Source organism: Pseudomonas sp. GW821-FHT09D08, assembly GCF_059416305.1.
The window spans coordinates 243,635-354,485 of sequence record NZ_JBWKOX010000003.1 but is presented as its reverse complement, the minus strand read 5'-3'; the positions used below and the strand labels follow the sequence as shown (position 1 = coordinate 354,485).

The following is a 110,851-nucleotide window of genomic DNA, read 5'->3' as shown; positions in this document are numbered from 1 at the left end:
TCCTGTACATCCTGGTGGGCATGTCCGAGCTGACGGCCGTCGGCAAATACGTGCACTACTGGTGGCCGGAGATCCCGACCTGGGTGTCTGCGGCGGCGTTCTTCGTGCTGATCAACCTGATCAACCTGGCCAACGTCAAAGTCTTTGGTGAAGCGGAGTTCTGGTTCGCCATCATCAAGGTGGTGGCTATCGTCGGCATGATCGCCCTGGGCAGCTACCTGCTGGTCAGTGGCAGCGGCGGCCCGCAAGCCTCGGTGAGCAACCTGTGGGAACACGGCGGCTTCTTCCCCCATGGCGTGGGCGGCTTGGTGATGGCCATGGCGATCATCATGTTCTCCTTCGGCGGCCTGGAAATGCTCGGCTTTACCGCCGCCGAAGCCGACCAGCCACGCACCGTGATCCCCAAGGCGATCAACCAGGTGATCTACCGCATCCTGATCTTCTACATCGGCGCCCTGGTGGTGTTGCTGTCGCTGACGCCATGGGACAGCCTGCTGGCCACCCTCAACGCCTCCGGCGATGCCTACAGTGGCAGCCCGTTCGTGCAGGTGTTCTCCATGCTGGGCAGCAACACCGCCGCGCATATCCTCAACTTCGTGGTGTTGACGGCGGCGCTGTCGGTGTACAACAGCGGCACCTACTGCAACAGCCGCATGCTGCTGGGCATGGCCGAGCAGGGTGATGCGCCCAAGGTGCTGGCCAAGATCGACAAGCGCGGCGTGCCGGTGCGTTCGATCCTCGCATCGGCGGCGGTCACGCTGGTGGCGGTGTTGATGAACTACTTCATCCCGCAACACGCCCTGGAACTGCTGATGTCCCTGGTCGTGGCCACGCTGGTGATCAACTGGGCGATGATCAGCTTCTCCCACTTCAAGTTCCGCCAGCACATGAACCGCACCGGCCAGGTGCCGTTGTTTAAGGCGCTGTGGTACCCGTACGGCAACTACGTGTGCCTGGCGTTCGTGGTGTTTATCCTCGTGATCATGCTGATGATTCCGGGGATCCAGGTGTCGGTGTACGCGATCCCGCTGTGGGTGGCGTTTATGGCGGTGTGTTACTGGATCAAGAATAAGCGCAGTGCCCGAGCAGGCATGAGCACAACGGGGACGGTTCTGGAGTAGGACCTTTTCTCAAACAGAAAACCCGGCGCCATGCCGGGTTTTTTGTTGGCGTGCGCAGGTTGGATCGCCCCTAGTTTTTTCGAGCCTGCCCGGAGGTCCCATGTCCCATGCAACACACCTACATAGACGGCGGCGCCTTGCAGCGCGATGAGGTGGAAGACCTGACCGACCGGCACAGCGGCCCCTTGCGCCTGATCGGAGTGGAATCTAAGGCTCAGGCGTCAATGTTGTTGTCCGAGCTGGCTTTGGCCGTTGCCTGACTACGCAGTTTGTTACAGACGGTCGGTCTGCCGTCTGGAACCTTGTCTCGTAGCCTCCCAATAATTTGATGTTGGTTTTTAACAATGTCTGAATCGTTGAGGTGACGTATGCAAGATCTGACTTCTACCACTGGGCAAGTTTTTAACCCATCCATTGAGCACCCAGCGTTTTTTAATTCCCGCCACGATCCCACGAATCGTGTGAACCAGGAAACCCAACTATTCACGCCGCACACAGGCGTCTCCATCGCCGGAGAAAACTATTCCCCGGCCGAGAAAGATTTTCTGGTCAATGCCTTCGTCAAAGACACGTTGCAAAACTCCAACTATGAGAACAAAGGCAGCCTTGAGCGCCGGGCGAAGAATTTTTTCAAGCACATAGAATCTGAGATGGCCATTGGCATGGGGGTCGAGAAAGATTTACAACGTGATGACTCTCCGGCCTCGCAACTGTCATCGCATATGGCTCACCTGGTTCGTGGCCTGTGGGCTCACTCCAAGAGCGATCCAGCGTTCCGCGAACAACTGCACAAGGAGTTGCTGGCGCCGAGCAACGATCCCGGTAATGTTCTATTGGCCGGAGAGGGCAAGGGCGGTCTATACCTAGGCATGAAAAACCTGCATGCCATGCTCGTTCGCGGCGAGCAGGGACCCCTGACCCGCGAGGCAGCGCAGCAAGGCGCAGAAATGGCGTTTGGCATCAAGGCGATTGCCGAGGCGCTTAAGGAGCATGACCCGATGCTAAGTGGTGTCGAGGCCTATACCCTCCAGCATCGCGTGGGGTCGAACCGGGTGGTCGAGGGTGTGAAGACCCATCATTTTACCAGCCTCCATGGCACGGACCTGCGCAACGACCTCGGCACTAAAGTGCGCGATGAGTTAGGCGTGCCCGTCATGCTGGGGACCTCGGGTGGCGCATCGGATATCGCCTCGACCATTCGCCATGCGGCCCAATCGCAAAGTCAATCAATGTGGCCAAGTGGCATGGATGAGAAAAGCGGTCGGGAAGCCATGATGGGGTTGGTGTTCCATCTGATGCGTAATCAGGTCACGGACAATGCCCAAGGCTTCTACGACAAGATGCGCGATGAATTGCACGGCCTACCGCCTAAAAAAGTCGATCCCGCGCTGATCTTTTCTCATTCATACCCTGAAGTGGTGACTGGGGTTGAGATGACGCTGAACAATGAAAAACCAACGGATCGCCCAGCCATGATCAGATCGACACGGCTGGCCCAGACGCTGTTGGACAAGGCCTTTGCCAATCGGTAGCAGCGAGCAGGGCAAGGTGCGGTTCGGGTATGCTGGATGCCCTGAACCACGGATCTGTCTCAATGCTGGAGATTTCCAACAACGTCCACCTGCCCGACGCCGAGATTGAGCTGACCGCCATTCGCGCCCAGGGCGCCGGCGGGCAGAACGTCAACAAGGTGTCGAGCGCGGTGCATTTGCGCTTTGATATTCCGGCGTCGTCGCTGCCGGCGTTCTACAAGGAGCGACTGCTGGCACTGCGTGACAGCCGTATCACCAGCGAAGGCGTGCTGGTGCTCAAGGCCCAGCAGTACCGGACCCAGGAACAGAACCGCGCAGACGCGCTGGAGCGCCTGGTGGAGCTGATCCTCAGTGCCACCAAGGTCGAGAAGAAGCGCCGCCCGACCAAGCCCACCCTGGGCTCGAAAAAGCGGCGCCTGGAATCCAAGACCAAGCGCGGCAGCATCAAGGCCGGGCGCGGCAAGGTCGACTTCTAGGCATCGCGCGCTTCGCGGGCCTTGGGTGCTTGCCGGTACAGGTAGACACTCAGCAGCAGCCCACCGAGGGCTGCGAGGGCGGCGAACAGGAAGATCGACGCAAAACCGAAACCTGCCGCCACGGCCCCGGCCAGCGGCCCGGTAATGCCCAGCGACAGGTCGATAAACAGCGAATAGGCGCCCACCGCCGAACCACGGCTGGACGCGGGCACCAGGTTGACCGCCTCCACCCCCAGCGCCGGAAACACCAGGGAAAAGCCGAAACCGCTCAACGCCGCGCCGGCCAGGGCCAGGTTGGCATCCGGCGCCAGCCACAACAGCAGCAGGCCGAGAATCTCCACCGACAGGCAGGCGATCGCCACGCGAAAGCCGCCGATACGGTTGATCAAGTTGCCGAACAGCAGGCGCGCACCGATAAAGCTGGCGCCGAACAGGCTCAATGCCCACACCGCGTTATCCCAGTGCTGGGTGGTGTAATACAGGGTGATAAAGGTGGCGATGGTGCCAAAGCCGATGGAGCCCAGGGCCAGCGCGCAGCCGTGGGGCAATACCCGGCCCAGTACGTTCATGAACGGCAGGCGCACGCCGGCAACAATCGGTGCGGCGACTTTGTTCCAGGCCAGCAGCAGGCCGACGATGGCCAGCAGGATAATGCTGACGCCCATGCTCCACAGTCCGAAATGCCTCACCAGCAACACGCCCAGTGGTGCGCCGACGGCCAGCGCGCCGTAGCTGGCGATACCGTTCCAGGAAATCACCTTGGCGGTGTTCTGCGCACCGACCCGGCCGATCCCCCAACCGATGGCGCCCGAGCCCACCAGGCTTTCCGCGCTGCCCAGTACCAATCGACCGATGAGCAGGCTGGCCAGGCTGACGGCCGGCACGCTTGAAAACCACGCCGCAAGCAGCATGAACACACCGCTCAGGCCGCAGCCCACCAGGCCGATCAGCACGGCGCGCTTACTGCCCAGGTTATCGATGATTTTGCCGGCATAGGGGCGGCTCAGCAGCGTGGCCAGGTACTGCACGCTGATCACCAGGCCGGCGATCACCGCGCCGTAGCCCAGTTCACTGTGGACATAGCCCGGCAACACGGCCAGGGGAATGCCGATATTCAGGTAGCCGATAAAGGTGAACAACACGATGGAAACAACTTGCAGCGTGACCGCCATGGGGCGCTGGGTATCTGGCATGGGAGAGGTCCACTGTCGCAGCAGGTAAAGATAGGCTGCTAATGATACCGGGGCTTGGGCGTGCGCAGGGCGGTAAAACGCAAAAACGTCAGATCAAAAAGACGTCAGGCTGGAAGGGGGGCGAGTAATTGGGTGGTGACCAGGGCGGCCAGGGCGTTTTCCTGGGTGCCGAAGCGCTTGAGCAGCAAGGCTTGTTTGTCCGCGCTGAGACGGTTCCACACGTCGACCATTTGCAGGGCAGTGTCGAGTACGGCGGTGTCCGGGAGGGTGTCTGTCATGGCGGGTACCTCGGGGGTGATTCAGGCAGTGTGGAAAGCGTTCAAAGGTACGCTTTCCACACGGTCTGGTACGGCGTCAGTCCTGGCTCTTGCTGTCGACTGGTTTTGCTTCTTTGGCCTCAGGCTGCTTTGCGCTGGCCTGCTGCGGTGTTGGCTGCTCAGTTTCGTGCAGGCTTGGGAAGGGGAGATTAGGTATCTCGTGCATCGTCGTCGCTCCTCGCAAAGTCTGTTTTTTCAATCGCAGGTGATTCCGCGCTCTCAAAAAGCCTTGGCAGGATACAGCACTGTAAATGACAAAAAGACTTTTATATCGCCGGGTGTACGAACCTTTTATCGTTTTTACGCAAGTGACAAGAGGTCACATCGCTCAGAACGGCACCTTACCGAGGATCATGTCGCGGTACATCACAAAATCCCCGAGCAAGCTGTAGAACGGGTGCTGGAAGGTCGCCGGACGGTTCTTTTCGAAGAAGAAGTGCCCGATCCAGGCAAAACTGTAACCGGCAATCGGCACGGCCAATAACAGCCCCAGTGAGCCTCGGCCGATGGCATAGGCCAGTATGCCGATCACCAGGGTAGTGCCGATAAAGTGCAGGCGCCGGCAGGTGCTGTTGCCGTGCTCGGTCAGGTAATAGGGGTAAAACTCGGCAAAGCTGTTGAATCGCTTGAGGTTTTCCACTGTGGCCGGCCCTTTGATTGTTGTGCCGCCCAACAGATGTTCGGCGGGGAGCTTATTTGAGTCTAGAGTGATCAGTGGTAACAGCCAGTGACAATAGATGCCACTTTAGTATCCTTGGCTTTCCTGGCTGCCGTTTTGAGCCTGCTTTATTAAGAAGACGCCATGAGCGAACGAACAACTTCTGCAAGCTGGGCGATGGGGATAGTCAAGGCACTGGAAATGGACGGCCTGGATTGCCGCGCCTTGTTCAAGCAACTGGGCCTGGACTACGCCGCGCTGAGTGACCCCGATGCGCGGTTCCCGCAGGACTCCATGACCCGCCTGTGGCAGCGCGCAGTCGAGCTGTCGGGCAACCCGGCGATTGGCCTGAACATGGGCAAGGTGGTGCGCCCGGCGTCGTTTCATGTGGCCGGTTACGCCTTGATGTCCAGCAACACCCTGGCCGAGGGCTTTATGCGCCTGGTGCGTTACCAGCGGATCATCGCCGAAAGTGCCGATTTGAGTTTCCGACTATTACCTGAAGGCTATGCGCTGATTCTGACGGTGCATGGCGATCATCTTCCGCCGACCCGACAAAGCGCCGAAGCCTCCCTGGCCTGTGCGTTGGCGCTGTGCGGCTGGCTCACCGGGCGGACCCTGCAACCCCGCAAAGTGCTGTTGCAGGGCGATCAACCGGGGGACCTGGCCCCCTATAAACAAGCGTTCCATGCCCCGCTGGAGTTCAATGCGCCGTATGACGCGCTGATCTTTGAGCGCGCCGACATGGACGCGCCCCTGCCCACGGCCAACGAGGCCATGGCGCTGTTGCACGATCGATTTGCCGGTGAGTACCTGGCGCGGTTCTCCGAAAGCCGTGTGACCCACAAGGCGCGGCAGGTGCTGTGTCGACTGCTGCCCCAGGGCGAGCCCAAGCGCGAAGTGGTGGCCCAGACCCTACACCTGTCCCAGCGCACCTTGCAGCGGCGCCTGCAGGAAGAAGGCACGAGTTTCCAGACCCTGCTCGACGACACCCGCCGCGAACTGGCCGAGCAGTACCTGGCGCAGCCGAGCATGACCCTGTTGGAGATCGCCTACCTGCTGGGCTTTGCCGACCCGAGCAACTTCTTTCGCGCGTTTCGCCGCTGGTTCGATGCCACGCCCGGCGAATACCGGACGCGACTGCAGGACGCGTCGACGGTCAGTGACGCCAGAACGCCGGAATGCACAGAACAAAGACTGTGATGATTTCCAGCCGGCCCAGCAGCATGCCCAGGGACAAGATCCACTTGGCCGCATCCGGCAGGCTGGCAAAGTTGCCGGCCGGGCCAATGGTTTCCCCCAGGCCCGGGCCGACGCCGGACACGGTGCTGGCGGCGCCGGTGAGTGCGGTCATCCAGTCCAGGCCCAGCAGCGACAAGGCCAGGGCGATGGCGCAGATGGTGATGGCGAAGAAAAACGAAAAGGTCAGGATCGAACGCACGATCTCTTCGTCGAGGCGGTGGCCGTTGTACTTCTGCTTGATCACCGCGCGCGGGTGAATCAGCTGGTTCAAGTTGGCCTTGAGCAGGATATAGGCGACCTGGAAGCGGAAAATCTTGATCCCGCCCGCCGTGGAGCCGGAACAGCCACCGATGAAGCCCAGGTAGAAAAACAGCATCAGTGAGAAATTGCCCCACAGGCTGTAGTCCCCCAGTGCAAAACCGGTGGTGGTCACTACCGACGTGACGTTCAACGCCACATGGCGCAGGGCGTCCAGCCAATGCAGGTTGGTGGTCCACCAGTACCAGGTGCCGAGCACCAGCCAGGTCACCAGCAACAGGCCGAGCAAGCCTTGTACTTGTTGATCCTTGATCAATGCCTTGCGATTACCCCGCAAGGTGGCCACGTACAGGGTGAACGGCAAGCTGCCGAGGATCATCACCACCACCGCCACCCAGTGCACCGCCGGTTGTTTCCAGTGCGCCAGGGATTCGTCCGAGGTGGAGAACCCACCGGTGGAAATCGCCGACATCGCATGGTTGATCGCATCGAACAGGCCCATGCCGGCCCACCAGAACGCCAGGCTGCCGAGGATGGTGATGCCGACGTAGGCCGCCACGATCAGCCGCGCCACCATGTGCGAGCGGGGCATGACCTTCTCCGAGCGGTCCGAGGATTCCGTCTGGAACAGGCGCATGCCACCGATGCGCAGCAGCGGCAGGATCGCCACCGCCATGCCGATAAAGCCGATGCCGCCGAGCCAGTGCAGCAGCGAGCGCCATATCAAAATGCCGGGGGACAGGGTGTCCAGGCCGCTCAGCACCGTGGAACCGGTGGCGGTGATGCCGGACATGCTTTCGAAAAACGAGTCGGTGTAGCTGATGTGCTGGGTCAGCAGGAACGGCAGCGCGGCGAACACGCATACCACCACCCAACTGCTGACCGTGAGCAGGTACATGTCTCGCGGACGCAGGTGCACGTGTTCGGGACGCCCGGGAATCACCAGGGCGAGCCCGGCGACAAAGGTGATCAGGCTGGCCCAGAGGAACGAGGGCAGGTCGCTGGTCCGTTCGAAAATCACCAGGGTGGCCATGGGCACGACCATGGCGATCGCAAGGGTGATCAGGAAGATGCCGATGATGAAACCGATGATGCGTAGGGTCGGCAACGCCATGAAGTAAGCTCGAAATAGGGCAGAGGCGCCATTCTACCTGGGGTGCCGGGCATGTAAACCGGGCCTTGAAAGCGACGCAAGTCAAATGTGGGAGGGGTGGTGGTCCTACTGTGAAAGGCAGGTAAAAAAAAGGCGACCCGAAGGCCGCCTCATTCAACACCGCACTGATCAGAATTCGTGATCAGCGTTATCCGGGTTCAGGTCGCTGATGCCCAGCTTGCCTGCCGCGGCCTCGATCGAACCGGTCTGCTTGACCAGGGCGGCGATGGCGTCACGCACGATCTGGTTGCCCGCGTCGTTACCGGCGGCGATCAACTGGTCGTAGTGTTCACCCTTGTTGGCATGATCAACCATGACCTGGATTTTCGCTTCGGTCGCCGCCAGGTCCGCTTTCAGCGCGGTATCGGCAGCCGGGTCGACCTTGGCCACCAGGGACGACAGGCTGGCGCCGGTCAGTTTGGTGCCGTCGACGCGGGTGTACTCGCCCAGGTAGACGTTGCGGATGCCCTTGGCGTCGTAGAAGTGCGAGTAATGGGTGTTGTCGCTGAAGCAGTCCTGTTCGTCTTCCGGCGAGTTGGCTTCCAGGGAAACCTTCATGCGTTCACCGGCCAGTTCGCCCAGGGACAGGCTGCCCATGCCGAACAACATTTTGCGCAGGCCGTCGGTGGCAGGTTCTGCCTCCAGGGTGGCGCGGTAGTTGTCTTCGACGTTGGGTTTCCAGTTGCCGACCATTTCCTGCAGGTCGCTGACCAGCAGTTGGGTCACGGCGGTCAGGTAGGCGCGGCGGCGCTCGTTGTGGCCGCCGGTTGCGCCGTCGCCGGTCAGGTAATCCGACGCAGGGCGGTTGCCGGCGCCTGGGCCGGTGCCGTTCAGGTCCTGGCCCCAGAGCAGGAATTCGATGGCGTGGTAGCCGGTGGCGACGTTGGCTTCGGAACCGCCCAGCTCATTGAGGCTGGCGAGTTTTTCCGGGGTGATGTCCTTCACGTCGACCTTGTCTTCGCCGACCTGGACTTCGGTGTTGGCGATGATGTTGGCGGTAGCGCCCGGGTTGCCCAGGGCGTGTTCGTAGGATTTGTCGACGTAGTCGATCAGGCCTTCGTCCAAGGGCCAGGCATTCACCTGGCCTTCCCAGTCATCGATGATGGTGTTGCCGAAGCGGAATACTTCGCTCTGCAGGTACGGAACGCGCGCGGCAACCCAGGCGGCGCGGGCGGCTTTCAGGGTTTCGTCGTTCGGCTTGGCGAGGAAGGCGTCGATTGCGGTTTGCAGGGTTTTTGCCGTGGACTCGGCATCGCTGTACACCGCGAAGACCATGTCGGCGTAATGCGCAACCACGGCCTTGGCGGCCGCTTCATCGACCTGGCCGGCAGGGGTGGCAGCCGCTGGAGCGGTGGTGCTGGCAGCCGGGGTCGGCGCCTGGTTGGCTGCGGGCTTGTCTTTACCTTCGCCGCAACCGGCGAGAGAAATGGCAATGGCCAGCAGACTGGCGGTGGCCAGGGGCATACGAATCATGGCGAACATCCTGCTTCGGTTGTTGATGGGCGCGCGGGGGTCGCGCAAAACTGCGACATAATGCGAAAGATTTGCATTTTGTGTAAAGGGTTATACGCGGGAAATATTCAGTATCGTTTTGCCCGGTCAGAGAATGGCCGCGCCATTGCGCTCGGCCTGCTTCAAAAAAGCCGCCAACTCCCGGGCCGGCAGGGGTTTGCTGTAGTAGTAACCCTGACCTTCATGGCAACCCTCGGAGATGATGTAGGCCTCCTGCTCCGCGGTTTCCACGCCTTCCGCGATGACCTGCATGCCCAGGCTTTTGCCCAGTTGGATAATGGCGCGAACGATGGTGGCATCGTCATCGTCGTCCAGCAGGTCCTGGACGAAGCTTTTGTCGATCTTGATCTTGTCCAGGGGCAGGCTTTTCAAATAGCTCAAGGAGGAATAGCCGGTGCCGAAATCATCAATCGCGATCAATGCCCCGGAACGGCGCAGGCTCAACAGGTGTTGGGCGGCGGTGCTGATGTCTTCCATCAGGCCGGTCTCGGTGACTTCCAGCTCCAGGCTGCGCGGCGGCAGGCGGTAGATCTGCATCAGGTTGTTGACCACCCGTGGCAGCTCGGTGTGGTGCAACTGCACGGTGGACAGGTTGACCGCCATGCGCAGTTCGGTGAAGCCCAGGTCATGCCATTCGCGCAATTGTCGACAGGCCTGGTCCAGTACCCATTCGCCAATCGGAATAATGGTGCCGTTCTGTTCTGCCAGCGGAATGAACAGGTCCGGCGGCACCAGCCCGTGTTCCGGGTGCTGCCAGCGGATCAGGGCTTCCACGCCTACCACACGCTGGTCGCGATAGCTGATCTGCGGCTGGTAGACCAGGTGGAACTGGTCACGGCTGAGGGCGTCGCGCAGGTCTTTTTCCAGCTCGCGGCGGCGGCGCATTTCGCTGTCGACGCTGGCGATATAGAACTGATAGCGGTTGCGAGAGCGGCTCTTGGCCAGGGTCATGGTCTGTTCGGCTTTTTGCAGCAGTTTCTCGGTGCTGTCGCCATCTTCGGGAAACAAGGTGATGCCGATGGTGGCGCGCAGGCGAATTTCTTCGTGGTCGAGGGCGAACTCCGCCTCCAGATCGTCGAGGATGCTTTGCGCCAGTTCGGCCGCTTCGTAAGGCTGGTCGATATCGGCCTGTACCAGCGCGAACTGGTCGCCCCCCAGGCGGGCGAGGGCGCCGAGGCGACCGCTGTGGGCGCGCAGACGATCGGCCAGGGCCAGCAGCAATTTGTCGCCGGCCTGGTAGGTGAACTGCTCGTTGACGCTTTTGAAGTCATCCAGTCCCACGCACAGCACCGCTACGCGGCGCTGGCGTCGGCCGGCGTCGATGAGGATCTTATCCAATTGCTCCTGCAGTTTCTGGCGGTTGGGCAGGCCGGTGAGAAAATCGTACTGGGCCATGCGCAGCAGGCTGGATTCCGCCTCATGGCGCAGGTGGGTGTTGCGCTCGATGGATTCGAGCAACTGGTTGGCGGTGTTGATCCACAACCCCAGCTCGTTGCGCTCGTGGCCCTTGAGTTGGGGGATCTTGTGCTCGCTGGGGCGATCCGGGTTGATCGATGTCAGGTGTTCGATAATCCGCGACAGCGGCTTGGTCAGCAGCCAGTGGTAAACCAGATACAACACCAGGCCCATGGCCAAGGCGCGTAACACACCGGAAATGAAGATGATCACCGAACTGACAATAAAGCCCTGGCCATAGGTGGCGGTGTCGAGGGTAATGCTCAGGTCGCCGTAATATTCGCTGTAGGGGCCTTTGCCGACCAAGGCCGTGGTAAAGGTGCGTTCCCGGCCCAGAATCAGGTCGGTGAGCCAGCGGCTGGGGGAGTGCTGCAAGGCGCGGCTTTTTTCTGCCAGCATGGTTTCGTTGGGATGGCCGATGGAGGCCATGCGCACCGCCTCGTCCTGGAACAGCCCCTCTATCACCTGCATGCCCATCTCGCGGTCCAGGCTATAGACGGCCTGGGTCGAGGGGTCGCGAAACATGTCGAGGATGCGCTGGGCATCACCGGCCACGGCCTGGCGCGTCTTGTAGGCATCGAAAACGATCTGCGCCACGCTCAGCGTCACGCCCACGATCAACGCCGACAGCAGCACGACCCGTAGCAACTTCACCGACAAGCTGTTTTTGAGTTCCAGCTTCAAAGGGGCATTCCTTGTCTCATGCGGGTGGCCTTCAATATGCCATGAGTATTGGCAATCTGGTGATGGCAGTCAAAGGAACATTGCGGCTGGGGGGGCTGGAGTCTATCGAAGGGCGTTCGGGAGGGGAGAGGGCGGATCATATCCGCCGCTCTCTTGCACAACACAGGGTTCAGGCGATTGCCTGATAGGCACTCTGCGCGGGATCGTCAGCAGGTTTATTAACCATTAAATCGGTCTAACGTCGGATGTACGTCCTCACCTGGTTTTCCGGAGGCTCCCCCTTGGCCCCCGCCCCCGCCCGCCAAACCTGTGAGCAGTTGCATCCCCATTTTCAGCCCCTCTCCCAATAGTGGGTTGAGCGCTGAGAGGCCCGCCGACAACAAGTCAACACCAGGGCCACTACCACCACCCGCTCCGGATACACCAGCCATAATTGCCACTCCTGAAAATAAACGAGAGAGTTATTTCTCTCACCGATTGTGTGGCAGGTTCGTGCCGGTGAGTTCCACGTTTCCTGAATGGGGTTCTTTTTTCAGGCATAAAAAAGCCCGGCAATCGCCGGGCTCTTTCTACTGCAAGCGTCGCTTAGGCAGTGAAGGTCTTGCCTTCGAACTGCTCAGCCACGAACTTCCAGTTGACCAGGTTCCAGAACGCTTCCACATACTTTGGACGTACGTTGCGGTAGTCGATGTAGTAGGCGTGTTCCCACACGTCGCAGGTCAGCAGCGGGGTGTCGCCGCTGGTCAGCGGGTTGCCGGCGCCGATGGTGCTGGCCAGGGCCAGGGAACCGTCAGCCTTTTTCACCAGCCAGCCCCAGCCGGAACCGAAGGTGCCGACGGACGTCTTGGTGAATTCTTCCTTGAACTTGTCGAACGAACCGAACGCGGCGTTGATGGCTTCAGCCAGTGCGCCGGTAGGTTGGCCGCCGGCGTTTGGTGCCAGGCAGTTCCAGTAGAAGGTGTGGTTCCAGACCTGAGCGGCGTTGTTGAAGATGCCGCCCGAAGAAGACTTGACGATTTCTTCCAGGGTCTTGCCTTCGAACTCGGTGCCTGGCACCAGGTTGTTCAGGTTCACGACATAGGTGTTGTGGTGCTTGTCGTGGTGGTACTCCAGGGTTTCCTTGGAGATGTGCGGCTGCAGGGCATCGTGTGCGTAGGGCAGCGGCGGCAATTCGAAAGCCATGATGATTCTCCTAATCAGGTCAGTTGCGGTGAGCGCAAGGCCGATCACGGGCGGCCAAACAAGCGCCGGGGAGTTTGTACTCTTTGCGGCGCAGGGTCCGGATCATAGCACCGGGGGTGCGGCAAAACCACGCAACAACTGTGTGGGATAGAGGTTCCAGAGCGTTTTGGAATATTCATCAGGCGCTGATCAATTGATAGGCCACGCTGAACATCATTACCGCTACCAACAGGTCCAACAGGCGCCATGTCGCCGGGCGTGCCAGCCACGGCGCCAACCAGGCCGCGCCGAGCGCCAGGGTGGCGAACCACAGCAACGATGCACTCGCGGCCCCGGCCACGTAGGCACCGGGTTCGGTTTGCTGCGCGCCCAGCGAGCCGATCAGCAGCACCGTGTCCAGGTACACATGAGGATTGAGCAACGTGACCGCCAGGGCGCTGAGCAATACGGCGCGCAATGAACGGACCTTGAGGTTGCCCCCTTGCTCCAGGCCCTGTGTCGAAAACGCCCGGCGCAACGCCAAGGTGCCGTACCACAGCAGGAACGCGGCGCCGCCCCAGCGGGCAATCGCCAGCAGCAGCGGGTTTTGCGCCAGCACCGTCGCCAGGCCGAATACCCCGGCGGCCACGAGCAAGGCGTCGCACACCACGCACAACGCCGCCACCGGCAGGTGATGTTCACGGCGTAGGCTTTGCGCCAATACAAATGCGTTTTGCGTGCCGATGGCCATGATCAGCCCCAGGGCCACCAATAATCCGTTCAGATAGCTTTGCCACATAACCATTACTCCGAAGTCGCTGCCAGTTGCCGCAATACGTCCATGGCTCGCTCGGCATCCGCGCGGCCGACGAACAGGTGGTCGTGGTAGTAGCCGGCGATCACGTTGCAACTGATCCCGGCCTTGCCGAGTGCGCTGGCGAAGGCGGCCGTCAGCCCCACGGCTTGCAGCGCTGAATGCACATTCAGGGTGATCCACGCGGCGATGTAGTCGAATGCCAGCCCGGCCTGTTCCGCCTGCCGGCGCTCCAGGATCAGGGTCAGGCCTTCCTGTTCGCGAAAGCTGCCGATGGCCTCGCAACCGGCCGGGATCCGATGGTCAGGCAGGGTGCAGAACACGTAGTCACCGTCATTGAGCTGCGGGCTCATGCTGCGCAGCAGAGTTGCCAGGGCGGTTTCGCCAGCCATGGTGAAGGGTCCTTATAAAGAGAGAAGCGATGCTGGCTATTCTCATGGCCCAGGCTGTATAAGAAAAACCAATATTGCTGATCGCTCATTAGAGAAACTGATGTTCGACTATAAATTGCTTTCCGCCCTGGCGGCGGTGGTGGAACAGGCCGGCTTCGAGCGCGGTGCCCAGGTATTGGGGCTGTCGCAATCGGCGATTTCCCAGCGCATCAAGTTATTGGAAGCACGCATCGGCCAGCCGGTGCTGGTGCGGGTTACGCCGCCGACGCCCACCGATATCGGTCGACGTTTGCTTAACCACGTGCAGCAGGTGCGGCTGCTGGAGCGCGACCTGCAAAGCCAGGTGCCGGCGCTGGACGAAGAAGGCATGCCCGAACGCCTGCGCATCGCCCTGAATGCCGACAGCCTGGCCACTTGGTGGGCCGAGGCGGTGAGCGACTTTTGTGCCGAGCAGCATTTGCTGCTGGATCTGGTCGTAGAAGACCAGACGGTGGGGCTCAAGCGCATGCGTGCCGGCGAGGTGGCCGCCTGCATTTGCGCCAGTGAACGCCCGGTGGCCGGAGCCCGCAGCCTGTTGCTCGGCGCCATGCGTTATCGAGCGTTGGCCAGCCCTGCGTTTGTTGCACGGCATTTCCCCAACGGTGTGCGTGCCGAGCAACTGGCGCGCACACCGGCACTGGTGTTTGGCCCGGATGATTTCCTGCAGCACCGCTACCTGGCGTCTCTGGGCGTGGACGGCGGTTTCGAACACCATTTATGCCCATCGTCCGAAGGCTTTATCCGCCTTGCGGAAGCCGGGCTCGGCTGGGGGCTGGTGCCTGAATTGCAGGTGCGCGACCAGCTGGAAAAAGGCGTGCTGGTCGAGTTGATGCCAGATAAGCCCATCGATGTGCCGTTGTACTGGCATCATTGGCGCAGCGGCGGGCAGTTGTTGGGCCTGTTGACCGACCACCTGGCCCAAGCCTGTGGACAATGGTTGGTGCCGTTGGAGTGATGGCGGTCGTCAAGGCAACAGCGATGAAAAATGAAAGAACACGGGGTAATACATGAAGATTCTGGTCACCGGCGCAAGCGGCTTCATCGGCGGGCGCTTTGCGCGTTTCGCCCTGGAGCAGGGCCTGGACGTGCGGGTCAACGGGCGGCGCGCCGAGGGTGTGGAGCACCTGGTTCGACGCGGTGCCGAGTTTATCCAGGGTGACTTGAGTGATGCCGACCTGGTGCGCGACCTGTGCCGCGATGTCGAAGCCGTGGTGCATTGCGCAGGCGCCGTGGGCTTGTGGGGGAAGTATCAGGACTTCCATCAAGGCAACGTGCTGGTGACTGAAAACGTCGTGGAAGCCTGCCTCAAGCAGCGCGTGGGCCGTCTGGTGCACCTGTCGTCGCCGTCGATCTACTTCGACGGGCGCGATCACCTCGGGTTGACCGAAGAGCAAGTCCCCAAGCGCTTCAAGCATCCCTATGCGGCCACGAAGTACCTGGCCGAACAGAAAGTGTTCGGCGCCCAGGAGTTCGGCCTCGAGGTGCTGGCCCTGCGCCCGCGTTTCGTCACCGGTGCCGGTGACATGAGTATTTTCCCGCGCCTGTTGAAGATGCAGCGCAAGAACCGCCTGGCTATCGTCGGCGATGGTCTCAACAAGGTCGACTTCACCAGTGTGCACAACCTCAACGAAGCGCTGCTCAGCAGCTTGCTGGCCACCGGTTCGGCCCTGGGCAAGGCCTACAACATCAGCAACGGCACGCCGGTGCCGGTGTGGGATGTGGTCAATTACGTGATGCGCCAAATGGAGTTGCCCCAGGTGACCCGTTATCGCTCCTACGGCTTGTCCTACAGCGTGGCGGCGCTTAACGAAGCCTTTTGCGCAATGTGGCCCGGTCGTCCCGAGCCGGCGTTATCGCGCCTGGGCATGCAGGTAATGAACAAAGATTTCACCCTCGACATCAGCCGGGCCAGGCATTATCTGGATTACGAGCCCAAGGTCAGCCTGTGGACCGCCCTCGACGAGTTCTGCAGTTGGTGGAAGGCCCAGGATCCCGGGTTCAAATAAGGTCACAACAGGCAACACATCGGGAACCGAATTCCAGGTTCCGGGTCGATCAACGCGACGGGCTTGGGGTTTATACTCCCGTCGCTCGGCTTTCCAGCCAGCTAACTCACCGATTCAGGGTTGATTCATGCGTAACGATGCCAAAGACGATTTCGACAACATTCCCAGCCTGCGGGCCGATCTTGGGGATGACGATGATTTCGAACCTTCCCCGGCCACCTCGGTGCGTTCGCGCAACACGCCCGTGGTCAAGGTCAAGGGCGCCAGCACCGGCCCGCTGTGGGCATTGATCGGCGCGCTGCTGATCGCCTTCGCCGGCCTGGCCTGGTGGAGCTTCCAGCAGATCTCCCTGATGGGCCAGCAGTTGGTTGCCACCCAGGAAAGCTTTGCGCGCATCAGCGAAGAAGCGGCAGGGCGCCTGCAGGACATTTCCGGCAAGGTCGTAGCCAGTGAAGCCAATGTGAACAACGGCAGCGAAGCACTGAAACTGCAGATCAAACAGCTGGAAACCCAGTTGCTGGAGCAGGGCAAGCAGCAACTCGGCGTTGCCGGCCAGGCCACCGAGCTGGACAAGCGCCTGGCGCAAATGACTGCCAGCACCACTGAGCTGTCGAGCGCCAATGCCAAGCTGCAGGGCCAGGTGCAAGCCTTGACCGATGCAGTGGCCACCCTGAAGGCTGCGCAGGGCGATGTCGGCAAACGCGATACCGAGATAAAGGAATTGGCCGCTGATGTGGTTGCCTTGAAAAAACAAGGCAATCCGAGCGCGGCCATCGCCCGTCTCGAGCAGGATCTGGTAGTACTCAAAAGCGCCCAGGACAGCCAGCCGGCCAACAGCGATGCGCCGACCAACAAGGAGTTCGACGTGTTCCGCATCCAGACCACCCGCAATATCACCACCTTGCAGAGCCAGGTGCAGAACCTGAATCAGCGCTTGAATGCGCCGGCGGCAGCAACGCCGCTCGGCCAGTAATATCGGGCCTGTGGCAAGCTTGCTCGCCACAGGCCGCCTAGCGGCTTAAATGTCACCGTCTGGTGACATTTCCCATCCCCTTCGTTACTTGCCCCCACCCTGCCCTTGTTTAGACTCCGGTCATCCCACAAACAATAATAAGGGCCACCCATGACCACGCGACCACTGCCTGCCAGCAGTTGGCTGAATGCACCTGCCCATCACGCCTGGCTCGCCGCCGAAGGCCAGCGCCTGCTGGCCTTCGCCAAGGCCTCCCGTCTGCCTGAGGGGTTTGGCAACCTCGACGACAAAGGCCAGTTGCCGGACGATGCCCACGCCGAAACCATGAATACCGCGCGCATGACCCACAGCTTCGCCATGGCCCATGCCATGGGCTTGCCGGGTTATGCCGAATTGGTGGCGCACGGTGTTGCGGCCCTGGGCGGACCTTTGCGTGACAGCGAACACGGTGGCTGGTTCGCCGCGCCCCAGGCTCTGGACGGCAACACCGGCAAGGCGGCCTACCTGCATGCGTTTGTCGCCCTGGCCGCCAGCTCGGCCGTGGTGGCGGGCGCGCCTGGCGCGCAAAGTCTGCTGAGCGACGCCATTCATATCATCGACCAGTTCTTCTGGAGCGAAGAGGAGGGCGTGATGCTCGAATCCTTCGCCCGGGACTGGAGCGGCGTCGAAGCCTATCGCGGCGCCAACAGCAACATGCACGCCACCGAAGCCTTCCTGGCCCTGGCCGATGTCACCGCCGACACACGTTGGTTGGACCGCGCCCTGCGCATCGTCGAGCGAGTGATTCATACCCACGCCGCCGCCAACCAGTTCATGGTGATCGAGCATTTCGACGCGCAATGGCAACCCCTGCTCGATTACAACGAAGACAACCCCGCCGATGGCTTCCGCCCGTATGGCATCACCCCTGGCCATGGCTTTGAGTGGGCGCGGCTGGTGCTGCACCTGGAAGCTGCGCGCCTGCAGGCCGGGCTGGCCACGCCGGACTGGCTGCTGAGCGCCGCCAAGGGCCTGTTCGCCAGCGCCTGCGACTATGCCTGGGCCGTGGATGGCGCCCCCGGTATCGTCTACACCCTGGACTGGAACCACCGCCCGGTCGTGCGCGAGCGCCTGCACTGGACCCACGCCGAAGCAAGCGCCGCTGCCCAGGCCTTGCTCAAACGCACGGGTGAGCTGCATTACGAAACCTGGTACCGGCGTTTCTGGGAATTTTGCGACACCCATTTCATCGACCGCCTCCACGGCAGCTGGCACCACGAACTCAGCCCGCACAACCAGCCCAGCAGCACCATCTGGGGCGGTAAACCGGACCTGTACCATGCCTGGCAAGCGGTCGTGCTGCCTGCACTGCCCCTGGCCCCGAGCATGGCCAGCGCTTTAGGCGCTGGGTGTTATGTCACCAAGTGGTGACATTTGTGCATCCCTTTGTTACCTGTGCTCGAAAAAACCATGTTTAAACTCCGTGCAGCGCAAGCTCCAGACTTGCATGCATAACAACAAGAAAAGGTATTCAGATGAACGCGATTAATCGCCTCGCCGTAGCTATTTCCGTTGCCTCGTTGTTTCCCCTCAGTGCATTTGCCGCCGACTCCAAAGGGACGGTTGAAGTTGTGCATTGGTGGACCTCGGGTGGCGAAAAAGCGGCTGTAGATGTCCTGAAGGCCCAAGTCGAGAAAGACGGCTTCACCTGGAAAGACGGCGCCGTCGCAGGTGGCGGCGGTGCCACGGCCATGACCGTGCTGAAAAGCCGCGCGGTCGCCGGCAACCCGCCAGGCGTTGCCCAGATCAAAGGCCCCGACATCCAGGAGTGGGCCTCTACCGGCCTGCTCGACACCGACGTCCTGAAGTCCGTCGCCAAAGACGAAAAATGGGATTCCCTGCTCGACAAGAAAGTCTCCGACACCGTGAAGTACGACGGCGACTACGTTGCCGTACCGGTCAACATCCACCGCGTGAACTGGCTGTGGATCAACCCGGAAGTCTTCAAGAAAGCCGGTATCACCAAGAACCCAACCACCCTCGAAGAATTCTACGCCGCCGGCGACAAGCTCAAGGCCGCGGGCTTCATCCCGCTTGCCCACGGTGGCCAGCCTTGGCAGGACAGCACCGTGTTCGAAGCGGTGGTCCTGTCGGTAATGGGCGCCGATGGCTACAAGAAAGCCCTGGTCGACCTTGATAACGCTGCGCTGACCGGCCCGGAAATGGTCAAGTCCCTGACCGAGCTGAAGAAAGTCGCGACCTATATGGACGTCGACGGCAAAGGCCAGGACTGGAACCTCGAAGCAGGCAAGGTCATCAACGGCAAGGCCGGTATGCAGATCATGGGTGACTGGGCCAAGTCCGAATGGACCGCCGCCAAGAAAGTCGCCGGCAAAGACTACGAGTGCGTAGCCTTCCCGGGCACCGACAAAGCCTTCACCTACAACATCGACTCCCTGGCGGTGTTCAAGCAGAAAGACAAAGGCACTGCCGCTGGCCAGCAGGACATCGCCAAAGTCGTGCTGGGTGAAAACTTCCAGAAGGTGTTCAGCATCAACAAGGGCTCGATCCCTGTTCGCAACGACATGCTGAACAAAATGGACTCCTACGGTTTCGACTCCTGCGCCCAGACCGCCGCCAAGGACTTCCTGGCTGACGCCAAGACCGGCGGCCTGCAGCCAAGCATGGCGCACAACATGGCCACCACCCTGGCGGTGCAAGGTGCGTTCTTCGATGTCGTGACCAACTACATCAACGACCCGAAAGCCGACCCGGCCGACACCGCCAAGAAACTCGGCGCTGCGATCAAGTCTGCCAAGTAACGGTTGACCTTGTGAGGGGGATCCCTGACCCCTCACAAGGCGTGCTTCTGTAGTCCTTTTTCCCTGTATTGGATTTCCCCATGAGTTCTGTTGCTGTGTTCAGCAAAGCCTCGCCGTTCGATGCACTGCAGCGCTGGCTACCCAAACTGGTGCTGGCGCCCAGCATGTTCATCGTGTTGGTGGGTTTCTACGGCTACATCCTGTGGACGTTTGTGCTCTCGTTCACCACCTCTACGTTCCTGCCAAGCTACAAATGGGCGGGTCTTGCGCAATACGAGCGGTTGTTCGACAACGACCGCTGGTGGGTAGCGAGCAAGAACCTGGCGCTGTTCGGCGGGATGTTCATCGGCATCACCCTGGTGATCGGCGTGACGCTGGCGATTTTCCTCGACCAGAAAATCCGCCGCGAAGGCTTTATTCGCACCATTTACCTGTACCCGATGGCGCTCTCGATGATCGTCACCGGTACCGCCTGGAAATGGCTGCTCAACCCGGGCATGGGCCTGGACAAACTCCTGCGTGACTGGGGCTGGGAAGGCTTTCGTCTCGACTGGCTGATCGACCCGGACCGCGTGGTCTACTGCCTGGTGATTGCCGCCGTGTGGCAAGCCTCCGGTTTCATCATGGCGATGTTCCTCGCCGGCCTGCGTGGCGTTGATCAGTCGATCATCCGTGCCGCCCAGATCGACGGCGCAAGCCTGCCGCGCATCTACTGGAGCGTGGTGCTGCCCAGCCTGCGTCCGGTGTTCTTCAGTGCGGTGATGATCCTGGCGCACATTGCGATCAAGAGCTTCGACCTGGTGGCGGCCATGACGGCCGGTGGCCCGGGCTATTCGTCCGACCTGCCCGCCATGTTCATGTACTCGTTCACCTTCAGCCGTGGCCAGATGGGCATGGGCTCGGCCAGTGCAATCCTGATGCTCGGTGCGATCCTCGCGATCATCGTGCCTTACCTCTACTCCGAGCTGAGGACCAAGCGTAATGACTAGTCTCGCTGCCAAACCTGCCATCAGCCTGAGCCGCATCGCGATCTACGCGGTGTTGATCCTCGCTGTATTGCTGTACCTGGTACCGCTGGTGGTGATGTTGCTCACCAGCTTCAAGACCCCGGAAGACATCAGCACCGGCAACCTGTTGAGCTGGCCGACCGTGGTCAGCGGCATCGGCTGGGTCAAGGCCTGGGCCACCGTGGATGGCTACTTCTGGAACTCGCTCAAGATCACCGTGCCGGCCGTGCTGATTTCCACCGCCATCGGTGCATTGAACGGTTATGTGCTGTCGTTCTGGCGCTTCCGTGGTTCGCAGCTGTTCTTCGGCTTGCTGTTGTTCGGCTGCTTCCTGCCGTTCCAGACCGTGCTGCTGCCCGCGTCGTTCACCCTCGGCAAGATGGGCCTGGCCAGCACCACCACCGGCCTGGTGTTTGTGCACGTGGTGTACGGCCTGGCGTTCACCACGCTGTTCTTCCGTAACTACTACGTGAGCATCCCGGATGCGCTGATCAAGGCGGCACGCCTGGACGGGGCCGGTTTCTTCACCATCTTCCGTCAGATCATTCTGCCGATGTCCACGCCGATCATCATGGTCTGCCTGATCTGGCAGTTCACCCAGATCTGGAACGACTTCCTGTTCGGTGTGGTGTTCTCCAGTGGCGACTCCCAGCCCATCACGGTGGCGCTGAACAACCTGGTCAACACCAGCACCGGGGCCAAGGAATATAACGTGGATATGGCGGCGGCGATGATCGCCGGGCTGCCGACCCTGCTGGTCTATGTGATCGCAGGCAAGTATTTCGTGCGCGGCCTGACGGCCGGCGCGGTCAAGGGGTAATCATGGCTACGCTTGAACTTCGCAATGTAAACAAGACCTATGGCGCCGGCCTGCCCGACACCTTGAAGAACATCGAACTGTCGATCAAGGAAGGGGAGTTCCTGATCCTGGTCGGCCCTTCGGGTTGCGGTAAGTCCACGCTGATGAATTGCATCGCCGGCCTGGAGACCATCACCGGCGGCGCGATCATGATCGGCGACCAGGACGTCAGCGGCATGAGCCCCAAGGATCGTGACATCGCCATGGTGTTCCAGTCCTACGCGCTGTACCCGACCATGAGCGTGCGCGAGAACATCGAGTTCGGCCTCAAGATCCGCAAGATGCCCCAGGCCGACATCGACGCCGAAGTGGCGCGCGTGGCCAAGCTGCTGCAGATCGAACACCTGCTCAACCGCAAGCCGGGCCAGCTCTCCGGTGGCCAGCAACAGCGCGTGGCCATGGGCCGGGCCCTGGCGCGTCGGCCGAAGATCTACCTGTTCGACGAACCGCTGTCGAACCTCGACGCCAAGCTGCGCGTCGAAATGCGTACCGAAATGAAGCTGATGCACCAGCGCCTCAAGACCACCACCGTCTACGTGACCCACGACCAGATCGAAGCGATGACCCTGGGCGATAAAGTGGCGGTGATGAAGGACGGCATCATCCAACAATTCGGCACGCCGAAAGAAATTTACAACGACCCTGCTAACCTATTTGTGGCAAGCTTTATCGGTTCACCACCGATGAACTTCGTGCCTATGCGCCTAAAACGCAAGGACGGGAAGTTGGTGGCGCTGCTCGACAGCGGCCAGGCGCGATGCGAATTGCCGCTGGGTATGAACGACGCCGGCCTGGAAGACCGTGATGTGATTCTGGGCCTGCGCCCGGAGCAGATCGTGCTGGCGGCGGGTGAGGGTAATGGTTCGTCGAGCATTCGTGCCGAGGTCCAGGTCACCGAGCCGACCGGCCCGGACACACTGGTGTTTGTGCAGCTCAACGACACCAAGGTCTGCTGCCGTTTGGCGCCTGATGTGGCGCCGCAGGTGGGCGAGACCCTGACACTGCAATTCGATCCATCCAAGGTATTGCTGTTCGACGCCAACACGGGCGAGCGCCTCGGCACTGCTTCTTCATTGCCCGCACAGGGGCATGCGGACAACGTGGCCCAATTCAAAGGTCGCTGAAGTAGTTAAGTTGTTGTTTTATATGAAAAAAGTAACCCGCGTTAGATAAAAACAGTTTAATAACAATAAAGACGAGGATGTAGGGATGAAAAAGCAACACAACAACACTCGGCTGATCTGCCAAATGTCAGCAGCAGCAGCCCTTGTACTGTCCGCCAATGCGATGGCGGCCGATGCATTCAGTGCCGACTCCAAGTGGATGACCGGTGATTGGGGCGGCGAGCGTACCAAGCTGATCGAGCAAGGTATCGACATCAAGGCTGACTACGTAGGCGAAATGGGCGCCAACCTGCGCGGCGGCTACAACGACGACAAGACCGGCCGTTACTCCGACCAGTTTGGGTTGGGCGTGGCGCTGGACCTGCAAAAGCTGTGGGGCTGGGATAACACCCAGGCCAAGATCCAGCTGACTAACCGTAATGGCCAGAACATCTCCAACGACCGCATTGGCGACCCGCGTGCCGGCACGCTGAGCTCGTCCATGGAAGTCTACGGTCGTGGCCACATGGTGCGTCTGACCCAGTTCTGGATTCAGCACCAGATGTTCGACAACAAGCTGGACGTGAAGCTCGGCTACTTCGGTGAAGGCGAAGACTTCAACACCTTCCCGTGCGACTTCCAGAACCTGTCGTTCTGTGGCTCCCAGGTCGGCAACTATGTAAACACCTGGTACAACTGGCCGGTCAGCCAGGCCGCGATCCGCGTGAAGTACAACATCACGCCTGAGCTGTATGCGCAAATCGGTGCGTACAACCAGAACCCGTCGCAGCTGGAGCACGGCAACGGCTTCAAGCTCAGCGGCAGCGGCACCAAGGGCACCGTGATTCCGGTGGAGTTGGTCTGGTCGCCGAAGGTGAATAACCTGCCGGGCGAATACCGTGTGGGTTACTACAAGAGCGCCGCCGATGCTGCTGACGTTCGTGAAGACGTCAATGGCAACGATGCTGCTACCACCGGTGCGGCCTACCGTACCCGCAGCAGCAAAAAAGGCTACTGGTTCGTTGCCCAGCAGCAACTCACCACCCATAACGGCGACGCTTCCCGTGGCTTGAACATCGCTGCCAACGCGACCTTCCACGACAAGGAAACCAACCTGGTCGACAACTACCAGTCGTTGATGCTGGTGTACAAAGGCCCATTCGACGCGCGTCCAAAAGATGACGTCGGCATTGGTGCTGCGCGTCTGCACGTCAACGATGACGTGAAGAAAAACGCCGAACTGCTGAATGCCGCCAACGGCGTGGCCGACTACGACAACCCGCTGTTCTCGCCGATCCGCGAAACCGAGTACAACTTCGAAATCAACTACGGCTTCCACGTCACCAACTGGCTGACCGTGCGTCCCAACCTGCAATACGTTGTCCAACCGGGCGGCGTGGATAAAGTCGACAACGCGCTGGTGGCGGGCCTGAAAATTCAGTCTACGTTCTAACGCTGTTGCGATAAGCTCCTTCTCTCTGTGCGCATTTTGCGGGTAGCCATGGCTATCCGCTTTTTTTTGAGTGGCACTGTGACGATATTCAGGACCGTGGCACATGCATGAGCAACCGCTGCAACGCTTTTTCAAATCCCTGCGCGAGCGTCCGGTGTTCGCCTGGGAGCGCTTTCAGATGCGCGACGTGTTGGTGATCGACCATCCGCTGTGCCAGGCGGTATTCAGTCGCCAGGGCGCGCAACTGCTGCACTTTCAGCCCCGTGGCCAGAAACCCTGGCTGTGGTGCGCGGCCAAGTGGCCGCAAGTCGGCGCCATCCGTGGCGGCATACCGGTGTGCTGGCCGTGGTATGGCCGCCATCCGAGCGAAAACGCTTGGCCGTCCCATGGTTGGGCGCGGTTGATCGACTGGAAGCTGCTCGACAGCAGCAGCGACGACGACGGCGTGCGCCTGCACTGGCAATTGCAGCTGTGCGACTGGCAGGTCGACCTGCACGCGCACCTGGGCGACACCCTGGAACTGCGCCTGAGCACCGAGCATCAGGACGAGTTGCCGTGCCAGTTGAGCCATGCTTTGCACGCTTACTGGCGTATTGGTCACGTCGATGAGATAGCGCTGTCTGGGCTCGACGGCGCGCACGGTTACGACCAGCTCAATCGCCAGGCGTGCCAGCAGGAAGGCGAGTTACGAGTGGATGGCGGGTGCCAGCGGGTGTTCCAGCATGATGGCGAACTGCACCTCAAGGATCACGCCTGGCAGCGTGAACTGTGCATCGATACCGGCGACAGCGCCGACACCGTCGTATGGCATCCGGGCAGCCGGCCACTATTGGGCGTTAGTTTTAACGAGGCGTCGGGGTTTGTGTGCGTGGAGTCGGCGATGGCCGGGGCGAGCCTGGCGCCGGGGGAGCGGGCGCATCTCAGTCTGCAGGCACGGGCGGGAGTCTAGCGTCGTGGCTTATGGCCTCATCGGGGGCAAGTTGAATCGTCCCCGATGAGGCCAGTGAAGCCAGCACACAGGCTGGCTTAGTTGAACTCATCCCCCACCGGATACCGGCTGTCATTCAAGCTCTCTTTGATCTTGCGCAAATGCGGCTGGAAATCCACCCCACGGCGCAAGGTCATGCCGGTGGCCAGCACATCCAGCACCGTCAACTGAATGATCCGTGAGGTCATCGGCATATAGATGTCGGTGTCTTCGGGCAGCGGAATGTTCAGGCTTACGGTACTGGCCTTGGCCAGCGGCGAGTTCTCGGCGGTTACGCCCAGCACCGACGCACCGTTTTCCCGGGCGATACGCGCCACTTCCACCAGCTCACGGGTGCGGCCGGTGTAGGAAATGATCACGAACAACTCGCCCGTGTGGGCCACCGAGGCGATCATGCGTTGCATCAGCACGTCGGCGTGGGCGGTGACCGCCAGGTTGAAGCGGAAAAACTTGTGCAGCGCGTCCATGGCCACCGGCGCCGAAGCGCCCAGGCCGAAGAAGTGGATCTGCCGCGCCTGGATCAACAGGTCCACGGCCTTGCTGATCAGGGCCGGGTCCAGGGCCTGGCAGGCGGCGTCCAGCGAGGCGATGGCGCTGCCAAAGATCTTCTGGGTGTAGGCCTCGGGGTTATCATCGGCCTCCACGGCGCGGCTGACATACGCTGCGCCACTGGCCAGGCTTTGCGCCAACTGCAATTTAAGTTCAGGGTAACCGCTGACGCCGAACGAACGGCAGAAACGGTTGACCGTCGGTTCACTGACCGAGGCGGCCTGGGCAAGGGCTGCGATGGAGAAGCGGGTCGCCTGCTGCGGGTTGAGCAGGATGACCTCGGCCACTTTTTTCTCGGCCTTGTTCAATTCTTCGAGGCGGTTCCGGATCTGTTCCAGAAGATTTCGCACGCGGTCCATTCAGTCTTTCCTTCGGGCGACGATGCAAATAAAGGGTGGCAACCAATCGACGAGTGGCCTTTTGCGGTGGCCTATCCTACTGAGGGTAGCTGAACACCACCACTCGGAATGCGTATTTCCGGAAAATGTTGTGGTTATTACTACATTTTTCCTTGAGTGATGCCTTGAAAAAAGGTATTTGTAGCTTAACTTGATAAAAGAACAAACATCATGCCTTCGATAACCGTAGAACCCTGCACCTTTGCCCTGTTTGGCGCCTTGGGTGATCTGGCGCTGCGCAAGTTATTTCCTGCTCTCTATCAACTCGATGGCGCCGGGCTGCTGCACGACGATACCCGTATCCTGGCCCTGGCCCGGGAAGCCGGTTCCGAGCAGCAACACCTGGCCCATATCGAAAAAGAATTGCGTAAATACGTCGGCAAGGAACTGGACGAGAGCATCGCCCAGCGTTTCCTGGCGCGCCTGACCTATGTCCACGTCGACTTCATGAAAGCCGATGACTACGTGGCCCTGGCGGAAAAGGCCGGCACCGAGCAACGCCTGATTGCCTACTTCGCCACGCCTGCGGCGGTGTACGGTGCGATCTGCGAGAACCTGTCCAAGGTCGGCCTGGCGGAAAACACCCGCGTCGTGCTGGAGAAACCCATCGGTTCGGACCTGGAATCCTCGCGCAAGGTCAACGACGCCGTGGCGCAGTTCTTCCCGGAAAACCGCACCTACCGTATCGACCACTACCTGGGCAAAGAGACCGTCCAGAACCTGATCGCCCTGCGTTTCGCCAACAGCCTGTTCGAAACCCAGTGGAACCAGAACTACATTTCCCATGTGGAAATCACCGTGGCCGAGCAGGTCGGCATCGAAGGCCGTTGGGGCTATTTCGACAAGGCCGGCCAGCTGCGCGACATGATCCAGAACCACCTGCTGCAACTGCTTTGCCTGATCGCCATGGACCCGCCGGCCGACTTGTCCGCCGACAGCATTCGTGACGAGAAGGTCAAGGTGCTCAAGGCCCTGGCGCCGATCAGCCCGGATGGCCTTACCACTCAAGTGGTGCGTGGCCAGTACATCGCCGGCTACAGCGCCGGCAAGCCGGTGCCCGGTTACCTGGAAGAAGAGAATTCCAACACCCAGAGCGACACCGAAACCTTCGTCGCCCTGCGCGCCGATATCCGTAACTGGCGTTGGGCCGGGGTGCCGTTCTACCTGCGTACCGGCAAGCGTATGCCGCAGAAGCTGTCGCAGATCGTCATCCACTTCAAGGAACCGTCTCATTATATCTTCGCCCCCGAGCAGCGCTTGCAGATCAGCAACAAGTTGATCATCCGCTTGCAGCCGGACGAAGGCATTTCCTTGCGCGTGATGACCAAGGAGCAGGGCCTGGACAAGGGCATGCAACTGCGCAGCGGGCCATTGCAACTGAATTTTTCCGATACCTATCGCAGCGCGCGCATCCCCGATGCCTACGAGCGTTTGCTGTTGGAAGTGATGCGCGGCAATCAGAACCTGTTTGTTCGCAAAGATGAAATCGAAGCCGCGTGGAAGTGGTGTGACCAGTTGATCGCCGGGTGGAAAAAATCCGGTGATGCGCCCAAGCCGTATGCGGCGGGGTCCTGGGGGCCGATGAGCTCGATTGCACTGATCACGCGGGATGGGAGGTCTTGGTATGGCGATATCTGAATTGAAACTGCCTCGGGGCGTGACTGCCCACGAGTACCGCACGCCTGTGCTGCTGGCGGACGGCCTGGCCAACGACGTGGCCGAACAACTGCGCGCGGCCATCAGTGCCCGTGGCGAAGCGACCCTGGTGGTGTCCGGTGGCCGCAGCCCCGTGGCGTTTTTCCAGAACCTGGCCAAGCAAGGCCTGGACTGGTCCAAGGTCACCATCACCCTGGCCGATGAGCGCTGGGTGCCGGTGGAACACGCCGACAGCAATGCCGGCCTGTTGAAGCAGCACCTGTTGCAAGGCCCGGCGGCCAAGGCCAGGTTCCTCAGCCTGTACAGCGCCGCCGCCAACCTTGAAGACGCTGCCGAGCAGGCCGATCGCCTGCTGGCCGAGCTGCCGGCCATTGATGTGCTGGTGCTGGGCATGGGCGATGACGGCCACACCGCATCGCTGTTTCCCAACAGCCCGAACCTCGCCGCTGCACTGCAGGCCGACGGTACCCGCCGTTGCTGGCCGATGCTGGCGCCGACCGTGCCGCACCAGCGCCTGACCATGAGTCGCGCATTGCTGGCCACGGCCCACTACACCGCGCTGTCGATTTCCGGCAGTTCGAAATTGACCACCTTGAGCGCCGCGCTGGCCAGTGACGACGTCGCTGCCATGCCGATTCGCGCGTTTTTGCAACCTACTTTAGAGATTTACTGGTGCCCATGAGCCAAGGATCAGCCGCTATGAAAAGCCCTCAACCGACCGTGTCCATGGCGGATAAAGTTGCCCTGATCGACAGCCTCTGCGCCAAGGCGCGGATCCTGCCGGTGATCACCATCGCCCGCGAACAGGACATCCTGCCGCTGGCCGATGCCCTGTCAGCCGGTGGTTTGACCGCATTGGAAGTGACCTTGCGTTCCGAGTTCGGCCTCAAGGCCATTCAGGTGCTGCGTGAGCAGCGGCCTGAACTGTGCACCGGCGCCGGCACCGTGCTCGACCGCCACATGCTTGAAGCGGCGGAAGTCGCCGGTTCGCAATTTATCGTCACCCCCGGCATTACCCGTGACCTGCTGGAAGCCTCGGTGCACAGCCCGATCCCGCTCCTGCCAGGCATCAGCAACGCCTCCGGCATCATGGAAGGCTACGGCCTGGGCTACCGCCGCTTCAAACTGTTCCCGGCCGAGGTCAGCGGCGGTGTTGCCGCGATCAAGGCCCTGGGCGGCCCGTTCGGCGAAGTGAAATTCTGCCCGACCGGCGGCGTCGGCCCGGCCAATATCAAAAGCTACATGGCGTTGAAAAACGTGATGTGTGTGGGCGGTAGCTGGATGCTTGACCCGGAGTGGGTCAAGAACGGCGACTGGGCCCGCATCCAGGAAGTCACCGCGCAGGCGCTGGCGCTGCTGGATTGAGCTGATTCATCGAATCGTTGTTGCTGTGCTTAACGGCATTTTTGCGGTGCACTTGGTCGGTGTACCGCTTTTTTTGCCGGTAAAAACCTGAGGCCCACCTTTAATCTCTGCTTAGCTCGGTAATGGCATTGACCAGGACATTGATGTCCTCCGCCGACGTCACCAACCCCGGTGTCACGCGGATACAGGTACCAAACGCCGCACCGGTGCGCGTGGTGGTAAATAGCCCATAGTCCTTGAGCATGCGATCCACCATCACCTGCTGATCCCGCCCGCTGAACTTGAATGCCGTGATCCCGCAATACAGCCGTGGATCGTCCGGCGTCAGCACCTCGATCCCCGGCAACGGTCGCACCTGGCTCACCCATACATCCCGCAGGTAACTGACCCGCGCACCCTTGGCCGCCGCGCCGCCCATGGCGCGATGTTCTTCAAACACCAACGGCAACGTCATTAACGCGGGGAAATTCGGCGTGCTGTACGACGTACGCGCACGCACGTCGGTGGCGGGGTAGTGGAACTCGCCCATGTCCGGATCAATATCTGCCAGGCGTTCGGGGGCGATATAGAGGAACCCCAGGGTCAGCGGCGCGCCGATCCATTTGTGCAGGTTGAAGCCGGCGAACGCAATGCCCAGTTCGGCGAGGTTGAACTCGATCTGGCCCAGTGCATGGGCGCCGTCGAGGATCACGTCGACGGCATGCTCACGCGCGGCCTTGGCGATGGCCTCTACGGGCATCACCAGGCCGGTGCGGTGGGTCACATGGGTGAGTGCCATCAGCTTCAGGCGCGGGTACCGGGCGAACGCATCGCGATAGGTCTGCACCAGGCTGTCGAAATTGGCCGGGTGGACGTGGGACAGTTCTATCACTTCTACGCCGCGAACCCCCGCCAACCAGCGCATCGCACCTTTGACCGTGTCGTACTCCAGGTCGCTGATCAGCACCTGATCGCCGGGTTGCAGGCGGTTGTAGTTGCGGATCAGCGACTGCAAGGCTTCGGTGGCGTTGTGGGTAAAGGCGACTGCCTCGGGGTCGACGTCGATCAGGCCCGCCAGTTGGCGACGGATCTCGACATTTTCACCTTGCTCGAAGCGCTGGCGCACATACAGCGAGTTGCTGCGGTTGATAAACGCCACGTGCTCCAGGTACTGCGCCTGCACCTCGCGGCTCATACGCCCGAAGTAGCCGTTCTCCAGGTTGATCGGGCCGGGCTCCAGCGCATAGCGCTGGGCGATGGCCTGCCAGTGAGGTTCGTTGTCAGCATTCCTTGGCATGGCGAGTCTCTTAATGGCGGGGGGCGGGTTTGCCGTGTTTAGCGCGTAGCGGTTCCAACAATTCAGACAAGCCGTTGTGGTCGATTTCCTGCATCAATGCCAGCAACCCGCCCAGCTCGCCGTGGGGAAAGCCCTCGCGGGCGAACCAGTTCAGGTAGGGACCCGGCAGGTCGGCGATGATCCGGCCCTTGTACTTGCCGAAGGGCATTTCGCGGGTGATCAGCAGTTCGAGTTTTTCGGGATTCATGGGCTTCATGTGAAGTGAGGCAAGGTCTTCGAAAATACAGGCATTCTGCATGAAGGCCAAATGACAGATCATGCAAATAACGTACATACAGATGGTTCAAATATTTTTAAGTTATTGAAAATAAACATAAAAGTAATTTTTAAAAACCTGGCACGGGCGCTGCAATCATTAAGACAACCCTTCTTCACCTGCCTAAGGAATTGAAAAATGACTGACATCAACAAAGAATCGATCTCCGTACTGAACGACCTGATTGAGACCAGCATCGACGGCCAGAAAGGCTTCAAGGAGTGCGCTGAAGACATCAAGCATCCGGAACTCAAGGCGCTGTTTGCCAAGCGCTCCGCTGACTGCGCTACCGCCGCCGCCGAATTGAAGACCGCGGTGCGTGCCCTGGGCGGTGATCCGGAAGACTCCGGCAGCGTAGCCGGCGCCCTGCACCGTGGCTGGGTCGACGTGAAGTCGATGCTGACCGGTAAGGACGAAGAGGCTGTGCTCAACGAAGCCGAGCGCGGCGAAGACCACGCACTGAAGGCTTACAAAGAAGCCATCGAGAAGATCAACAAGCACAACCTGCTGGGCATTCGTGACCTGGTTGAGCGTCAGTACCACGGCGTGCAACGCAATCACGACCAGGTAAAAGCCCTGCGTAACCAGGCTCGCGCTCAGTCCTAAGCGCTCCTAAGCGCTGCTGTGTAAGACATGTGGGAGGGGGCTTGCTCCCGATAGCGGTGGATCAGTCGATATTTCAATGACTGACACACCGCCATCGGGGGCAAGCCCCCTCCCACATTTGCAGGGTGTTGGACTTGAAAACCGTACTCAGCCAATGCTGATCGGCGGCAGCTCGGTCAAGGTCACGACCTGCTGCTTGCGTGGTGCAAGAATTTCCGCCTCGCCATCCACGACCAGCTCATCGCGCTGGTTGAACACACGGGTGGCAATGCGTACGCGAAACTTTGGCAGCTTCTCGAGGATTTCCAGGCGCACGGTCAGGGTATCACCGATTTTCACCGGTTTCTGGAAGCTCATCTGCTGGCCGATATAGATAGTGCCCGGCCCGGGCAGCTCACACGCAACGGCCGCGCTGATCAGGGCGCCGCTGAACATACCGTGGGCGATACGCTCCTTGAACATGGTCGCCTTGGCGTATTCGGCATCCAGGTGCACCGGGTTGTGGTCGCCGGACATGGCGGCAAACAGCTGGATATCACGCTCTTCGACGGTCTTGCTGTAGCTGGCGGTCTGGCCGACTTCAAGGGCTTCGTACGGGGTGTTGGTTACCTGGGTCATCTCAAGGGTGCATCCTGTGGCTAATCGGCAATTTAACTATCTGATTTTAAACGTAAATTTATTCGCAATGGGTCGGCCTGCGCAAGGTCAGGGCCTGGTCGAGCCACCTCAGCACATCGGCGGTGACTTCGTCGCGATTGGTTTCGTTGAACACTTCGTGACGCGCCTGCGGGTAGATATTCAGTTGCAGGTGCTGGCTGCCGGCCTCCCGCAGGGCATGGGCCAGGCTTTTGAGACGCTTGCCCTCACTGACCGGATCACATTCGCCGCCCATCACCAGGATCGGCAGGCCCGGATCGATCTGGGCGAGATTGGACGCTTTGCTGATTTGCTGCAAGCCGCCGAGCAGATCGATCCATAGTTGGTTGGTACAGCGGAAGCCGCAGAGTGGATCGTTGATGTATTTGTCGACTTCGTTCGGGTCACGGCTGAGCCAGTCGAACGCGGTGCGATTGGGCTTGAATGCCTTGTTGAACGAGCCGAATGACAGGAACTCGATCAATGCACTGCGCCCGCGCGCACCCTGGCGCAGGCGTTCGGCGCGAGCGATCAGCCGAGCGGCACGGTACAGCGCCACCGGCTGGAAATTCGAACCGCTGAGAATCGCTCCATGCAGGCTGGCGCTGTGGTGCAGCAGGTAGGCCTGGGCGATATAGCTGCCCATGCTGTGGCCGAGCAAAATGATCGGCAGCCCCGGATGCTGCTGGCCGATGTGCTGGTTGAGGCTGGCCAGGTCGCCCACCACTTTGTTCCAGCCGTCCTTTTCGGCATACAGGCCCAGCGTACCTTCGTCGGCGGTGCGGCCGTGACCACGCTGGTCCGGCGCATACACGCCATAGCCGGCACTGCACAAGGCTTCGGCCAGCCGCGCATAGCGCCCGCTGTGCTCCGCCATGCCGTGGGACAGCATGACCACCGCCTTGGCCGGGCCGTCGGGCATCCAATGATTGACGTACAGGCGGCTGCGGTCATTCGCGGTCAGCCAGAAGGTGCTGTGGTTCATGGGGTTCCCTTTCTCAAGGTCTGCTCAAGGTCTGCTCGACGTTGTTGCAGTGTATAGCTCATCTGTCAGGCGACGGGGTATCTGCCTGCGCATCAGGGACAAGATTCATACAATCAATGACGCAATTTGCTGTATTTGCCTGTTTGGCCATAGCTGCTAACGTCCCCCAAGCTCCGCTTTCTATAAAAGCGGCCGGACACCTTCAGGTAAGGGGACAAGAATAATGCAACCTGATTTCTGGAATGACAAACGCGCGGCGGGCGTTCCCAATGACATCGACCTGTCGGCCTACAAGTCGGTAATCGAAGTCTTCGAGCGCTCGTGCAAGGCCTTTGCCGACCGTCCGGCATTCAGCAACATGGGCGTCACCCTGACCTACGCCGAGCTTGAGCGCCAGAGTGCGGCGTTCGCCGGCTACCTGCAGCAGCACACCGACCTCAAGCCCGGCGAGCGCATCGCCGTGCAGATGCCCAACGTGCTGCACTACCCGATTGCCGTGTTCGGCGCACTGCGCGCCGGGCTGATCGTGGTCAACACCAACCCGCTGTACACCCCGCGCGAGATGCGCCACCAGTTCAAGGACGCCGGCGTGCGTGCCCTGGTCTACCTCAACCTGTTCGGTTCGCGGGTGCAGGACGTGTGCACCGACACCGAGATCGACTACCTGATCGAAGCCAGGATGGGCGACTTCATGCCCGCCGCCAGAGGCTGGCTGGTCAACACCGTGGTCGACAAGGTCAAGAAGATGGTCCCGGCCTACCACCTGCCGCGTGCGGTGTCGTTCAAGCGCGCCCTACGCATGGGCGCGGGCCTCGGCGTGACGCGCTATCCGGTGAACCTGGACGATATTGCCGTGCTGCAATACACCGGCGGCACCACCGGCCTGGCCAAGGGCGCGATGCTCACCCATGGCAACCTGGTTGCGAACATGCAACAGGTGCGCGCCTGCATGTCCCAGACCGGCGATGATGGCCACCCGCTGATCAAGGAAGGGCAGGAGGTGATGATCGCGCCGCTGCCGCTGTACCATATCTATGCCTTCACCGCGAACTGCATGTGCATGATGGTCTCGGGTAACCACAACGTGCTGATCACCAACCCCAGGGACATCGGTGGGTTTATCAAGGAACTGAAAAAGTGGCGCTTTACCGGGCTGCTGGGGCTCAACACGCTGTTTGTGGCGTTGATGGACCACCCGGAGTTCAAGAACCTGGATTTCTCCCACCTCAAGCTCACCAACTCCGGCGGTACGGCCCTGATCAAGGCCACGGCCGAACGCTGGGAGCAGATCACCGGCTGCTCGATCGGCGAGGGCTATGGCCTGACGGAAACCTCGCCGGTGGCCAGCACCAACCCCTACGGCAACAAATCACGCCTGGGTACCGTGGGCATCCCGGTGCCCGCCACGGCGATGAAGGTCATTGATGACGAAGGCACCGAGCTGCCTCTGGGCGAGCGCGGTGAGTTGTGTATCAAGGGCCCGCAGGTGATGAAGGGCTATTGGCAGCAACCGGCGGCCACTGCTGAGGCCCTGGACGCCGAAGGCTGGCTTAAGACCGGTGACATCGCGGTGATCGACGAAGATGGGTTTGTGCGCATTGTCGACCGCAAGAAGGATTTGATCATCGTCTCGGGTTTCAATGTGTACCCCAACGAAATCGAGGACGTGGTGATGGCCCATCCGGCCGTGGCCAACTGCGCGGTGATCGGCGTGCCGGACGAGCGCACGGGGGAGGCGGTGAAACTGTTCGTGGTGGCGCGTGCAGAAGGGGTGAGCCTTGAGGAATTGAAGGCGTACTGCAAGACCAACTTCACGGGTTACAAGGTGCCCAAGCACATTGTGTTGCGCGACTCGTTACCGATGACGCCGGTAGGGAAGATCCTGCGCAGGGAACTACGCGACATTGCCTGATGTGAAATGCGGTAAAAATGTGGGAGTCGCGGTGCGACGATTCGGCTTGCCCCCTCCCACATTTATCGTGTGTCGTCCTGAAGGCCTTATTCCAGAGCCTTTCATCAACGTATTTCACTTCTGTTTAAAGTGTGACCAAATATTGTAGGACAGTCGTGATTATGACTGCGGGGCCCTCTTTAGGCTCTAGTCGGCCCTTGGCAAAGCTGCTACTCTCGGCGCGCTTTGTGACGTCTAGGCCTGCTTGAAAGCGCCAGATTCACCAAAAAAAACATACACCAATAATAATCGCATCAAATGCGATGATGAATTCGCGTCGCTGAGGAGTGGGCTTCCATGCACGAAGACTTTTGGAAGGATAAGTACCCCGCCGGGATTGCTGCAGAAATCAATCCAGACGAGTATCCGAATATTCAGGCGGTATTGAAGCAGTCCTGCCAGCGCTTCGCCAACAAACCGGCCTTCAGCAACCTGGGCAAGACGATCACCTACGGTGAATTGTACGAATTGTCCGGCGCCTTCGCCGCGTACCTGCAACAGCATACCGACTTGAAGCCCGGCGATCGCATTGCCGTACAGTTGCCCAACGTCCTGCAATACCCGGTCGCCGTGTTCGGCGCCATCCGTGCCGGCCTGATCGTGGTCAACACCAACCCGCTGTACACCGCGCGGGAAATGGAACACCAATTCAATGATTCCGGTGCCAAGGCGCTGGTCTGCCTGGCCAACATGGCCCACCTGGCGGAAAAGGTCGTGCCCAAGACCGCCGTCAAGCATGTGATCGTCACCGAAGTCGCCGACCTGCTGCCGCCGCTCAAGCGCCTGCTGATCAACAGCGTCATCAAGTACGTGAAGAAAATGGTCCCGGCCTATCACTTGCCCAAGGCGATCAAGTTCAACGACGTACTCGCCAAGGGCCAGGGGCAAGCGGTCAACGAAGTCTGCCCGGCCAGCAGCGATGTGGCCGTATTGCAATACACCGGTGGCACCACCGGCGTGGCCAAGGGCGCGATGCTCACCCACCGCAACCTGGTCGCCAACATGTTGCAATGCAAGGCGCTTATGGGCTCCAACCTCAATGAAGGTTGCGAGATCCTGATCACGCCGCTGCCGCTGTACCACATCTATGCGTTCACCTTTCATTGCATGGCGATGATGCTGATCGGCAACCACAACATCCTGATCAGCAACCCGCGCGACCTGCCGGCGATGGTCAAGGAACTGTCGAAGTGGAAGTTCAGCGGCTTTGTCGGCCTGAACACTCTGTTCGTGGCGCTGTGCAACAACGAAGCCTTCCGCAAGCTGGACTTCTCCGCGCTGAAAGTCACCCTGTCGGGCGGCATGGCCCTTCAACTGGCGGCGGCCGAGCGTTGGAAAGCGGTGACCGGTTGCGGCATCTGCGAAGGCTACGGCATGACCGAAACCAGCCCGGTGGCCACGGTGAACCCGATCCAGCATATCCAGATCGGTACCATCGGCATTCCGGTGCCGTCGACCCTGTGCAAGGTCATCACCGACGACGGCGTCGAACTGGCCCTGGGTGAAGTCGGCGAACTGTGCGTCAAGGGCCCGCAGGTGATGAAGGGCTATTGGCAGCGCGAAGACGCCACTGCCGAGATGCTCGACAGCGAAGGCTGGCTGAAGACCGGCGACATCGCGATCATCCAGCCGGATGGCTACATGCGCATTGTCGATCGCAAGAAAGACATGATCCTGGTCTCCGGCTTCAACGTGTACCCCAACGAGCTGGAGGACGTGCTGGCGGGCCTGCCGGGCGTGCTGCAGTGCGCGGCCATCGGTGTGCCGGATGAAAAGTCCGGGGAACACATCAAGCTCTTTATCGTGGTCAAGCCGGGCGCCACCCTGACCAAGGAGCAGGTCATGGAGCATATGCGCGCCAACGTCACCGGCTACAAGGTGCCCAAGGCCGTGGAGTTCCGCGATGCGTTGCCGACCACCAACGTGGGCAAGATCCTGCGCCGCGAATTGCGCGATGAAGAGTTGAAGAAACTCGGTCTTAAAAAGTAATCCGATCCAAATGTGGGAGGGGCTTGCCCCTCCCACATTTTTTTGACCGCGTTCTTACACGACGAACTGCGCGAAGCTCACACCCGCACCCGCCGGCCGCACATCCTTCAAGAACGAATCCTTATCCGCGCTCAGCTCCAGGGTAATCTCCGGCTTGCGCTTGCCCGCGTTGCGCACCACCAGCCCTTCGAGCTTTTCACGCAGGAACACGGTCGGCACCTTCAGGTGCAGCAGCTGGTCGGTCTCGGCGTTGTGCATCAACAGGTGAATCCACTCGTACTGGCCGACGGCAATACGCCCCACCGGCAGATCGAACCACCAGATGTTGCGTTTGCGGTCCAGGTCGGTGAAGTGGCAGTTGTTGACGCCGAGTACGGCACCGCCCAGTTCCTGGTTTCTGCGGGCGATGGCCTGTGCTTTATTGAGTTTCATAACCTTCCTACGGGATCTGTTATTCAGCGTTGGAGCCTGAATGTGCCGGGCATTCTCGTGGGTTGGCTGCAAAACATAAAGCCAAACCTGTCGTTGGCGATGAAATGTTCACCGAAAAATAATTGAAACTCTGCCGAACGGCCTTGGGTCAATCTCTACGTAATGACCAAAACCCTTTGATTGTTCTTTCGGAGAAATACCATGGGCAGCACAGCGGATAAGGCAAAAGGTTTGAAAGACGAAGCCGTCGGTAACATCAAGCAAGGCGTCGGCAAAGTCACCGGCAACGACAAACTGCGCGCTGAAGGCGTCGTGCAGGAAAAGAAAGGCCAGGTTGAAAAAGCCGTGGGCGACACCAAGGACGCGGTGAAAAAAGCGACCAAGTAAGACTGCCATCGTGCAGCCGGACGGCCATCCACGGATGGCCGTTTTTATGTCACATGCAGTGATTAAAGTTTCGAAATTGTTTCAAGGTCGCCAAATAGGCTACCTTGATGTAGAAAACGGCCCCTGAGTCGCCCATGAACCCCCTTTTTGCGGCGAAAGGAGACGCTATGATTTTTCCGGTTCTCGATGGTCTCAAGCTCCACACAGTGCTGGTGCGCACCGTCAAGGAATTCGTCGATGACGAGATGTCCACCTACGCCTCGGCACTGGCCTACCAGATGCTGTTCTCGTTGTTTCCCTTCCTGCTGTTCCTTATCGCCCTGATCGGTTTCCTGCACCTGCCGGACTTTTTCACCTGGCTGCGCCTGCAATCGGAACTGGTGTTGCCGCCCCAGGCCCTGGAGCAGGTCAACCCGGTGATCGACCAGTTGCAGCAATCCAAGGGCGGCCTGCTCTCGGTGGGTATCGTGATTGCCCTCTGGACCGCCTCCGCTGGCGTGCGTCTGATGATGAGCGCCATGAACGCCGCGTACGACGTCGTGGAAGGCCGGCCGATCTGGAAGCGTTTTCCGCTGTCGGTTTTCTACACCATCGGCATCGCCGGCATGCTGCTGGCGGCCGCCGCGCTGATGGTGCTCGGTCCGCAGGTGATGGAATGGCTGGCCGGCCAGATCGGCATGCAGGAATTCGTGGTGACCTTGTGGACCATCGTGCGATGGCCGCTGATCGTGATCCTGCTGATGTTTGCCGTGGCTCTCATGTATTACGTGATGCCGGACGTCGAGCAGAAATTTCGCTTTATTACCCCGGGTTCGGTGCTTGCAGTGGTGGTGTGGATCGTCGCCTCCCTCGGTTTTGGCTACTACGTCAAAACCTTCGCCGACTACAACGCCATGTATGGCAGCATCGGTGCGATCATCGTGTTGCTCCTGTACTTCTACATTTCCGCCGCCGTGCTGTTGCTGGGGGCGGAGATGAATGCCGTGATCGAGCACATGTCGGCCGAAGGCAAGGAGCCAGGCGCAAAGGATTTCGATGAGCCCGCGCCCGCGCACGAAAAACAACATGTCTCCGGCCTCGGCCGCGACCACTCCAAACCCACTACCGATGAAGTCTGATCGATGATCCGTGAAATCCTGAAAATGGGCGATGAACGCCTGCTGCGTATCGCCCCACCGGTACCGCCGGAAATGTTCGACAGCCCCGAGCTGTGGCAATTGATCGACGACATGTTCCAGACCATGGAGCACGTGGGCGGCGTCGGCCTGGCCGCGCCGCAGATTGGCGTCGACCTGCAACTGGTGATCTTTGGGTTCGAAGCCAGCGAGCGCTACCCGGATGCGCCGCCGGTGCCGCAGACCATCCTGATCAACCCATTGATCACGCCGCTCAGCCCGGTGCTGGAAGAAGGCTATGAGGGCTGCCTGTCGGTGCCTGGACTGCGTGGCGCGGTGGACCGTTACCAGCAGATTCGCTACGAGGGGTTTGATCCGAAGGGCGAGCCGATCGTACGTTTTGCCGATGGCTTCCACGCGCGGGTGGTGCAGCATGAATGCGATCACCTGATCGGCCGGCTTTACCCCTCGCGCATTACCGACTTCAGCAAGTTCGGCTTTATTGAAGTGATGTTTCCCGACATGGACCCAACCGCTGACGAGTAATCGCCGGCCCGTTGAGAACATAATCTGGGAGGGAGCAGGTTATTTGGCCGGTTTGACGAACCGTAACGTCATCCGGTCCGACTCGCCAATCGCGACATACTTCGCCTTATCCTGCTCCCCCAGCTTCAACGTCGGCGGCAACGTCCACACGCCGGCGGGATAATCCTTGGTGTCCTTCGGGTTGGCGTTGACCTCACTCTGGCCTGCCAGCTTGAACCCCGCATCGGTGGCCAGTTTCACCACCTGGGCGGTGGTCAGGTAACCGCTGTCCTTGATCGCCTCCAGCTCGGCCCCGTCCTTGGCTCGGTGATCTTCCACACCCAGCACGCCACCTGGTTTCAACACCGTGTAAAACGCGCGGAACGTGGCCTCGGCGGTATCGGCCAGCACCCAGTTATGCACATTGCGGAACGTCAGCACGGCGTCCGCCGAAGCAGGTTTGCCGAACACCGGTGCCTTGGGGTCGAACTCGACCACGACTGCCTTGGCATAGCGCGTCGGGTCGGCGGCGAATTTGTTTTTCAGGTTCTCTTCGGACGTGCGCGCATAGGCGCTGCTGCTTGGCGCTTGCACGGCGGCGATGTAATGCCCGTGATCCTTGAGCAACGGCGCCAGCAGTTCGCTGTACCAACCGCCCCCTGGAGTAATTTCGATCACCGTCTGCCTGGCGCCCAGGCCAAAGAATTCCAAGGTCTGCTGCGGGTGGCGATAGCCGTCGCGGGCGCTGTTGGCCGGGTCGCGCCAATTGCCGGCCAACACGCTGGCGTATTGCTGGGCGCTGATCGGTGCGTCGGCGGCCTGGCTGAACGTGGGAACGAGGAGGGCGGTAAGGGACAGAGCTGCAAAGGTCGCTTTCATGATCATCCGAAAAGTGGGCCACTGTGTCGCCGAGGCTAGCATGGGGCCCATACGGGGCGATCACACATTATCCGAGGACGACCTCACTAAACGATCTAAGCCCATCGCGATCATCGGTTTGTTGCGTTTGTAGCGCACCAGCCGCTCGCTGAGGGATTGCGGCAATAGCGTGTCCTGGGTGAAACCCATGCGCTGATACAAACCTTCCAGGTCCGGATGGCACAACAACCACAGCGTGCCTTGCACCTCGGCCGCCGCCGCGGCTATCAATCGCCCCGCCAACCCCTGGCCGCGATACGCCGGGTCGACAAACACGCCGGTCAACCACTGTCCGCCGACCACGGGTGTCAGGCACAGACCGGCGACAATCTCGCTGTCGCGCGCTACCCACAAACGCCCGCCCTTGAGCGCCTTCATCGATGAGTCATGGCTGCGATAAAACTTGTTCAGCAGTGGCCACAGCGGCTCAGCCAGGGGGGCGATGTGCAGTTCGGGCATGGTGTTTGGGCAACATAATCAAGGGCCGGGGATTATAAGCGCCTTCTGTGCGGCAATAGGTGGTATACCCAGTGTTACATCCCCTGTAAGTGGAGCATGCATCATGGCCAAAGGTATGGATTCAAAGAAAGCCGCGAAGAAGAAACCGGCAAAGACCGCCGACGAAAAACGCGCCGACAAGAAAGCCAAGAAAACCGAGACAGGCCTGTTCGGTCACTGAGTTAATGATCATTCCCACGCACCCGCGTGGGAATGCCGCCAGGGACGCTCGGCGTCCCACCTGTGGCTTAGATCGCCGCCAGGGTTTCTTTCACTGCCTGCGCCTGCGGTTCAGTGGTCTTCGCCGCTACCTGCTGCTCTTGCTGCTGCTTCAAACGCTCGGCCACTTGCTTGGAAATGGCGTCCTGCTTTTCCTGCGACATGTTCTGCACATCCGCCTCGGTCAACCCCTGTTCCTTGAGCAATTGCTCACGGATACGCTCGGCCGGGGTTTTGCTCATGTAATCGGTGAAGTCTGCGCGGGCGGAGCTGGTGGTGGAGCCGGTGGCGGGGACATCCGTCGTCACCGTGGTGGCCGCTGTGCTGGCCTGCAACTGCACGCGGGTCTTGGCGAAAGCTTCGTCGATGCGATCACCCGCCTTGTCCAGATCCTTCTGTGCGGCCGGCAGGGTCACGCTTTGCTGCGCCGCTTGCAGGGCACCGCTGTACAGCGTGCTGGCGGCGGCGTTGGCGGGGTCCATGTCGGGACGCGTGATCTTTTGAAGGGTCGACACGGCTTGGGGGTTGTTGTTAACCAGCATGATCGGTCACCTGGGAAAATGTTCGGTGCCATAGCGGGAGCAAATAACATGCCGGGTCCGATAACCCCCGGTTTGACTGGATTTGGCCTGGCCGCCGCGGCAAACATTGTCCCGCAGGCGGCCAACCGTTGCCGTTAATGGGCGATATTTTCCAAGGCCAGGTTGCGCGTACGTGGGCCGAACCAACTGATGGTAATCATCACGATCAGCATGCTGCTGGCAATAAACGCCAACACACCGGGTGTGCCCAGGTGTTCGAGGATAAAACCGATCAACAGGCTGCTGAACACCGTCGACAAGCGACTGAACGAATAGCAGAACCCCACCGCCCGCGCGCGGATATTGGTCGGGAACAGCTCGCTCTGGTAGGAGTGGTAACTGAAGCTCAGCCAGGCGTTGCAGAAGGTGATCATCACCCCGCAGATCACCAGCCCCACCGCCGTGGTCTGCAACGCGAACAGGCTGCCGAAGATCACCGCACCCATGGCGGAGCCGACGATCTGCCATTTGTTTTCAAAGCGGTTGGCCACCTTCACAAACAGCAACGGCCCCAGCGGGTAGGCGAGGGTGATGATAAAGGCGTACAGCAAGCTGTGGGTCACGCTGACACCCTGGCCCGAAAGCAGTGCCGGCAACCAGTTGCCGAAACCAAAGAAGCCGATGGCCTGGAACACATGGAACACAATCAGCATCAACGCACGGCGGCGGTACGGCGGTTGCCAGATGTCGGCAAAACGGCCACTGCCTTGCACGCTGACGGCTTCGGGTTCGTGTTCATCCAGCGGTTTGCCATGGTCTTTCCGGCAGCGTGCCTCCAGGGTGTCCATGATCCTGCCGGCTTCTTCGAAGCGACCTTTCTGCGCCAGCCAGCGCGGTGATTCCGGCAGGCGCTTGCGCAGTTGCCAGATAAACAGCGCAAACACCGCACTGCTCAGCACCACCCAGCGCCAGCCAGACACCCCGAACGGTGCCTGGGGCACCAGCCACCATGACATCAATGCCACGGCCGGCACCGACAGGAACTGGATGAAAAACGCAAAGGCAAACGCCGAGCTGCGCATGCGCTTGGGCACCAGTTCCGACAGATAGGCGTCGATGGTCACCAGCTCGATGCCCAGGCCGATGCCCACCAGGAAACGCATGCCGATAATGCCCAGCGCGGATGTCTGAATGCCCATCAACACCGTGGCGACGGTGTACCAGATCAAGGCAAAGGTGAAGATCGCCCGGCGCCCGAAGCGGTCGGCAATCGGGCTGAGCAGGCTGGCGCCGAGGAACAGGCCGAGGAAGGTCGCCGAGGCGAACGCCGCCTGGTCGGAGAAGCCAAACACGCCCTCGCTGCCGGTGTGGAAAATCCCGTCACTGATCAGGCCGGGGCTGATGTAGGCGGTCTGGAACAAATCATACAGCTCGAAAAAACCGCCGATCGACAGCAGCGCCACCAGGCGCCAGACCGTGGCAACGGCGGGCAGGCGGTCGATACGCGCGCTGATATGGGCGGCGCGGATCGGGTCGATGCCGTCTGTAGCAGGGAGTGCAGGCATGGCGGGGAAAACTCAGTCAGTGATGGGGATATCGAAGGTCTGAAATGCATCGTCCAGCGGATGGTAACCCAACACCCGCGCGGTTTCGCTCAGGTCCAGGCGCTTGAAACGGTTATTGGAAATGCCATGGGCGATCAGGTGTTTCACGCCCTCGGCCTCCACTGCACGCTGCAGCAGCTGCACGGCGTCCCGCGGGCTGAGCCAGGCACTGAGGTCGCGGGCGTTGTTCAGGTCGTGGGTTTCAACGAATTCGAACGCGCCGATGCGCAGGGCAATCGTCGACAGCGGGGTTTTCGCCGCGTAGTAGCCACACAGCGCTTCGCCGTAGCATTTGCTCACGCCATACAGGTTGCCCGGCATCACCTGCATGCCTGGGGTGATCTGCCGGTCTACCGGGTAGCCTTCGATAGTTTGCGCGCTGCTGGCGAACACCAGGCGCTGTACACCCGCCGCCACAGCGGCTTCGAACAGGTAGGTGGTGGCGAGAATATTGTTCGGCAGCAATTCGTCGAACGTGGCGCTGGCGTGGGGGATGCCCGACAGGTGCACGATCACATCGATGCCTTCGAGCAGGTTGGCCAGGCTGGCTTTGTCGCTGAGGTCGGCGTGCACGAAGCGGTGTTCGCCCAGGTCGAAACCAGGCGCGATGCGGTCGGTGAGGGTGAAACGGTAGCGGTCTCTCGAGGCTTCGAAAAACGTCTTGCCGATTCTGCCGCAGGCGCCGGTGAGCAGTACGTTGAGTCCTTTCACGGGCATGTCCTTAGTTATGCCCGTCGAGGGCGAAGAGTTGGAAGCCGTGGTGCTGGCCGAGGCGCTGGTAGTAGGCGGCAATGGCGGGGTAGGCCGGGCGCGCCATGGGCGTCATCTGCCAGCGGTGCACCGAGAGGCCGATGAGGATGTCGGCGAGGGTGAATTCATCGCCGGCAACAAAGGCCCCGGTTTTGCTCAGTTGTTGCTCGAGGATGCCCATCTTGTCGTTCCATCGTTGCACGGCGGCTTCAATCTGCGCCGCGTCCAGGCCGTCCGGGTTATTGCGTACCAGGGCGGTGAAAGCATCGCCCCAGGCACGGTTGAGCTCGACGGCCTGCCAGTCGATCCACTGCTCGACCCGGGCCCGTGGTGCGGGCTCGATGGGCAGCAGGTCGTGGCGCTGGTAAAGCCCCACGAGGTAGCGGCAGATGGTATTGGACTCCCACAGCACGCCGTGGTCGTCGATCAGCACGGGTATCTGCGCGTTGGGGTTCAGGGCGAGGAATTCGGCGGACTGGGTGGGCTGGAAGCCGATGCCCCAGTCTTCGCGCACGTAGTCGATGCCCAGTTCCTGGCAGGTCCAGAGCACTTTGCGCACGTTGATGGAGGACGTGCGACCCAGGATTTTCAGTGAATGTGCCATGGTGCTTTCCTTGCGATGGAGAACAGCCAATCTAGCAGGCGGGAGAAGCTACGGCGATGCCTCCGAGCGGGCGGGGTCAAAATGTGGGAGGGGGCTTGCCCCCGATAGCCATGGGTATCTACACAACTTGCAGATCCTGACAAATCTCTCTGTGGTGAGCGGGCTTGTCCCGCGTTGGGCTGCGTAGCAGCCCCAGTAAAGAAGAATGCGGTGTATCAGACACTCTGTAGAGGCTGGTTTTGGGGCTGCTACGCAGCCCAGCGCGGGACAAGCCCGCTCGCCACAACAGTCCTGTCTGCCGGACGTTCAGTGTTGAGCCAAAGGTGTGTGGATACCTAAGCCCCGATAGCGTGTCAGCCACCAAATGTTCTGGCTGACATTCTGCTTTCGGGGGCAAGCCCCCTCTCACATTTTGACCGCGTAGGGACTACGTGCTCTCGCGAACCTGCAACTCAAACCCCATGTCCACCACCGGCTTGGCGATCCTGTTGCCCGCCATGATCGTCAACAAATGCTCCGCCGCCCGCCGCCCGATCGCTTCCCTGGGGGTACTGATGCTGCTCAGGCGCGGCACCATGAAGGACGACGCCGGCAAGTCGTTGAAGCCCAGCACCGCGACACGTTCTGGGACTTTGATTCCGTGGCGCATGGCTTCCAGCAGCGCGCCCTGGGCCAGGTCGTCGTTGCCGAAGAAGATCGCATCCACATCCGGATGGGTGGCCAGCAGTTGCAGGAACAGCTCGCCGCCCAGGCCCACCGAGGAAGGGCGTGGTGTCAGCAGTTCCAGCGTCGGGTCGTACAGGCCCGCCTGTTGCAGCGCACGGCGGAAGCCTTCGCCACGCAGCAGGGTGCGTTGGTCCAGTTGCGCGCCGATATACGCCAGGCGCTTACGCCCACGGGAGATCAAATGTGCGGCCGCGGTTTCACCCGCCGCCAACTGCGAGAAGCCCACGCAGTTCACGCCGGCATTGGGGTCCAGGTCCATCATGTACACACACGGCACATTACTGGCCTCGACCATCCGTCGGGCGCTTTCGGTGCGATCGAAGCCGGTCAACAACAGTCCGCGAGGCTGATAGGCCATGTAGTTGCGCAGCAGGTTTTCCTCTTCGTCGCGCGAATAGTGGGAGTTGCCGATCAGTACTTCAAAGCCCTTGGGCCGCAGCACTTGGTGGATGGCTTCGAGGGTTTCGATAAACAGCAGGTTGGACAACGACGGCACCAATACCACCACCGAATGGCTCTGGGCCGAAGCCAGGGCACGGGCGGCGGGGTTGACCACGTAGTTGAGTTCGGCAGCGGCGTGCTGGACTTTTTCCACCAGCTCGGTGGCCACGGTGCTGATGCCGCGCAACGCGCGGGAGGCGGTAATCGGGCTGACGCCGGCCAGGCGGGCAACTTCGTTAAGGGTAGGGCGACCGGTGGTGCGGGTATTTTTATCGTTCTTGGAGGTCATCAGGCGGCTTGCCAAACAAAAATCGAGGCACTAAGGTAGCGCTGTCTCCAAAAGGCTGCAAATTATTGAACTATGGGTTGCCTGATCCGGTTCAAATGATTGGAGCGGATGCACGCGTCACTCCATAAAAATGACAAGACGGCGCGGGAAAAGCCTGTTTTTGCACTTGCCTTACGGCGTGCAAAGGTAGCGCTATCTGCGTCTTGAGGTGTTTCATGAGTCAACCTGTTACCGCCCTGGTCATCATGGGTGTTGCCGGCTGTGGCAAAACCAGCGTCAGCGAGGCCCTGTGCCGCCTGAACGGTGCCACCGCCATTGAAGGCGACAGCTTTCACCCCGCCGCGAACATTGAAAAGATGAGCGCCGGCCACCCCCTCAACGACGACGACCGCGCCGGTTGGCTCGACATCCTGTGCGATGAACTGCGCCGTTCGCTCGAAGCCGGTGAACATCCGGTACTCACTTGCTCCGCGCTGAAAAAGAAATACCGCGACCACCTGCGCGAAGCCGCGCCGGGCCTGGGCTTTGTATTCCTGGAGCTGACCCGCGAAGTCGCCGCCGACCGCGTGTCCCATCGCCCCGGCCATTTCATGCCGGCCAGCCTCATCGACAGCCAGTTCGCCACCCTTGAATCGCCCAAGGGCGAGCCGCTGACCTTGGCCCTCAACGCCAGCGAAGACAGCGTCGAGGAGTTGGCCAGGCAGACCAACGCCTGGTGGCTGACACACGGTTTTGAACCATCCAACTGATTTTTTGCCGGAAAAGATAGCGCTATCCCCGGCAGGAAATTCAACACCCGCTTTAATAACAACAACAAACAGGAGAGACCCCCCATGTTTGGCATGTCCCACGAGTCGTACCTGCTGTTAGATGCAGTCGTTACCATCATCGGGCTGATCGTCTTGATCACCCGCTTCAAGGTTCACCCATTTATTGCGCTGATCATCGCGGCCGGCTTCCTTGGCCTGACCTCGGGCATGCCGGTGGACAAGATCATCAAGGCGTTCCAGGACGGTTTCGGCGGGGTGCTCGGCTTCGTCGGCATCATCCTCGCGCTGGGCACCATGCTCGGCAAGATGATGGCCGAATCCGGCGGTGCCGATCAGATCGCCCAGACCCTGATCCGCGCCTTTGGCAAGGACAAGGTCCAGTGGGCCATGATGTTCGCCGCGTTCCTGGTGGGCATTCCGCTGTTCTTCGAGATCGGCTTTGTACTGCTGATCCCGTTGGTGTTTATCGTTGCGCGCCGCACCGGCGTGTCGCTGATCAAGATCGGCATCCCACTGCTCGCTGGCCTCTCGGCAGTCCACGGCCTGGTGCCGCCGCATCCGGGCCCGCTGCTGGCCATCGGGGTGTTTGGCGCCGACATCGGCAAGACCATCCTGTACGGCCTGATCGTCGCGCTGCCGACGGCCATCATCGCGGGCCCGATCTTCGGTACGTTTATCGCCAAGTACATCCCGGGCAACCCGTCCCAGGAACTGGTCGACCAACTGGCCCGCGAGCCTGAGAACAAAAACCTGCCGAGCTTCAGTATCACCCTGGTCACCGTGCTGCTGCCGGTGTTCCTGATGCTGCTCAAAACCTTCGCCGACATCGCCTTTGCCGAAGGCAACGTGGTGCGCAACTGGATGGACATGATCGGTCACCCGATCACCGCCTTGCTGCTGGCGTTGCTGCTGTCGCTGTACACCTTTGGCAGTCGCCAGGGCATCCATTCCAAGCAGATCCTCAAGCTGCTCGACGCCAGCCTTGCACCGACCGCCGCGATCATCCTGATCATCGGTGCCGGTGGTGGTTTCAAGCAGATGCTGGTGACCAGCGGCGTGGGTGACGTGATCGGCCACATGGCGGTGAACGCACAGATCAACCCGATCCTGCTGGCGTGGCTGGTGGCGGCGGTGATTCGCGTAGCGACCGGTTCGGCCACCGTGGCGACCATTACCGGCGCGGGCATCGTAGTGCCGGTGGTGGGGATGATTCCCGGGGTTAACCGTGAGCTGCTGGTGTTGGCGACGGGGGCGGGTTCGTTGATCCTGTCTCACGTCAACGATGCGGGGTTCTGGCTGGTGAAGCAGTACTTCAACATGACCGTGGCCGAGACCTTCAAGACCTGGACGGCGATGGAGACCATCCTGTCCGTTGTGGCACTGATCTTTATCATGTTGCTGTCGTTGGTGGTCTAACAGACACACTACAAGGCAAGGGTGAAAACCCAATCAACTGTGGGAGGGGGCAAGCCCCTCCCACAGGTTGACCACATTTGTTCAGGTGGAACGGGTCAGGCTTTAGCGACCAGCCCATCCGCCCGGAACATCCCGCGAATCCCGCGCACCGCCTGGCGAATCCGGTCCTGGTTCTCGATCAGCGCGAAGCGCACATGATCATCCCCATACTCGCCAAACCCAATCCCCGGCGACACACAGACCTTCGCCTCCAGCAGCAGCTTCTTGGCAAATTCCAGTGAACCCATGGCGGCATACGCCTCGGGAATCTTCGCCCAGACGTACATCGACGCCTTGGGATTCTCCACCATCCAGCCCAGCTCATGCAGGCCCTTGACCAGCACATTGCGACGCTGGCGGTACTGCTCGGCGATGTCCTTCACGCACTGTTGGTCGCCTTCCAGTGCGGCAATCGCGGCGACTTGCAGCGGGGTGAAGGTGCCATAGTCGTGGTAGCTCTTGATCCGCGCCAGGGCGTTGACCAGTTCCGGGTTGCCCACCATGAAACCGATGCGCCAGCCGGCCATGTTGTAGCTCTTGGACAGGGTGAAAAACTCCACCGCAATGTCCTTGGCGCCCGGCACCTGCATGATCGACGGGGCTTTCCAGCCGTCGTAGACGATGTCGGCGTAGGCCAGGTCATGCACCACCAGCACGTCGTACTGCTTGGCCAGGGCGATCACCCGTTCGAAGAAATCCAGCTCCACGCACTGCGCGGTCGGGTTGGACGGGAAGCCGAGGATCATCATCTTCGGCTTGGGGATCGACCCACGGATCGCCCGTTCCAGCTCGGCGAAGAAGTCCACGCCTGGAATCAGCGGCACCGAACGCACCTGGGCGCCGGCAATCACGGCACCGTAGATATGAATCGGGTAGCTCGGGTTGGGCACCAGCACCGTATCGCCCTGGTCCAGGGTGGCCAGCATCAGATGCGCCAGGCCTTCCTTGGAACCGATGGTCACGATGGCTTCGGTCTCGGGGTCGATGTCCACTGCGTAGCGATCCTTGTACCAGCGCGAAATTGCCCGGCGCAGACGCGGAATGCCTTTGGAGGTGGAATAGCCGTGGGTGTCTTCACGCTGGGCGACGGTGACCATCTTCTCCACGATATGGGGAGGCGTGGCGCCGTCGGGGTTACCCATGCTCAAGTCGATGATGTCTTCGCCGCGCCGACGCGCAGCCATCTTCAGCTCGGCAGTGATATTGAAAACGTAAGGGGGGAGTCGATCTATGCGCGCAAAGCGGCGCGGCGAACCTTGGTCGGCCATTGTTGCCTCGAGAGTACGTAAGCGCCCGGAACCGTCCGAGCGACGTCGGCCACTGCGGTGGCCTGCGGGGCAGACAATACGGTCGATGATGGCCAGTTGTCCAGATGTGTCGGGAAATTTTCTGCATGGAGTACTGCAAGGATATGCCCCTATACTCGATACGGGTTTGTTCCCTCATAAGAAGGAGACTGTTCAGATGGATCAGCAGACAAAACAACCGTTAGAGCCGCGCATGGAAGACGGCAAGGCCCTGGTGATCGCCGGGGTGCAAGGGCGTTATTCGAAGGCCACCGTGGGCGATATCCCCAAGTTGTGGAGTGTGTTCGACGAAAGCGTAAAACACATCAAGAAACGCGTCGGCGGGGTGACCTACGGCGTTTGCCATAACCCCAGCCACGGTGAATTCGATTACATGGCCGGGGTGGAAGTACCGTCCAAGGGCGATGTGCCGAGCAACTTCGAGTGCGTCGAACTGCCTGCGCACCACTACGCGGTGTTCCCGCACTATGGCCCGGTGCAGGCACTGGAGCAGACCTATGAGCGCATCATGTTCGAGTGGTTGCCGCACTCGGGCTACAAGGTGGCGGGGGCGGATTTCGAGCGCTATAGCGCGGATTTTGATGGGCGCAAGGGCACGGGCACGGTGGAGATCTGGTTGCCCGTGGAACACAAGTAACCCACTGGCTGAACGCTTGTCTCGCCGCAACCACAGGACGTTCAGCCACCAAAGCTGAGTTGATAGCCCTGCGCAGATTGACGTATGGCTTTCGCTACATCAGGGGCCAACCGGCAGTAATCGTCTTCGCGCTTGAGCACGGCTTCCAGGGTTTGAAGGAGTGCCTGAATGCGCGTTTCGGGATTTTCAATTTCGCAGGTTCTTGCAAATTCCAGGATGCCCAGGCGTGCGGCAAACAATGATTTGTTACCGGACAGGTCAAGTGCCAGTGAGTCCTCAGGGAGATAGGCGGTGGTGTTCACAATGTCGTATACCGGTGCCAGCCGGGTATCCGATTTCAGCGGGTCGCTATAGAGCACGCCGAAGTTCTTCAAGTGAGCGTCGCCATTACCCACTATGCAGCTCAGTGCCACGCTGTCGAACAATTGATCGAGCGAGCTGCGTTGATGTTCTGGGGCGCAGAACACGCGTACGGCCTTGGCGATCGCTGCGTAGCTCTTAGTGTACTTCTGCTCCGCAGACAGGCCCATCAAGGTGGTCATGTCTTCGAAACCCAGCGGGTTGAGCTGCTCGTCCCGATCAAAGCGCCGCATGATGAACAGCTTATGATTCTGCGACAGGTAAAACGGTGGCACCGGCAAGCCTGCATCCCGGGCGATGGACATGCACAGGTACTCATTGATGGCCAACCCCGGAAACTCATCGCGCCCGCTTTTGATAATCAGGTCGTTGGTTTTCGACGTGAATTTCTGCGCGGATGCCTGCGGTTTTTCCGGCACCAGTACTTTGGGCTGCACGCCAGAAATACCTGCTCGCAGGATGTAGCGATCCACCAGTTCGGCGAACAGATCCTCCGCGCCGTCCCAGGCGAGAATTTCGTTGAGGTTTTCTCCGCTGGAGGGAGGGCTGTTGCGCAGGATCAGATCGTTTACTTGATCTGAAGACACGAACACCCTACCAATCGGTGCACTGCTGCCCGAGAGTGCCAGCAACAACATCGGATCGACCTTGACCGTCTTGGCGAGGCGATTGCGCAATTGCTCCAGAACGTAGCCTTCCGGCAGGTTCATCTGGAAGATGGGGTGAAGTTCTCGGCGGCGATATTCTTCGGCGCGAACGGGCATCGTCAGGCTGACTGCGGTTTGTGCCTGCAGGTTATCGCCGTAGCGAAACAAATAGTCGTTGGCACTCATCAACACGCTGCCGCTTTTACCTTGAGGGGTATGAACGCGCAAATGGGGGCTAATCATTGAACAAGTCCTCCAGTTCCTCCAGGGTCGGCAGGGTCACAGGCACTAATTTGAATTCGCTGCCCAAGGCGGCAATCACTCGGGCATAGGCATTCATTGAGACCGAGAGGCTGCCTTGTTCGACTTCTATCAGCTTCTGCCGGGTAACCCCTGCAAGTTTCGCCAGATCCGCTTGTTTATAGCCACGGTTAAGTCGCATGGCGCGAATTTGGCTGCCTAGTCGCTGAGTGATAACCGAAGTATCCATGTCATATATTCATTACTTTTTAATTGAAAGTTATATATACGTTACATTTAAAGTAAGTCAATACCGCTTCGACCCAACACCCACCTCAACCTCCGCTCATACCCAATCCGGCCCTTATACGCCTCCCCGCTGTCCACCCATCCTGCGCCCAGATACAACCCCATCGCCGCCACATTGTCCGTGTCCACCGACAACTCCAGCGCCTTGATCTGCGGCCACACCTGCAATGCCGCCGCCGGCAAGGCTTGCAAACAGGCCTTGCCGAATCCACGCCCTTGCTGCTGCCGATCCACCTGCAATGCATGCAGCGTTGCGCTGTGTTCATCGGCCCAGTGGGGCAGGCAGGGTGGGCGTTTAAGCAGGAGGAAGGCCACCGGAGTGTCGTCGGCCAGCAGGGCAAAGCCTTTGACGCCGGGGCTGGGCTTGGCCAGGAGCGAATTGAGGGCGCAATACATGTCGCCGCAAAACGGCAGCTGTTCAGGGTGAACTTCGATGGCGCTGACGTGCTGTTGTTGCACGGCATTCAGCGTCTCGTAGGCGACAAGGCGGGTTTGCATCGGCGTGTCCGAACAGCGGCAAGGAAGGGCGCAGTCTATCGGGTTTGTGCTGGACGACATTATTTTTCAACGGGCTGTCGATTTGCCCGAGGGCCGTTCGACTAAGGGTGTCTTCCGTGATTTTCCAACCCGAAGGAGTATCGCCATGAGTACCGCCATCAACACCCTGATCGAGCAATGGAAGCAAGCCGTGCTTTCCCGGAATATCCATAAGATTGTCAGCTATTACGCCGACGATATCGTCTCGTTCGACGCCGTGACCGCCCTGCAATTCAAAGGCAAGGCGGCCTACCGTGCGCACTGGGAGGCCTGCATGGAGCACTGCCCCGGCCCGGGCATTTTCGAGTTCCACGAACTGCGTATCGTCGAGTCCCAGGACAGCGCATTTGCCCACTGGCTGGCCCACTGCGGCGGTGCCGGGCCGGATGGTGAAGTGAAGGCTTGCTGGATGCGCGTGACCGCTGGTTATCAACGCTTCAACGGCGACTGGAAGGTGGTGCATGAGCACTGGTCGGCGCCGTTCGACATGGCCAGCGGTACAGCACTGTTCGACCTGAAACCTTGAGCGCCGCGAACTATAGTCAATCGTTGCGAAAACGGAGAACGCCATGAAATACCTCTGCCTGATCTACAGCAACGAGCAGGTGCTGCACACCTCGCCGGACAGCCCCGCAGACCCGGAATGTCTTGCCTACGCGCAGTCCATCCAAAAAAGCGGGCGGATGCTCGCCGCCGAGCCGCTGGAGTCGGTAACCACGGCCACCACGGTGCGCATGCGCAATGGCAAGCTGTCGATCATCGACGGGCCGTTTGCCGAAACCAAGGAACAGCTCGCCGGCTTCTACCTGATCGAAGCCAAGGATTTGAACGACGCGATCCAGGTGGCCGGTGGGATTCCGGCCGCCCGGGTCGGCAGTGTGGAAGTGCGCCCCGTTCGCGAATTGAATCTCTGAACACAACAACCATAAGACTTGAGGAGGTTTAGCCATGCCTACGCAACCTGCCGAATTTGAACTGTCCATCAGTCGCTTGATCGATGCACCGCGCAGCCGCGTATTCCGCGCCTGGACCGAGCCCACCTTGCTGCAGCAGTGGTGGGGCCCCCACGGTATGACCACCTCCGAGTGCGAAATGAACCTGTGGGTCGGCGGGCTGTTTCGCACCCTGATGCGCGCGCCCGATGGCAGCGAGTACCCGACCCAGGGCGTGTTCCTGGAGATCGATGCGCCCAATCGCCTGGTGTTCACCGATGCCTTCAGGCCGGGCTGGATCCCTTCGGGCAAGCCGTTCATGAGTGCTGAAGTCACCTTTGAGGAACAAGAGGGCAAGACCCTCTATACCGCCCGCGCCATGCACTGGAGCGCTGAAGACAAACAGGCCCACGAAGCCATGGGCTTTCACGACGGCTGGGGCCAGAGCCTGGACCGCCTGGTGACGTTGGTGACCCAGGGTATGCCTGATTGACGTCGGCAATCGAGGCCATTTACCGCAGCGAATCCCGGCGCGTCCTGGCTACGCTGATCCGCCTGCTCGGGGATTTCGACCTCGCCGAAGAAGCCTTGCACGAGGCGTTCTTCGTCGCGGTCGAGCGCTGGCCGCAAGAGGGAGTGCCGGACAACCCACGGGCCTGGCTGGTGTCGACCGGACGCTTCAAGGCCATCGACCGTTTACGCCGCCAGGCCCGCTTTACCCCGTTATTGCAGGCGCAGGCCGACGCACTGGAAGCCGCTGACTGGAGCGTTGAGGACGTGGAAGACGACCGCCTGCGCCTGATCTTCACCTGCTGCCACCCAGCGTTGGCGGCCGACGCCCAGGCGGCGCTGACCTTGCGTGAGATCTGCGACCTCACCACCGAAGAAATCGCCCGCGCCTTTCTGGCCACCCCGACCACCATCGCCCAGCGCATCGTGCGCGCCAAGGGCAAGATTCGCGAGGCCAACATCCCTTATCAGGTGCCGTCGCTGGCCGAGTTGCCCGAGCGCCTCGACAGCGTGCTGCGGGTGATTTACCTGGTGTTCAACGAAGGCTATTCGGCGTCCATGGGCGCGGACCTTACGCGCGAGGACCTGACCCGCGAAGCCATTCGCCTCGGCCGCCTGCTGCTGGAGTTGCTGCCGGAGCCGGAAGTGATGGGCCTGCTGGCGCTGATGCTGTTGCACGAGTCCCGCCGCGCGGCGCGCACCTCGGCCAGCGGCGAGCTGGTGTTGTTGGATGAACAGGATCGTTCGCGGTGGGACGCGTCGTTGATGGCCGAAGGTTGTGGGCTGGTGGAACAGGCCCTGAGCCGTCGCGGCTTTGGCCCGTACTGCCTGCAAGCGGCGATTGCAGCGGTGCATGCCGAAGCGCCCAGCGCCGGGGAAACGGATTGGCCGCAGATTATCGGGCTCTACGATGTGTTGCTCAGTGCCGTGCCGTCGCCGGTGATCGAGTTGAACCGCGCCGTGGCGGTGGCCATGGGCGAAGGGCCGCTGGCGGGGCTGCAGTTGGTGGAAGGCATTCTGGCGCGCGGGGCGTTGCTGGATTACCACTTGGCGTATTCGGCGCGGGGCGAGTTTTGTCGGCAATTGGGGCGGGTGGAAGAGGCCCGGGCAGCCTACGAAAAAGCCTTGTCACTGACCCGGCAAATTCCGGAAAAGCAATTCCTGGAACGCCGCCTGGCCGAACTCAATCCCCCCAAGCAATGAAGATCACTCCAGCATCTTCCCCAACAACCAACTCCCCGCCGGCCCCGGCGGATGGTGCCGGGACCACAGTGCATCCACGGCTACCGAGCGCGGCCAACCGCGGGCCTTGAGTTCGACCAGTTGCCCGCCACCAAAGCGCTCCACCAGCCAGCGCGGAATCGGTGCCCAGCCAAACCCCAATTGGGCCATCTCCAACAGCATCAGGTAACTGGGGGCCGACCACACACGGCCGTTGGCGCGGGTTTCGTTCGGGTTGATGATGCTGGCCAGGCGCAATTCGCGGTGCTGTTGCAGGGTGTGCGCGGTGAGGGTACCGACGCCCGCCAGCGGATGTCTGGGTGACACGAACAGGGCAATTTCCGTGCGCTCGTCCACGGGGGCGCGGGTCAGGTCTGGCGGATACTCTTCCTGGTGTTCAATAAACGCAATCTGCGCGCGACCGCTTTGGACCAGGGCGATCAGGTCTTCGCACTCGGCGATCAGGCATTCCAGCTCCAGGTCCGGGTAGCGCTGTTCAAAGGCGCTGAGGGCGACCTCGAAACGGTCGGACTGGTAGGTGTCGGACATGGCGATACTCAGCTTCGGCTCCAACCCCTGGGCCAACTGGCTCGCCGCCAATTCCAGCCGGCTGCTGGCCTCCAGCACCTGCTCGGCGCGTTGCAGCAACACATGGCCCGCCGGCGTCAGCGTCGGCTTGCGGCTGCTGCGATCGAACAGCACCACATCCAGGTCAATCTCCAGGCTCGCCACGGCCGCGCTGACGGTGGACTGGCTCTTGCCGAGCTTGCGCGCCGCCGCCGAAAACGAGCCTTGGGTGGCCGCCTGCACAAACGCCTGCAGCACTTCGTTAGAGGCCATGACTATCGCCTTGATCGATGGTTATTGGTTATGAAGTATCGAGTCAAAGGCTAATGATGGCAACCATCGTCACTCACGGAGCCGGGTCATGAACCCTACCAAGTCGATTACTGAACGTGTTTGCCAGGCCATTGGTTTCGAAGCCCTGGCGTTGTTGATCTGCACCCCGTTGCTGGCGTGGATCATGGACAAGCCTGCCCTGGAGATGGGCATGGTCACTCTGGCGATCAGCCTGTTGGCGCTGGCCTGGAACGTGATTTTCAACGGCCTGTTCGACCGCCTCAAGGCGCGCCTGCAACTGGCCAGCAACGGTTGGACCCGCGTGCTGCACGCCTTGATGTTTGAAGGTGGGTTGATCCTGGTGTGTGTACCGCTGATTGCCGCCTGGCTGAACATCAGCCTGGTGCAGGCGTTTATCCTCGACATAGGCGTACTGCTGTTTTTTCTGCCGTACACCTATGTGTATCACTGGGGGTATGACGTCCTGCGCGACAAGCTCCTACAGAAACATGCCGCCCGACGCCTCGATACGCTGGCCGGTGATCCAGGCACTACCGTCGGCGAGCAGGCTGGCAATCGCGCCGCCGATATCGTCCGGTAACCCGGCGCGGCCCAAGGCGGTATTGCTGGCGACCATGGCGTTGAGGTTGGCGTTGTCGCGCACGGCACCACCGCCGAAGTCGGTTTCAATGGCGCCGGGGGCCAGGATGTTAACGCTGATGCCACGCCCGCCCAGCTCTTTGGCCTGGTAGCGGGTCAGCACTTCCATCGCGCCTTTCATGGCGGCGTAAGCGGCGTAGCCGGGCAGGCTGAAGCGCGCCAGGCCACTGGAAATATTGACGATGCGCCCACCGTCGCGGATCAACGGCAACAGCTGTTGGGTCAGGAAAAACGGACCCTTGAATTGGATCGCCACCAATTGATCGAACTGCGCTTCGGTGGTCTCGGCGAAGCTGGCGTGAATGCCGATACCGGCATTGTTGATCAGAAAATCGAAGCGGTCCTGTGCGAAAACGTCCTTGAGCACGCCAGCAACCTCACCGACGAAATCAGCAAACGTCGCGCTCTGGCTCACGTCCAGTTTCAGCATCGCGGCACGGCCGCCCAGCTGTTCGATCTGTGCGACCAATGCCTGCGCTTCATCGGCCTTGCTGTGGTAAGTGCCAATGATGTCGACGCCTTGTGCCGCCAGGTGCAGGGCGGTGTTTTTGCCCAGGCCACGGCTGGCCCCGGTGATCAATGCGATTTTACGGGTCATGGTGCAGTCCTCTGATGTGATCGTGGGAAGAAGTGTATTTGTCCGTGGATAACGTGATAAACAGCGCTATACCGGAATCACTGGCCGGATAAGGCGAACAATCCCATGAACAAACTGGAGCTGCTGCGCACCTTTGTGCGCGTCACTGAGCTGTCGAGTTTCACCGGTGCCGGCGAGAGCCTGGGCCTGCCGCGCTCCACGGTGTCGGAACATGTGCAGGCGCTGGAAGAGCTGCTCGGCGCCCGCCTGTTGCAGCGCACCACGCGCAAGGTGCAGGCCACCCAGGATGGCCGCGTGCTGTATGAGCGCAGCAAGGATTTGCTCGCGCACATGGAGGAGTTGGAAGGGCTGTTTCGCCAGGACGAAGCGCAACTGGCCGGGCGGATTCGGGTGGACATGCCCAACATGATGGCGCGGGACCTGATCCTGCCGCGTCTGCCGCAATTCATGGACGCGCACCCGCTGATCGAACTGGAGATCAGCACCACCGACCGCCAGGTCGACCTGCTCGCCGAAGGCTTCGATTGCGTGCTGCGCGTGGGCGCGCAGCCGGACCAGAGCGTGGTGGCGCGGCTGCTGTGCAGCATGCCGATGATCAACTGCGCGAGCGCCACCTACCTGCAACGCTATGGCGTGCCCCGGACACTGGCCGACCTCGCCGACCATCACCTGGTGCATTACGTGCGGCCGTTGGGTTCACGCTCGGCGGGGTTTGAGTACGTGCAGGGCAACAAGGTGCTGCGCATTCCCATGGGCGGGCGGGTCACGGTCAACAGCACCGATGGCTACAAGTCCGCCTGCCTGGGCGGTTTCGGGATTATTCAGGTGCCGGCCCTGGGCATGGGTGACGAATTGGCCAGCGGGGAGCTGGTGGCTGTCCTGCCGGACTATCCCGCACCACCGCTGGATGTATCCCTGCTCTACGCCGGGCAGCGACATTTACCTCTGCGGGTGCGGGTGTTCATGGACTGGCTGGCGGCCATTCTGCATTCGCAGCTTTAACGCCGCGCCGACAGCTGTTGCGGCGCCAGGAAGGCGTCGTGGAAGTAATCGCGAAATGCCTGCATTGCCGGGGTAAAGGCGCGTTCGCGGTGCCAGGCCAGGCCGACGCTCATGGGCGTGACGGGGTCGGTGACGGTCAGGGTTTCGATGCGCTTGCCTTCCAGCGACCAGGGCCGGTGCACCAGGTCCGACAGGATCGCCACGCCGCTGCCATTGGCGACCATGCTGCGCACCGCCTCCACCGAACTGGTGCGCAGCCGCACCTTGGGCGTTTGCCCGGCCTGTTCCCAGTACCGCATGGCGCTGTGTTCGGCCTCATCGACGGTGAGCAGGATGTACGGCTCCTGCGCCACATCCGCCAGGCTCACCGCACCGCGTTCGCATAATGGGTGATGGCTGGGCAGCCATAAACGACGTTCCGAGTTGAACAGGATTTCCGAGACGATCGCCGGGTGAGTGAGGTTCGCGGTGAGGACCACGGCCATGTCGAACTGGCCGTCGAGCAGGCCCTGTTCGATGGCCTGGCGCTCCTGCTCGAACACCTCCAGAGTCACATCCGGGTGCCAGTGCTCCATGCGCTGCAGGTGGTGCGGCAGGAAGTAACCCAGCACCGTGTAGCTGGCCGCCAGCCGCAGCACGCCGCTGGCGCGGTAGTCGGGCAACGGGCTGTTCAGCGCATCGTCGACACTGCGCACAATCACGTAGGCGCGGTTGAGAAAGTGGCGCCCGGCATCGGTCAGGTTCATGCCCTGGGCCGAGCGCACAAACAGCTGCACGCCGAGCAGCGCTTCCAGCTCCTTGATCGCCGTGGTCACGGCAGACTGGGAGATGTTCAGGTGAATCGCCGCCTGGGAAATCTGGCCGATTTCGGCGGTGGCCACGAAGTAGCGGATTTGGCGCAAGGTCAGGGACATGGATTTATCTGATTTTCAGAAGATAGGTCATCTGATAATAGATCTTCCCAAGGGGTCAAGCCGCAGCCTACTTTCGAGCATCACCTTTTGGCGGAGCGCCCCCGATGCAGGCAGTGGATTTCAATTCAGACATGGGCGAAGGCTTCGGTCCCTGGACCATCGGCGACGGCGTCGACGCGGAGCTGATGGCCTATATCAGCTCGGCCAATATCGCCACCGGCTTCCATGCCGGCGACCCCGGCACCATGCGCCGCACCGTCGCGCGTGCCAAGCAATTGGGGGTGGCCATCGGTGCGCATCCGGGCTTTCGCGACATGGTGGGCTTCGGTCGTCGGCATATCCATGCACCCGCCCAGGAACTGGTGGACGACATGCTCTATCAACTGGGTGCCCTGCGCGAAATCGCCCGCGCCCAGGGCATGACCCTGCAACACATCAAGCCTCATGGCGCGCTCTACATGCACCTGGCCCGCGACGAAGAAGCCGCGCGCCTGCTGGTACAGAACCTGCAAATCATCGAGCCGACGCTGTTGCTGTACTGCATGCCCAACTCGGTGATCTGGCGCGTGGCCAAGGAACTCGGGCAGCCGGTGGTGCGCGAATTCTATGCCGACCGTGAGTACGATCTAACCGGCTCCATTGTGTTTACCCGCAACGTACGTGCGCTGGATCCGGCCACGGTCGCGGCCCGTGTCCTACGGGCGTGTCAGACGGGGCTGGTGCGTACCGTAGAAGGCGAAGACCTGTTTATTGAATTCGACTCCATCTGCCTGCACAGCGATACCCCCGGCGCGCTGGAGTTGGTGGAGGCCACCCGTGAAGCGTTGGACCAGGCCGGTATCACAGTCAAGACCCCCTAATAAGATCGTACATTTACTTTTTTGCCTGCCTTTCTATAACGATTCCAAGAGGAACAGACATGGCTGAAACGTCCCCCATCCGCTACAGCTTCGGCGGTGATGAACACTTGTTCGCCGAAGTCAGCGAGAGCATGTCCCTTGAGGCTTTTTTCAAGGGCATGGCCGTGACCCGTGCCGTGGAACGCCTGGCGCTGGAGGGCGTGCTGGATGTGTGCCTGGCCAATGCCTCGTTCCAGATTCGCTTCGACCCCGACCGCATCGCCCCCCATGTGCTGCTCGACGCCGTGCAGAGCGCCGAAGCCCAGGCCGTGGCCGAACGCACCCTGCACACGCGCATCATCGAAATCCCGGTGCTCTATAACGACCCCTGGACCCATGAAACCCTGATGCGGTTTCGCGACCGCCATCAAGACCCCGCTGGCACCGACCTGGAATACGCCGCGCGCATCAATGGCCTGGCCGATGTCGAAGCGTTTATCGCCGCCCACAGTGGTGCGCCGTGGTTTGTCTCGATGGTGGGTTTTGTCGCGGGCTTGCCGTTCATGTTCCAGATGGTCGAGCGCGAGCGGCAGTTGCAGGTGCCCAAGTACCTGCGCCCGCGCACCGACACGCCGAAACTGACCCTCGGCCATGGCGGTTGCTTCGGTTGCATCTACTCGGTGCGCGGCGCCGGCGGCTACCAGATGTTCGGCGTGACCCCGGCGCCGATCTACGACCCGGCGCAGCAGCTGGCCTACCTCAAGGCGCATATGGTGTTTTTCCGGCCGGGTGACATCGTGCAATTCAAACCCATCGACCGGGACGCCTACGACCTGGCGGTTGCCGAGGTGGAGGCAGGACGTTTCGACCTGCGCATTCGCCCGGTGGAATTTTCCCTCGATGCGTTTCTCGCCGACCCCATCGGCTATCCGAAAACCCTGCAGGAGGCGCTGGCATGATCAAGGTCCTCAAACCCGGCCTCGCCACCTCTGTGCAGGACCTGGGCCGCGAAGGTTATTACCATCTGGGCATTCCGCCATCGGGTGCTTTGGACCAATACGCCCTGAGTGCGGCCAATCATCTGGTGGGCAACCCGGTGGGCGCGGCCGGCCTGGAATGCACCTTGATTGGGCCGGAATTGGAGTTTCAGCGCGATACCCTGGTCGCACTCAGCGGTGCGTTGATGTCACCGCGCCTGGACGGCGAAGTGGTGCATCAGGACACCGCCTTTGAGGTGCGCGCCGGGCAGGTGCTGCGTTTCGAATTTCCCAAGGCCGGTGCCCGCACTTACCTCGCCGTCGCCGGTGGCATTGACGTGCCGTTGGTGCTTGGCAGCCGTTCCACCTACACCCTCGGCGCCCTTGGTGGTTTCCACGGGCGACGCTTGCAGGCAGGCGATGAGCTGCCCATCGGTGACGCCAGCGGTCTCGGGCGGGCAGGCAACAGTTTGCCGATGGCATTGCGCCGCTCGGTGGGCGGCGATGTCACGTTGCGCGTGGTGCCGGGGCTGTATTACGAGCGCTTGACCGCGGGTGCCAAGCGCAGTTTTTTTGCCGAACCGTGGACGGTCGGCTCCGAGGCGGACCGCATCGGCTACCGCTTCAAGGGCGGCAGTGCGCTGAGCTTTGAACCGCGTGAGCAGCCGTTCGGCGCGGGGTCGGATCCGTCGAATATCGTCGACAGTTGCTACCCCATCGGTTCGATCCAGGTGCCGGCGGGGTTGGAGCCGATTGTGCTGCACCGCGATGCGGTATCCGGCGGTGGCTACGCGATGATTGGCACGGTGATCAGTGCCGACCTGGACTTGATCGGGCAGATGCAGCCGAACCAGCGGGCGGGGTTTGTGGCGGTGACGTTGGAGCAGGCACTGGAGGCGCGGCGGGTGTACAAGAAGCGGCTCAAGGCCATGGCGGGACTCTTCAACAACTGACAGGACACACATCCAAATGTGGGGGGAGCAAGCCCCTCCCACATTTTCAATCTTGGGTTGGTCAGAAGAGTTGGGTGAACAGCCAGTAGAGGCTGCCCGACAACACAATCGCCGCCGGCAAGGTGAGCACCCACGCCATCAGCAAATTGCGGATGGTCCGCATCTGCAGCCCACCCCCATTGGCCACCATGGTCCCCGCCACACCCGACGACAACACGTGGGTGGTCGACACCGGTAGCCCGAACATATCCGCTGCGCCAATGGTCAGCATCGCCACCGTCTCGGCCGAGGCGCCCTGGGCGTAAGTCAGGTGAGTCTTGCCGATCTTCTCGCCCACGGTGACCACGATGCGCTTCCAACCGACCATGGTGCCGAGCCCCAGGGCGATGGCCACGGCGATCTTGACCCACAGCGGAATAAAGCGCGTGGCATCGTCGATCTGTTGCTTGAACAGTTGCAGCTTGCCTTGGGTGTCGGCGTCGAAATTGCCGACCTTGCCTTTGTCCATCAGGCGAATGGTTTCGCTGCTCAGGTACATGTCGTTACGCACGTTGCCCACGGCTTCGGCGGGGACTTTGGCGAGGGAACCGTAGCCTTTGACCTGGTCACCGATCTGGCCGGCGAGGGCGGCGAGGGCCGGAATCAACTCGGGCGTGGCTTCCTTGGTGCGCATATAGGTCGACAGCACCGGCCGCGGGTCACCCGCCAACGCCAGCGGCGCTGTTTTCATCAGCGCCACCTGGGTCACTTCGGCGACTGCGGCGAACTGCAACGACTGTTCGGCCGGCATGGTGCGGTTCAGCGCATAGGCCATGGGCAGGGTGCCCACCAGGATCAGCATGATCAGGCCCATGCCTTTTTGCCCATCGTTGGAGCCGTGGGCAAAGGACACGCCGGTGCAGGTGGCGATCAGCATGCCGCGGATCCACCACGGCGGCGGGGTGTCGCCCTTGGGGGCCTTGTACAACGCACGGTTTTTCACAAAGGCGCGCAGGGCCAGCAACAGCAAGGCGGCGAAGGCGAAGCCGATCAGTGGCGAGAGCAGCAGCGCATAACCGATCTTGATCGCCTGGCTCCAATCCACACCGCTGGTGCCGTCACGCCCGTGCATCAAGGCATTGGCCACGCCGACGCCGATGATCGAACCGATCAGGGTGTGGGACGACGAGGCCGGCAAACCCAGCCACCAGGTGCCGAGGTTCCACAGGATCGCGGCGATCAGCAAAGCGAAGATCATCGCGAAGCCGGCCGATGAACCCACCTGCAGAATCAGCTCCACCGGCAGCAAGGCAATGATGCCGAACGCCACCGCGCCGCTGGACAGCAGCACACCGAGGAAATTGAAGAAGCCCGACCACACCACCGCAAACTGCGGCGGCAGCGAGTTGGTGTAGATCACCGTCGCCACCGCGTTGGCAGTGTCGTGGAAACCGTTGACGAACTCGAAACCCAGGGCAATCAACAGCGCCACACCCAGCAGCAGGAACGGCGTCCACGTGGTGAGCTGGGCGCCCATTTCGTGCATGTCGTGCATGAGGCTGTAGGCGGTAAACAACAGGCCCATGGCAAGCACGGCGAAGAAAACGATCACCGTCACCAGGCCGGGTTTCTTGTCCAGGCGCGGTTTTGAGTCGACGGAGGATGAGTGCGTGGAGGCAGTCAGGGAAGGGGTGGCCATGCCGGGGCATCCGTGTGGGGAGGATGCCGCTCATATTCATTGCAGAATGTTACAGCGATGCTGCCGCAAATCATTGTTTAGGTAATTGGATCTGCCACTGGTCTACAAAACACCGTAGTCCTTATGGGGGAGGGGCGGTGCGACGATTCGACCGTTGATTGCATTTCAATTTGAAAACTTGCGAAACGCCCAGCGCCCGGCGATCAGCGTGAAGGTCGCGACCAACGCCACCAGGATCCAGAACCCCTCGGGGTCCTGGGAAAGTGGCACACCGCCCACGTTCATGCCGAAAAAACCGGCGATGATATTGATCGGCAACGCCAGCACCGTCACCACGGTAAGGGTGAACAGCGTGCGGCTGCTCTGCTCGTTGAGGTTGGCGGCGATCTCTTCCTGCAGCAGCTTGATCCGTTCGCCCAGCGCCGTCAGGTCGTTGATGATCAGCGCAAACTCCTCGGTGGATTTGCGCAACTCCTTCACGTCTTCCTTTTGCAGCCATTGCGGCGGGCGGTTGAGCAGGCGCAGCAGCGAACCCGGTTCCAACGCGAGCAGGCGTTGCAGGCGCACCAGCACCCGGCGCGCCGCCCCCAGTTCCGCGCGGTTGGTGGACAGGCGCGAGGACAGCAACTGGTCCTCGATATGGTCGACGCTGATGCTGGTCTTGCGCACGATCTGGGTCAGCACTTCCCCCTGGTCGCGCAGCAGGTGCACCAGCAGTTCCAGCGGCGAGCGAAAGCGTTCGCCGGCCTTCACCGACGAGCGCAACTTGTCCACCGAGTGCAAGGGTTGCAGGCGTGCGCTGATCAACAGCCGGCTGCGGGCGCAGACCCACAGCGTTGAAATATCCGACGAAACCATGCTGCTGAAGTTGAACACCACGTCGTTGACCACCGCCAGCAAGGCTGAGTCGACGTGTTCGATGCGAGTGGAGCGCGAGCCTTCGTGCAGGGCCTCGAAGAATTCTTCGGGTAAATCCAGGTTGGCCTGCATCCAGCGTTCGCAGGCGGCGTGGGCCAGGTTCAAGTGCAGCCACAGGAACTCTTCCGGGTCGGCGGGTTGCTGCAAGGCCGCGAGGGCCGCGGCCGAATCAATCTGTTCGCCCTTTTCACCGGGACGAAAACGAAAACCGTAAAGCAAGCCAAACAGGTCGGAGTCCTGGTGGCTGTGGTCGAGGCTGTGGTTCATGGAGACTCGCAGAGAAAGCGCCTGTAGGACGTTTCACAGGTTCGCGTGGGCGAATCATTGCAAGGAGGTATGACAGTTATATGACGTTTTAACGGCGCACATAAAAAAACGCGCCACCCGGAGGTGGCGCGTTTTTTCGAGGTTCAACTCAAGTGTCTTGCTTGTTTTCCAGCACCGCGCCCGTCTTGGCGTCGAGCTTCACTTCAAAGCGCTTGCCGGCGGTGTCGGTCAGGTCGACTTCGTAGACCAGTACCCCGTTTTTGTGGTCCAGCTCGGTGTCGGTGATGCTGCTACCGGCGTGGGTGGCCACGGCGGCGGCGTTGAGTTTCTCGAACGGCATCACGGCGCCGGACTTGAGCAGGCCTTCAATCTGGTCCGGACGAACATCGGCCTGGGCCAGGCCGGCGGTCAGGGTCAGGGCGGTGGCGGTGAACAGGGCGGTCAGGGTTTTCATGGTGTGTGTCCTTCTCTGGTGAGCTGTTTAAGTGGCGCCAGATTAACCGGCGCAACTTAACTCATCCTTAATGGCGCACTGACACCAATGCCCGACTCACTCAGTACTTATAGTCGTTCAGCAGGTCCTGAACGCTGGACGACGGCCAGCGCTTGTAGAACTTCAGCAGCTCGGCGGCGCGATTGGTGAAGATGCCGTCGACGCCGGCTTTCATCACTTTGTCGAAGTCGACCGGCTCATCCACGGTGTAGACGTGCACCAGCAGGCCCTTGTCGTGGGTCAGCTTGTTCATTTCAGGTTTCACCAGGTCGGTGTAGCTCTGGTCGCCATGGGCGGTCAGCTCAGCCGATGGGCCGGTGCCGATGGCGCCGAGGCGCTTGGCTTCGTCGACCCACTTTTCGAACTCGGCGGCGTCTTTCGGCTCTTGCTTGGCGTAATAGGCGGCCTTGGTCGGTTCGCCGGATTCGGCAAAGGTCTGCGTGGATTTCGGCTCGATGCTGCCCGGGCCAACCCATAACAGCAGGATTTTCGGGGTGTTCGGCATCTCTTTCTGCAGCTCTTTCAAGCTGTCTTTTTCAAACGTCTGCAGCACCACACGGCCCTTGCCCTGGCCGACGCCGGTGTTGCTCTTGCCCAGCTTGGAGCCGGCGGAGCTCAACCAGCCTTTATCCAGCAGCTTGTTTTTCAGGTCGGCTTCGATACCCGGGAATTGCTTGGGCTCCTTGGTTTCGATGTACAGGCCGGGTTTGTGCTGCGGGTTGCCTTCGGCGATCTTGATGATGTCGTCCAGGCTCAGGATCTTCAGGCCAACGAAACCTGGACGCGCACGGTCCGGGTACGCAGCGTTGAACCAGCTGCCGGCGTCGAGGGTTTGCAGTTCTTTCCAGGTGAACTCGTTGGCTGGGGCGTCCTTGCGCTCAGGGAACTTGGTGGCAACGTCGGTGGTGCGCTGCAGGTTGTTGTCATGCAGGGCGAACAGCACGCCGTCCTTGCTGCGCTGCAGGTCCAGTTCCAGGTAGTCGGCACCCAGGTCGCGCGCGACTTTGTAGGCGGCGGCGGTGGATTCCGGCGCGTCGTAGGACGCGCCACGATGAGCGATCACGGCGGGGTAGGGAATGCCTTCGTTTGTCGCCAATTCAGCCGGGCTGATCGGTTCGGCAGCCTGTGCCTGGCCGAGGCCAAGCGCCAGTGCGAGCAGCAGGGCGCTCTTGGAAAACGTGACAGGCATATGCGAAGTCCTTTCGTGGAGGTAGCTTTGAGAAGGCCTCCTTTTTAACAATTGATTGCGAAAGGCGCTATCACCAAACCGACATTAACGTGCGCACGTGCCAATTTTCTCGGTTTTTTTGCGCGGCATTGCAGTACTCTTGCTCGCAGCCGCCCCGCTAGAGGACGGTATTTTCTGCCACGCGTGTAAACCATCTTTCCAGTCCCTGTGGGACTTTTCAGTGAGGTTTACCATGCGCATCACCTCCGAGCTTATCTGCCAGGCCGCCGACCAACTCCACGGTTTTGTTGGCCTCAACCGCAAGACCGGCCAGTACATCGTGCGTTTCAGCGAAGACTCCTTCGGCATGGACGTGGCCGACGACGGCATTATCCCCACCGCTGAATTTGTCTGGCTGCCGGCCCCCGAGCAGACCATGACCCTGTCCCGCGAGCGTATCCAGTTGCTGCTCGACCAGAATATCGACGACCGCATCAACATCAGCGAGCCGTTGCGCGTGTACATGAAACGGGTGGAAATTCCACAGATCAGTGCGCTGCGCAGTCTGGTGAGCTAGACGGCATAGGCGGTGAGCGAGCGTTCTGTGGCAGGCCGGCTTGTTGTGATGAGCTGGCTTGCTGTGGTGAGCGGGCTTGCCCCGCGCTGGGCTGCGAAGCAGCCCCAATTCAGTTGACGCGGTTCTCCTGACTAACCGCAGCGTCTGGTTCAGGGGCCGCTTCGCGCCCCAGCGCGGGGCAAGCCCGCTCACCACAACAGACCCGCTCACCACAACAGGCCTGCTCGCCACAGAGGGCCAGGCGATACGACGGTTACTGGCCTTGGAATGTGTAGGCCCGCTCCACCTTGCACACCCGTGTCTGAAACGCCGAGTACCAGGTGGCGCGTCCTTGTTCGCGCACCGCCCGGTGCTCGGCCTGCTGCTTCCAGGCCAGGATCGCCGCCTCGCTGCTCCAGTAGGACACGGTAATCCCCAGGCCATCCTCCCGCGCCGATTCCACCCCGAGAAACCCCGGTTGATCGCGAGCCAACTCCAGCATGCGGGCGGCGGCCTGGCCGTAGCCTTGATCGCCGTCGGTGCGCAATGAGCTGAAAATCACCGCGTAGTAGGGTGGGGCCGGGGTCTTGGCGATCATGCGTATTGCTCCTGGCACGCCTTGAGCAAGGCAATCGCCAAAGGCGGCGTGACGCCCTTGAGGGCGGCGCGTTCAGGCTGGAACAGGGTGGCAACGAAAAATGGATGGTCGAGCAACTCCACCGCGCGCAGATCGCCGGCCGCATCATGTCCGCTGGGAATCATCTCGCGCTCGAGCAGGGCATCGGCGAATTCGGGGTTGATGCCGTAGCGGCAGCGGTAACCTTCCTCGATGTCAAGACGACCGTAGGCCTCGGCGATGCGCGTGTAGGGTGTCAGGCGCAGGCTGTCGGTGGCGTCAACCAGTGCGCAGCTCAGGGGGGTGATCACTGCGCGTTCGGCGCCCGGCGCCAGCTCGCCATGTTCGGCATCGGCCCAGCCCAGCACGTTGCGGGCGTATTCCAGCACCGCGTGTTGAAAACCACCGCAAGTGCCGAGGAAAGGTCGCCGCTGTTCGCGGGCAAAACGGATCGCCCGCAACGCGCCGTCGGTGTCGCGGTAGGGGCTGGCGGGCACGCACCAGAAACCGTCGAAGCCGTGCAGTTCAGTGGTGGGCGTGAGGGTGTCGGTGTCGAGCCATTGCATTTGAACCTGCAAGCCGAGGGTTTCGCCGGCCCGTTGCAGCGCGACGGGAATGGCCTGGTGCGCGATGACATCGGGGTTGTAATCGCCGATCAGGGCGAGGTGCAGGGTGGTGGCTTTCATCGTGTGCGTCCCATGGCTTGTGGTGTCCTGATGCGCACTATAGATTGGCGCGCACGCAATCAATATTGGCATTTGCCCACATGTTCAATGCAGCCACGCACTATCAACTCGATTACCCCGACCTGTCGCTGATCCTCGCCCTGGTGCGTGGCGGCACCCTGGCGCGGGCGGCGGCATTGTTGCGGGTGGATGTGTCCACGGTGTTCCGCGCGGTGCGACGGCTGGAGGCCGCATTGGGCCAAACGCTGTTTGAAAAAAGCCGCGCCGGCTACCTGCCCACCAACCTGGCGAGCAACCTGGCGCAGCAGGCCGAACGTGCCGAACACGCGCTTGAGGCGGCGCGCATCGGCGTGGAGCAGGGCGGCGAGGTGATCAGCGGCACGGTGCGCCTGACCTGTACCGACTCGGTGCTGCAAGGGCTGCTGCTGCCGGCGCTGGCGCAGTTCATGCCGGACTACCCGGCGCTGACCCTGGAGCTGAGCACGTCGAATGATTTCGCCAACCTCAGCCGCCGCGATGCCGACATCGCCCTGCGCCTGACCAGGACTCCGCCGGCGCATCTGGTCGGGCGTTGCCTGGGGGCCGTGGCGTATCAGGTGTGTGCCAGCCCCACGTACGCGGATCAACACGCCGCACGCTCACTGGCGGACCTGGCGTGGATCGCGCCGGACGACTTCCTGCCTGACCACCCCACGGTGACCTGGCGCCGCGAACACCTGCCCGGCGTACGTCCCAGCTATCGCTGCAACAGCATGTTGTCGGTGACCGAACTGGTGCGGGCCGGGTTGGGGGTGGCGGCGCTGCCGGACTTTCTGTTGGATGACGGCCTGCAACCCCTGGGCCCCGCGTTGGCCGGGCACGACACCGCGTTATGGCTGCTGACGCGCCCCGATTGCCGCGCATTGCGCTCGGTGGTGACGCTGTTCGATGAGTTGGGCCGGCATGTGCAGATGAAACCCTGACACACCCTCCCTCCCACATGGCATTCGCGTTGTTATTGAGGTTTTCGCACGTAATGCTCATGCATTTCGCACGTCAGGGTTTCGATGTGTTCGGTCAGTTGCTTGGTCATTTCCGTCAGCCGGGTGTTTTGCTCCAGCAATTCGAGCAACTGTCTGGTGGTTTGCGCGGCCTGGGCCTGGCGTTCGGTATTGGCGATGGCCAGGGCTTCACGGTGTTGCGCGTCGGCGTCGGACTGGGCTTTGTCGCGGGCCGCCTGGCGCGTCTGGGCCAGCAGGATCAGCGGCGCGGCATAGGCGGATTGCAGGCTGAAGGCCAGGTTGAGGAGGATGAACGGGTACACGTCGAAGTGGGTAATGCCGGTCACGTTCAGCGCCACCCACAAGATCACGATCGCGGTTTGCGCACCGAGGAAGGTCGGTGTACCAAAGAAGCGCGCAAAGGCCTCGGCCTTGAGGGCAAAGGTATCGTTGCCGAAGGTCGGCGCCAGGTGGGCGTGGCGGCGGTGAAAACGCAGGTGATCGACGGGGGCGGTTTCGGGCTTGTCGGGGGTCATGGTCGGCTCGGGTCATCAACGTTAAGACAGTGAATCACTATAGTCCTGGCGACCTGTCTTACACATGAATAACCCGTGGCCTACTTAGTGGGCACCCCGCTCATTGGCAAACGCACTCACCGCGTGCACCGCCTCGCTGGTGCCTTCGCGAATCTGCAGCATCACCGTACCGGCCTGGTCGGCCAACTCCACGCCCTGGGCGGCGCGGTCGCGGGTCGCGTCCATGCTGTCGATGGCTTGGCGGGTTTCAGCCTGGATCACCGCGATCATGCTGGAAATCTCCGTGGTGGACCCGCTGGTGCGCGCCGCCAACTGCCGCACTTCATCGGCCACCACGGCAAAACCACGGCCTTGTTCACCCGCGCGCGCCGCTTCGATAGCGGCATTGAGTGCCAGCAGGTTGGTTTGTTCGGCAATACCGCGAATGGTGTTGACGATGGTGGTGATCTGCTGCGAGCGCTCGCCCAGCTTGGCGATCAGTTGCGAGGAGTTGTCGATGTCCGAGGAAATTTCACGCATGCCGCTGGCTGTTTTCTGGATCACGTCGGCGCCTTTTTCTGCCATGTCCTGGGTGTGCAGCGACAGGTGATAGGCCTGGGCGGCGCTCTGCGCGTCAGCGGCATGTTGTTGCACGCGCGCGGTGATGTCCGAGGCGAACTTCACCACTTTGCGCAGGCGTCCGCTGGCGTCGTACACCGGGTTGTAGCTGGCTTCGAGCCAAACGGGCCGGCCGTTTTTATCCACGCGCTCGAACTGGCCGCTGAACAATTCACCCTGGTTCAGGCGTCGCCAGAACTCGCTGTAGGCTGAGCTCGCGGCGGTCTCTGGGGTGCAGAACAGACGATGATGCTGGCCCTGGATCTGCGCCAGGCTGTAGCCCATGCGCTGCAGGAAGTTGGCGTTGGCGGTGATGATCGTGCCGTCGAGGTTGAACTCGATGACGGCCATGGCCCGGCCGATGGCTTCCAACTTGGCGTTGGCCTCGCTTTCGGCCTGCAGGCGCGGGGTAACGTCCAGGGCGTACTTGACCACTTTGATCACACGGCCCGCGTTATCACGCACCGGGGTGTAGCTGGCTTCCAGCCACACCGACCGACCATTGCCGCCCACCCGTTCGAAGGTACCTGATTGGAACTGACCCTTTTGCAGGTTGGCCCAGAGTTGCTGGTACTCGGCGCTGCGGGCGAAGGCGGGCGTGCAGAACATCCGGTGGGATTGGCCTTCGATCTGTTCGGCGCGGTAGCCCAGGGTACTGAGGAAGTTGTCATTGGCCCGCAGCACGAGGCCTTGCGGATCAAATTCGATCACCGCCATGGAGCGTTCGATGGCGTCCAGCAGGCTGGCCTGGTGAGCCACGGTGTGTTGCAGGGAATCAATGGTTTTCTTATGGGCGTTGAATAGCATATTCGGGGGCTCGGGCAAGCACGCGTCTGGGAGGATCCATGTATAGGCGCCTGCCTCCGTAAGGCATTTGCCCTACGGTTGACCTGCTCATTGTCAGCTCCCTTGTGCTGACAGCGGGGGGTGGAACAACGGGTTAAGAGTCATCAGCCTGACAAGAAGTTCGCCCCATGGGCAGGACCATTTTTGGGTAGGCGACCAATGGAGGCATTATGCTATCTAGTGCGGGGCTGCACGGAGGATTCAGACCTGTGTCGCAGGACAACGTCAGGCGGAACAGGCTATCCGGTCGTCGTTGACACTGACTCGATTACGCCCGGTGTCCTTGGCGGCATAAAGTGCCCGGTCCGCCGCGTTCAGCCACATGGCTGCGTCGGTGAAGCGCGGCTGGAAGTCCGCCAGGCCGATGCTCAGGCTGACGCGCAATTCCGGTATGTGCGGGGTGCGGTAGTTGCCGAATGTTTCGCGCATCTGCTCCATGATCTGCGCCGCTTGCTCCAGAGGCATTTGCGGAAGAATCACACAGAACTCATCGCCACCGTAACGTCCGGCCAGGTCGTTTTCCCGCAGGTTGCGCCGCAGTTCCAGGCTCAGTTGCCGCAGCACCGTGTCGCCGACGATATGGCCGTGGGTATCGTTGATCCGCTTGAAGTGGTCAATATCGATCAATGCGATGGTGGCGTGGCTTTGCTGCTGCTGGCACTTGTGGAACTTGAGGTGCAGCAGGTCTTTCCACGAGCCGTGGTTGAGCAGGCCGGTGAGGCTGTCGGTGCGGCTCAGGGCACTGAGGGCGCGTTTATGTTCCGAGAGCTTGATCGCCAGTTGATAACAGACCATGCCGATGGCCATGGGGTAGAGGGTCAGCATCGGCAGGCAGGAGTAGACCTGCAGCAGGCTGACGTCGGGGTTGAACTGGATGCCGAACAGCGCCCACGCCACGCCGATCCCCAGCCCCTGGGCGAGCAGTCCACGCAGGAACAGGCGCCGGCCGCCGGCGGCGACGTTGTTCATGGTCATCATCGACAGGATGGTCACGGCTGTCAGCGGCGTGAACTGCGTGGCCGCCGCCCAGAACCCGCCGAGTACCGAGTCATACAGAAAGTTGCGCTGTTCAGCCTGGTAAGGGAATGGCGAGCGGGTGGACAGCTGGTACGCCAGGTGCGCCCAGGCAAACCCATTGAACAGCAGTAATGCCCAGACCCAGCCCGGCATGGCGAGCGGGTACAGGGCGCCGGTAACGCTGATGCTGCCGACACCCAGGCCGATGATCCTTGGCTGGTAGATACGCCGGGCAAATGAGAGCCCTTTGCCTCGTCTGTTTTCCATAAATTCCTGGTTCAGCTGTTTTCCACATTTACCGCGGCGCGCGGTCACCGGATCGACCGTTGATCGCATAAGGCCTGTGAATATTGTCAGTTATTCCCATAGGAATAATCAGTGGCCTTCCAGGCCATTTGCGCAAAACAGAGGGCGAATGCGTCAAAAGCGACCAGGAATGTCGCTCCTGCAATGGTTTTTACTCGGGGCGGGGGGCGCTGACTTCATAGCCGGCCAGGAACAGGTCAATGGCCGACTCAATGACGCGCGCCTGGTGGGCGGCATCCAGGGTCGGCTGGCCCAACGTGATCTGCGGCCAGAACGCGAAGGCCTTGAGCAGGCTTTGGATCTGGTGGGCGGCAAACGCCGGGTCGGTGCAGGAGAGGCGGCCGTCTTCCTGGGCGGCGCGTACCCACTGGGTAAAACCTTCTTCGCGCTGGCTCAGGCGGGTGACCATGTCTTGCGCGCGTTCCGGTGAGTGGATGGTGGCGGCGATGGCTACCCGGGCCAGATCGAGGAAGTTGGTGTCCGACATCATCTTCATCTTGGCTTCCAGCAACCCGCGCAATTGTTCGCGCAGCGGGCGCTCGCTGGTGTAGCTGACGTCGAGTTGGGCGGCGCTGCTGGCCCAGAGCTGGTGAAGGATTTCGGCGAACAGTTCTTCCTTGCTGGCGAAATGGTTATACACCGTGCGCTTGGACACCCCAGCGGTGGCGGCGACCTTGTCCATGCTGGTGACCTCGAAGCCGTTATCGCGAAACTCAGCGATGGCCGCTGCCACGATGGCTTGGCGTTTGCGGTCGGTGAGGCGTTGAGGGGCAGTCATGGGTGGCGTTCGGCTCTTGAGGGTAAATTACACTGGGTAGTTTACTTGCTTCGGATTTTGTTGCAATCTTGAAACTACACTGTGCAGTGTAACTTATGAGCGGACCGTAGGAGTCACTCTGTAATGGCCACCATCTCAACCCGCCTCAAGTCTCCACCTGCGGCGCCCAAGCCTGCCGAGCAGGACCTGGGGCGCTTCAGCAACGAGGCCCCCGTGCAACACGGTGGCTTTGGCAAGACCTTGCGTATCTTCTGGAACATGCTGTTTAACAAGCCACGCAGCACGCGGCCGGTGGGGCAGATCCCGGTGCAACCGCTGACCCGCGAGCAATTGTTGGCGGCGCCTGATCACAGCGTGTTCCGCCTGGGGCATTCCACCGTGTTGCTGAAAATGCGCGGCAAGTTCTGGCTGACCGACCCGGTGTTCGCCGAGCGTGCCTCGCCATTCAGTTGGGCTGGCCCCAAGCGTTTCCACCAGCCGCCTATCCGTCTTGAAGAGCTGCCGCCCCTGGAGGCGGTGATTCTTTCCCACAACCACTACGACCATCTTGACCATAAGGCTGTGGTCCAACTGGCCGACAAGACCCGTTACTTTCTCGCGCCGCTGGGCGTGGGCGACATCCTGGTCAAGTGGGGTGTCGACGCCAGCAAAGTGCGGCAGCTGGATTGGTGGCAAGGCACCGAGGTGGATGGCATTCGCTTTGTCGCCACGCCGGCGCAGCACTTTTCCGGGCGCGGCCTGTTTGATGCCAACCAGACCCTCTGGTGTTCCTGGGTGATGATCGACGGCACGCGCCGCATCTTTTTCAGCGGCGACACCGGCTATTTCGACGGCTTCAAACGCATCGGCGAACAGTACGGCCCGTTCGATCTGACGTTGATGGAAACCGGTGCTTACAACGTCGACTGGCCCCATGTGCACATGCAGCCGGAGCAAACCCTGCAAGCGCATATCGACCTCAGGGGCCGTTGGCTGCTGCCGATCCACAACGGCACTTTCGACCTGGCGTTCCATGCCTGGCATGAACCTTTCGACCGCATCATGGCACTGGCGTGGGAGCGCAATGTGTCGATTACCACACCGCCGATGGGCCAGGCGTTCAGCTTGAACCAGCCGGAGCGTGGATATGCATGGTGGCTGGAAGTGGAAACCCAAGGTGCACAAGAGCACCTTGTGGGCTGAGGGCGCAGAGGTAATGGAAAAGGAGTTTTCAAGCTGTTTCGGGCCTGCGACAGGCTCCGCAGAAGAATGCGATGATTCCCGGAAAATGATTTCAGGGGAGGCGTTCCGATGGACAGCCAATGCAGAAAGTTTTTGCGAGGGGATGCGGTTTGCCAAGTGGGCCAGCCGTTGTCTGCGCTTTTGGATATGACCTATTCGGCGCCTTCATGCCCCCGCCCTTCCACCGATCAAGCGCCCCCCCGCAGTATCGCGTTTGATGTCGATCCCCACCCTCAAACCCACCCCAATGGTGGCGTCCTGATCCCCGGGTATAACGTACCGGCACTTCCCATCAGACCCATGCGTGATCCCTCATTGATGCTGATTGCCTTAAGCGGTATCGAACCAGAGGGCCAGGTGATGGTGGAGGTTCCGCTGGTGCAGAACAACAGTCCCTTTACCGCCATGCAAGTGTTGGCCGGCAGGCGCGTGGGGTATGCCGACCGATATGGGCGTGGCGATGGTCACGAACCGATTCAACACCGTGCGCCTTTCATACGGGCGCTGGACGTTTTGCGCCGGGCCGGGGCGCAACTGATGCCGGTGCCGGCGCAACGGGTCGACGGCACCCTCACGTTCAACCTGCACACGCATAATGAAATCGATGAACTTGTAAATGAGTACCGGCTGGATGCTCTCGTGTCGGACAGCCAAAGTGCTGCATTCCATGGCGCGTGCTGGAGTGGTTACCCGAGGTTTGGCGAGGCTCTCGATGGCGGTGGGACGTTGTGGCTCTACGGTGCACGATGGTCGAAGGAATCGTTGGCGGCGCTGGCGCAGGGTTATCGCAATGCTTGTTGCCTGGAAAATGCACAGCATGGGCTACCGAGTGTGTTGAACAATCCCACGGGTTGAACTGCCTGCATCAGGCAGGATGGGGAGAGGGAAGTTTTTAGACTGGCGCACGGCTCAATGATGGTCCTTCGTCATTTCTTACTCTTCTCCCGAGGTGGTTCATGTTTGGAATTGGATATGGTGTGAATTCGTTTGTCAGCCATGCGGCGTCTTGGATGGGGTTGCCGTTGACAGCCGATACCTCCAAACCGGTACCGCCGGGAACGGAATGGGCCAGTGTTCGCGCGCTCAGTGAACAAATGGCCAGGCCAGGCGGGCTCACGTCGGAAGATCTGGTCACTTTCCTGCAGGAGCGCATTCGCAAACGCGACCCTGGATTAAACGCCATCATCGAGCTCAACCCCCAGGCGCTGGAGATTGCTCGCGAGCTGGATCGCGAGCGCGCCAGCGGCAAGGTCCGAGGACCGCTGCATGGCATTCCCGTGCTCCTCAAGGACAATATCGAGACGGGCGACTCCCAGCAAACCAGCGCAGGCGCCTTTGGGTTGGTGGGGGCTGCGGCGATCAAGGACGCGTTTATCGTCGAACGCCTGCGCCAGCAAGGCGCAGTGATCCTGGGCAAAACCAACCTGACCGAACTGGCCGGCTTTCGCGGCAGCCCCGACGGTTTCAGCCAGCGGGGCGGGCAAACGCTCAACCCGCATCAAGCGGACGCAGAGGTGGGTGGGTCAAGCTCGGGCTCGGCTGTAGCGGTCGCGGCTGGTTTGGCGCCCTTGGCCGTCGGCACCGAAACCAATGGTTCGATCGTGGTCCCGGCGGCGTTTAACGGGGTGGTCGGATTCAAGCCGAGCGTGGGCGTGCTGAGCCGCAGCGGCATCATTCCTGCCAGCCATCGACAGGACACGCCGGGGCCCATGACGCGTTCGGTGTTTGATGCCGCGTTGTTGCTCAACGCCATGTCGGGCAGCGACCCTCAGGATTCAGCCAATGTGGATGCCCCCCAAGGCATTGACTACACCGCGTTGCTCAAGCCTGGCGCCTTGAAGGATAAACGTATTGGTTATCCCGCAACCTTTTCCGTGAATGGTGAAAACCTGCCGGTGGACAATAGCCCTCAGTTTCAAAAAACCCTTGATGTGCTTCGCGCACAAGGTGCAGTACTCGTACCGGTAAACATGCGGCTGGCGGATGCATCACGCTATGGCGAACTATTGTTTGCTGATGTGAAGAGTGAGTTGAATGATTACTTGGACAAGCGCGGTGGGCTGCCGGTCAAGTCAGTTTCCGAGTTGATCGCGTTCAATGAAAAACGCGATGGCAGCGACACCGACCACCAGCCGCTGCTCAAGGAAATCGACGCATCCACCCTGACATCCGAGGAGCGCAAGCCGCTATGGGATGCACTTATCCAGGATTTTCGCAGCACAGTGGATGAGCTGATTGACGGTGAAAAGCTCGATGCCGTGGTGTCAGACTTTGAAACGAACAGCTATTTTGCAGTCGCAGTGGCCGGTTATCCGGGGATCTCGGTACCTTCCGGCAAAGACGAGCACGGCATGCCGGCCAGTGCATACTTCTTTGGTGCCCGCTGGACCGAACCCACACTGCTTGCCGTAGCCCATGGCTACGAGCAAGCCGCGAAGGCAGGTTCCAGGACCGGGCGTTGAACAATAGACGGTTGTTGGGCGTTGGCGTTTACAAACGCAAGGGCTGACGCCTTCAAAAGATACACTCAATGCGATGGAGGGACGCCATGGCCTATCGAATTCATATCCTCGGTGCTGCGGGGGCGGGCACTACCACCCTGGGCAGGGCCTTGGCAGAGAGTCTGAACGTCGCTTACTTCGACACTGACGATTTCTACTGGCAGCAAACCGACGCCCCCTTCACCGTTGCCCGGCCCAAGGATGAACGCATTCGCCTGCTGCAGGAGCAGACTGCGGGCCTGGAAGGCTGGGTGCTGTCCGGTTCACTGTGCGGCTGGGGCGACCCGATGATCGCGCAGTTCACCCACGTGGTGTTCCTGCGCCTCGACCCGCACGTGCGCCTGCACCGCCTGCGCCTGAGGGAAGTGCAACGCTACGGTGATGAAATCCTGGAAGGTGGCAGTCGCCACGAGAACAGCGTCGCCTTCCTGGCCTGGGCCGCTCGTTACGACAACGGCAACCACAGCCTACGCAGCCTGCGTCGGCATGAAACCTGGTTGGCGGCACTGACCTGTCCGGTGATCCGCTTGGACTCTACGCACCATTCGGTTGGGGCGCTGGTGAATCAATTGATGCCGCTGTTGAGCCCATCAACCGCGACATAATGTTTTGTGCTGCGGGTTCGGCAGGGGCGGTGTCAAACCGCCGTACACTCATGCCCCACCCCGGCGCAAACCCCGGAAAAAACACCAGCCCCTGCGCCTCAAACCGAAACGCCAATGCCAGGCGGGCTTCATCAGCCACGTCGCCCTGGCTTTCGAACTGTTGGATGGCATCCACCGTCACACCCGCCTGGCGGGCCAGCTCCTCGCGGCTCCAGCCCAGCATCGCGCGGGCCTGTACGCTGTGTTTGGCGGTGAATTGATGCAGGACGATCTGCTGTTCTACGAAAGAGCTCATTGCCAGGGAGGACATGGGGTTTCTCCAGGGTTCGACGGGGGAGGACAAACTATACTGTGTTTTTGTACAGTTGTTTTGACCGCTCATCAACTGGATGCTTATCGACCCACTATTCCAACCCTGGCACCTCACGAATGATCAGGTGATCGAGGTTCTCGATATTCGCGCTGAACACCCCGAACGTCTGCTCGGGGTTTTTCTTGCTGGGCACGTGTTTCAGCTCCGGTGTGACCCCGTAGAAGAAACAATACAACGCCCGTTCACTGTCCGCCGCCGCCCTGATCTGCTCCAGGAACGCCTTGCGCTTGCGGTAGTTCTCGATGAGCTTTTTGCTCAGGTAGACGTTGACCGAGTAGGGCTTTTTGTCGAGCCACACCTTCTTTTCGAAGTCGATGCGAAAGCTGCTGGTGTAGTCCTTGATCGCTTTGACCTTGCCCCAATAGATCAGGCCCTTGTTGTCTTGCAGGTATTCGATCTTCTTGAAAAACGCCGCGTAAGTCGCGGTGTGCTCGCCGATTTTCAGCGGCATGTTTTTCAGCTTTTCCTTGTCGTCGAGGTTCGACACATAACATTCCACCGGGTGGGCAAACACGCTGGTTTTGTCCGGGGTGGTGTCGCTGGCACTGACAGATTCGCCGCTGCGGGTTGAAAGTGTTTTCGCTGAATCTTGCAGGGCCAGCCCCTCGGTGCCGACCTCCGCGGTTTTACGCTCGTACGTACGACGTGTCAGCACAAACTCCGATGGGAAATTATCCTCTCGCTCATCGTCGCTTTCGCCTGCTGCACCCTTGTGGAGACTGGCATAGCGGCAGCCGTCGATATGCCGGGTGCTCGGCGTGTTTTTGAAGTGCGGGGTGCGTTGGTAGTTGACGTTCCTGGCGTTGAACGTGCTCAGCACATTGCCTGCTTCGAAGGCGGCACGACAGGCATCGTTGGGGCACAGGAAACTGTCCTGGTCGGAATCGTAGGCGGCGGTTTCGTCGAAATTCAGGTCTCTTACGTCGTAGATCGACAGCTTGTCATCGAGACTCAGGCTGTAGGCCGTGTCGAATTTCATGGGGCTCGGGTCCGTGAGAGGTTTCGCTATTAATAGCGGGAACCCGCGCAAATATCAGCTAGAACCTGCAACCCGGCGTCCGCTCAGGAAGCACAAGGTCCCACCTATCGCTGTGAGTGTACCCAAGGCATAGAACATGCTGGCCGGCGCCGCGTTGATCAGCAGATACCCGCATATCACCGGGCTCATTGCCCCGCCGAACGCTGCAAGGTTCTGCGCGCCGTAGTAACTGCCGCGCAGTGCATCCGGGGCAATGGTGTCGATAAACAGGAACTCCGAGGGGTAGATGATCATCTCGCCCAAGGTGAACACGAACATCGCCAGGCACCAAGTCACCAAGCTATCCGAAGCCCGCTGGTAAAAGCCTTTGCCACCGCCCTGGGCGTAAATCTCAAAGCCACCACATAAACCACTCGCCGAACACAGATCAACGGGCTGAAAAAGGTCAAATGTGGGAGGTGTCGAGCTTTAGCGAGGCTGCGATGGGATCGACTCGGTTTCCCTGTCGAACTTCTCCACCCGCATCGCCTTTTCCTCCAGGCCGTTATCGTTTTCGACGCGAACAGTGGATTTGTTATCAAATTCAGGGGCGCGTTAGCGTTTTCATGGCAGCAGGAAGTAGCTGGAGGCTATGAGCAAGAGCGGTTCGAACGCTTGATCCTAGCTCCCCATGCCTGTGGGCTAAGGACGGGCGTCTGTCGGATGACTGCTATAGAGCTTTGCAATAGAGCATCCACGAACTATCATTCTTCCCAGTCTTTCCCTACCCAGAGAGGTGTTCTCTATGTCTTCTGGAACGATCTTCACTAACAATCGAACGCAAAATATTCGTATCCCTGCTGACATGCGCTTTCCTGCGGGGGTGAAAACTGTCGAGGTCCGCGCTGTGGGACGCGAGCTGATCATTTCGCCGGTTGAAAACACTTGGGACAGCTTTTTCCTTGCAGGCGAATCGGTATCTGATGATTTTATGGAAGAGCGCGCCGATCAAACCCAGCAAGAGCGAGAGTCTTTTGATGATTAAGTACATGCTTGACACCAACATCGTGATCTACATCATCAAGCGTCGGCCCATCGAAATACTGGAAAAATTCAACGCGAACGTAGGGCGTATGGTGATCTCTTCAATTACCCTCGCAGAGCTGATGCATGGAGCAGAAAAGAGTCAGCTCGTTGAGAAAAATACGCGAGCCGTGGAAGACTTTTCTTCCCGGCTCGAAGTCCTTAACTACGACGACAAGGCCGCCTTTCACTACGGCTCGATTCGTTCGGATCTGGAGAAAAAGGGCACGCCTATCGGTGTAAATGACCTCCATATCGCCGGGCACGCTAGAAGCGCAGGCTTGGTCTTGGTGACTAACAATGAATGTGAGTTCAAGCGCGTGAATGGCTTGATTGTGGAGAACTGGGTAGCGGCTTAAAGCGTTCCCTGAAAACCCCCACCACCCGCATCACCGCTGCAACCGAGCCCGCTTTTTCTTCTTCGCATGAAAATGCCGAAAATGCGCATCCTGTGCCGCCGCCAACAACTCCCGATCCCCACGCGTATCGCCCCAGGCCCGCAGCCGATACTCGCCCAAATCGCCATACACCGCTTCCAGCCTTAGCACCTTATTCTCACACCGGCAGTTATTCCCGGTGAGCTTGCCGGTCAACACCCCGTCGACCACCTCAAGCTCAGTGCCAATCAACTTGATCCCAAGCCGATCGGCAAACGGCTGCAGCACCAACGCCGGCGACGCCGAACACAGAGTCACCACCGCCCCCGAGCCCAGCTCCTGCTCCACCGACAACACCCCGGCCGGGCGCATCAACCGTGCCCAATTGCGCTGGCAATACTCCTCGGCCTTCTGCTGCACCCACGCCTTCTCCACCCCGGTCATAAAGGTGCGGATCAACTGCGCCTTCAACTCATCCCGGCTGATCTGCCGCACTAAAAAGCGCAGCCCAGGCACCGCCAGCTTGACCATCCGGCCATAAAACTCGCCGGTGCCAAAGGCAAACTTGAGGAAGGGCACGAAACTGTCGTGGTGGGTCAGGGTGCCGTCGAAGTCAAAGACGGAGAGTACTTTGGCGTCAACGGGGCCGGCTTCGAGCATGTCTGGGTTCACGGGTTGGCCTCGGTCCTATCTAGTATTTTTTGAGCGTGCATCAGGTGTGACAGCAGGAGTCTACTCCCGTGCCAATCTTCCGACCTTGGCGTAAAGCCCCTCGGTGAAAGCCTCTCGGTCACTCGACCGGTGACAACGCTGATGGCAATTGGGGCACAAGGCTACAGCATTGGTGATGCGATCCGAACCCTTCTGGGCCAGGTGCTTGACGTGATGTACTTCAAGAAATGGCAAACCTTACGGATAGTCCATTTGTTCCAGTCGTTCAAGGGCCTTGTCCAGCGCTGTTCGTTGTTCGTATAACCTCAAGCGCAGGTCGAGACGCTGTTCTTCTTGCTTTGCGATTGTCAGCGCCGTGGGATTATCCCGTAGCTGTAGCGCCTGCTGATGGATCATTTCAATGTTGTTGGCAACGATGTTTACTGCTCTCTTCGCAGAAATTTTGTCTGCTTTGGCCATATGTTGGGCTTTCAACAAAATACCGCTTGCAATCAAACTACCGCCGGCTGCGGCGATGGTGTAGCTGACAAGTGCGGCGGCTAGTTTAAGGTCAGTAAAGTATTTAGCCGCTTCGCCATTAGCAGCGATCTCTTGCAAACTATAGGAAAGATATCCACCCACGAGTGCTAGAACAAAACCTGTGATGTAGAGGACGAACGGATTTCTGAAGACAAATCCACCGAGAAACATCCAGGCAGCCATTCCGAGTATCGTGATAATTAATAGCGTGGCGTAGAGCAGTTCCATTTGCTGATGTGACCTTCTAAATACTATTTGCAAAAAAAGAGCTGCCCTTGGGCAGCTCTCTTTGGTGGTACTGACTTTAATCCCAGCTCAGCGCACCGCCGGTCTGATACTCAATAACCCGAGTCTCAAAGAAATTCTTCTCTTTCTTCAAGTCCATGATCTCGCTCATCCATGGGAACGGGTTGGTCGTGCCTGGATACTCTTCCTTCAAGCCAATCTGCGACAGGCGACGGTTAGCGATGAACTTGAGGTAATCCTCCATCATCGCCGCGTTCATCCCCAGCACGCCACGCGGCATGGTATCCCGCGCATATTCAATCTCCAGCTGAGTCCCCTGCAGGATCATCTGGGTCGCTTCTTCCTTCATCTCGGCATCCCACAAATGCGGGTTTTCGATCTTGATCTGGTTGATCACATCGATACCGAAGTTCAGGTGCATCGACTCATCGCGCAGGATGTACTGGAACTGCTCGGCGACGCCGGTCATTTTGTTGCGGCGGCCCATGGACAGGATCTGGGTGAAGCCGCAGTAGAAGAAGATGCCTTCCAGTACGCAGTAGTAAGCGACCAGGTTGCGCAGCAGTTCCTTGTCGGTGTCGACGGTGCCGGTTTCGAACTTTGGATCGGAGATCGAACGGGTGTATTTCAGGCCCCAGGCTGCCTTTTTGGCCACCGATGGGATCTCGTGGTACATGTTGAAGATCTCGCCTTCGTCCATGGCCAACGATTCGATGCAGTACTGGTAGGCGTGGGTGTGGATCGCTTCTTCGAAGGCCTGGCGCAGGATGTACTGGCGGCACTCCGGGTTGGTGATCAGGCGGTATACGGCCAGGACCAGGTTGTTGGCGACCAGGGAGTCGGCGGTGGAGAAGAAGCCGAGGTTGCGCATGACGATGCGGCGTTCGTCGTCGGTCAGGCCTTCGGGGTTTTTCCACAGGGCGATGTCGGCGGTCATGTTGACCTCTTGCGGCATCCAGTGGTTGGCGCAGCCGTCGAGGTATTTCTGCCAGGCCCAGTCGTACTTGAAGGGCACGAGTTGGTTGAGGTCGGCGCGGCAGTTGATCATGCGCTTTTCGTCAACGGCGACGCGGGCGGAGGCGCCTTCGAGTTCGGCGAGGCCTTCGGCGACGTCGAGTTTGTCCAGGGCGGCCTTGGCGCGCACGATGGCGGCGGAGTCACTGGCGGTGACGGCGCGGGCTTCGATGGCGGCGGCGGCGCCGGCACCGTCGAGGCGGTCCATGTTGGCTTCGGTGGCATGGCCGGCGTTGGCGCCTTTGGTGGCTACTTCGCCGTCTTCTTCTTTGTCGAATTCGTCCCAGCTCAGCATGACGTGTCGTCTCCTGCGTGAGGGCTCAAAGGTGCCCGTGTGAAACCGGATGGTTGGGTGTTCACACGGCCCTCGGGCCGCGGTGGATCTTAAGGAATCGTTTGTTGCAGCTAGCGCACGCATTAAACGGAATAGGCTAACGGGTGCTCTGCGTGAGGCTTGAGGGGCGGAGCGACAGGTACATGCTCCAGCGCAGGCTCAAGGTCTGGCTCTTCATCCCGGTGTAAAGGGATATTGCAGGCCCGATTTACCCGCGCATTATAGGGAAAAATTCGGCTTTGTGTTGCGGCGGATGGCCTCAGCGGTCGGCCAAAATGCGTGGGGTTACGGCCAGAGTGTTGGTTTGTAAGGGTTTGCTGCTTGAGGATTTTTTTAGCGGCGAGTGGTGGTGTCCAGTCGTCGGGAAATCGCCTTGTGGCTTGTATGCGGCAGTTGTGGCTAGCGGGCTTGCCCGCGCTGGGCTGCCAAGCAGCCCCAGTCAAGGCGCTGAGGTTTTCCTGAGAGAACTCAGCGCCTGATTTTGGGGCCGCTTCGCTGCCCGACGCGGGGCAAGCCCGCTCGCCACAGGGGAGTGTGGCGGCTTTGACGGTTGTTTAGATAGCGGATTACTGGGCCGCCGCTTTAATGCTGGCGAACATCTGCTTACCCGCCTTGGCCGGGTCCGCATCTTTATTGCTCATGAAGTTGCTTACCACATCAAACACCGCGCCCTGCACGGCTTGGGACGTTGACATGTTGAACGCCATGCTCGGCGCCAGCGTGCCGGCCTTTTCCGCCTCGGCGAAATCCTTGGCGGAAGCTTGGGCGCAGCTGTCGAATGGGCTCATGTCGAGGCCCTTGATGACCGGGATCGAGCCTTTGTTCTGGTTGAACACCGTTTGGAATTGCGGCTCCAGGGCGATCTTGGCCAGGTCGTCGCGGGCGGCGTTGTTACCGGGCGTGTCGTTTTTGCTCGACAGCTTGAACATCGCCAGTGAGTCGATGGTGTAGCTATAGATGCCTTGAGTGCCGGGGAAGGGCGCGCATTCATAGTCGGCGCCGGCCTTTTTGCCGACGGCGCTCCATTCGCTCTTGGCCCAGTCGCCCATGAGTTGCATGCCAGCCTGGCCGTTGATGACCTTGGCGGTTTCCATGTTCCAGTCCTGGCCGGTGCCGTTGGGGTCCATGTAGGTCTTCAGTTTGCGCAGGGCGACGAACACTTCGGTCATTTTTGGACCGGTGAAGGTGGCTTCGTCGTTGTCGATAAAGGCCTTTTTGAAGCCATCGGCGCCAAGGATGCTCAGTACCAGGCCTTCGAATACGGTGGTGTCCTGCCATGGCTGGCCGCCGTGGGCGATCGCGATAAAACCGGCGGCCTTGAGCTTGTCGCCGGCGGCGTAGAGTTCTTCCAGAGTGGTAGGGGCATGGGCGACCCCGGCTTTGCGCAGCACGTCGGGGTTGGTCCAGAGCCAGTTGATGCGGTGGATATTCAGCGGCACGGCAACGTAGTGGCCGTCGAATTTCATCAGCTCGGCGATGCTCGGCGGCAGCAGGGTGTCCCAGTGGTTGGCCTGGGCGACGTTGTCGATGCTGGTCAGCAGGCCCAGCTTGCCCCATTCCTGGATGTCCGGCCCTTTGATCTGCGCGGCGGAGGGTGGGTTACCGGACACTGCGCGAGTCTTGAGTACGGTCATGGCCGCCGCGCCACCGCCACCGGCGACGGCGCTGTTTTGCCAGGTGAAGCCGTCTTTTTCGATCAGTTGCTTGAGCACGTCGGCTGATTTGGCTTCGCCGCCCGACGTCCAGTAGTGGACGACTTCGACGCTGCCTTTGCTCTCAGCCGCCTGGGCGGTGAGCGTACAGAGGCTGGCGAAAGAGACTGCAAGGGCAAGGCGATTGAGGAGATTCATAGGGGATACCTTTTTTTGTTGTTATGGGCAGCGGTGTTTATTCCAATCCCAGGCCTTTGCGGCCCAGGCTGTTGAGTTGTCGAGGGGTGAAGCGGTCTTGCCACTGTTGCTCGTAGTCTTCCCGGGGGAAGTCGTCCGGCGAGACACCTTGCTCGAATGCCCTGAACACGTCCTTGGCGTAACGCAGATTTTTCGGACACATGGGGGCGGCCGGGACATACATCACATTGCCCCAGCCCTGCTGGTTTTCCACCGGGGCGACGCTGTGGATTACGTCGCAGTGCCACCACACCGAGTCGCCGGCGTGCACGTCCGGAATGGGTGTCATGCCCTGTACCAGCAACGGGTGCCATTTCTCTGAGATGGGCAGCACTTTGCCGGGCGCCACGCCGCACAATTCATCCTCGGGCACGTCGTCCAGCAGCGGGCGCAGAAGCATATAAGCCATGGCCTTGGGGATCGGCAGCGTATGCAGCACACCCTGGTCGGCACGCATATCGCACAGTGCCGTCCAGCCCTGGAAGGTGCGGAAGGCCGAGCATTTCACCGTGTCCTTGTAGGCATATTCGTCGACCTCGGTGCGATGCGCGGCATCCCATGGGTCGTACGCCTGGAAGTCATTGCGGTAGATCTTGTCGAAGACCTTCAGGTAGGCCGGATGCAGCCAGCGTTCCAGCGCCCCGGAGTCGGTATGCGGGCCAAGGCCTTTGGATGTGGTGCCCGGTGGGCGCCGGCGGACGCGGTCCGGGTACAGCGCGTTGATGTCCGGATCGAACCATTGCTGGCCTTGGGAATGGGTGGTCCACAACCGGTTGAGGAAGGATTGCGCAGCGCCCATGCGCGGGTGCTGACGCACTTGCATCTGGGCGTCGGACCAGTAGATCGGAAATATCTCCGGGCGGGAGGCGTCGAGGTTGCCGAAAAAGGTGTCAGCCGGGCCGCGATACACCCTGTCGAAATGGTTGTTGTCGAGGTAGTCCAGCAGGCTCTTGTCCCACCCCAGCACTTGCTCGCGCGCGAAGTGATTGCGGATCACCAGGCAGCCCCTGCGCTTGATCAGGGCGCGTTGCGCGTCTGTCACTTGGCCGTTGGCGATCGTGTCGAAATCCAGTTCCGGCCAAGCCGAACCGCTCAGCGCCTGCTGGGCTTTGATCGAGGCGATTTCATCGGCAATGAAAGCGCTGATCTCGGCAAACAAGGCGTTCACATCGCCGATCTGCGCGCGCAGGGTTTTCTTCATGTTGACGATGTTGCGCCGGTAGTCGTCCGGCAGCTCGGCACTTTCGAAGGCGTGATAATTACTCATGGGGTGGCCTGTATTGTTGTTATGCATACAGGTATGGAATCACCGGGGCTGCCTGGGCAGCAGTCCGGTTAGACGCGTTGAGCAGTACGATTGTGGCGTTTGTTGCGTCGTGAATGGAAGAATCGGCTTGGTTACTGGAAGTGATGCCCGTGCTGGGCGCGAAATTGCGAAGGCGTGAGACCTTTTAGCGCTTTGAACTGGCGATTGAACAACGCCTGGGAGACATAGCCGACCTGCTCGGCGATGGCACTGACCGCCAGGTTGCCCTGCATCAGCAGTGCACAGGCATGTCCGATGCGCAGGCGCACGATGTAGTCCAGCGCCGTGCAGCGTGTGTGTTTGCGAAACATGCGATGGAGGGCCGACACGCTGACGCACGCCATCTGCGCCAATTGCGGAATGCCCACGGGCTGGGCGTAGTGGGCATGCAGATAATCCAGCACGCGACGTATGCGCGGGTCTTCGATTACCTGAGGCGCGGCGTTTTCCACCGCAATACGCTGCGCGGCGACGTCTCGTGACAACAGGTTGAGCACGGTCAGCAAAGAGATCAGCCGCTGCGATGCATCCTGCTCGACCATGGCTTCGATCACGGGGCGCAGGACCCTTGAGGTGCTGTCACTGAAACTTAGCGCCTGCTGGGCTGCGGCCAGCAACGCGCGGGTCGGGGCCATTTCGGGAAACAGGCGCACCAGCGATTCCGCCCAGGCTTCGGAAAACCAGATGACGAGTGCGACGTGCGGCTGGGTCGGGTCAATACGTTCGGCAGACGACCAGCTGTGTGGCACGTTCGGGCCCACCAGAACCAGGTCGCCGTCGTCGTAGAGCGCCACATCGTTGCTGATATAGCGATGCCCGCGGCTATTGAGGGTGAGGGTCAGTTCGTATTCGGGATGGTGATGCCACTCAAACGGGATCGCCTCCGGCAGCCTGCGGTTCAGCAGGGTCCAGGAGGTATTGGCCTCGGTGGGGATCTTCTCGAAACTGGCTCGCATGAATGCATCCTGCCGTACAGGAAAGGTAGCGACGCCACAATCGTAGCATTCGATTCAAGCGAGGGGAGGGGGCCTCGCCGCAAGAACGATTTCTTGCGGCAAATAAGATCACGCGCAGATCACACTAACTAAGTTGTTATCCGTTCGAACAGCCATTGCCCATTACATGGTAGTTAAGAATATGACGCTGACCCTGTGAGTCTTCATATTCCATCTTTACCGGCACAACTTCGCAAACTTCCGGGATTGTGCTCATGGACAATACTTTGGCCACATCCAGCTTGGTGCTATAGGTGTAGTCCTCAACAATCGGGGCGTTCTGGCCGGCCAGCTCGGTCGGGGCCTCGTCGGCCAGGGCGGCGGTTGCGCACAAGCTGCTGAGGGCCATAACTACGAGAGCTTTCATTTCTTTACTTACCTTCTTCAGGGCGAAAGGGGTCACGGGGCCCTTGTGAGGCCACGTGTGTAACTTAGGATTGGTTAGTTCGGATTAACGTGCCTTCGTGGGGGCTGTTACGTTGTTAATCACTGTTGTGTTAATCACAATGCCTTGGTTGGCGGAAGTGATTCTAGGCCTGCGGGTTATATTCATATACCCGTGCTTTTGATAAAGACTGTTGGCGGTTTTTGTAACAATCCCGTGGTAAAGGTTTTTTCACCCACCCGCAAAGCCCCGCAGGCTGCGGGCCAGAGCGGCAAACGGGGATAGCAGGGCATTTTGTAGGGTCTTGTTACTACCATCGTCGAATGGTTCTATAGGCCCACCCCGGATACAACTGGGTCATACAACAACAACTATGTCACCGAGGTAAGAAAGATGAGTGCGGCTTCCCTGTACCCCGTTCGCCCCGAAGTAGCAGCCAACACGCTGACCGACGAGGCAACCTACAAGGCCATGTACCAGCAGTCGGTGGTCAACCCCGACGGTTTCTGGCGCGAGCAAGCCAAGCGCCTTGACTGGGTCAAGCCTTTCACCGCGGTGAAGCAGACCTCTTTCGACGATCACCATGTCGACATCAAGTGGTTCGCCGATGGCACCCTGAACGTTTCCTACAACTGCCTGGACCGTCACCTCGCCGAACGCGGCGACCAGGCGGCGATCATCTGGGAGGGCGATGACCCGGCCGAGAGCCGCACCATCACCTACCGCGAGTTGCACGAGGAAGTCTGCAAGTTCGCCAACGCCCTGCGTGGCCAGGATGTGCACCGCGGCGACGTGGTGACCATCTATATGCCGATGATTCCCGAAGCCGTGGTCGCCATGCTGGCGTGTACCCGCATCGGTGCGATCCATTCGGTGGTGTTCGGCGGTTTCTCGCCGGAGGCCCTGGCCGGTCGCATCATCGACTGTAAGTCGAAGGTGGTGATCACTGCCGATGAAGGCATTCGCGCCGGTAAGAAGATTCCGCTGAAGGCCAACGTCGACGACGCGCTGACCAACCCGGAAACCAGCAGCATCCAGAAGGTCATCGTGTGCAAGCGCACCAATGGCCAGATCAAGTGGAACCAGCATCGCGACATCTGGTACGAAGACCTGATGAAAGTGGCGGGCACCGTGTGTGCGCCAAAAGAGATGGGCGCCGAAGAAGCGCTGTTCATCCTCTACACCTCCGGTTCCACCGGCAAGCCTAAAGGCGTGCAGCACACCACCGGCGGCTACCTGTTATATGCGGCCCTGACCCACGAGCGCGTATTCGACTACCGCCCGGGTGAAATCTACTGGTGCACCGCCGACGTCGGTTGGGTCACTGGCCACACCTATATTGTCTACGGCCCGCTGGCCAATGGCGCGACCACCTTGCTGTTCGAAGGCGTGCCGAACTACCCGGACATTACCCGGGTGGGCAAGATCGTCGACAAGCACAAGGTCAATATCCTCTACACCGCCCCGACCGCGATCCGCGCAATGATGGCGTCCGGCACCGCTGCCTGCGAAGGCGTCGATGGCAGCAGCCTGCGCCTGTTGGGCTCGGTGGGTGAGCCGATCAACCCGGAAGCGTGGGACTGGTACTACAAGAACGTCGGCCAATCCCGTTGCCCGATCGTCGACACCTGGTGGCAGACCGAAACCGGCGCCACCCTGATGAGCCCGCTGCCGGGTGCCCATGCACTCAAGCCGGGTTCTGCCGCGCGGCCGTTCTTCGGCGTGGTGCCGGCGCTGGTGGACAACCTGGGCAACATCATCGAAGGCGCCGCCGAAGGCAACCTGGTGATTCTCGACTCGTGGCCAGGCCAGGCCCGTACCCTGTACGGCGACCATGACCGTTTTGTCGACACGTACTTCAAGACCTTCCGTGGCATGTACTTCACCGGTGACGGCGCCCGTCGCGATGAAGATGGCTACTGGTGGATCACCGGCCGTGTGGATGACGTGTTGAACGTATCCGGCCACCGCATGGGCACTGCCGAGATCGAAAGCGCCATGGTTGCCCACCCTAAAGTCGCCGAAGCGGCGGTGGTGGGTGTGCCGCACGACATCAAGGGCCAGGGCATCTATGTGTATGTGACCCTGAAGAATGGCGAAGAACCCAGCGAAGCCCTGCGCCTGGAGCTGAAGAACTGGGTGCGCAAGGAAATCGGGCCGATTGCCTCGCCGGACGTGATCCAGTGGGCACCGGGCTTGCCGAAGACGCGCTCGGGGAAAATCATGCGCCGTATCCTGCGCAAGATTGCCACGGCCGAGTACGACGGGCTGGGCGATATTTCCACCCTGGCGGACCCGGGCGTAGTGGCGCATTTGATTGAGACCCACAAGACCATGAACGTCGCGTAAGACGGGCTGGTCAGACAAAGCCCCATTCGGTGTGAGCCGGGTGGGGCTTTTTTGTGAGTGCTTGAAATCGAAGGAGATCCAAATAAATATCGGTTTTTCGCGTAGGAGGTTTCTGAATGTTACCGAGTGGCACAAATGTGTAACCCATCGCCCAAACATGAGGCAAAGGGCTACGCTTATGCCCCGAAAAACCGCGCTTTAGACACCCTGAGCCATAAGATTAAACGCCACACTTGCCGTGCTAGAAGGGTTTGCGAATAATAGGCCCGCAATTTGCAGCATCAACAGGTTTAATATCTTTTGTCTCTGCATAAAATTCAGAGGCTGTCAATGTGTTGGAACCGCTTTCTCAGTGCTTCTGTAAATTGTTGTCGCATTGAGGAAATATCGGCTTCCGGCCTGTCGTTAGAATGCCGATCACTCGCTCGTCGTCTCCACTGTTGAATTGGTGTAGGACGCAGCACCGCTATTCGGTTTCACTCAGTCGCATCGTGGGCCATGGCTCATACTGCTGTTTTGCCCTATACCGATGGAGTCCCAAGATGAAGAAACTCGTGCTGTTGGGCGCCCTGGCGCTGTCCGTGCTGTCCATGCAGGCTTTCGCTGAAGGCAAGCCTCTGAAAATTGGTATCGAAGCGGCTTACCCTCCGTTTGCCTCGAAGGCGCCGGATGGCAGCATCGTCGGTTTTGACTACGATATCGGCAACGCCCTGTGCGAAGAGATGAAGGTCAAGTGCACCTGGGTCGAGCAAGAGTTCGACGGCCTGATCCCGGCGCTCAAGGTGCGCAAGATCGACGCGATCCTGTCGTCCATGTCCATCACCGAAGACCGCAAGAAGTCCGTGGACTTCACCAACCGCTACTACCTGACCCCAGCGCGCCTGGTATTGAAGGAAGGCACCGCCGTCAGCGACAGCCTGGATGAACTCAAAGGCAAGAAGATCGGCGTACAGCGCGGTTCGATCCACGACCGTTTCGCCAAGGAAGTCCTGGCACCTAAAGGCGCCACTGTTGTGCCTTACAGCTCGCAGAACGAAATCTACCTCGACGTGGAAGCCGGTCGCCTCGACGGCACCGTGGCCGACGCCACCCTGTTGCAGGAAGGTTTCCTCGATACGCCAGCCGGTAAAGGCTATGCGTTCACCGGCCCGGCCTTCACCGACGTCAAGTACTTCGGCGACGGCGTAGGCATCGCCGTACGCAAGGGCGACAAGGAAAACCTGGACCGCATCAACGCTGCCATCGCCGCGATCCGTGCCAACGGTAAATACAAAGAAATCGAGAAAAAGTACTTCAACTTCGATATTTACGGCCCAGAAGCCAAGTAAGTATTCGCAGCTGTCTGTCCGAAATGGCGCAAGCAACAGAATTCCTGCGGTTTGCGCCATTTTTTCATCCCCCTTTTCGAGGACCTGAATCATGTTGAAAGGCTACGGGGCCGTCATCCTCGATGGCGCATGGTTGACGCTTCAGCTCGCCTTGTCGTCCATGGCCTTGGCCATTGTTCTGGGTCTGATCGGGGTCGCGTTACGCCTGTCGCCGGTGCGCTGGTTGGCCTGGCTGGGTGACTTGTACTCCACGGTGATCCGCGGGATCCCCGACCTGGTGCTGATCCTGCTGATTTTCTACGGCGGTCAGGACCTGCTCAACCGCGTCGCGCCGATGCTCGGCTATGACGACTATATCGACTTGAACCCCTTGGCCGCCGGTATCGGCACCCTGGGTTTCATCTTTGGCGCCTACCTGTCGGAAACCTTCCGTGGCGCCTTCATGGCCATCCCCAAGGGCCAGGCCGAAGCCGGCCTGGCGTATGGCATGAGCAGCTTCCAGGTGTTTTTCCGGGTGATGGTGCCGCAGATGATCCGGCTGGCGATCCCCGGGTTTACCAACAACTGGCTGGTACTCACCAAGGCCACCGCGCTGATCTCGGTGGTGGGCCTGCAAGACATGATGTTCAAGGCCAAGCAGGCGGCTGATGCCACCCGCGAGCCTTTTACCTTCTTCCTCGCAGTGGCGGCGATGTACCTGGTGATCACCAGTGTGTCGTTGCTGGCCCTGCGTCATCTTGAGAAGCGCTACTCGGTAGGCGTAAGGGCGGCTGATCTATGATCTTCGACTACAACGTCATCTGGGAGGCCATGCCGCTGTACCTTGGCGGCCTGCTGACCACCCTGAAACTGCTCGCCATCTCGCTGTTCTTCGGCCTGCTCGCCGCCTTGCCCCTGGGCTTGATGCGTGTGTCCAAGCAACCGGTCGTCAACGGTGCGGCCTGGCTCTACACCTACGTGATCCGCGGCACGCCGATGCTGGTGCAGCTGTTTTTGATCTACTACGGCCTGGCGCAGTTCGAAGCGGTGCGCGAGAGCGTCCTGTGGCCACTGCTGTCCAGTGCGACCTTCTGCGCGTGCCTGGCCTTTGCGATCAACACCAGCGCCTACACCGCCGAGATCATTGCCGGTAGCCTCAAGGCCACCCCCAATGGCGAGATCGAAGCGGCCAAGGCCATGGGCATGTCGCGCTACAAGCTGTACCGCCGCATCCTGCTGCCGTCGGCCCTGCGCCGCGCGCTGCCGCAGTACAGCAACGAAGTGATCATGATGCTGCAGACCACCAGTCTCGCGTCCATCGTCACCCTGATCGACATCACCGGTGCCGCGCGCACGGTCAACGCGCAGTTTTATCTGCCGTTCGAAGCCTACATCACCGCCGGCGTGTTCTACCTGTGCCTGACCTTTATCCTGGTGCGCCTGTTCAAGTTGGCCGAGCGCCGCTGGCTGAGCTACCTGGCTCCACGGAAGCACTGATATGGAACGTATCGATCACCTGTTGCCCTGGGGCCACCTGGGCTGCGAGCGCCAGCTGAGCGTGTTCCGTTTCGGCAGCGGCGAGCGCAAGGCCTATATCCAGGCCAGCCTGCATGCCGATGAATTGCCCGGTATGCGCGCCGCGTGGGAGCTGAAAAAACGTCTCGCTGAACTTGAAGCGCAAGGTGCCCTCAACGGCGTGATCGAGCTGGTGCCGGTGGCCAACCCGATGGGCCTGGGCCAGTTGCTGCAAGGCAGCCACCAGGGCCGTTTCGAAGTGGGCAGCGGCAAGAATTTCAACCGCGATTTCGTTGAGTTGAGCGAGCCGGTGGCCGAGTTGCTCACAGGCAAGCTGGGGGATGATGCTCACGCCAACGTGCGCATGATTCGCCAGGCGATGGCCGATGCGCTCAACGCATTGCCCGAGCCGAGCAGCCAGTTGCAAGGCATGCAGCGCATCCTGCTGAGCCATGCGTGCAGCGCTGATATCGTCCTCGACCTGCACTGCGACGCCGAAGCCGCATTGCACATGTACGCGCTGCCCCAGCACTGGCCGCAGTGGCGTTCGCTGTCGGCGCACTTGAATGTGAAAGTCGGTCTGCTCGCGGAAGACTCCGGTGGCAGCTCGTTCGATGAGGCCTGTTCGTTGCCGTGGCTGCGGTTGTCCCGCGCCTTCCCCGACGCACAGATCCCGCTGGCCTGCCTGGCGACGACCCTGGAATTGGGCGGTCAGGCGGACACCGGCCGTGACGAAGCGATCTTCCACGCCGAAGGCATCCTCGCGTTTCTCGCCGAGCAAGGCCTGATCAAGGGCGAATGGCCGGCGCCGCAACACGAACCGTGTGAAGGCGTGCCCTTCGAAGGCACCGAATTGCTGTTCGCGCCCCACGCCGGGGTGATCAGTTACCTGCGTAAAGCCGGGGACTGGATCGAGAAGGGCGAGCCGATTTTTGAAGTGATTGATCCCCTGGAAGACCGCGTGAGCATTATCTGCGCGGGCACCTCGGGGGTGTTGTTTGCCGTTGAACGGCTACGTTATGCCCAAGCGGGTTTCTGGCTGGCCAAGGTGGCGGGGCGCGAAGCGCTGCGTCACGGGCGCTTGCTCAACGACTGACCACCTGTTTTTGTGAGAACCGACCGCATGTACAAACTTGAAGTCCAAGACCTGCATAAACGCTATGGCAGTCATGAAGTGCTCAAAGGCGTGTCCCTGGCCGCCGCGGCCGGTGATGTGATCAGCATCATCGGTTCCAGTGGTTCGGGCAAAAGCACCTTTTTGCGCTGCATCAACCTGCTGGAGCAACCCCACGCCGGCAAGATCCTGCTCAATAACGAAGAGCTGAAACTGGTGGCCAACAAGGACGGCGCCATGAAGGCCGCCGACCCTAAGCAGCTGCAACGCATGCGCTCGCGCCTGTCGATGGTGTTTCAGCATTTCAACCTGTGGTCGCACATGACCGCGATTGAAAACGTGATGGAAGCCCCGGTGCATGTGCTGGGCGTGTCGAAGAAAGAGGCCCGTGAAAAGGCCGAGCACTACTTGGCCAAGGTCGGCGTGGGCCATCGCAAGGATGCGTTCCCCGGCCATATGTCCGGCGGCGAGCAGCAGCGCGTGGCGATTGCCCGGGCCCTGGCGATGGAGCCGGAGGTGATGCTGTTCGACGAACCCACCTCGGCCCTCGACCCCGAGTTGGTGGGCGAAGTGCTCAAGGTCATGCAGGACCTGGCCCAGGAAGGCCGCACCATGGTGGTGGTGACCCACGAAATGGGCTTTGCCCGTGAAGTGTCGAACCAGCTGGTGTTCTTGCACAAAGGCATCGTCGAAGAGCGTGGCAACCCGCGGGAAGTGCTGGTCAACCCGCAGTCCGAGCGGTTGCAGCAGTTCCTGTCTGGCAGCTTGAAATAATCCCTTACTGCTGAAGTTGCTTTTATGTGGGAGGGGCGGTGCGACGATTCGACTTGCCCCCTCCCACATAGATCTCCACATGGGATCTACAGTGGAGTTCTACTGTTGGATCTTCATTGTTTTTGAGCTTTGTGTTGGTTTACGGGCTAGCATTGGCCCTTGTCTTCATTACCGTTCTTCGCTTCGGATAGCACTCCATGACCGCCCACAAAATTGGTTTCCTGATTTGGCCCAGCACAAAAGCACTCACGCTTGCGCTGGCTGAGGAGGCCTTGCGCGTTGCTCAGCGGGTGCATCCGGAGGTGGTCTACGAGCTGTCGTTCCTGCTCGCAGAGCCGGCCATCGATGGCGCCTGGCAATTGCCGGGCGAACCGTGGGCCGGCAAGCTGGAAGGCTTCCAGAAACTGTTCCTGCTGGCGGACGAGCCGCCTGCCGTGATCGCCTCGCAACTGAGCACCGCCCTCAAGCAGCTGGTGCGCGCCGGTTGTGTGATCGGCGGCTTGTCGGCTGGTGTGTACCCGCTGGCCCAGCTCGGCCTGCTCGACGGCTACCGCGCCGCCGTGCACTGGCGTTGGCAGGATGATTTTGCCGAGCGTTTCCCCAAGGTCATCGCCACCAGCCATCTGTTCGACTGGGATCGTGATCGCCTGACCGCCTGCGGCGGCATGTCGGTACTCGACCTGTTGCTGGCGGTGCTGGCCCGTGACCACGGTGCCGAACTGGCCGGTGCGGTGTCGGAAGAGCTGGTGGTGGAGCGCATCCGCGAAGGCGGCGAGCGCCAGCGCATCCCGCTGCAGAACCGCCTGGGCTCCAGCCATCCGAAGCTGACCCAGGCAGTGTTGCTGATGGAAGCCAATATCGAAGAGCCGCTGACCACCGACGAAATCGCCCAGCATGTGTGCGTGTCGCGACGACAACTGGAGCGGATCTTCAAGCAATACCTCAATCGCGTCCCCAGCCAGTACTACCTGGAACTGCGCCTGAACAAGGCCCGCCAGATGCTCATGCAAACCAGCAAGTCGATCATCCAGATCGGCCTGTCCTGCGGCTTCTCCTCGGGGCCGCACTTCTCCAGCGCCTACCGCAACTTCTTTGGCGCCACCCCTCGCGAAGACCGCAACCAGCGGCGCAGCAGCAGCCCGTTCGAACTCTCGTCGGTGCCGTCCGAGCGTGGTTGACGTGGGGTGAATACGATTGGCGCGGTGTGTCGCGTCCATCGCGCAACTTCCCTGCATACTGCCGAAAACCCCTGCATCCGTTTAAACTGCGCCATTGCGACGCTATTTGTCGCATTGGCGTAAACCCGCGTAAAACGGGGGTTGGCGCTATAAGAAGTTGTCGCTTGGCGGCAAGGCCGCGCTGAAAACTGTCCTTACAATCCCTGCATCGCCCGCCAGTTCCAGGCAGGCGTTCCTCTTCAGGAGACTCCGATGTCCGTTGAGCAAGCCCCGGTGCAACGTGCCGATTTCGACCAGGTCATGGTTCCCAACTACGCACCTGCCGCATTCATCCCCGTGCGTGGCGCAGGTTCCCGTGTATGGGACCAGGCGGGTCGCGAGCTGATCGACTTTGCCGGCGGCATCGCGGTCAACGTGTTGGGCCACGCCCACCCGGCGCTGGTCGGTGCACTGACCGAACAGGCCAACAAGCTGTGGCACGTCTCCAACGTCTTCACCAACGAGCCGGCCCTGCGCCTGGCCCATAAGCTGATCGACGCCACGTTTGCCGAGCGCGTGTTCTTCTGCAACTCCGGCGCCGAAGCCAACGAGGCCGCATTCAAGCTGGCCCGTCGCGTGGCGTTCGACCGTTTCGGCAGCGAGAAGTACGAGATCATTGCCGCGCTGAACAGCTTCCACGGCCGTACCCTGTTCACCGTCAACGTCGGTGGCCAGTCGAAGTACTCCGATGGTTTCGGGCCTAAAATCACCGGCATCACCCACGTCCCTTATAACGACCTGGAAGCGCTGAGAGCCGCGGTGTCGGACAAGACCTGTGCCGTGGTGCTGGAGCCGATCCAGGGCGAAGGCGGCGTACTGCCGGCCGAGCTGGCTTACCTGCAAGGCGCCCGCGAACTGTGCGACGCCAACAATGCGCTGCTGGTGTTCGACGAAGTGCAGACCGGCATGGGCCGCAGCGGCCATCTGTTTGCCTACCAGCACTACGGCGTGGTGCCCGACATCCTCACCAGCGCCAAGAGCCTGGGCGGCGGTTTCCCGATTGCGGCGATGCTCACCCGCGAAGACCTGGCCAAGCACCTGGTGGTCGGTACCCACGGCACCACCTACGGCGGCAACCCGCTGGCGTGCGCAGTGGCCGAAGCGGTCATCGACGTGATCAACACCCCTGAGGTGCTGGCCGGCGTCAACGCCAAGCACGACCTGTTCAAGGCGCGCCTGGAGCAGATCGGCAAGCAGTACGGCATCTTCACCGAAGTGCGTGGCATGGGCCTGCTGATCGGTTGCGTACTGAGCGATGCGTTCAAAGGCAAGGCCAAGGACGTGTTCAACGCGGCCGAGAAAGAAAACCTGATGATCCTGCAAGCCGGCCCTGACGTGGTGCGTTTTGCGCCGAGCCTGGTGGTGGAAGACGCAGACATCAACGAAGGCCTGGATCGCTTCGAACGTGCGGTAAAAACGTTGACCCAAGCCTGATAGCGACACCTTCTGCCGGCTGGACTGGGTCAAAAATGTGGGAGGGGGCTTGCCCCCGATAGCCATCTGTCAGTTGATGCATCTGGTGACTGATACACCGCTATCGGGGGCAAGCCCCCTCCCACACTGGAATATGCCCCACATGAAGATATGGGGTGTTCCTGACCTGTTCGGTATTTTTTTCCTGTGAGTTCTAGAGTTAAGGAGTGACACCATGCTGGTGATGCGCCCCGCGCAAATGGCTGATCTGGGCGAGGTACAGCGTCTGGCTGCGGATAGCCCGATTGGTGTCACCTCCTTGCCGGATGATGTGGAACGCCTGAGCGACAAGATCGCCGCCAGCGAAGCGTCCTTCGCGGCCGAGGTGAGTTTCAACGGTGAAGAAAGCTATTTCTTCGTGCTCGAAGACACCGAGACCGGCAAGCTCGCCGGCTGCTCGGCCATCGTCGCCTCGGCCGGTTACTCGGAGCCGTTCTACAGTTTTCGTAACGAGACCTTCGTGCACGCCTCCCGCGAGCTGAAGATCCACAACAAGATCCACGTGCTTTCCCAGTGCCACGACCTCACCGGCAACAGCCTGCTCACCAGCTTCTACGTGGTGCCGGAGCTGGTCGGTTCGCCGTGGTCGGAACTCAATTCCCGTGGCCGCCTGTTGTTCGTCGCCAGCCACCCCGAGCGCTTTGCCGACTCGGTGGTGACCGAGATTGTCGGCTACAGCGACGAGAACGGTGATTCGCCGTTCTGGGACGCCATCGGCCGCAACTTCTTCGACCTCAACTACGCCGCCGCCGAGCGCCTGTGCGGGCTGAAAAGCCGTACGTTCCTCGCCGAGCTGATGCCGCATTACCCGATCTACGTGCCGCTGCTGCCGGACGAAGCCCAGGAAGCCATGGGCCAGGTGCACCCGCGTGCCCAGATCACCTTCGACATCCTGATGCGCGAAGGCTTCGAGACTGACCACTACATCGACATCTTCGACGGCGGCCCAACGTTGCACGCACGGGTCTCGGGCATTCGCTCGATTGCCCAGAGCCGCGTGGTGCCGGTGAAGATCGGTGAGATGGTCAAGGGTGTCGGCCGCCAGTACCTGGTGAGCAACGCACAGCTGCAGGATTACCGCGCGGTGATGCTGGAGCTGGACTACGCGCCGGGCAAACCGGTGACCCTGGACCTGGCAGCCGCCGAAGCCCTGGGCGTTGGTGAAGGCGCGAGTGTGCGCCTGGTAGCGGTATAAACAGAGTGTCGCGGGTGGCTGGCAGCAGCGGCCCGTCTGAGGAGATAGCATGATCGTTCGTCCCGTACGCAGCAGCGATTTACCGGCCCTGATTGATCTGGCGCGCAGCACCGGCACCGGCCTCACCACCTTGCCGGCCAACGAAGAGCGCCTGACCCACCGGGTTGGCTGGGCGGAAAAAACCTTTCGCGGCGACGCCGGGCGCGGTGATGCCGACTACCTGTTCGTGCTGGAAAACGACGAAGGCCGCGTGGTGGGGATTTCCGCCATCGCCGGTGCCGTCGGCCTGCGCGAGCCGTGGTACAACTTCCGGGTCGGCCTGACGGTCAGCGCCTCCCAGGAACTGAATATCTACCGTGAGATTCCGACGCTGTTCCTGGCCAACGACCTCACCGGCAATTCCGAGCTGTGCTCGTTGTTCCTGCATGCCGATTACCGCAACGGCCTCAACGGCCGCATGCTGGCCAAGGCGCGCCTGCTGTTTATCGCCGAGTTCCCACAGCTGTTCGGCAACAAGATCATCGCCGAGATGCGCGGCGTGTCCAACGACGCCGGGCGTTCGCCGTTCTGGGAAAGTCTGGGCCGGCACTTCTTCAAGATGGAATTCAGCCAGGCCGATTACCTCACGGGCGTGGGCAACAAGGCATTTATCGCTGAGCTGATGCCCAAGTTTCCGTTGTACAGCTGCTTCCTTTCCGAGGACGCGCGCAACGTGATCGGCAAGGTCCATCCGGACACCGAGCCGGCGTTGAGCATGCTCAAGAGCGAAGGCTTCAGCTACCAGGGCTACGTCGATATTTTCGACGCCGGCCCGGCAGTGGAGTGCGAGACCGCCAAGATCCGTGCGGTGCGCGACAGCCAATCATTGGTGTTGGCCATCGGCACACCGGGGGACGACGCCACGCCGTTCCTGATCCATAACCGCAAACGCGAAGATTGCCGCATCACCGCCGCACCGGCACGCCTGGCGGCCGGCACGCTGGTGGTCGATCCGCAAACCGCCAAGCGCCTGCAACTGGTGGTGGGTGATCAAGTGCGTGCCGTACCGTTGTCTGCTGCTCGGGAGTCGAAATAATGAATTCGCTGTATATCGCAGGTAGCTGGCTGGCTGGCCAGGGTGAACTGTTTGAATCCCGCAATCCGGTGACCCAGCAGGTGCTGTGGGCCGGCAATGGTGCCACGGTCGAGCAGGTCGAATCGGCCGTGCAGGCCGCGCGCCAGGCGTTCCCGACCTGGGCCCGGCGTCCGCTGGAAGAGCGCATCAGCGTGCTGGAAGCCTTCGCCGCGAGCCTGAAAGGCCGCGCCGATGAAATAGCGCGCTGCATCGGCGAGGAGACCGGCAAGCCGCTGTGGGAGTCGGCCACTGAAGTCACCAGCATGGCCAACAAGATCGCGATCTCGGTGCAAAGCTACCGTGAGCGTACTGGCGAGAAGAGCGGCCCCCTGGGTGACGCCACCGCCGTATTGCGCCACAAGCCCCACGGCGTGGTGGCGGTGTTCGGTCCTTACAACTTCCCCGGTCACCTGCCCAACGGGCATATCGTCCCGGCGTTGCTGGCGGGCAATACCGTACTGTTCAAGCCCAGCGAGCTGACCCCGAAAGTCGCCGAGCTGACCGTGCAGTGCTGGATCGACGCCGGTTTGCCGGCGGGCGTGTTGAACCTGCTGCAAGGCGCGCGCGAGACCGGCATTGCGTTGGCCGCCAACCCCGGTATCGATGGGTTGTTCTTCACCGGTTCCAGCCGTACCGGCAATCATCTGCACCAGCAGTTCTCCGGGCGCCCGGACAAGATCCTGGCCCTGGAAATGGGCGGCAACAACCCGCTGGTGGTGGATGAAGTGGCCGACGTGGATGCGGCGGTCTACACCATCATCCAGTCGGCGTTTATCTCCGCCGGCCAGCGTTGCACCTGTGCCCGTCGCCTGCTGGTGCCGGAAGGCGCCTGGGGCGATGCGCTGCTGGCGCGGCTGGTGGCGGTGTGCGCGACGATTGAAGTCGGCGCGTTCGACCAGCAACCGCCGCCGTTCATGGGCTCGGTGATTTCCCTGGCGGCGGCAAAAGCCCTGATGGAGGCCCAGGAACTGATGTTGGCCAATGGCGCCGTGGCACTGTTGGAGATGACCCAGCCCCAGGACCAGGCCGCCTTGCTGACCCCAGGCATCATCGACGTGACCGGCGTGACCGAGCGCGAAGACGAAGAACTGTTCGGCCCGCTGTTGCAGGTGATCCGCTACGCCGATTTCGCGGCGGCGATCGCCGAAGCCAACAACACCCAGTACGGCCTGGCCGCGGGCCTGTTGTCCGATTCCGAGGCGCGTTACCAGCAATTCTGGCTGGAAAGCCGTGCCGGCATTGTCAACTGGAACAAACAGCTGACCGGCGCCGCCAGCACCGCGCCGTTCGGCGGGGTAGGGGCCTCGGGCAACCATCGCGCCAGTGCGTATTACGCGGCGGATTATTGCGCGTACCCGGTGGCGTCGCTTGAAACGCCAAGCCTGGTGGTACCGGCCACGCTAACCCCCGGCATTACGCTGATCTAAATGTGGGAGGGGGCTTGCTCCCTCCCACAGGGGGTCAGTGGTGTATTCAAGTAATTTGAAGCCTATAAAAACAGATGTTCGTGGAGCCTCGCCGATGAAATCCTATGAAGTCAATTTTGACGGTCTAGTGGGGCCGACCCATAACTACGGCGGTTTGTCCTTCGGCAACGTCGCGTCCCAGAGCAATAGCCAGCAGCATTCCAACCCCAGGGAAGCGGCATTGCAGGGCCTGCAGAAAATGAAAGCGCTGATGGACATGGGCTTTGTGCAAGGTGTGCTTGCGCCCCAGGAGCGTCCGGATGTAGCGGCGTTGCGCAACCTCGGTTTCAGCGGCACCGACGCCCAGGTCATCCAGCGGGCGGCCAAGCAGGCCATGCCGTTGTTGGTCGCCAGCTGCTCGGCATCGAGCATGTGGGTGGCCAACGCCGCCACCGTCAGCCCGAGCGCGGACACGGCAGATGGCCGCGTGCATTTCACCGCCGCCAACCTCAATTGCAAATACCACCGCAGCATCGAACACCCCACCACCAGCCGCGTGCTGGGGGCGATGTTTGCCGACCAGAAACACTTTGCCCACCACGCCGCGTTACCGGCGGTGGCGCAGTTCGGCGACGAAGGTGCGGCCAACCACACGCGTTTCTGCCGTGAGTACGGCGACGCGGGGGTGGAGTTTTTCGTGTTCGGGCGCAGCGCGTTCGACCCCCGTTACCCGGCCCCGCAGAAGTACCCGGCGCGCCAGACCCTCGAAGCCTCCCAGGCCGTCGCCCGCCTGCATGGCCTGAAGGATGAAGGCGTGGTCTACGCCCAGCAGAACCCGGCGGTGATCGATGCCGGCGTGTTCCACAACGACGTGATCGCGGTGGGCAACGGCGAGGTGCTGTTCTATCACGAGGACGCGTTCCTCAATACCGAACAGATGCTGGCCGAGTTGCAAGGCAAGTTGGGCGCGCTGGGCGGCAACTTCCAGGCGGTGTGTGTGCCGCGTGCCCAGGTCAGCGTCGAGGACGCGGTGCGTTCCTACCTGTTCAACAGCCAGTTGCTGACCCGCGCCGACGGTTCGATGCTGCTGATCGTGCCGGAAGAATGCCGCGCCAACGAGCGCGTCTGGCAGTACCTGCAAGGCCTGACGGCGTCCGCGGGGCTGATCCGCGAAGTCAAAGTCTTCGACCTCAAGCAAAGCATGCAGAACGGCGGCGGCCCGGCGTGCCTGCGCCTGCGCGTGGCCCTCAATGAAACCGAGCTGGCAGCGGTGAACCCAGGGGTTATCATGACCGCGCCGTTGTACGACACACTGACCCAATGGGTCGACAAGCACTACCGCGACAGCCTGCGCGAAACCGACCTGGCAGACCCGCAATTGCTGCTTGAGTGCCGGACGGCACTGGATGAACTGACGCAAATCCTTAAACTGGGCTCGGTTTATCCTTTCCAGATCAATTAACGCCGTACGGCTGAGAGTTACTTATGAGCACCGACACCCTGCAACTGATCCTTGAAGACACCGACGGCACCCAGCTGGAAACCTCCTGCACCCGCGTCGCCGTGGTCTGGCAGGGCAAGGAAATCTGGATCCAGCACGACGGCCGTGGCCAACTGCTGATCGGCGTGGACGTGGAAGAAGGCGACGCCGAATACGCCAACCTGCTGATGCGCCCACTGGCCACCAACCTGATGAGCCTGCAACTGGAAATGGAACCGGCCGACGTTGAAGGTGATGACGACGATCACGTCCACGGCCCAGGCTGCAACCACTAAGGAAGCTGCGTATGCTCGCCCTTGGCAAACTGCTTGAACTGACCCTCGCCGGTCGCGAACCGGCGCAAAAAATTCAACTGACTGTCGACGGCGTGCAGATGCGCTGGCTCAGCGAGGGCGCACTCGAAGTGCGCCCGCCGCAGGCAACGGACAATGGCAGCGACCTGCTGCTGTCGTCCGGCATCCATGGCAACGAAACCGCGCCGATCGAATTGCTCGACCGCCTGTTGCATGGCATCGCCCGTGGGGAGATCAAGCCCCGCACCCGTATTCTGTTCCTGTTCGGCAACCCCGAGGCCATGCGCCGCGGCGAGCGTTACCTTGAACTGGACGTCAACCGGCTGTTCAACGGCCGGCATGAAAAAAACATCGGCCCCGAAGCCATGCGCGCCGCCGAGCTTGAACAGCTGGCCCGCAGCTTCTTCAGCCAGCCTGGCCGTTCGCGCCTGCATTACGACCTGCACACCGCCATCCGCGGCTCGAAGATCGAGCAGTTTGCGCTGTACCCCTGGAAGGAAGGGCGCCAGCATTCACGCCACGAACTGGCGCGCCTGAACGCTGCCGGCATGGAAGCGGTGCTGCTGCAGAACAAGAGCTCGATCACCTTCACCGCGTTTACCTACGAGCAGTTGGAGGCCGAGGCCTTCACCCTCGAACTGGGCAAGGCACGGCCGTTCGGGCACAACCAGGGCGTGAATGTTTCCCGCCTGGAGCTGCGCCTCAAGCAGATCATCGAAGGCACCGAGCCTGAGACTGACAGCCTGGACGGGTTGAAACTGTTCGCCGTGTCGCGGGAAGTCATCAAGCACAGCGATGCATTCCTGCTGCACTTGCCGGCGGACGTGGAAAACTTTTCGGAGTTGGAAAAGGGTTATCTGCTGGCCGAAGACGTGGCCAAGACCCGTTGGGTGATCGAGGAGGAGGGTGCGCGCATCATCTTCCCCAACCCGAAGGTGAAGAATGGTTTGCGGGCGGGGATATTGATTGTGCCGACCACGGACGTGGGCCTGGCATAGGTCTCAAGGCGTATCCGGATCCAAATGTGGGAGGGTTAAAGCCCCCTCCCACATCTTGTTTTGCAGTGTTGCTTAAACCGCTACAGCCCGTGGCTCGCTGCGACGGATCGCCCGCACCTTGTGCAGGGTGTCGGCGCATGTACGTGCAGCTTCCTGGCCCTTGTGCACGAAGTGCTCATGGAAGAACGCGGTATGTTCGCTGCCGGCATGGAAGTGATGCGGCGTCAGGGACACCGAGAACACCGGCACTTCGGTTTCCAACTGCACCTGCATCAGGCCGCTGACCACCGATTGGGCGACGAATTCGTGACGGTAGATCCCGCCGTCCACCACCAGCGCGGCGGCCACGATACCTGCGTAACGACCGGTCTTGGCCAGCAGCTTGGCGTGCAGGGGCATTTCAAAGGCGCCGCCGACTTCGAAGAAATCGATGTCCGATTCCTGGTAGCCCTGGGCGATCATTTCGGCGAGGAAGCCTTTGCGCGATTGGTCGACAATATCCTTGTGCCAGCAGGCCTGGATAAACGCGACGCGCTCGCCGTGATGGTTTTTGCTTTTGCTGTCGATTGCGGTGGGTTGCATGTTCTGACTCCTGTTTAAGAAAAAAACAGGGCGTTATGAATCGAATGGGATTTAAGGGTACGAACCGCCGAGTCATGCAGGCATGCGCTCAGCGTGCGGCCCTTAGGTGCCAATCCCGTTCTCTCTTCATCCGGACTATGACCGTCGGCCCCGGGATCACACCGGGTCTGCTGACCTTGTCGCCGTCCTGCGTGAGCAGTTCGAGGCGCCAAGCGCTCGCGGGCTATGCACATTGCGTGCAATTACCGCCGGTGGGGAATTGCACCCCGCCCTGAGAACGTTGCCACCAGAACCCTGGCGGCGGAGAGTTTTTAACATGGTTTTTCATAAACTGCACGAGCGTCGTATCGATAAGCTATATCGGTTTGTTTGGTTGGTATTCGATTGAGAACGCGTGGGGCTTGATATTCCGCGGCTTTGCCCGCAGTAATCATCCTCATGAGAATCCTAATGAACCCCTTCGAGGCTTGTTTCATGTCTGTGATCGACCTGCGCAGCGACACCGTGACCCAACCCACCCCTGGCATGCTCGACGCCATGGCCAATGCCGCCAGCGGCGATGACGTCTACGGCGAAGACCCCAGCGTCAACCATCTGGAAGCCGAGCTGGCCAAGCGCCTGGGCTTTGCGGCCGCGCTGTTCGTGCCCACCGGCACCATGAGCAACCTGCTGGCGCTGATGGCCCACTGTGAGCGTGGCGAGGAGTACATCGTCGGCCAGCAGGCCCACACCTACAAATACGAGGGCGGCGGCGCGGCCGTGCTGGGTTCGATCCAGCCGCAGCCGCTGGACGTGCAGGCGGATGGCTCCCTCGACCTGAATCAGGTGCTCGAGGCCATCAAGCCCGACGACTTCCACTTCGCCCGCACCCGCCTGCTGGCCCTGGAAAACACCATGCAGGGCAAGGTGCTGCCGCTGGACTACCTGGCGAAGGCGCGGGCGTTTACCCGCGAACATGGCCTGGCCCTGCACCTGGATGGCGCGCGACTCTACAACGCGGCGGTCAAGCTTGGGGTCGATGCACGGGAGATCGCCCAGCATTTCGATTCGGTGTCGGTGTGCCTGTCCAAGGGCCTTGGTGCACCGATTGGCTCGGTGCTGTGCGGCTCCACGGCGTTGATCGCCAAGGCTCGCCGCTTGCGCAAGATGGTCGGCGGCGGCATGCGCCAGGCCGGTTCCCTGGCGGCGGCGGGGCTGTACGCCCTGGATCACCAGGTGCAACGCCTGGCCGACGACCACGCCAATGCGCAATGGCTGGGCGATGAGCTGCGTAACGCCGGTTACGCGGTGGAGCCGGTGCAGACCAACATGGTCTATGTGCAGATCGGCGACCAGGCCCAGGCCTTGAAGGCGTTTGCCGCCGAGCGTGGGATTAAGTTGAGTGCTGCGCCGCGCCTGCGCATGGTGACGCATCTGGATGTGAGCCGGGTGCAGATCGAGCAAGTGCTCAAGGCATTCGTCGATTTTTCGCGCAAATGAGTGTGCAGACCGTCTAATTGAGCCTCTCTATCGCATAAACACGCTGTACCACCGGCAAAGGGCCGATATAATGCGGCCTTTTGCCGTCGCTCCGTCTGATGATGTTGCGCACTGGCCTTTGGCCGCAGCCTCCGTGGAAGAACCTATGAAAAGCGCAGAAATCCGTGAAGCCTTCCTTCGCTTCTTCGAAGAGCAAGGTCACACCCGTGTCTCCTCCAGCTCCTTGATCCCAGGCAATGACCCCACCCTGCTGTTCACTAACGCGGGGATGAACCAGTTCAAGGACTGCTTCCTGGGCCAGGAAAAACGCGCCTACACCCGCGCCACCAGCAGCCAGAAGTGCGTGCGTGCCGGCGGCAAGAACAGTGACCTGGAAAACGTCGGCTACACCGCCCGCCACCACACGTTCTTCGAGATGCTGGGTAACTTCAGCTTTGGTGATTATTTCAAGAAAGACGCGATTACCTTCGCCTGGACCTTCCTGACCGGCGTGTTGAAGCTGCCCAAGGAAAAACTCTGGGTGACCGTCTACGCGACGGACGACGAAGCGTATGACATCTGGACCAAGGAAATCGGGGTGCCCGTCGAGCGCATGATTCGCATCGGCGACAACAAGGGCGCGCCTTACGCTTCCGACAACTTCTGGACCATGGGCGACACCGGCCCATGCGGCCCCTGCACCGAGATTTTCTACGATCACGGCGCCGACATCTGGGGTGGCCCACCGGGTTCGCCGGAAGAAGACGGCGACCGTTACATCGAGATCTGGAACAACGTGTTCATGCAGTTCAACCGCACCGCCGATGGCGTGCTGCATCCGCTGCCAGCGCCGTCGGTGGACACCGGCATGGGCCTGGAGCGGATCAGTGCGGTAATGCAGCACGTTCACTCCAACTATGAGATCGACCTGTTCACCAACCTGCTGAGCGCGTCGGCCGCAGCCATTGGTTGTGCCAATGAAAGCCAGTCGTCCCTCAAGGTGGTGTCGGACCACATCCGTTCCTGCGGTTTCCTGATCGCCGACGGTGTACTGCCGTCCAACGAAGGCCGTGGCTACGTGCTGCGTCGCATCATCCGTCGCGCCTGCCGTCACGGTAACAAGCTGGGGGCCACCGGCAGCTTCTTCTACAAGATCGTCGCCGCACTGGTTGCCGAGATGGGCGATGCCTTCCCGGAACTCAAGCAGCAGCAGGACAACATCGAGCGTGTGCTCAAGGCTGAAGAAGAACAGTTCTCCAAGACCCTGGAGCACGGCCTGAAGATTCTGGAACAGGACTTGGCCGAGCTCAAAGGCACCGTGGTGCCGGGCGATGTCGTGTTCAAGCTGTACGACACCTATGGCTTCCCGATGGACCTGACCGCCGACATTGCCCGTGAGCGCGAGCTGACCATCGACGAAGCCGGGTTTGAGCGTGAAATGGAAGCCCAGCGCGTGCGCGCCCGTTCCGCCAGTTCCTTTGGCCTGGACTACAACACCCTGGTCAAGGTTGACGTGCCCACCGAATTCACCGGTTACAAGGCGACCGTTGGCGCGGCCAAGATCGTTGCCATTTATAAAGACGGCAAGTCGGTCGACGTGTTGAGCGAAGGCGAAGAGGCAGTTGTGGTCCTGGACCAGACGCCGTTCTACGCCGAATCCGGTGGCCAGGTCGGTGACTGTGGTTTCCTGAGTTCGACCTCCGGTCGTTTCGAGGTGCGCGACACCACCAAGACCGGCGGTGCGTTCCTGCATCACGGCGTGCTGGTGCTGGGCAACCTGACCGTCGGTGCGCCGGTGGACACCCAGGTCGATGCCGACGTACGCCATGCCACCGCGCTGAACCACTCGGCCACGCACTTGCTGCACGCCGCGCTGCGCCAAGTGCTGGGCGAGCACGTCCAGCAGAAGGGGTCGTTGGTCGACAGCCAGCGCCTGCGTTTCGACTTCAGTCACTTCGAAGCGATCAAGCCTGAGCAGATCAAGGCTCTGGAAGACATCGTCAACGCTGAGATTCGCAAGAACTCCCCGGTAGAAACCGAAGAGACTGACATCGAGACGGCCAAGGCCAAGGGCGCCATGGCGCTGTTCGGCGAGAAATACGGCGACAGCGTGCGCGTGCTGAGCATGGGCGGCGACTTCTCGGTGGAACTATGTGGCGGTATCCACGCCAACCGTACCGGCGACATCGCCCTGCTGAAGATCATCAGCGAAGGCGGCGTGGCGTCGGGTGTGCGTCGTATTGAGGCGGTGACCGGCGCTGCGGCCCTGGCCTACCTGAATGCGGCTGAAGAACAACTCAAGGAAGCGGCCAGCCTGGTCAAGGGCAGCCGCGACAACCTGATCGACAAGTTGTCCGCCGTTCTGGAGCGCAACCGTACGCTGGAGAAACAGCTGGAGCAGTTGCAAGCCAAGGCGGCCAGCGCTGCGGGCGACGACCTGTCGGCTTCGGCCGTTGACGTCAAGGACGTGAAAGTCCTGGCTGCACGCCTGGACGGCCAGGACGGCAAGGCGCTGTTGGCCCTGGTCGATCAGTTGAAGAACAAGCTCGGCCGCGCAGTGATCCTGCTCGGCAGTGTCCATGAGGAGAAGGTCGTGCTGGTTGCCGGTGTAACCAAGGACCTGACTGGCCAACTCAAGGCCGGTGATTTGATGAAGCAAGCCGCCGCGGCAGTGGGCGGGAAGGGCGGCGGTCGTCCGGACATGGCGCAAGGCGGTGGTGTAGACGCCAGTGCCCTGGACGCGGCCCTGGCCCTGACCGTGCCATTTGTCGAGGCAGGTATTTAAGGCACTGTTAACCCGCCCGTGGTCTAGTCACGGGCTGTTCTGTGCTGGTTGATTGGATATTAGGCGCCCCTTTACGGGCTGAGGCGGCTTGGAAATGGCTTTGATCGTACAGAAATTTGGAGGCACCTCGGTCGGCTCTGTCGAAAGAATCGAGCAGGTGGCCGACAAGGTTAAGAAATTCCGCGATGCCGGTGATGACCTGGTCGTGGTGCTGTCGGCCATGAGCGGCGAGACCAATCGCCTGATCGAACTGGCCAAGGCCATCAGTGGCGAGCAACAGCCGCTGCCGCGTGAGCTGGATGTGATCGTGTCCACTGGCGAGCAGGTGACCATCGCCTTGCTGGCCATGGCCCTGAACAAGCGTGGCGTGCCTGCCGTGTCCTACACTGGCAGCCAGGTGCGCATCCTCACCGACAGCGCGCACACCAAGGCGCGGATCCTGCAGATTGACGACCAGAAAATTCGCAGTGATCTGAAAGCCGGTCGCGTGGTAGTTGTAGCGGGCTTCCAGGGTGTGGACGAGCACGGCAACATCACCACCCTCGGGCGTGGCGGTTCTGATACCACCGGTGTGGCCCTGGCTGCGGCCCTCAAGGCTGACGAGTGCCAGATCTACACCGATGTGGATGGCGTCTACACCACCGACCCGCGTGTGGTGTCCGTGGCCCAGCGCCTGGACAAGATCACCTTTGAAGAGATGCTGGAAATGGCCAGCCTCGGTTCCAAGGTGTTGCAGATCCGCGCGGTGGAGTTCGCCGGCAAGTACAACGTTCCGCTGCGCGTATTGCACAGCTTCAAGGAGGGTCCGGGCACCCTCATTACTATTGATGAAGAGGAATCCATGGAACAGCCGATCATTTCCGGCATCGCTTTCAACCGCGATGAAGCCAAGCTGACGATCCGTGGCGTGCCAGACACCCCGGGCGTGGCCTTCAAGATTCTGGGCCCTATCAGCGATGCGAATGTTGAAGTCGACATGATCGTGCAGAACGTCTCGCACGATAACACCACCGATTTCACCTTCACCGTGCACCGCAACGAGTACGATGCGGCGTTGAAAATCCTGGAGAACACCGCAAGCGAAATTGGCGCCCGTGAAGTGGTCGGCGATACCAAGATTGCCAAGGTCTCGATCGTAGGTGTGGGCATGCGTTCCCATGCCGGTGTTGCCAGCCGCATGTTCGGGGCTTTGGCCAAGGAAAGCATCAATATCCAGATGATCTCTACCTCGGAAATCAAAGTCTCGGTGGTGATTGAAGAGAAGTACCTGGAACTGGCTGTCCGCGCGCTGCATACCGCTTTTGAGCTGGATGCTCCGGCCCGACAGGGCGAGTGATGCAATGCCAGGAAGGCGCGGTTTACCGCGCCTTTCATTTTTTTGTAGGGCGCATGGTCTTTTGCGTGCGCTCGACAATACTTAGGCCGTTAGGGCTATGGCTCTCGAGTCGTAGGTCGAACGCCTTTTTTTTGCAGACTGTTGTTCCTGAAATGAAATGCGTGAGGAGAAAGGTATGCTGATTCTGACTCGTCGGTGCGCAGAAAGCCTGATTATCGGTGATGGCGAAATCACCGTGACCGTGCTCGGCGTCAAAGGCAATCAAGTGCGTATCGGGGTTAACGCTCCGAAAGAGGTGGCGGTCCATCGCGAGGAAATCTTCTTGCGGATCAAGAAAGAGAAGGACGAAGAACCAAGCCTTTAATTTTTATCGTTTTTTATGTTTGCAAACGGGGATGAACGTGGTTAATATACGCCCCGTGTTGCGGAGAGCTGGCCGAGTGGCCGAAGGCGCTCCCCTGCTAAGGGAGTACACCTCAAAAGGGTGTCGGGGGTTCGAATCCCCCGTTCTCCGCCATTATTTGCTTAGTACGTTGCAATCTGGTTTTTTCGTTAAGTTGTTGAAATTAAACGAAAAAATAGCTTTACATAGAGATTGAACGGCCTATAATGCGCGGCAACAAATGCACTCGTAGCTCAGCTGGATAGAGTACTCGGCTACGAACCGAGCGGTCACAGGTTCGAATCCTGTCGAGTGCACCATTTAAGAGTTAGTTGCAGCAATGCAGGTGGCTTGGCTTCAACCAGTTGTGATCTGGTCTAAAAACACAATCTGCACTCGTAGCTCAGCTGGATAGAGTACTCGGCTACGAACCGAGCGGTCACAGGTTCGAATCCTGTCGAGTGCACCAAC

110 protein-coding genes, 3 tRNA genes, 4 pseudogenes and 1 riboswitch (1 of these 118 only partly in view) are annotated in these 110,851 nt (G+C 60.6%); of the genes and pseudogenes, 65 read left to right on the top strand and 52 right to left on the bottom strand.

Translation table 11 applies throughout. From position 1 onward, the window contains the following. The 4 genes from AC07OP_RS07860 to arfB form a co-directional block, all read left to right on the top strand. On the top strand, positions 1-1,121 hold the 3' portion of the coding sequence (locus AC07OP_RS07860; protein WP_495100533.1) for an amino acid permease. Its footprint begins 301 nt before the window's first position; 1,121 of the gene's 1,422 nt are visible here — the last part of the coding sequence; the start codon falls outside the window, past its left edge; its stop codon occupies positions 1,119-1,121. Positions 1,122-1,228: 107 nt separating this feature from the next. Then, positions 1,229-1,381, top strand: a complete 153-nt coding sequence (locus AC07OP_RS07855; protein WP_193603559.1) for a hypothetical protein — start codon at positions 1,229-1,231, stop codon at positions 1,379-1,381. Between the two features lie 108 nt (positions 1,382-1,489). Beyond that, complete coding sequence (locus AC07OP_RS07850; RefSeq protein WP_115487145.1) at positions 1,490-2,653, top strand: hypothetical protein; 1,164 nt, start codon at positions 1,490-1,492, stop codon at positions 2,651-2,653. A gap of 62 nt (positions 2,654-2,715) precedes the next feature. Then, positions 2,716-3,129, top strand: a complete 414-nt coding sequence (gene arfB, locus AC07OP_RS07845) for an alternative ribosome rescue aminoacyl-tRNA hydrolase ArfB (RefSeq protein WP_115487144.1) — start codon at positions 2,716-2,718, stop codon at positions 3,127-3,129. On the opposite strand, the gene AC07OP_RS07840 is transcribed toward arfB, so the two are convergent. The 3 genes from AC07OP_RS07840 to AC07OP_RS07830 form a co-directional block, all read right to left on the bottom strand. After that, positions 3,126-4,322 carry an MFS transporter gene (locus AC07OP_RS07840; protein WP_495100534.1) on the bottom strand — a complete coding sequence of 399 codons (1,197 nt, stop codon included), beginning with the start codon at positions 4,320-4,322 and terminating at the stop codon, positions 3,126-3,128. The genes arfB and AC07OP_RS07840 overlap by 4 nt on opposite strands. A 104-nt stretch (positions 4,323-4,426) precedes the next feature. Next, entirely contained in the window at positions 4,427-4,600 is a 174-nt protein-coding gene (locus AC07OP_RS07835; RefSeq protein WP_495100535.1) for a hypothetical protein, read from the bottom strand. A 367-nt stretch (positions 4,601-4,967) separates the two neighbouring features. Further along, entirely contained in the window at positions 4,968-5,279 is a 312-nt protein-coding gene (locus AC07OP_RS07830) for an Mpo1-like protein (protein ID WP_027605580.1), read from the bottom strand. 162 nt (positions 5,280-5,441) lie between these two features. On the opposite strand from AC07OP_RS07830, the gene AC07OP_RS07825 reads away from it, so the two are divergent. Next, positions 5,442-6,500 carry an AraC family transcriptional regulator gene (locus AC07OP_RS07825; protein ID WP_495100536.1) on the top strand — a complete coding sequence of 353 codons (1,059 nt, stop codon included), beginning with the start codon at positions 5,442-5,444 and terminating at the stop codon, positions 6,498-6,500. Here AC07OP_RS07825 and AC07OP_RS07820 read toward each other — a convergent pair. From AC07OP_RS07820 to AC07OP_RS07795, 6 genes are all read right to left on the bottom strand, one after another. Then, positions 6,457-7,911: a TrkH family potassium uptake protein gene (locus AC07OP_RS07820; protein ID WP_065925925.1), complete on the bottom strand. Its 1,455-nt coding sequence runs from the start codon at positions 7,909-7,911 to the stop codon at positions 6,457-6,459. The genes AC07OP_RS07825 and AC07OP_RS07820 overlap by 44 nt on opposite strands. Before the next feature lie 168 nt (positions 7,912-8,079). Beyond that, the gene (locus AC07OP_RS07815; RefSeq protein ID WP_495100537.1) at positions 8,080-9,423 is read right to left on the bottom strand and encodes an imelysin family protein; all 1,344 of its coding nucleotides are present in this window, start codon (positions 9,421-9,423) and stop codon (positions 8,080-8,082) included. A 126-nt stretch (positions 9,424-9,549) separates the two neighbouring features. Further along, a complete protein-coding gene (locus AC07OP_RS07810) occupies positions 9,550-11,601 on the bottom strand; it encodes a putative bifunctional diguanylate cyclase/phosphodiesterase (RefSeq protein ID WP_027605584.1) in 2,052 nt (683 codons plus the stop codon). A gap of 585 nt (positions 11,602-12,186) precedes the next feature. Further along, the gene (locus AC07OP_RS07805; RefSeq protein ID WP_003212997.1) at positions 12,187-12,783 is read right to left on the bottom strand and encodes a superoxide dismutase; all 597 of its coding nucleotides are present in this window, start codon (positions 12,781-12,783) and stop codon (positions 12,187-12,189) included. 178 nt (positions 12,784-12,961) lie between these two features. After that, positions 12,962-13,561 (bottom strand): LysE/ArgO family amino acid transporter, encoded by a 600-nt coding sequence (locus AC07OP_RS07800; RefSeq protein ID WP_115487139.1) that lies wholly within the window; start codon positions 13,559-13,561, stop codon positions 12,962-12,964. Positions 13,562-13,566: 5 nt separating this feature from the next. Then, entirely contained in the window at positions 13,567-13,968 is a 402-nt protein-coding gene (locus AC07OP_RS07795; RefSeq protein WP_027605586.1) for an ACT domain-containing protein, read from the bottom strand. A gap of 100 nt (positions 13,969-14,068) precedes the next feature. Here AC07OP_RS07795 and AC07OP_RS07790 point away from each other — a divergent pair, with 100 nt between their 5' ends. From AC07OP_RS07790 to AC07OP_RS07745, 10 genes are all read left to right on the top strand, one after another. After that, entirely contained in the window at positions 14,069-14,962 is an 894-nt protein-coding gene (locus tag AC07OP_RS07790; protein ID WP_495100538.1) for a LysR family transcriptional regulator ArgP, read from the top strand. A gap of 52 nt (positions 14,963-15,014) precedes the next feature. Further along, positions 15,015-16,013 carry an NAD-dependent epimerase/dehydratase family protein gene (locus AC07OP_RS07785; protein WP_027605588.1) on the top strand — a complete coding sequence of 333 codons (999 nt, stop codon included), beginning with the start codon at positions 15,015-15,017 and terminating at the stop codon, positions 16,011-16,013. A gap of 127 nt (positions 16,014-16,140) precedes the next feature. Further along, positions 16,141-16,986 carry an ATPase gene (locus AC07OP_RS07780; RefSeq protein WP_495100539.1) on the top strand — a complete coding sequence of 282 codons (846 nt, stop codon included), beginning with the start codon at positions 16,141-16,143 and terminating at the stop codon, positions 16,984-16,986. A gap of 150 nt (positions 16,987-17,136) precedes the next feature. Continuing rightward, positions 17,137-18,396 carry a D-mannose isomerase gene (locus AC07OP_RS07775; RefSeq protein ID WP_495100540.1) on the top strand — a complete coding sequence of 420 codons (1,260 nt, stop codon included), beginning with the start codon at positions 17,137-17,139 and terminating at the stop codon, positions 18,394-18,396. Positions 18,397-18,500: 104 nt separating this feature from the next. Continuing rightward, a complete protein-coding gene (locus AC07OP_RS07770) occupies positions 18,501-19,787 on the top strand; it encodes an ABC transporter substrate-binding protein (protein WP_027605591.1) in 1,287 nt (428 codons plus the stop codon). A gap of 80 nt (positions 19,788-19,867) precedes the next feature. Further along, positions 19,868-20,776, top strand: coding sequence for a carbohydrate ABC transporter permease (locus AC07OP_RS07765; protein WP_003175732.1), 909 nt, complete (start codon positions 19,868-19,870; stop codon positions 20,774-20,776). Continuing rightward, positions 20,769-21,614: a carbohydrate ABC transporter permease gene (locus tag AC07OP_RS07760; RefSeq protein ID WP_027605592.1), complete on the top strand. Its 846-nt coding sequence runs from the start codon at positions 20,769-20,771 to the stop codon at positions 21,612-21,614. Before AC07OP_RS07765 ends, AC07OP_RS07760 begins: the two co-directional genes overlap by 8 nt. A gap of 2 nt (positions 21,615-21,616) precedes the next feature. Continuing rightward, positions 21,617-22,777: an ABC transporter ATP-binding protein gene (locus AC07OP_RS07755; protein WP_065939136.1), complete on the top strand. Its 1,161-nt coding sequence runs from the start codon at positions 21,617-21,619 to the stop codon at positions 22,775-22,777. 85 nt (positions 22,778-22,862) lie between these two features. Next, entirely contained in the window at positions 22,863-24,209 is a 1,347-nt protein-coding gene (locus tag AC07OP_RS07750) for a carbohydrate porin (protein ID WP_495100541.1), read from the top strand. Positions 24,210-24,312: 103 nt separating this feature from the next. Beyond that, entirely contained in the window at positions 24,313-25,158 is an 846-nt protein-coding gene (locus tag AC07OP_RS07745) for a D-hexose-6-phosphate mutarotase (protein ID WP_065939135.1), read from the top strand. Positions 25,159-25,235: 77 nt separating this feature from the next. Here AC07OP_RS07745 and AC07OP_RS07740 read toward each other — a convergent pair whose 3' ends face one another. Then, complete coding sequence (locus AC07OP_RS07740; protein ID WP_169898656.1) at positions 25,236-26,096, bottom strand: MurR/RpiR family transcriptional regulator; 861 nt, start codon at positions 26,094-26,096, stop codon at positions 25,236-25,238. A gap of 219 nt (positions 26,097-26,315) precedes the next feature. On the opposite strand from AC07OP_RS07740, the gene zwf reads away from it, so the two are divergent. Genes zwf through AC07OP_RS07725 form a run of 3 tightly spaced genes read left to right on the top strand, consistent with a single transcriptional unit; the run spans position 26,316 to position 29,165 of the window. Further along, complete coding sequence (zwf, locus tag AC07OP_RS07735) at positions 26,316-27,782, top strand: glucose-6-phosphate dehydrogenase (protein WP_027605596.1); 1,467 nt, start codon at positions 26,316-26,318, stop codon at positions 27,780-27,782. Continuing rightward, positions 27,769-28,482 carry a 6-phosphogluconolactonase gene (pgl, locus tag AC07OP_RS07730; RefSeq protein WP_027605597.1) on the top strand — a complete coding sequence of 238 codons (714 nt, stop codon included), beginning with the start codon at positions 27,769-27,771 and terminating at the stop codon, positions 28,480-28,482. The genes zwf and pgl overlap by 14 nt, the downstream gene beginning before the upstream one ends. 17 nt (positions 28,483-28,499) lie before the next feature. Continuing rightward, positions 28,500-29,165 (top strand): bifunctional 4-hydroxy-2-oxoglutarate aldolase/2-dehydro-3-deoxy-phosphogluconate aldolase, encoded by a 666-nt coding sequence (locus AC07OP_RS07725; protein ID WP_495100542.1) that lies wholly within the window; start codon positions 28,500-28,502, stop codon positions 29,163-29,165. 100 nt (positions 29,166-29,265) lie between these two features. On the opposite strand, the gene AC07OP_RS07720 is transcribed toward AC07OP_RS07725, so the two are convergent. Next, positions 29,266-30,441 carry an aminotransferase class V-fold PLP-dependent enzyme gene (locus AC07OP_RS07720; protein WP_495100543.1) on the bottom strand — a complete coding sequence of 392 codons (1,176 nt, stop codon included), beginning with the start codon at positions 30,439-30,441 and terminating at the stop codon, positions 29,266-29,268. A 10-nt stretch (positions 30,442-30,451) separates the two neighbouring features. Beyond that, positions 30,452-30,688 (bottom strand): DUF3820 family protein, encoded by a 237-nt coding sequence (locus AC07OP_RS07715; RefSeq protein WP_003213031.1) that lies wholly within the window; start codon positions 30,686-30,688, stop codon positions 30,452-30,454. Positions 30,689-30,895: 207 nt separating this feature from the next. Here AC07OP_RS07715 and AC07OP_RS07710 point away from each other — a divergent pair, with 207 nt between their 5' ends. Further along, positions 30,896-31,363 (top strand): ferritin-like domain-containing protein, encoded by a 468-nt coding sequence (locus tag AC07OP_RS07710; protein ID WP_010208206.1) that lies wholly within the window; start codon positions 30,896-30,898, stop codon positions 31,361-31,363. A gap of 147 nt (positions 31,364-31,510) precedes the next feature. On the opposite strand, the gene AC07OP_RS07705 is transcribed toward AC07OP_RS07710, so the two are convergent. After that, positions 31,511-31,981, bottom strand: coding sequence for a MaoC family dehydratase (locus tag AC07OP_RS07705; RefSeq protein WP_003175719.1), 471 nt, complete (start codon positions 31,979-31,981; stop codon positions 31,511-31,513). A gap of 58 nt (positions 31,982-32,039) precedes the next feature. Further along, the gene (locus AC07OP_RS07700) at positions 32,040-32,984 is read right to left on the bottom strand and encodes an alpha/beta hydrolase (protein WP_495100544.1); all 945 of its coding nucleotides are present in this window, start codon (positions 32,982-32,984) and stop codon (positions 32,040-32,042) included. Between the two features lie 223 nt (positions 32,985-33,207). Between AC07OP_RS07700 and fadD2 the strand changes: the two genes are divergently transcribed. Both fadD2 and fadD1 read left to right on the top strand, forming a co-directional pair. Next, positions 33,208-34,896 (top strand): long-chain-fatty-acid--CoA ligase FadD2, encoded by a 1,689-nt coding sequence (gene fadD2 / locus AC07OP_RS07695; RefSeq protein WP_495100545.1) that lies wholly within the window; start codon positions 33,208-33,210, stop codon positions 34,894-34,896. Positions 34,897-35,232: 336 nt separating this feature from the next. Further along, positions 35,233-36,924, top strand: a complete 1,692-nt coding sequence (fadD1, locus tag AC07OP_RS07690) for a long-chain-fatty-acid--CoA ligase FadD1 (RefSeq protein ID WP_092488910.1) — start codon at positions 35,233-35,235, stop codon at positions 36,922-36,924. A 54-nt stretch (positions 36,925-36,978) separates the two neighbouring features. Here fadD1 and AC07OP_RS07685 read toward each other — a convergent pair whose 3' ends face one another. Beyond that, positions 36,979-37,356, bottom strand: coding sequence for a hypothetical protein (locus AC07OP_RS07685; RefSeq protein WP_495100546.1), 378 nt, complete (start codon positions 37,354-37,356; stop codon positions 36,979-36,981). Positions 37,357-37,557: 201 nt separating this feature from the next. On the opposite strand from AC07OP_RS07685, the gene AC07OP_RS07680 reads away from it, so the two are divergent. The 3 genes from AC07OP_RS07680 to def all read left to right on the top strand — a co-directional run bounded on the left by AC07OP_RS07680 (position 37,558) and on the right by def (position 39,404). Beyond that, positions 37,558-37,743 (top strand): CsbD family protein, encoded by a 186-nt coding sequence (locus AC07OP_RS07680; RefSeq protein ID WP_016973106.1) that lies wholly within the window; start codon positions 37,558-37,560, stop codon positions 37,741-37,743. Positions 37,744-37,910: 167 nt separating this feature from the next. Then, positions 37,911-38,861: a YihY/virulence factor BrkB family protein gene (locus AC07OP_RS07675; RefSeq protein ID WP_027605604.1), complete on the top strand. Its 951-nt coding sequence runs from the start codon at positions 37,911-37,913 to the stop codon at positions 38,859-38,861. 3 nt (positions 38,862-38,864) lie between these two features. After that, on the top strand, positions 38,865-39,404 hold the full coding sequence (def, locus tag AC07OP_RS07670; RefSeq protein WP_027605605.1) for a peptide deformylase: 540 nt from the start codon (positions 38,865-38,867) through the stop codon (positions 39,402-39,404). Between the two features lie 39 nt (positions 39,405-39,443). On the opposite strand, the gene AC07OP_RS07665 is transcribed toward def, so the two are convergent. From AC07OP_RS07665 to gntR, 7 genes are all read right to left on the bottom strand, one after another. Continuing rightward, positions 39,444-40,262 (bottom strand): class I SAM-dependent methyltransferase, encoded by an 819-nt coding sequence (locus AC07OP_RS07665; RefSeq protein WP_027605606.1) that lies wholly within the window; start codon positions 40,260-40,262, stop codon positions 39,444-39,446. 60 nt (positions 40,263-40,322) lie between these two features. After that, positions 40,323-40,760 (bottom strand): GNAT family N-acetyltransferase, encoded by a 438-nt coding sequence (locus AC07OP_RS07660; RefSeq protein WP_495100547.1) that lies wholly within the window; start codon positions 40,758-40,760, stop codon positions 40,323-40,325. Between the two features lie 287 nt (positions 40,761-41,047). Continuing rightward, complete coding sequence (locus AC07OP_RS07655) at positions 41,048-41,560, bottom strand: hypothetical protein (RefSeq protein ID WP_495100548.1); 513 nt, start codon at positions 41,558-41,560, stop codon at positions 41,048-41,050. 134 nt (positions 41,561-41,694) lie between these two features. Next, the gene (locus AC07OP_RS07650; protein ID WP_495100549.1) at positions 41,695-43,104 is read right to left on the bottom strand and encodes an MFS transporter; all 1,410 of its coding nucleotides are present in this window, start codon (positions 43,102-43,104) and stop codon (positions 41,695-41,697) included. Between the two features lie 12 nt (positions 43,105-43,116). After that, complete coding sequence (locus tag AC07OP_RS07645) at positions 43,117-43,854, bottom strand: NAD-dependent epimerase/dehydratase family protein (RefSeq protein ID WP_495100550.1); 738 nt, start codon at positions 43,852-43,854, stop codon at positions 43,117-43,119. 10 nt (positions 43,855-43,864) lie between these two features. Next, on the bottom strand, positions 43,865-44,497 hold the full coding sequence (locus AC07OP_RS07640) for a glutathione S-transferase family protein (RefSeq protein WP_027605611.1): 633 nt from the start codon (positions 44,495-44,497) through the stop codon (positions 43,865-43,867). 427 nt (positions 44,498-44,924) lie between these two features. Next, entirely contained in the window at positions 44,925-45,956 is a 1,032-nt protein-coding gene (gntR, locus tag AC07OP_RS07635) for an HTH-type transcriptional regulator GntR (protein WP_495100724.1), read from the bottom strand. Between the two features lie 212 nt (positions 45,957-46,168). Between gntR and AC07OP_RS07630 the strand changes: the two genes are divergently transcribed. After that, the gene (locus AC07OP_RS07630) at positions 46,169-46,702 is read left to right on the top strand and encodes a gluconokinase (RefSeq protein ID WP_495100551.1); all 534 of its coding nucleotides are present in this window, start codon (positions 46,169-46,171) and stop codon (positions 46,700-46,702) included. An 84-nt stretch (positions 46,703-46,786) separates the two neighbouring features. After that, positions 46,787-48,139, top strand: coding sequence for a GntP family permease (locus tag AC07OP_RS07625; RefSeq protein ID WP_027605614.1), 1,353 nt, complete (start codon positions 46,787-46,789; stop codon positions 48,137-48,139). Positions 48,140-48,234: 95 nt separating this feature from the next. Here AC07OP_RS07625 and alaC read toward each other — a convergent pair whose 3' ends face one another. Then, positions 48,235-49,446, bottom strand: coding sequence for an alanine transaminase (alaC, locus tag AC07OP_RS07620; RefSeq protein WP_141155862.1), 1,212 nt, complete (start codon positions 49,444-49,446; stop codon positions 48,235-48,237). A gap of 196 nt (positions 49,447-49,642) precedes the next feature. Here alaC and AC07OP_RS07615 point away from each other — a divergent pair, with 196 nt between their 5' ends. After that, entirely contained in the window at positions 49,643-50,122 is a 480-nt protein-coding gene (locus AC07OP_RS07615) for a GyrI-like domain-containing protein (RefSeq protein WP_495100552.1), read from the top strand. A 41-nt stretch (positions 50,123-50,163) separates the two neighbouring features. Here AC07OP_RS07615 and AC07OP_RS07610 read toward each other — a convergent pair whose 3' ends face one another. The 3 genes from AC07OP_RS07610 to AC07OP_RS07600 are packed head-to-tail and all read right to left on the bottom strand — an operon-like array spanning position 50,164 to position 52,176. Further along, entirely contained in the window at positions 50,164-51,372 is a 1,209-nt protein-coding gene (locus AC07OP_RS07610; protein WP_495100553.1) for a type II toxin-antitoxin system HipA family toxin, read from the bottom strand. Next, positions 51,365-51,619 (bottom strand): helix-turn-helix domain-containing protein, encoded by a 255-nt coding sequence (locus AC07OP_RS07605; RefSeq protein WP_092488898.1) that lies wholly within the window; start codon positions 51,617-51,619, stop codon positions 51,365-51,367. The genes AC07OP_RS07610 and AC07OP_RS07605 overlap by 8 nt, the downstream gene beginning before the upstream one ends. Positions 51,620-51,666: 47 nt before the next feature. Then, entirely contained in the window at positions 51,667-52,176 is a 510-nt protein-coding gene (locus tag AC07OP_RS07600) for a GNAT family N-acetyltransferase (RefSeq protein ID WP_495100554.1), read from the bottom strand. 145 nt (positions 52,177-52,321) lie between these two features. On the opposite strand from AC07OP_RS07600, the gene AC07OP_RS07595 reads away from it, so the two are divergent. From AC07OP_RS07595 to AC07OP_RS07580, 4 genes are read left to right on the top strand one after another with little or no spacing between them, the layout of a single operon-like run. Then, positions 52,322-52,741 (top strand): YybH family protein, encoded by a 420-nt coding sequence (locus AC07OP_RS07595; protein WP_092358438.1) that lies wholly within the window; start codon positions 52,322-52,324, stop codon positions 52,739-52,741. A gap of 43 nt (positions 52,742-52,784) precedes the next feature. Next, entirely contained in the window at positions 52,785-53,129 is a 345-nt protein-coding gene (locus AC07OP_RS07590) for a YciI family protein (RefSeq protein WP_495100555.1), read from the top strand. 34 nt (positions 53,130-53,163) lie between these two features. Then, positions 53,164-53,640 carry an SRPBCC family protein gene (locus AC07OP_RS07585; RefSeq protein ID WP_495100556.1) on the top strand — a complete coding sequence of 159 codons (477 nt, stop codon included), beginning with the start codon at positions 53,164-53,166 and terminating at the stop codon, positions 53,638-53,640. Continuing rightward, the gene (locus AC07OP_RS07580) at positions 53,637-54,860 is read left to right on the top strand and encodes an RNA polymerase sigma factor (protein ID WP_495100557.1); all 1,224 of its coding nucleotides are present in this window, start codon (positions 53,637-53,639) and stop codon (positions 54,858-54,860) included. Before AC07OP_RS07585 ends, AC07OP_RS07580 begins: the two co-directional genes overlap by 4 nt. Positions 54,861-54,863: 3 nt before the next feature. Here the strand turns inward: AC07OP_RS07580 and AC07OP_RS07575 are convergent, their stop codons facing one another. Next, on the bottom strand, positions 54,864-55,718 hold the full coding sequence (locus AC07OP_RS07575) for a LysR family transcriptional regulator (protein WP_065925265.1): 855 nt from the start codon (positions 55,716-55,718) through the stop codon (positions 54,864-54,866). Positions 55,719-55,806: 88 nt separating this feature from the next. On the opposite strand from AC07OP_RS07575, the gene AC07OP_RS07570 reads away from it, so the two are divergent. Continuing rightward, positions 55,807-56,319: a multidrug/biocide efflux PACE transporter gene (locus AC07OP_RS07570; RefSeq protein WP_043293516.1), complete on the top strand. Its 513-nt coding sequence runs from the start codon at positions 55,807-55,809 to the stop codon at positions 56,317-56,319. Here AC07OP_RS07570 and AC07OP_RS07565 read toward each other — a convergent pair. Beyond that, positions 56,218-56,976, bottom strand: coding sequence for an SDR family NAD(P)-dependent oxidoreductase (locus AC07OP_RS07565; RefSeq protein ID WP_065939119.1), 759 nt, complete (start codon positions 56,974-56,976; stop codon positions 56,218-56,220). The genes AC07OP_RS07570 and AC07OP_RS07565 overlap by 102 nt on opposite strands. Positions 56,977-57,081: 105 nt before the next feature. Here AC07OP_RS07565 and AC07OP_RS07560 point away from each other — a divergent pair, with 105 nt between their 5' ends. Continuing rightward, positions 57,082-57,978 carry a LysR family transcriptional regulator gene (locus AC07OP_RS07560; RefSeq protein ID WP_027605625.1) on the top strand — a complete coding sequence of 299 codons (897 nt, stop codon included), beginning with the start codon at positions 57,082-57,084 and terminating at the stop codon, positions 57,976-57,978. Here AC07OP_RS07560 and AC07OP_RS07555 read toward each other — a convergent pair. Then, the gene (locus AC07OP_RS07555; RefSeq protein ID WP_027605626.1) at positions 57,975-58,892 is read right to left on the bottom strand and encodes a LysR family transcriptional regulator; all 918 of its coding nucleotides are present in this window, start codon (positions 58,890-58,892) and stop codon (positions 57,975-57,977) included. The two genes, AC07OP_RS07560 and AC07OP_RS07555, sit on opposite strands and share 4 nt — an antisense overlap. Positions 58,893-58,996: 104 nt before the next feature. On the opposite strand from AC07OP_RS07555, the gene AC07OP_RS07550 reads away from it, so the two are divergent. From AC07OP_RS07550 to AC07OP_RS07540, 3 genes are read left to right on the top strand one after another with little or no spacing between them, the layout of a single operon-like run. Then, positions 58,997-59,752, top strand: a complete 756-nt coding sequence (locus tag AC07OP_RS07550; RefSeq protein WP_495100558.1) for a 5-oxoprolinase subunit PxpA — start codon at positions 58,997-58,999, stop codon at positions 59,750-59,752. 59 nt (positions 59,753-59,811) lie between these two features. Further along, positions 59,812-60,690, top strand: a complete 879-nt coding sequence (locus AC07OP_RS07545) for a 5-oxoprolinase subunit B family protein (RefSeq protein WP_495100559.1) — start codon at positions 59,812-59,814, stop codon at positions 60,688-60,690. Next, positions 60,687-61,661 carry a 5-oxoprolinase subunit C family protein gene (locus tag AC07OP_RS07540; RefSeq protein WP_463575598.1) on the top strand — a complete coding sequence of 325 codons (975 nt, stop codon included), beginning with the start codon at positions 60,687-60,689 and terminating at the stop codon, positions 61,659-61,661. The genes AC07OP_RS07545 and AC07OP_RS07540 overlap by 4 nt, the downstream gene beginning before the upstream one ends. A 61-nt stretch (positions 61,662-61,722) precedes the next feature. Here the strand turns inward: AC07OP_RS07540 and AC07OP_RS07535 are convergent, their stop codons facing one another. From AC07OP_RS07535 to AC07OP_RS07520, 4 genes are all read right to left on the bottom strand, one after another. Beyond that, the gene (locus AC07OP_RS07535; protein ID WP_108574731.1) at positions 61,723-63,339 is read right to left on the bottom strand and encodes an inorganic phosphate transporter; all 1,617 of its coding nucleotides are present in this window, start codon (positions 63,337-63,339) and stop codon (positions 61,723-61,725) included. A 165-nt stretch (positions 63,340-63,504) separates the two neighbouring features. Beyond that, entirely contained in the window at positions 63,505-64,524 is a 1,020-nt protein-coding gene (locus tag AC07OP_RS07530; RefSeq protein WP_027605631.1) for a transporter, read from the bottom strand. Positions 64,525-64,672: 148 nt separating this feature from the next. Then, positions 64,673-64,978 (bottom strand): PepSY domain-containing protein, encoded by a 306-nt coding sequence (locus AC07OP_RS07525; protein ID WP_495100560.1) that lies wholly within the window; start codon positions 64,976-64,978, stop codon positions 64,673-64,675. A 100-nt stretch (positions 64,979-65,078) separates the two neighbouring features. Next, positions 65,079-66,206, bottom strand: coding sequence for a glycerophosphodiester phosphodiesterase family protein (locus AC07OP_RS07520; protein ID WP_115487107.1), 1,128 nt, complete (start codon positions 66,204-66,206; stop codon positions 65,079-65,081). Between the two features lie 232 nt (positions 66,207-66,438). Between AC07OP_RS07520 and AC07OP_RS07515 the strand changes: the two genes are divergently transcribed. Beyond that, complete coding sequence (locus AC07OP_RS07515) at positions 66,439-66,762, top strand: DUF2025 family protein (RefSeq protein WP_027605634.1); 324 nt, start codon at positions 66,439-66,441, stop codon at positions 66,760-66,762. Between the two features lie 253 nt (positions 66,763-67,015). On the opposite strand, the gene AC07OP_RS07510 is transcribed toward AC07OP_RS07515, so the two are convergent. Then, the gene (locus tag AC07OP_RS07510) at positions 67,016-67,339 is read right to left on the bottom strand and encodes an antibiotic biosynthesis monooxygenase family protein (protein WP_027605635.1); all 324 of its coding nucleotides are present in this window, start codon (positions 67,337-67,339) and stop codon (positions 67,016-67,018) included. After that, on the bottom strand, positions 67,336-68,043 hold the full coding sequence (locus tag AC07OP_RS07505; protein ID WP_495100561.1) for a CTP synthase C-terminal region-related (seleno)protein: 708 nt from the start codon (positions 68,041-68,043) through the stop codon (positions 67,336-67,338). The genes AC07OP_RS07510 and AC07OP_RS07505 overlap by 4 nt, the downstream gene beginning before the upstream one ends. Before the next feature lie 80 nt (positions 68,044-68,123). On the opposite strand from AC07OP_RS07505, the gene AC07OP_RS07500 reads away from it, so the two are divergent. Continuing rightward, a complete protein-coding gene (locus AC07OP_RS07500; RefSeq protein WP_495100562.1) occupies positions 68,124-69,005 on the top strand; it encodes a LysR family transcriptional regulator in 882 nt (293 codons plus the stop codon). Between the two features lie 32 nt (positions 69,006-69,037). Here AC07OP_RS07500 and AC07OP_RS07495 read toward each other — a convergent pair whose 3' ends face one another. The 5 genes and pseudogenes from AC07OP_RS07495 to AC07OP_RS07475 all read right to left on the bottom strand — a co-directional run bounded on the left by AC07OP_RS07495 (position 69,038) and on the right by AC07OP_RS07475 (position 73,103). Then, on the bottom strand, positions 69,038-69,559 hold the full coding sequence (locus AC07OP_RS07495) for a DUF1003 domain-containing protein (RefSeq protein ID WP_092358450.1): 522 nt from the start codon (positions 69,557-69,559) through the stop codon (positions 69,038-69,040). Positions 69,560-69,643: 84 nt separating this feature from the next. Beyond that, positions 69,644-70,081, bottom strand: a pseudogene (locus AC07OP_RS07490) (methyl-accepting chemotaxis protein); the annotation flags it as partial. 111 nt (positions 70,082-70,192) lie between these two features. Beyond that, positions 70,193-70,963, bottom strand: a pseudogene (locus AC07OP_RS07485) (PAS domain-containing protein); the annotation flags it as partial. A 264-nt stretch (positions 70,964-71,227) separates the two neighbouring features. Continuing rightward, on the bottom strand, positions 71,228-72,286 hold the full coding sequence (locus AC07OP_RS07480; RefSeq protein WP_092488883.1) for a diguanylate cyclase: 1,059 nt from the start codon (positions 72,284-72,286) through the stop codon (positions 71,228-71,230). Between the two features lie 190 nt (positions 72,287-72,476). Next, positions 72,477-73,103 carry a TetR/AcrR family transcriptional regulator gene (locus AC07OP_RS07475; protein WP_115487102.1) on the bottom strand — a complete coding sequence of 209 codons (627 nt, stop codon included), beginning with the start codon at positions 73,101-73,103 and terminating at the stop codon, positions 72,477-72,479. Positions 73,104-73,226: 123 nt separating this feature from the next. Between AC07OP_RS07475 and AC07OP_RS07470 the strand changes: the two genes are divergently transcribed. The 4 genes from AC07OP_RS07470 to AC07OP_RS07455 all read left to right on the top strand — a co-directional run bounded on the left by AC07OP_RS07470 (position 73,227) and on the right by AC07OP_RS07455 (position 77,430). Next, the gene (locus AC07OP_RS07470) at positions 73,227-74,285 is read left to right on the top strand and encodes an MBL fold metallo-hydrolase (protein ID WP_092488881.1); all 1,059 of its coding nucleotides are present in this window, start codon (positions 73,227-73,229) and stop codon (positions 74,283-74,285) included. A gap of 108 nt (positions 74,286-74,393) precedes the next feature. After that, positions 74,394-75,179 (top strand): hypothetical protein, encoded by a 786-nt coding sequence (locus AC07OP_RS07465; RefSeq protein WP_495100564.1) that lies wholly within the window; start codon positions 74,394-74,396, stop codon positions 75,177-75,179. Positions 75,180-75,280: 101 nt separating this feature from the next. Next, positions 75,281-76,786: an amidase family protein gene (locus AC07OP_RS07460; RefSeq protein ID WP_495100565.1), complete on the top strand. Its 1,506-nt coding sequence runs from the start codon at positions 75,281-75,283 to the stop codon at positions 76,784-76,786. A gap of 86 nt (positions 76,787-76,872) precedes the next feature. After that, complete coding sequence (locus AC07OP_RS07455; protein WP_495100566.1) at positions 76,873-77,430, top strand: AAA family ATPase; 558 nt, start codon at positions 76,873-76,875, stop codon at positions 77,428-77,430. Here AC07OP_RS07455 and AC07OP_RS07450 read toward each other — a convergent pair. The 3 genes and pseudogenes from AC07OP_RS07450 to AC07OP_RS07440 all read right to left on the bottom strand — a co-directional run. Next, positions 77,360-77,740 (bottom strand): helix-turn-helix domain-containing protein, encoded by a 381-nt coding sequence (locus tag AC07OP_RS07450; protein WP_115487098.1) that lies wholly within the window; start codon positions 77,738-77,740, stop codon positions 77,360-77,362. The two genes, AC07OP_RS07455 and AC07OP_RS07450, sit on opposite strands and share 71 nt — an antisense overlap. A gap of 94 nt (positions 77,741-77,834) precedes the next feature. Beyond that, positions 77,835-78,782, bottom strand: coding sequence for a hypothetical protein (locus AC07OP_RS07445; protein WP_495100567.1), 948 nt, complete (start codon positions 78,780-78,782; stop codon positions 77,835-77,837). A 54-nt stretch (positions 78,783-78,836) separates the two neighbouring features. Next, a pseudogene (locus AC07OP_RS07440) lies at positions 78,837-79,130 on the bottom strand (MFS transporter); the annotation flags it as partial. Between the two features lie 436 nt (positions 79,131-79,566). Here AC07OP_RS07440 and vapB point away from each other — a divergent pair. Next, positions 79,567-79,806 (top strand): type II toxin-antitoxin system VapB family antitoxin, encoded by a 240-nt coding sequence (gene vapB, locus AC07OP_RS07435; protein ID WP_115487096.1) that lies wholly within the window; start codon positions 79,567-79,569, stop codon positions 79,804-79,806. Beyond that, positions 79,799-80,203, top strand: coding sequence for a type II toxin-antitoxin system tRNA(fMet)-specific endonuclease VapC (gene vapC, locus AC07OP_RS07430; protein ID WP_495100568.1), 405 nt, complete (start codon positions 79,799-79,801; stop codon positions 80,201-80,203). Before vapB ends, vapC begins: the two co-directional genes overlap by 8 nt. A 30-nt stretch (positions 80,204-80,233) precedes the next feature. Here the strand turns inward: vapC and AC07OP_RS07425 are convergent, their stop codons facing one another. The 8 genes and pseudogenes from AC07OP_RS07425 to AC07OP_RS07390 all read right to left on the bottom strand — a co-directional run bounded on the left by AC07OP_RS07425 (position 80,234) and on the right by AC07OP_RS07390 (position 87,563). Next, complete coding sequence (locus tag AC07OP_RS07425; protein WP_053140030.1) at positions 80,234-80,881, bottom strand: HAD-IB family hydrolase; 648 nt, start codon at positions 80,879-80,881, stop codon at positions 80,234-80,236. A 72-nt stretch (positions 80,882-80,953) separates the two neighbouring features. Beyond that, positions 80,954-81,130, bottom strand: a pseudogene (locus AC07OP_RS07420) (HNH endonuclease); the annotation flags it as partial. Continuing rightward, the gene (locus AC07OP_RS07415) at positions 81,131-81,640 is read right to left on the bottom strand and encodes a hypothetical protein (protein ID WP_092488876.1); all 510 of its coding nucleotides are present in this window, start codon (positions 81,638-81,640) and stop codon (positions 81,131-81,133) included. Between the two features lie 76 nt (positions 81,641-81,716). After that, positions 81,717-82,967, bottom strand: a complete 1,251-nt coding sequence (locus AC07OP_RS07410) for a ribonucleotide-diphosphate reductase subunit beta (RefSeq protein WP_024077017.1) — start codon at positions 82,965-82,967, stop codon at positions 81,717-81,719. Between the two features lie 605 nt (positions 82,968-83,572). Then, positions 83,573-84,856: an ABC transporter substrate-binding protein gene (locus tag AC07OP_RS07405; protein WP_495100569.1), complete on the bottom strand. Its 1,284-nt coding sequence runs from the start codon at positions 84,854-84,856 to the stop codon at positions 83,573-83,575. Positions 84,857-84,893: 37 nt separating this feature from the next. Beyond that, on the bottom strand, positions 84,894-86,162 hold the full coding sequence (locus AC07OP_RS07400; protein WP_495100570.1) for a DUF1479 domain-containing protein: 1,269 nt from the start codon (positions 86,160-86,162) through the stop codon (positions 84,894-84,896). A gap of 131 nt (positions 86,163-86,293) precedes the next feature. Next, positions 86,294-87,157, bottom strand: a complete 864-nt coding sequence (locus AC07OP_RS07395; protein ID WP_065909199.1) for a helix-turn-helix domain-containing protein — start codon at positions 87,155-87,157, stop codon at positions 86,294-86,296. A gap of 136 nt (positions 87,158-87,293) precedes the next feature. Continuing rightward, entirely contained in the window at positions 87,294-87,563 is a 270-nt protein-coding gene (locus AC07OP_RS07390) for a DUF2790 domain-containing protein (protein WP_027607759.1), read from the bottom strand. Positions 87,564-87,974: 411 nt separating this feature from the next. Between AC07OP_RS07390 and acs the strand changes: the two genes are divergently transcribed. From acs to astE, 14 genes are all read left to right on the top strand, one after another. Beyond that, positions 87,975-89,930 (top strand): acetate--CoA ligase, encoded by a 1,956-nt coding sequence (acs, locus tag AC07OP_RS07385; RefSeq protein WP_027607760.1) that lies wholly within the window; start codon positions 87,975-87,977, stop codon positions 89,928-89,930. A gap of 542 nt (positions 89,931-90,472) precedes the next feature. Beyond that, on the top strand, positions 90,473-91,258 hold the full coding sequence (locus AC07OP_RS07380; protein ID WP_027607761.1) for an ABC transporter substrate-binding protein: 786 nt from the start codon (positions 90,473-90,475) through the stop codon (positions 91,256-91,258). A gap of 91 nt (positions 91,259-91,349) precedes the next feature. After that, positions 91,350-92,039: an ABC transporter permease gene (locus AC07OP_RS07375; RefSeq protein WP_010208305.1), complete on the top strand. Its 690-nt coding sequence runs from the start codon at positions 91,350-91,352 to the stop codon at positions 92,037-92,039. Further along, complete coding sequence (locus AC07OP_RS07370) at positions 92,036-92,734, top strand: ABC transporter permease (RefSeq protein WP_065939097.1); 699 nt, start codon at positions 92,036-92,038, stop codon at positions 92,732-92,734. Before AC07OP_RS07375 ends, AC07OP_RS07370 begins: the two co-directional genes overlap by 4 nt. 1 nt (position 92,735) lies before the next feature. Next, positions 92,736-93,848, top strand: coding sequence for a succinylglutamate desuccinylase/aspartoacylase family protein (locus AC07OP_RS07365; protein WP_065926196.1), 1,113 nt, complete (start codon positions 92,736-92,738; stop codon positions 93,846-93,848). Between the two features lie 27 nt (positions 93,849-93,875). Further along, the gene (locus tag AC07OP_RS07360) at positions 93,876-94,640 is read left to right on the top strand and encodes an ABC transporter ATP-binding protein (protein ID WP_010208310.1); all 765 of its coding nucleotides are present in this window, start codon (positions 93,876-93,878) and stop codon (positions 94,638-94,640) included. Positions 94,641-94,837: 197 nt separating this feature from the next. Next, a complete protein-coding gene (gene argR, locus AC07OP_RS07355) occupies positions 94,838-95,818 on the top strand; it encodes a transcriptional regulator ArgR (RefSeq protein ID WP_495100571.1) in 981 nt (326 codons plus the stop codon). Positions 95,819-96,070: 252 nt separating this feature from the next. Beyond that, positions 96,071-97,291, top strand: coding sequence for an aspartate aminotransferase family protein (locus AC07OP_RS07350; RefSeq protein WP_495100572.1), 1,221 nt, complete (start codon positions 96,071-96,073; stop codon positions 97,289-97,291). A gap of 214 nt (positions 97,292-97,505) precedes the next feature. Next, positions 97,506-98,525: an arginine/ornithine succinyltransferase subunit alpha gene (gene aruF, locus AC07OP_RS07345; RefSeq protein WP_003175655.1), complete on the top strand. Its 1,020-nt coding sequence runs from the start codon at positions 97,506-97,508 to the stop codon at positions 98,523-98,525. Between the two features lie 49 nt (positions 98,526-98,574). Then, complete coding sequence (gene astA / locus AC07OP_RS07340; RefSeq protein ID WP_027607767.1) at positions 98,575-99,600, top strand: arginine N-succinyltransferase; 1,026 nt, start codon at positions 98,575-98,577, stop codon at positions 99,598-99,600. Beyond that, a complete protein-coding gene (astD, locus tag AC07OP_RS07335; RefSeq protein ID WP_495100725.1) occupies positions 99,597-101,066 on the top strand; it encodes a succinylglutamate-semialdehyde dehydrogenase in 1,470 nt (489 codons plus the stop codon). Before astA ends, astD begins: the two co-directional genes overlap by 4 nt. A gap of 94 nt (positions 101,067-101,160) precedes the next feature. Then, positions 101,161-102,507, top strand: coding sequence for an N-succinylarginine dihydrolase (gene astB / locus AC07OP_RS07330; protein ID WP_495100573.1), 1,347 nt, complete (start codon positions 101,161-101,163; stop codon positions 102,505-102,507). Between the two features lie 23 nt (positions 102,508-102,530). After that, on the top strand, positions 102,531-102,821 hold the full coding sequence (locus AC07OP_RS07325; protein WP_027607770.1) for a hypothetical protein: 291 nt from the start codon (positions 102,531-102,533) through the stop codon (positions 102,819-102,821). Positions 102,822-102,832: 11 nt separating this feature from the next. Then, positions 102,833-103,837 carry a succinylglutamate desuccinylase gene (gene astE / locus AC07OP_RS07320; protein ID WP_495100574.1) on the top strand — a complete coding sequence of 335 codons (1,005 nt, stop codon included), beginning with the start codon at positions 102,833-102,835 and terminating at the stop codon, positions 103,835-103,837. A gap of 72 nt (positions 103,838-103,909) precedes the next feature. On the opposite strand, the gene AC07OP_RS07315 is transcribed toward astE, so the two are convergent. Then, positions 103,910-104,419 (bottom strand): 6,7-dimethyl-8-ribityllumazine synthase, encoded by a 510-nt coding sequence (locus tag AC07OP_RS07315; protein ID WP_065926190.1) that lies wholly within the window; start codon positions 104,417-104,419, stop codon positions 103,910-103,912. 113 nt (positions 104,420-104,532) lie between these two features. After that, a riboswitch (FMN riboswitch) is annotated at positions 104,533-104,702 on the bottom strand. Between the two features lie 191 nt (positions 104,703-104,893). Between AC07OP_RS07315 and ltaE the strand changes: the two genes are divergently transcribed. The 7 genes from ltaE (at position 104,894) to AC07OP_RS07280 (ending at position 110,849) form a co-directional block, all read left to right on the top strand. Next, positions 104,894-105,898, top strand: coding sequence for a low-specificity L-threonine aldolase (gene ltaE, locus AC07OP_RS07310; RefSeq protein ID WP_495100575.1), 1,005 nt, complete (start codon positions 104,894-104,896; stop codon positions 105,896-105,898). A 145-nt stretch (positions 105,899-106,043) separates the two neighbouring features. Beyond that, positions 106,044-108,662 (top strand): alanine--tRNA ligase, encoded by a 2,619-nt coding sequence (alaS, locus tag AC07OP_RS07305; RefSeq protein ID WP_495100576.1) that lies wholly within the window; start codon positions 106,044-106,046, stop codon positions 108,660-108,662. A 94-nt stretch (positions 108,663-108,756) separates the two neighbouring features. Continuing rightward, positions 108,757-109,998 (top strand): aspartate kinase, encoded by a 1,242-nt coding sequence (locus AC07OP_RS07300; RefSeq protein WP_065939088.1) that lies wholly within the window; start codon positions 108,757-108,759, stop codon positions 109,996-109,998. A 175-nt stretch (positions 109,999-110,173) separates the two neighbouring features. Continuing rightward, positions 110,174-110,362 (top strand): carbon storage regulator CsrA, encoded by a 189-nt coding sequence (csrA, locus tag AC07OP_RS07295; RefSeq protein WP_003233512.1) that lies wholly within the window; start codon positions 110,174-110,176, stop codon positions 110,360-110,362. A gap of 62 nt (positions 110,363-110,424) precedes the next feature. Beyond that, positions 110,425-110,515 (top strand) — tRNA-Ser (locus AC07OP_RS07290). 108 nt (positions 110,516-110,623) lie between these two features. Continuing rightward, positions 110,624-110,700 (top strand) — tRNA-Arg (locus tag AC07OP_RS07285). 72 nt (positions 110,701-110,772) lie between these two features. Beyond that, positions 110,773-110,849: transfer RNA gene (locus tag AC07OP_RS07280), tRNA-Arg, on the top strand. Positions 110,850-110,851: the final 2 nt, after the last annotated feature.

What these genes read in the sequence shown, in the direction of transcription:
- AC07OP_RS07530 (WP_027605631.1), bottom strand. Translation starts at nt 64,524, where the DNA reads ATGAACCACAGCCTCGACCACAGCCACCAGGACTCCGACCTGTTTGGC.
- AC07OP_RS07725 (WP_495100542.1), top strand. Translation starts at nt 28,500, where the DNA reads ATGAAAAGCCCTCAACCGACCGTGTCCATGGCGGATAAAGTTGCCCTG.
- acs (WP_027607760.1), top strand. Translation starts at nt 87,975, where the DNA reads ATGAGTGCGGCTTCCCTGTACCCCGTTCGCCCCGAAGTAGCAGCCAAC.
- AC07OP_RS07350 (WP_495100572.1), top strand. Translation starts at nt 96,071, where the DNA reads ATGTCCGTTGAGCAAGCCCCGGTGCAACGTGCCGATTTCGACCAGGTC.
- AC07OP_RS07745 (WP_065939135.1), top strand. Translation starts at nt 24,313, where the DNA reads ATGCATGAGCAACCGCTGCAACGCTTTTTCAAATCCCTGCGCGAGCGT.
- AC07OP_RS07375 (WP_010208305.1), top strand. Translation starts at nt 91,350, where the DNA reads ATGTTGAAAGGCTACGGGGCCGTCATCCTCGATGGCGCATGGTTGACG.
- AC07OP_RS07415 (WP_092488876.1), bottom strand. Translation starts at nt 81,640, where the DNA reads ATGGAACTGCTCTACGCCACGCTATTAATTATCACGATACTCGGAATG.
- astB (WP_495100573.1), top strand. Translation starts at nt 101,161, where the DNA reads ATGAAATCCTATGAAGTCAATTTTGACGGTCTAGTGGGGCCGACCCAT.
- AC07OP_RS07790 (WP_495100538.1), top strand. Translation starts at nt 14,069, where the DNA reads ATGTTCGACTATAAATTGCTTTCCGCCCTGGCGGCGGTGGTGGAACAG.
- AC07OP_RS07475 (WP_115487102.1), bottom strand. Translation starts at nt 73,103, where the DNA reads ATGACTGCCCCTCAACGCCTCACCGACCGCAAACGCCAAGCCATCGTG.
- AC07OP_RS07495 (WP_092358450.1), bottom strand. Translation starts at nt 69,559, where the DNA reads ATGACCCCCGACAAGCCCGAAACCGCCCCCGTCGATCACCTGCGTTTT.
- AC07OP_RS07555 (WP_027605626.1), bottom strand. Translation starts at nt 58,892, where the DNA reads ATGTCCCTGACCTTGCGCCAAATCCGCTACTTCGTGGCCACCGCCGAA.
- AC07OP_RS07410 (WP_024077017.1), bottom strand. Translation starts at nt 82,967, where the DNA reads ATGCTGAGCTGGGACGAATTCGACAAAGAAGAAGACGGCGAAGTAGCC.
- AC07OP_RS07395 (WP_065909199.1), bottom strand. Translation starts at nt 87,157, where the DNA reads ATGCGAGCCAGTTTCGAGAAGATCCCCACCGAGGCCAATACCTCCTGG.
- AC07OP_RS07575 (WP_065925265.1), bottom strand. Translation starts at nt 55,718, where the DNA reads ATGGCCTCTAACGAAGTGCTGCAGGCGTTTGTGCAGGCGGCCACCCAA.
- AC07OP_RS07590 (WP_495100555.1), top strand. Translation starts at nt 52,785, where the DNA reads ATGAAATACCTCTGCCTGATCTACAGCAACGAGCAGGTGCTGCACACC.
- AC07OP_RS07850 (WP_115487145.1), top strand. Translation starts at nt 1,490, where the DNA reads ATGCAAGATCTGACTTCTACCACTGGGCAAGTTTTTAACCCATCCATT.
- astA (WP_027607767.1), top strand. Translation starts at nt 98,575, where the DNA reads ATGATCGTTCGTCCCGTACGCAGCAGCGATTTACCGGCCCTGATTGAT.
- AC07OP_RS07570 (WP_043293516.1), top strand. Translation starts at nt 55,807, where the DNA reads ATGAACCCTACCAAGTCGATTACTGAACGTGTTTGCCAGGCCATTGGT.
- AC07OP_RS07760 (WP_027605592.1), top strand. Translation starts at nt 20,769, where the DNA reads ATGACTAGTCTCGCTGCCAAACCTGCCATCAGCCTGAGCCGCATCGCG.
- AC07OP_RS07380 (WP_027607761.1), top strand. Translation starts at nt 90,473, where the DNA reads ATGAAGAAACTCGTGCTGTTGGGCGCCCTGGCGCTGTCCGTGCTGTCC.
- AC07OP_RS07675 (WP_027605604.1), top strand. Translation starts at nt 37,911, where the DNA reads ATGATTTTTCCGGTTCTCGATGGTCTCAAGCTCCACACAGTGCTGGTG.
- AC07OP_RS07505 (WP_495100561.1), bottom strand. Translation starts at nt 68,043, where the DNA reads ATGAAAGCCACCACCCTGCACCTCGCCCTGATCGGCGATTACAACCCC.
- AC07OP_RS07615 (WP_495100552.1), top strand. Translation starts at nt 49,643, where the DNA reads ATGGATCAGCAGACAAAACAACCGTTAGAGCCGCGCATGGAAGACGGC.
- AC07OP_RS07600 (WP_495100554.1), bottom strand. Translation starts at nt 52,176, where the DNA reads ATGCAAACCCGCCTTGTCGCCTACGAGACGCTGAATGCCGTGCAACAA.
- AC07OP_RS07585 (WP_495100556.1), top strand. Translation starts at nt 53,164, where the DNA reads ATGCCTACGCAACCTGCCGAATTTGAACTGTCCATCAGTCGCTTGATC.
- AC07OP_RS07805 (WP_003212997.1), bottom strand. Translation starts at nt 12,783, where the DNA reads ATGGCTTTCGAATTGCCGCCGCTGCCCTACGCACACGATGCCCTGCAG.
- AC07OP_RS07820 (WP_065925925.1), bottom strand. Translation starts at nt 7,911, where the DNA reads ATGGCGTTGCCGACCCTACGCATCATCGGTTTCATCATCGGCATCTTC.
- alaC (WP_141155862.1), bottom strand. Translation starts at nt 49,446, where the DNA reads ATGGCCGACCAAGGTTCGCCGCGCCGCTTTGCGCGCATAGATCGACTC.
- aruF (WP_003175655.1), top strand. Translation starts at nt 97,506, where the DNA reads ATGCTGGTGATGCGCCCCGCGCAAATGGCTGATCTGGGCGAGGTACAG.
- AC07OP_RS07685 (WP_495100546.1), bottom strand. Translation starts at nt 37,356, where the DNA reads ATGAAACTCAATAAAGCACAGGCCATCGCCCGCAGAAACCAGGAACTG.
- AC07OP_RS07700 (WP_495100544.1), bottom strand. Translation starts at nt 32,984, where the DNA reads ATGAACCACAGCACCTTCTGGCTGACCGCGAATGACCGCAGCCGCCTG.
- AC07OP_RS07715 (WP_003213031.1), bottom strand. Translation starts at nt 30,688, where the DNA reads ATGAATCCCGAAAAACTCGAACTGCTGATCACCCGCGAAATGCCCTTC.
- pgl (WP_027605597.1), top strand. Translation starts at nt 27,769, where the DNA reads ATGGCGATATCTGAATTGAAACTGCCTCGGGGCGTGACTGCCCACGAG.
- AC07OP_RS07455 (WP_495100566.1), top strand. Translation starts at nt 76,873, where the DNA reads ATGGCCTATCGAATTCATATCCTCGGTGCTGCGGGGGCGGGCACTACC.
- AC07OP_RS07480 (WP_092488883.1), bottom strand. Translation starts at nt 72,286, where the DNA reads ATGGAAAACAGACGAGGCAAAGGGCTCTCATTTGCCCGGCGTATCTAC.
- fadD2 (WP_495100545.1), top strand. Translation starts at nt 33,208, where the DNA reads ATGCAACCTGATTTCTGGAATGACAAACGCGCGGCGGGCGTTCCCAAT.
- AC07OP_RS07300 (WP_065939088.1), top strand. Translation starts at nt 108,757, where the DNA reads ATGGCTTTGATCGTACAGAAATTTGGAGGCACCTCGGTCGGCTCTGTC.
- AC07OP_RS07465 (WP_495100564.1), top strand. Translation starts at nt 74,394, where the DNA reads ATGGACAGCCAATGCAGAAAGTTTTTGCGAGGGGATGCGGTTTGCCAA.
- AC07OP_RS07510 (WP_027605635.1), bottom strand. Translation starts at nt 67,339, where the DNA reads ATGATCGCCAAGACCCCGGCCCCACCCTACTACGCGGTGATTTTCAGC.
- AC07OP_RS07605 (WP_092488898.1), bottom strand. Translation starts at nt 51,619, where the DNA reads ATGGATACTTCGGTTATCACTCAGCGACTAGGCAGCCAAATTCGCGCC.
- AC07OP_RS07315 (WP_065926190.1), bottom strand. Translation starts at nt 104,419, where the DNA reads ATGCAACCCACCGCAATCGACAGCAAAAGCAAAAACCATCACGGCGAG.
- AC07OP_RS07680 (WP_016973106.1), top strand. Translation starts at nt 37,558, where the DNA reads ATGGGCAGCACAGCGGATAAGGCAAAAGGTTTGAAAGACGAAGCCGTC.
- AC07OP_RS07365 (WP_065926196.1), top strand. Translation starts at nt 92,736, where the DNA reads ATGGAACGTATCGATCACCTGTTGCCCTGGGGCCACCTGGGCTGCGAG.
- AC07OP_RS07595 (WP_092358438.1), top strand. Translation starts at nt 52,322, where the DNA reads ATGAGTACCGCCATCAACACCCTGATCGAGCAATGGAAGCAAGCCGTG.
- AC07OP_RS07470 (WP_092488881.1), top strand. Translation starts at nt 73,227, where the DNA reads ATGGCCACCATCTCAACCCGCCTCAAGTCTCCACCTGCGGCGCCCAAG.
- csrA (WP_003233512.1), top strand. Translation starts at nt 110,174, where the DNA reads ATGCTGATTCTGACTCGTCGGTGCGCAGAAAGCCTGATTATCGGTGAT.
- AC07OP_RS07765 (WP_003175732.1), top strand. Translation starts at nt 19,868, where the DNA reads ATGAGTTCTGTTGCTGTGTTCAGCAAAGCCTCGCCGTTCGATGCACTG.
- AC07OP_RS07630 (WP_495100551.1), top strand. Translation starts at nt 46,169, where the DNA reads ATGAGTCAACCTGTTACCGCCCTGGTCATCATGGGTGTTGCCGGCTGT.
- arfB (WP_115487144.1), top strand. Translation starts at nt 2,716, where the DNA reads ATGCTGGAGATTTCCAACAACGTCCACCTGCCCGACGCCGAGATTGAG.
- vapC (WP_495100568.1), top strand. Translation starts at nt 79,799, where the DNA reads ATGATTAAGTACATGCTTGACACCAACATCGTGATCTACATCATCAAG.
- AC07OP_RS07755 (WP_065939136.1), top strand. Translation starts at nt 21,617, where the DNA reads ATGGCTACGCTTGAACTTCGCAATGTAAACAAGACCTATGGCGCCGGC.
- AC07OP_RS07650 (WP_495100549.1), bottom strand. Translation starts at nt 43,104, where the DNA reads ATGCCTGCACTCCCTGCTACAGACGGCATCGACCCGATCCGCGCCGCC.
- AC07OP_RS07815 (WP_495100537.1), bottom strand. Translation starts at nt 9,423, where the DNA reads ATGATTCGTATGCCCCTGGCCACCGCCAGTCTGCTGGCCATTGCCATT.
- AC07OP_RS07780 (WP_495100539.1), top strand. Translation starts at nt 16,141, where the DNA reads ATGCGTAACGATGCCAAAGACGATTTCGACAACATTCCCAGCCTGCGG.
- AC07OP_RS07550 (WP_495100558.1), top strand. Translation starts at nt 58,997, where the DNA reads ATGCAGGCAGTGGATTTCAATTCAGACATGGGCGAAGGCTTCGGTCCC.
- AC07OP_RS07525 (WP_495100560.1), bottom strand. Translation starts at nt 64,978, where the DNA reads ATGAAAACCCTGACCGCCCTGTTCACCGCCACCGCCCTGACCCTGACC.
- AC07OP_RS07835 (WP_495100535.1), bottom strand. Translation starts at nt 4,600, where the DNA reads ATGACAGACACCCTCCCGGACACCGCCGTACTCGACACTGCCCTGCAA.
- ltaE (WP_495100575.1), top strand. Translation starts at nt 104,894, where the DNA reads ATGTCTGTGATCGACCTGCGCAGCGACACCGTGACCCAACCCACCCCT.
- AC07OP_RS07705 (WP_003175719.1), bottom strand. Translation starts at nt 31,981, where the DNA reads ATGACCCAGGTAACCAACACCCCGTACGAAGCCCTTGAAGTCGGCCAG.
- AC07OP_RS07565 (WP_065939119.1), bottom strand. Translation starts at nt 56,976, where the DNA reads ATGACCCGTAAAATCGCATTGATCACCGGGGCCAGCCGTGGCCTGGGC.
- zwf (WP_027605596.1), top strand. Translation starts at nt 26,316, where the DNA reads ATGCCTTCGATAACCGTAGAACCCTGCACCTTTGCCCTGTTTGGCGCC.
- AC07OP_RS07660 (WP_495100547.1), bottom strand. Translation starts at nt 40,760, where the DNA reads ATGCCCGAACTGCACATCGCCCCCCTGGCTGAGCCGCTGTGGCCACTG.
- AC07OP_RS07390 (WP_027607759.1), bottom strand. Translation starts at nt 87,563, where the DNA reads ATGAAAGCTCTCGTAGTTATGGCCCTCAGCAGCTTGTGCGCAACCGCC.
- AC07OP_RS07545 (WP_495100559.1), top strand. Translation starts at nt 59,812, where the DNA reads ATGGCTGAAACGTCCCCCATCCGCTACAGCTTCGGCGGTGATGAACAC.
- AC07OP_RS07770 (WP_027605591.1), top strand. Translation starts at nt 18,501, where the DNA reads ATGAACGCGATTAATCGCCTCGCCGTAGCTATTTCCGTTGCCTCGTTG.
- AC07OP_RS07855 (WP_193603559.1), top strand. Translation starts at nt 1,229, where the DNA reads ATGCAACACACCTACATAGACGGCGGCGCCTTGCAGCGCGATGAGGTG.
- AC07OP_RS07610 (WP_495100553.1), bottom strand. Translation starts at nt 51,372, where the DNA reads ATGATTAGCCCCCATTTGCGCGTTCATACCCCTCAAGGTAAAAGCGGC.
- AC07OP_RS07370 (WP_065939097.1), top strand. Translation starts at nt 92,036, where the DNA reads ATGATCTTCGACTACAACGTCATCTGGGAGGCCATGCCGCTGTACCTT.
- AC07OP_RS07625 (WP_027605614.1), top strand. Translation starts at nt 46,787, where the DNA reads ATGTTTGGCATGTCCCACGAGTCGTACCTGCTGTTAGATGCAGTCGTT.
- AC07OP_RS07535 (WP_108574731.1), bottom strand. Translation starts at nt 63,339, where the DNA reads ATGGCCACCCCTTCCCTGACTGCCTCCACGCACTCATCCTCCGTCGAC.
- def (WP_027605605.1), top strand. Translation starts at nt 38,865, where the DNA reads ATGATCCGTGAAATCCTGAAAATGGGCGATGAACGCCTGCTGCGTATC.
- alaS (WP_495100576.1), top strand. Translation starts at nt 106,044, where the DNA reads ATGAAAAGCGCAGAAATCCGTGAAGCCTTCCTTCGCTTCTTCGAAGAG.
- AC07OP_RS07405 (WP_495100569.1), bottom strand. Translation starts at nt 84,856, where the DNA reads ATGAATCTCCTCAATCGCCTTGCCCTTGCAGTCTCTTTCGCCAGCCTC.
- argR (WP_495100571.1), top strand. Translation starts at nt 94,838, where the DNA reads ATGACCGCCCACAAAATTGGTTTCCTGATTTGGCCCAGCACAAAAGCA.
- AC07OP_RS07425 (WP_053140030.1), bottom strand. Translation starts at nt 80,881, where the DNA reads ATGCTCGAAGCCGGCCCCGTTGACGCCAAAGTACTCTCCGTCTTTGAC.
- AC07OP_RS07800 (WP_115487139.1), bottom strand. Translation starts at nt 13,561, where the DNA reads ATGTGGCAAAGCTATCTGAACGGATTATTGGTGGCCCTGGGGCTGATC.
- AC07OP_RS07460 (WP_495100565.1), top strand. Translation starts at nt 75,281, where the DNA reads ATGTTTGGAATTGGATATGGTGTGAATTCGTTTGTCAGCCATGCGGCG.
- AC07OP_RS07500 (WP_495100562.1), top strand. Translation starts at nt 68,124, where the DNA reads ATGTTCAATGCAGCCACGCACTATCAACTCGATTACCCCGACCTGTCG.
- AC07OP_RS07785 (WP_027605588.1), top strand. Translation starts at nt 15,015, where the DNA reads ATGAAGATTCTGGTCACCGGCGCAAGCGGCTTCATCGGCGGGCGCTTT.
- AC07OP_RS07560 (WP_027605625.1), top strand. Translation starts at nt 57,082, where the DNA reads ATGAACAAACTGGAGCTGCTGCGCACCTTTGTGCGCGTCACTGAGCTG.
- AC07OP_RS07720 (WP_495100543.1), bottom strand. Translation starts at nt 30,441, where the DNA reads ATGCCAAGGAATGCTGACAACGAACCTCACTGGCAGGCCATCGCCCAG.
- AC07OP_RS07710 (WP_010208206.1), top strand. Translation starts at nt 30,896, where the DNA reads ATGACTGACATCAACAAAGAATCGATCTCCGTACTGAACGACCTGATT.
- AC07OP_RS07520 (WP_115487107.1), bottom strand. Translation starts at nt 66,206, where the DNA reads ATGCCTGTCACGTTTTCCAAGAGCGCCCTGCTGCTCGCACTGGCGCTT.
- AC07OP_RS07795 (WP_027605586.1), bottom strand. Translation starts at nt 13,968, where the DNA reads ATGGCTGGCGAAACCGCCCTGGCAACTCTGCTGCGCAGCATGAGCCCG.
- AC07OP_RS07445 (WP_495100567.1), bottom strand. Translation starts at nt 78,782, where the DNA reads ATGAAATTCGACACGGCCTACAGCCTGAGTCTCGATGACAAGCTGTCG.
- AC07OP_RS07540 (WP_463575598.1), top strand. Translation starts at nt 60,687, where the DNA reads ATGATCAAGGTCCTCAAACCCGGCCTCGCCACCTCTGTGCAGGACCTG.
- fadD1 (WP_092488910.1), top strand. Translation starts at nt 35,233, where the DNA reads ATGCACGAAGACTTTTGGAAGGATAAGTACCCCGCCGGGATTGCTGCA.
- AC07OP_RS07325 (WP_027607770.1), top strand. Translation starts at nt 102,531, where the DNA reads ATGAGCACCGACACCCTGCAACTGATCCTTGAAGACACCGACGGCACC.
- AC07OP_RS07360 (WP_010208310.1), top strand. Translation starts at nt 93,876, where the DNA reads ATGTACAAACTTGAAGTCCAAGACCTGCATAAACGCTATGGCAGTCAT.
- AC07OP_RS07750 (WP_495100541.1), top strand. Translation starts at nt 22,863, where the DNA reads ATGAAAAAGCAACACAACAACACTCGGCTGATCTGCCAAATGTCAGCA.
- AC07OP_RS07665 (WP_027605606.1), bottom strand. Translation starts at nt 40,262, where the DNA reads ATGAAAGCGACCTTTGCAGCTCTGTCCCTTACCGCCCTCCTCGTTCCC.
- AC07OP_RS07775 (WP_495100540.1), top strand. Translation starts at nt 17,137, where the DNA reads ATGACCACGCGACCACTGCCTGCCAGCAGTTGGCTGAATGCACCTGCC.
- AC07OP_RS07400 (WP_495100570.1), bottom strand. Translation starts at nt 86,162, where the DNA reads ATGAGTAATTATCACGCCTTCGAAAGTGCCGAGCTGCCGGACGACTAC.
- vapB (WP_115487096.1), top strand. Translation starts at nt 79,567, where the DNA reads ATGTCTTCTGGAACGATCTTCACTAACAATCGAACGCAAAATATTCGT.
- AC07OP_RS07640 (WP_027605611.1), bottom strand. Translation starts at nt 44,497, where the DNA reads ATGGCACATTCACTGAAAATCCTGGGTCGCACGTCCTCCATCAACGTG.
- AC07OP_RS07840 (WP_495100534.1), bottom strand. Translation starts at nt 4,322, where the DNA reads ATGCCAGATACCCAGCGCCCCATGGCGGTCACGCTGCAAGTTGTTTCC.
- AC07OP_RS07655 (WP_495100548.1), bottom strand. Translation starts at nt 41,560, where the DNA reads ATGCTGGTTAACAACAACCCCCAAGCCGTGTCGACCCTTCAAAAGATC.
- astE (WP_495100574.1), top strand. Translation starts at nt 102,833, where the DNA reads ATGCTCGCCCTTGGCAAACTGCTTGAACTGACCCTCGCCGGTCGCGAA.
- AC07OP_RS07515 (WP_027605634.1), top strand. Translation starts at nt 66,439, where the DNA reads ATGCGCATCACCTCCGAGCTTATCTGCCAGGCCGCCGACCAACTCCAC.
- AC07OP_RS07825 (WP_495100536.1), top strand. Translation starts at nt 5,442, where the DNA reads ATGAGCGAACGAACAACTTCTGCAAGCTGGGCGATGGGGATAGTCAAG.
- AC07OP_RS07450 (WP_115487098.1), bottom strand. Translation starts at nt 77,740, where the DNA reads ATGTCCTCCCTGGCAATGAGCTCTTTCGTAGAACAGCAGATCGTCCTG.